Annotated in this window: 106 protein-coding genes, 1 tRNA gene and 1 riboswitch; of the genes, 39 read left to right on the top strand and 68 right to left on the bottom strand. The window is 63.0% G+C overall.

Annotation, left to right across the window (positions count from 1 at the left end; genetic code table 11):
- Window positions 1-569 precede the first annotated feature (569 nt).
- From AC56LN_RS00535 to AC56LN_RS00525, 3 genes are read left to right on the top strand one after another with little or no spacing between them, the layout of a single operon-like run.
- Entirely contained in the window at window positions 570-1,409 is an 840-nt protein-coding gene (locus AC56LN_RS00535; protein ID WP_499569387.1) for a hypothetical protein, read from the top strand.
- A gap of 46 nt (window positions 1,410-1,455) precedes the next feature.
- A complete protein-coding gene (locus AC56LN_RS00530) occupies window positions 1,456-2,223 on the top strand; it encodes a hypothetical protein (protein ID WP_499569385.1) in 768 nt (255 codons plus the stop codon).
- Window positions 2,224-2,226: 3 nt separating this feature from the next.
- Window positions 2,227-5,514, top strand: a complete 3,288-nt coding sequence (locus tag AC56LN_RS00525; RefSeq protein WP_499569383.1) for a tetratricopeptide repeat protein — start codon at window positions 2,227-2,229, stop codon at window positions 5,512-5,514.
- Between the two features lie 1,263 nt (window positions 5,515-6,777).
- Here AC56LN_RS00525 and arsH read toward each other — a convergent pair.
- From arsH to AC56LN_RS00505, 4 genes are read right to left on the bottom strand one after another with little or no spacing between them, the layout of a single operon-like run.
- Window positions 6,778-7,497, bottom strand: a complete 720-nt coding sequence (arsH, locus tag AC56LN_RS00520) for an arsenical resistance protein ArsH (RefSeq protein WP_499569381.1) — start codon at window positions 7,495-7,497, stop codon at window positions 6,778-6,780.
- 15 nt (window positions 7,498-7,512) lie between these two features.
- Window positions 7,513-8,793 (bottom strand): arsenic transporter, encoded by a 1,281-nt coding sequence (locus AC56LN_RS00515; protein WP_499569379.1) that lies wholly within the window; start codon window positions 8,791-8,793, stop codon window positions 7,513-7,515.
- Between the two features lie 56 nt (window positions 8,794-8,849).
- Entirely contained in the window at window positions 8,850-9,329 is a 480-nt protein-coding gene (locus AC56LN_RS00510; protein ID WP_499569377.1) for an arsenate reductase ArsC, read from the bottom strand.
- Between the two features lie 35 nt (window positions 9,330-9,364).
- Window positions 9,365-9,691, bottom strand: a complete 327-nt coding sequence (locus AC56LN_RS00505) for an ArsR/SmtB family transcription factor (RefSeq protein ID WP_499570757.1) — start codon at window positions 9,689-9,691, stop codon at window positions 9,365-9,367.
- Window positions 9,692-9,900: 209 nt separating this feature from the next.
- Here AC56LN_RS00505 and panB point away from each other — a divergent pair, with 209 nt between their 5' ends.
- A complete protein-coding gene (panB, locus tag AC56LN_RS00500) occupies window positions 9,901-10,788 on the top strand; it encodes a 3-methyl-2-oxobutanoate hydroxymethyltransferase (RefSeq protein ID WP_499569375.1) in 888 nt (295 codons plus the stop codon).
- 13 nt (window positions 10,789-10,801) lie between these two features.
- On the opposite strand, the gene AC56LN_RS00495 is transcribed toward panB, so the two are convergent.
- Window positions 10,802-11,953, bottom strand: a complete 1,152-nt coding sequence (locus AC56LN_RS00495) for an MFS transporter (RefSeq protein ID WP_499569373.1) — start codon at window positions 11,951-11,953, stop codon at window positions 10,802-10,804.
- Entirely contained in the window at window positions 11,950-12,726 is a 777-nt protein-coding gene (locus tag AC56LN_RS00490) for a DeoR/GlpR family DNA-binding transcription regulator (RefSeq protein WP_499569372.1), read from the bottom strand. The genes AC56LN_RS00495 and AC56LN_RS00490 overlap by 4 nt, the downstream gene beginning before the upstream one ends.
- Before the next feature lie 181 nt (window positions 12,727-12,907).
- Here AC56LN_RS00490 and AC56LN_RS00485 point away from each other — a divergent pair, with 181 nt between their 5' ends.
- The 3 genes from AC56LN_RS00485 to AC56LN_RS00475 all read left to right on the top strand — a co-directional run bounded on the left by AC56LN_RS00485 (window position 12,908) and on the right by AC56LN_RS00475 (window position 16,225).
- The gene (locus tag AC56LN_RS00485) at window positions 12,908-13,969 is read left to right on the top strand and encodes a sensor histidine kinase (RefSeq protein ID WP_499569370.1); all 1,062 of its coding nucleotides are present in this window, start codon (window positions 12,908-12,910) and stop codon (window positions 13,967-13,969) included.
- The gene (locus AC56LN_RS00480; RefSeq protein ID WP_499569369.1) at window positions 13,966-14,706 is read left to right on the top strand and encodes a LytR/AlgR family response regulator transcription factor; all 741 of its coding nucleotides are present in this window, start codon (window positions 13,966-13,968) and stop codon (window positions 14,704-14,706) included. Before AC56LN_RS00485 ends, AC56LN_RS00480 begins: the two co-directional genes overlap by 4 nt.
- Before the next feature lie 76 nt (window positions 14,707-14,782).
- Window positions 14,783-16,225 carry a high affinity choline transporter 1 gene (locus AC56LN_RS00475; RefSeq protein WP_499569368.1) on the top strand — a complete coding sequence of 481 codons (1,443 nt, stop codon included), beginning with the start codon at window positions 14,783-14,785 and terminating at the stop codon, window positions 16,223-16,225.
- Window positions 16,226-16,338: 113 nt separating this feature from the next.
- Here the strand turns inward: AC56LN_RS00475 and AC56LN_RS00470 are convergent, their stop codons facing one another.
- Window positions 16,339-17,709 carry a glutamine synthetase family protein gene (locus AC56LN_RS00470; protein WP_332533165.1) on the bottom strand — a complete coding sequence of 457 codons (1,371 nt, stop codon included), beginning with the start codon at window positions 17,707-17,709 and terminating at the stop codon, window positions 16,339-16,341.
- Between the two features lie 55 nt (window positions 17,710-17,764).
- Window positions 17,765-18,535 carry a gamma-glutamyl-gamma-aminobutyrate hydrolase family protein gene (locus tag AC56LN_RS00465; RefSeq protein WP_499569367.1) on the bottom strand — a complete coding sequence of 257 codons (771 nt, stop codon included), beginning with the start codon at window positions 18,533-18,535 and terminating at the stop codon, window positions 17,765-17,767.
- Between the two features lie 251 nt (window positions 18,536-18,786).
- On the opposite strand from AC56LN_RS00465, the gene gabD reads away from it, so the two are divergent.
- Window positions 18,787-20,241, top strand: a complete 1,455-nt coding sequence (gabD, locus tag AC56LN_RS00460; RefSeq protein ID WP_499569365.1) for an NADP-dependent succinate-semialdehyde dehydrogenase — start codon at window positions 18,787-18,789, stop codon at window positions 20,239-20,241.
- A 13-nt stretch (window positions 20,242-20,254) separates the two neighbouring features.
- On the opposite strand, the gene AC56LN_RS00455 is transcribed toward gabD, so the two are convergent.
- Window positions 20,255-20,650, bottom strand: a complete 396-nt coding sequence (locus tag AC56LN_RS00455; protein WP_499570756.1) for a nucleotide pyrophosphohydrolase — start codon at window positions 20,648-20,650, stop codon at window positions 20,255-20,257.
- Entirely contained in the window at window positions 20,613-21,311 is a 699-nt protein-coding gene (can, locus tag AC56LN_RS00450; protein WP_482896414.1) for a carbonate dehydratase, read from the bottom strand. Before can ends, AC56LN_RS00455 begins: the two co-directional genes overlap by 38 nt.
- A 277-nt stretch (window positions 21,312-21,588) precedes the next feature.
- Here can and AC56LN_RS00445 point away from each other — a divergent pair, with 277 nt between their 5' ends.
- Window positions 21,589-22,557: an IS1595 family transposase gene (locus tag AC56LN_RS00445; RefSeq protein ID WP_499569364.1), complete on the top strand. Its 969-nt coding sequence runs from the start codon at window positions 21,589-21,591 to the stop codon at window positions 22,555-22,557.
- Between the two features lie 57 nt (window positions 22,558-22,614).
- Here AC56LN_RS00445 and dnaJ read toward each other — a convergent pair whose 3' ends face one another.
- From dnaJ to AC56LN_RS00405, 8 genes are all read right to left on the bottom strand, one after another.
- Window positions 22,615-23,742, bottom strand: a complete 1,128-nt coding sequence (gene dnaJ, locus AC56LN_RS00440) for a molecular chaperone DnaJ (RefSeq protein WP_332533169.1) — start codon at window positions 23,740-23,742, stop codon at window positions 22,615-22,617.
- Window positions 23,743-23,862: 120 nt separating this feature from the next.
- On the bottom strand, window positions 23,863-25,815 hold the full coding sequence (gene dnaK / locus AC56LN_RS00435; RefSeq protein WP_183556084.1) for a molecular chaperone DnaK: 1,953 nt from the start codon (window positions 25,813-25,815) through the stop codon (window positions 23,863-23,865).
- Between the two features lie 93 nt (window positions 25,816-25,908).
- The gene (gene grpE, locus AC56LN_RS00430) at window positions 25,909-26,475 is read right to left on the bottom strand and encodes a nucleotide exchange factor GrpE (protein WP_482896417.1); all 567 of its coding nucleotides are present in this window, start codon (window positions 26,473-26,475) and stop codon (window positions 25,909-25,911) included.
- A gap of 216 nt (window positions 26,476-26,691) precedes the next feature.
- Window positions 26,692-27,801, bottom strand: coding sequence for a ferrochelatase (gene hemH / locus AC56LN_RS00425; protein ID WP_499569363.1), 1,110 nt, complete (start codon window positions 27,799-27,801; stop codon window positions 26,692-26,694).
- A gap of 135 nt (window positions 27,802-27,936) precedes the next feature.
- Window positions 27,937-28,365 (bottom strand): organic hydroperoxide resistance protein, encoded by a 429-nt coding sequence (locus tag AC56LN_RS00420; RefSeq protein ID WP_499569362.1) that lies wholly within the window; start codon window positions 28,363-28,365, stop codon window positions 27,937-27,939.
- Window positions 28,366-28,441: 76 nt separating this feature from the next.
- Entirely contained in the window at window positions 28,442-30,106 is a 1,665-nt protein-coding gene (gene recN, locus AC56LN_RS00415) for a DNA repair protein RecN (RefSeq protein WP_499569361.1), read from the bottom strand.
- Window positions 30,107-30,182: 76 nt separating this feature from the next.
- Window positions 30,183-31,085: an NAD kinase gene (locus tag AC56LN_RS00410; RefSeq protein WP_499569360.1), complete on the bottom strand. Its 903-nt coding sequence runs from the start codon at window positions 31,083-31,085 to the stop codon at window positions 30,183-30,185.
- 130 nt (window positions 31,086-31,215) lie between these two features.
- Window positions 31,216-32,103 carry a DUF3667 domain-containing protein gene (locus AC56LN_RS00405; RefSeq protein WP_499569359.1) on the bottom strand — a complete coding sequence of 296 codons (888 nt, stop codon included), beginning with the start codon at window positions 32,101-32,103 and terminating at the stop codon, window positions 31,216-31,218.
- Window positions 32,104-32,247: 144 nt separating this feature from the next.
- Here AC56LN_RS00405 and AC56LN_RS00400 point away from each other — a divergent pair, with 144 nt between their 5' ends.
- The 4 genes from AC56LN_RS00400 to ribB all read left to right on the top strand — a co-directional run bounded on the left by AC56LN_RS00400 (window position 32,248) and on the right by ribB (window position 34,505).
- Window positions 32,248-32,589 carry a hypothetical protein gene (locus tag AC56LN_RS00400; RefSeq protein ID WP_482896423.1) on the top strand — a complete coding sequence of 114 codons (342 nt, stop codon included), beginning with the start codon at window positions 32,248-32,250 and terminating at the stop codon, window positions 32,587-32,589.
- Between the two features lies 1 nt (window position 32,590).
- Window positions 32,591-33,022 carry an OsmC family protein gene (locus AC56LN_RS00395; protein ID WP_183556076.1) on the top strand — a complete coding sequence of 144 codons (432 nt, stop codon included), beginning with the start codon at window positions 32,591-32,593 and terminating at the stop codon, window positions 33,020-33,022.
- Window positions 33,023-33,115: 93 nt separating this feature from the next.
- Window positions 33,116-33,529 (top strand): lactoylglutathione lyase, encoded by a 414-nt coding sequence (gloA, locus tag AC56LN_RS00390; protein WP_183556075.1) that lies wholly within the window; start codon window positions 33,116-33,118, stop codon window positions 33,527-33,529.
- Window positions 33,530-33,600: 71 nt separating this feature from the next.
- Window positions 33,601-33,753, top strand: a riboswitch (FMN riboswitch).
- Between the two features lie 104 nt (window positions 33,754-33,857).
- Window positions 33,858-34,505, top strand: a complete 648-nt coding sequence (ribB, locus tag AC56LN_RS00385) for a 3,4-dihydroxy-2-butanone-4-phosphate synthase (RefSeq protein WP_499569358.1) — start codon at window positions 33,858-33,860, stop codon at window positions 34,503-34,505.
- A gap of 61 nt (window positions 34,506-34,566) precedes the next feature.
- On the opposite strand, the gene AC56LN_RS00380 is transcribed toward ribB, so the two are convergent.
- The 4 genes from AC56LN_RS00380 to AC56LN_RS00365 all read right to left on the bottom strand — a co-directional run bounded on the left by AC56LN_RS00380 (window position 34,567) and on the right by AC56LN_RS00365 (window position 37,785).
- Complete coding sequence (locus AC56LN_RS00380; RefSeq protein WP_499569357.1) at window positions 34,567-35,925, bottom strand: TolC family outer membrane protein; 1,359 nt, start codon at window positions 35,923-35,925, stop codon at window positions 34,567-34,569.
- A gap of 38 nt (window positions 35,926-35,963) precedes the next feature.
- Window positions 35,964-36,287 (bottom strand): rhodanese-like domain-containing protein, encoded by a 324-nt coding sequence (locus AC56LN_RS00375; protein ID WP_499569356.1) that lies wholly within the window; start codon window positions 36,285-36,287, stop codon window positions 35,964-35,966.
- 10 nt (window positions 36,288-36,297) lie between these two features.
- A complete protein-coding gene (locus AC56LN_RS00370) occupies window positions 36,298-36,951 on the bottom strand; it encodes a protein-L-isoaspartate O-methyltransferase family protein (protein ID WP_499569354.1) in 654 nt (217 codons plus the stop codon).
- A 183-nt stretch (window positions 36,952-37,134) separates the two neighbouring features.
- Complete coding sequence (locus tag AC56LN_RS00365) at window positions 37,135-37,785, bottom strand: TetR/AcrR family transcriptional regulator (RefSeq protein ID WP_499569352.1); 651 nt, start codon at window positions 37,783-37,785, stop codon at window positions 37,135-37,137.
- A gap of 181 nt (window positions 37,786-37,966) precedes the next feature.
- Between AC56LN_RS00365 and AC56LN_RS00360 the strand changes: the two genes are divergently transcribed.
- Complete coding sequence (locus AC56LN_RS00360; protein ID WP_499569350.1) at window positions 37,967-38,266, top strand: YkgJ family cysteine cluster protein; 300 nt, start codon at window positions 37,967-37,969, stop codon at window positions 38,264-38,266.
- Here AC56LN_RS00360 and AC56LN_RS00355 read toward each other — a convergent pair.
- Window positions 38,263-38,670: a hypothetical protein gene (locus tag AC56LN_RS00355; RefSeq protein WP_482896431.1), complete on the bottom strand. Its 408-nt coding sequence runs from the start codon at window positions 38,668-38,670 to the stop codon at window positions 38,263-38,265. The genes AC56LN_RS00360 and AC56LN_RS00355 overlap by 4 nt on opposite strands.
- Window positions 38,671-38,876: 206 nt before the next feature.
- On the opposite strand from AC56LN_RS00355, the gene AC56LN_RS00350 reads away from it, so the two are divergent.
- Complete coding sequence (locus AC56LN_RS00350; protein ID WP_499569349.1) at window positions 38,877-39,710, top strand: undecaprenyl-diphosphate phosphatase; 834 nt, start codon at window positions 38,877-38,879, stop codon at window positions 39,708-39,710.
- Between the two features lie 58 nt (window positions 39,711-39,768).
- Entirely contained in the window at window positions 39,769-41,613 is a 1,845-nt protein-coding gene (gene recQ / locus AC56LN_RS00345; RefSeq protein ID WP_499561150.1) for a DNA helicase RecQ, read from the top strand.
- Between the two features lie 2 nt (window positions 41,614-41,615).
- Here recQ and AC56LN_RS00340 read toward each other — a convergent pair whose 3' ends face one another.
- From AC56LN_RS00340 to trmB, 3 genes are all read right to left on the bottom strand, one after another.
- Window positions 41,616-42,365, bottom strand: coding sequence for a LytR/AlgR family response regulator transcription factor (locus tag AC56LN_RS00340; RefSeq protein WP_499569348.1), 750 nt, complete (start codon window positions 42,363-42,365; stop codon window positions 41,616-41,618).
- Window positions 42,362-43,576 (bottom strand): sensor histidine kinase, encoded by a 1,215-nt coding sequence (locus tag AC56LN_RS00335; RefSeq protein WP_499569347.1) that lies wholly within the window; start codon window positions 43,574-43,576, stop codon window positions 42,362-42,364. The genes AC56LN_RS00340 and AC56LN_RS00335 overlap by 4 nt, the downstream gene beginning before the upstream one ends.
- 115 nt (window positions 43,577-43,691) lie before the next feature.
- Window positions 43,692-44,372 (bottom strand): tRNA (guanosine(46)-N7)-methyltransferase TrmB, encoded by a 681-nt coding sequence (gene trmB, locus AC56LN_RS00330; RefSeq protein ID WP_258835870.1) that lies wholly within the window; start codon window positions 44,370-44,372, stop codon window positions 43,692-43,694.
- 155 nt (window positions 44,373-44,527) lie between these two features.
- On the opposite strand from trmB, the gene AC56LN_RS00325 reads away from it, so the two are divergent.
- Entirely contained in the window at window positions 44,528-45,643 is a 1,116-nt protein-coding gene (locus AC56LN_RS00325; RefSeq protein WP_499569346.1) for a succinylglutamate desuccinylase/aspartoacylase family protein, read from the top strand.
- Here the strand turns inward: AC56LN_RS00325 and AC56LN_RS00320 are convergent.
- Together AC56LN_RS00320 and AC56LN_RS00315 are read right to left on the bottom strand one after the other, a co-directional pair.
- Window positions 45,615-46,298, bottom strand: a complete 684-nt coding sequence (locus tag AC56LN_RS00320; RefSeq protein ID WP_499569345.1) for a DUF6064 family protein — start codon at window positions 46,296-46,298, stop codon at window positions 45,615-45,617. The two genes, AC56LN_RS00325 and AC56LN_RS00320, sit on opposite strands and share 29 nt — an antisense overlap.
- The gene (locus tag AC56LN_RS00315) at window positions 46,295-47,224 is read right to left on the bottom strand and encodes an aldo/keto reductase (protein WP_499569344.1); all 930 of its coding nucleotides are present in this window, start codon (window positions 47,222-47,224) and stop codon (window positions 46,295-46,297) included. The genes AC56LN_RS00320 and AC56LN_RS00315 overlap by 4 nt, the downstream gene beginning before the upstream one ends.
- 156 nt (window positions 47,225-47,380) lie before the next feature.
- On the opposite strand from AC56LN_RS00315, the gene AC56LN_RS00310 reads away from it, so the two are divergent.
- Entirely contained in the window at window positions 47,381-47,674 is a 294-nt protein-coding gene (locus AC56LN_RS00310) for a BrnT family toxin (RefSeq protein WP_499569343.1), read from the top strand.
- Window positions 47,634-47,936 (top strand): BrnA antitoxin family protein, encoded by a 303-nt coding sequence (locus AC56LN_RS00305; protein WP_499569342.1) that lies wholly within the window; start codon window positions 47,634-47,636, stop codon window positions 47,934-47,936. The genes AC56LN_RS00310 and AC56LN_RS00305 overlap by 41 nt, the downstream gene beginning before the upstream one ends.
- A gap of 133 nt (window positions 47,937-48,069) precedes the next feature.
- On the opposite strand, the gene AC56LN_RS00300 is transcribed toward AC56LN_RS00305, so the two are convergent.
- The 17 genes from AC56LN_RS00300 to AC56LN_RS00220 all read right to left on the bottom strand — a co-directional run bounded on the left by AC56LN_RS00300 (window position 48,070) and on the right by AC56LN_RS00220 (window position 69,197).
- A tRNA-Gly gene (locus AC56LN_RS00300) sits at window positions 48,070-48,143 on the bottom strand.
- Window positions 48,144-48,236: 93 nt separating this feature from the next.
- A complete protein-coding gene (locus AC56LN_RS00295; protein ID WP_499569341.1) occupies window positions 48,237-49,265 on the bottom strand; it encodes a TraB/GumN family protein in 1,029 nt (342 codons plus the stop codon).
- Between the two features lie 169 nt (window positions 49,266-49,434).
- Window positions 49,435-50,970 (bottom strand): UdgX family uracil-DNA binding protein, encoded by a 1,536-nt coding sequence (locus AC56LN_RS00290; protein ID WP_499569340.1) that lies wholly within the window; start codon window positions 50,968-50,970, stop codon window positions 49,435-49,437.
- Window positions 50,967-52,196: a putative DNA modification/repair radical SAM protein gene (locus AC56LN_RS00285; protein ID WP_332533217.1), complete on the bottom strand. Its 1,230-nt coding sequence runs from the start codon at window positions 52,194-52,196 to the stop codon at window positions 50,967-50,969. The genes AC56LN_RS00290 and AC56LN_RS00285 overlap by 4 nt, the downstream gene beginning before the upstream one ends.
- A 107-nt stretch (window positions 52,197-52,303) precedes the next feature.
- Window positions 52,304-53,854, bottom strand: coding sequence for an SEL1-like repeat protein (locus AC56LN_RS00280; RefSeq protein WP_499569339.1), 1,551 nt, complete (start codon window positions 53,852-53,854; stop codon window positions 52,304-52,306).
- Window positions 53,855-53,860: 6 nt separating this feature from the next.
- Complete coding sequence (locus AC56LN_RS00275) at window positions 53,861-56,083, bottom strand: putative bifunctional diguanylate cyclase/phosphodiesterase (RefSeq protein ID WP_499569337.1); 2,223 nt, start codon at window positions 56,081-56,083, stop codon at window positions 53,861-53,863.
- A gap of 8 nt (window positions 56,084-56,091) precedes the next feature.
- Window positions 56,092-58,263: an HDOD domain-containing protein gene (locus AC56LN_RS00270; RefSeq protein ID WP_499569336.1), complete on the bottom strand. Its 2,172-nt coding sequence runs from the start codon at window positions 58,261-58,263 to the stop codon at window positions 56,092-56,094.
- Between the two features lie 288 nt (window positions 58,264-58,551).
- On the bottom strand, window positions 58,552-59,835 hold the full coding sequence (locus AC56LN_RS00265) for a multidrug effflux MFS transporter (protein ID WP_499569335.1): 1,284 nt from the start codon (window positions 59,833-59,835) through the stop codon (window positions 58,552-58,554).
- Between the two features lie 13 nt (window positions 59,836-59,848).
- On the bottom strand, window positions 59,849-61,051 hold the full coding sequence (locus AC56LN_RS00260; RefSeq protein WP_482896451.1) for a THUMP domain-containing class I SAM-dependent RNA methyltransferase: 1,203 nt from the start codon (window positions 61,049-61,051) through the stop codon (window positions 59,849-59,851).
- Window positions 61,052-61,292: 241 nt separating this feature from the next.
- Complete coding sequence (locus tag AC56LN_RS00255; RefSeq protein ID WP_499569333.1) at window positions 61,293-61,706, bottom strand: CopD family protein; 414 nt, start codon at window positions 61,704-61,706, stop codon at window positions 61,293-61,295.
- A 25-nt stretch (window positions 61,707-61,731) separates the two neighbouring features.
- Window positions 61,732-62,997 carry a glutamate-5-semialdehyde dehydrogenase gene (locus tag AC56LN_RS00250; protein WP_499569332.1) on the bottom strand — a complete coding sequence of 422 codons (1,266 nt, stop codon included), beginning with the start codon at window positions 62,995-62,997 and terminating at the stop codon, window positions 61,732-61,734.
- An 82-nt stretch (window positions 62,998-63,079) separates the two neighbouring features.
- Window positions 63,080-64,093, bottom strand: a complete 1,014-nt coding sequence (gene holA / locus AC56LN_RS00245; protein WP_499569331.1) for a DNA polymerase III subunit delta — start codon at window positions 64,091-64,093, stop codon at window positions 63,080-63,082.
- Between the two features lie 3 nt (window positions 64,094-64,096).
- On the bottom strand, window positions 64,097-64,666 hold the full coding sequence (locus tag AC56LN_RS00240) for an LPS-assembly lipoprotein LptE (RefSeq protein ID WP_499569330.1): 570 nt from the start codon (window positions 64,664-64,666) through the stop codon (window positions 64,097-64,099).
- Entirely contained in the window at window positions 64,666-67,308 is a 2,643-nt protein-coding gene (gene leuS, locus AC56LN_RS00235; RefSeq protein ID WP_499569329.1) for a leucine--tRNA ligase, read from the bottom strand. Before leuS ends, AC56LN_RS00240 begins: the two co-directional genes overlap by 1 nt.
- A gap of 131 nt (window positions 67,309-67,439) precedes the next feature.
- A complete protein-coding gene (locus tag AC56LN_RS00230; protein WP_482896457.1) occupies window positions 67,440-67,766 on the bottom strand; it encodes a barstar family protein in 327 nt (108 codons plus the stop codon).
- A gap of 1 nt (window position 67,767) precedes the next feature.
- Window positions 67,768-68,577: a 4-hydroxy-tetrahydrodipicolinate reductase gene (gene dapB, locus AC56LN_RS00225; RefSeq protein ID WP_499569328.1), complete on the bottom strand. Its 810-nt coding sequence runs from the start codon at window positions 68,575-68,577 to the stop codon at window positions 67,768-67,770.
- A gap of 8 nt (window positions 68,578-68,585) precedes the next feature.
- Window positions 68,586-69,197 (bottom strand): outer membrane protein assembly factor BamE, encoded by a 612-nt coding sequence (locus AC56LN_RS00220; protein WP_499569327.1) that lies wholly within the window; start codon window positions 69,195-69,197, stop codon window positions 68,586-68,588.
- A gap of 79 nt (window positions 69,198-69,276) precedes the next feature.
- On the opposite strand from AC56LN_RS00220, the gene fur reads away from it, so the two are divergent.
- Window positions 69,277-69,708 carry a ferric iron uptake transcriptional regulator gene (fur, locus tag AC56LN_RS00215; protein ID WP_183556044.1) on the top strand — a complete coding sequence of 144 codons (432 nt, stop codon included), beginning with the start codon at window positions 69,277-69,279 and terminating at the stop codon, window positions 69,706-69,708.
- Between the two features lie 91 nt (window positions 69,709-69,799).
- On the opposite strand, the gene hrcA is transcribed toward fur, so the two are convergent.
- On the bottom strand, window positions 69,800-70,816 hold the full coding sequence (gene hrcA, locus AC56LN_RS00210; protein WP_258835901.1) for a heat-inducible transcriptional repressor HrcA: 1,017 nt from the start codon (window positions 70,814-70,816) through the stop codon (window positions 69,800-69,802).
- A gap of 92 nt (window positions 70,817-70,908) precedes the next feature.
- Window positions 70,909-71,670 carry an HAD family hydrolase gene (locus tag AC56LN_RS00205; RefSeq protein ID WP_499569326.1) on the bottom strand — a complete coding sequence of 254 codons (762 nt, stop codon included), beginning with the start codon at window positions 71,668-71,670 and terminating at the stop codon, window positions 70,909-70,911.
- 19 nt (window positions 71,671-71,689) lie between these two features.
- Here AC56LN_RS00205 and AC56LN_RS00200 point away from each other — a divergent pair, with 19 nt between their 5' ends.
- From AC56LN_RS00200 to AC56LN_RS00190, 3 genes are all read left to right on the top strand, one after another.
- Entirely contained in the window at window positions 71,690-71,830 is a 141-nt protein-coding gene (locus tag AC56LN_RS00200; RefSeq protein ID WP_499569325.1) for a hypothetical protein, read from the top strand.
- 73 nt (window positions 71,831-71,903) lie between these two features.
- Window positions 71,904-72,491 carry a hypothetical protein gene (locus tag AC56LN_RS00195; protein ID WP_499569324.1) on the top strand — a complete coding sequence of 196 codons (588 nt, stop codon included), beginning with the start codon at window positions 71,904-71,906 and terminating at the stop codon, window positions 72,489-72,491.
- A 20-nt stretch (window positions 72,492-72,511) separates the two neighbouring features.
- Window positions 72,512-73,156 carry a hypothetical protein gene (locus AC56LN_RS00190; RefSeq protein WP_499569323.1) on the top strand — a complete coding sequence of 215 codons (645 nt, stop codon included), beginning with the start codon at window positions 72,512-72,514 and terminating at the stop codon, window positions 73,154-73,156.
- Between the two features lie 377 nt (window positions 73,157-73,533).
- Here the strand turns inward: AC56LN_RS00190 and rsmA are convergent, their stop codons facing one another.
- Genes rsmA through AC56LN_RS00170 form a run of 4 tightly spaced genes read right to left on the bottom strand, consistent with a single transcriptional unit; the run spans window position 73,534 to window position 79,085 of the window.
- Entirely contained in the window at window positions 73,534-74,310 is a 777-nt protein-coding gene (gene rsmA / locus AC56LN_RS00185) for a 16S rRNA (adenine(1518)-N(6)/adenine(1519)-N(6))-dimethyltransferase RsmA (RefSeq protein ID WP_499569322.1), read from the bottom strand.
- Window positions 74,311-74,324: 14 nt separating this feature from the next.
- The gene (gene pdxA / locus AC56LN_RS00180; RefSeq protein ID WP_499569321.1) at window positions 74,325-75,401 is read right to left on the bottom strand and encodes a 4-hydroxythreonine-4-phosphate dehydrogenase PdxA; all 1,077 of its coding nucleotides are present in this window, start codon (window positions 75,399-75,401) and stop codon (window positions 74,325-74,327) included.
- A 3-nt stretch (window positions 75,402-75,404) separates the two neighbouring features.
- Window positions 75,405-76,805 (bottom strand): peptidylprolyl isomerase, encoded by a 1,401-nt coding sequence (locus AC56LN_RS00175; RefSeq protein ID WP_499569320.1) that lies wholly within the window; start codon window positions 76,803-76,805, stop codon window positions 75,405-75,407.
- Between the two features lie 60 nt (window positions 76,806-76,865).
- Window positions 76,866-79,085 carry an LPS-assembly protein LptD gene (locus AC56LN_RS00170; RefSeq protein WP_499569319.1) on the bottom strand — a complete coding sequence of 740 codons (2,220 nt, stop codon included), beginning with the start codon at window positions 79,083-79,085 and terminating at the stop codon, window positions 76,866-76,868.
- 170 nt (window positions 79,086-79,255) lie between these two features.
- Between AC56LN_RS00170 and AC56LN_RS00165 the strand changes: the two genes are divergently transcribed.
- The 4 genes from AC56LN_RS00165 to AC56LN_RS00150 are packed head-to-tail and all read left to right on the top strand — an operon-like array spanning window position 79,256 to window position 83,542.
- Window positions 79,256-80,320 (top strand): aminoglycoside phosphotransferase family protein, encoded by a 1,065-nt coding sequence (locus tag AC56LN_RS00165; RefSeq protein ID WP_499569317.1) that lies wholly within the window; start codon window positions 79,256-79,258, stop codon window positions 80,318-80,320.
- A gap of 11 nt (window positions 80,321-80,331) precedes the next feature.
- Window positions 80,332-81,054 (top strand): N-acetylmuramate alpha-1-phosphate uridylyltransferase MurU, encoded by a 723-nt coding sequence (gene murU / locus AC56LN_RS00160; RefSeq protein WP_499569316.1) that lies wholly within the window; start codon window positions 80,332-80,334, stop codon window positions 81,052-81,054.
- Window positions 81,051-82,397, top strand: coding sequence for a Xaa-Pro aminopeptidase (gene pepP / locus AC56LN_RS00155; protein WP_499569315.1), 1,347 nt, complete (start codon window positions 81,051-81,053; stop codon window positions 82,395-82,397). Before murU ends, pepP begins: the two co-directional genes overlap by 4 nt.
- Entirely contained in the window at window positions 82,394-83,542 is a 1,149-nt protein-coding gene (locus AC56LN_RS00150; RefSeq protein ID WP_499569314.1) for an FAD-dependent monooxygenase, read from the top strand. Before pepP ends, AC56LN_RS00150 begins: the two co-directional genes overlap by 4 nt.
- A gap of 158 nt (window positions 83,543-83,700) precedes the next feature.
- On the opposite strand, the gene AC56LN_RS00145 is transcribed toward AC56LN_RS00150, so the two are convergent.
- The 5 genes from AC56LN_RS00145 to AC56LN_RS00125 all read right to left on the bottom strand — a co-directional run bounded on the left by AC56LN_RS00145 (window position 83,701) and on the right by AC56LN_RS00125 (window position 88,139).
- On the bottom strand, window positions 83,701-84,387 hold the full coding sequence (locus AC56LN_RS00145; RefSeq protein ID WP_482896471.1) for a type 1 glutamine amidotransferase domain-containing protein: 687 nt from the start codon (window positions 84,385-84,387) through the stop codon (window positions 83,701-83,703).
- Between the two features lie 89 nt (window positions 84,388-84,476).
- Complete coding sequence (locus AC56LN_RS00140) at window positions 84,477-85,082, bottom strand: TetR/AcrR family transcriptional regulator (RefSeq protein ID WP_499569312.1); 606 nt, start codon at window positions 85,080-85,082, stop codon at window positions 84,477-84,479.
- A 131-nt stretch (window positions 85,083-85,213) separates the two neighbouring features.
- On the bottom strand, window positions 85,214-86,671 hold the full coding sequence (locus AC56LN_RS00135) for an NAD(P)(+) transhydrogenase (Re/Si-specific) subunit beta (RefSeq protein ID WP_499569311.1): 1,458 nt from the start codon (window positions 86,669-86,671) through the stop codon (window positions 85,214-85,216).
- Window positions 86,668-86,988, bottom strand: coding sequence for an NAD(P) transhydrogenase subunit alpha part 2 (locus AC56LN_RS00130; RefSeq protein WP_183556027.1), 321 nt, complete (start codon window positions 86,986-86,988; stop codon window positions 86,668-86,670). Before AC56LN_RS00130 ends, AC56LN_RS00135 begins: the two co-directional genes overlap by 4 nt.
- A 38-nt stretch (window positions 86,989-87,026) precedes the next feature.
- The gene (locus AC56LN_RS00125) at window positions 87,027-88,139 is read right to left on the bottom strand and encodes a Re/Si-specific NAD(P)(+) transhydrogenase subunit alpha (RefSeq protein WP_499569310.1); all 1,113 of its coding nucleotides are present in this window, start codon (window positions 88,137-88,139) and stop codon (window positions 87,027-87,029) included.
- A gap of 248 nt (window positions 88,140-88,387) precedes the next feature.
- On the opposite strand from AC56LN_RS00125, the gene AC56LN_RS00120 reads away from it, so the two are divergent.
- Window positions 88,388-88,870, top strand: a complete 483-nt coding sequence (locus AC56LN_RS00120; RefSeq protein ID WP_482896476.1) for an NUDIX hydrolase — start codon at window positions 88,388-88,390, stop codon at window positions 88,868-88,870.
- A 21-nt stretch (window positions 88,871-88,891) separates the two neighbouring features.
- Window positions 88,892-90,004 carry a tRNA 2-thiouridine(34) synthase MnmA gene (gene mnmA, locus AC56LN_RS00115; RefSeq protein WP_258835920.1) on the top strand — a complete coding sequence of 371 codons (1,113 nt, stop codon included), beginning with the start codon at window positions 88,892-88,894 and terminating at the stop codon, window positions 90,002-90,004.
- A gap of 7 nt (window positions 90,005-90,011) precedes the next feature.
- On the opposite strand, the gene AC56LN_RS00110 is transcribed toward mnmA, so the two are convergent.
- On the bottom strand, window positions 90,012-91,790 hold the full coding sequence (locus AC56LN_RS00110) for a sensor domain-containing phosphodiesterase (RefSeq protein WP_499569309.1): 1,779 nt from the start codon (window positions 91,788-91,790) through the stop codon (window positions 90,012-90,014).
- 166 nt (window positions 91,791-91,956) lie between these two features.
- Between AC56LN_RS00110 and AC56LN_RS00105 the strand changes: the two genes are divergently transcribed.
- A complete protein-coding gene (locus tag AC56LN_RS00105) occupies window positions 91,957-92,691 on the top strand; it encodes a GAF domain-containing protein (RefSeq protein WP_499569307.1) in 735 nt (244 codons plus the stop codon).
- Between the two features lie 52 nt (window positions 92,692-92,743).
- On the opposite strand, the gene AC56LN_RS00100 is transcribed toward AC56LN_RS00105, so the two are convergent.
- The 6 genes from AC56LN_RS00100 to AC56LN_RS00075 all read right to left on the bottom strand — a co-directional run bounded on the left by AC56LN_RS00100 (window position 92,744) and on the right by AC56LN_RS00075 (window position 97,206).
- Entirely contained in the window at window positions 92,744-93,139 is a 396-nt protein-coding gene (locus tag AC56LN_RS00100; protein WP_499569306.1) for an ANTAR domain-containing response regulator, read from the bottom strand.
- 34 nt (window positions 93,140-93,173) lie between these two features.
- Window positions 93,174-93,956, bottom strand: coding sequence for a 5'-3' exonuclease (locus AC56LN_RS00095; protein ID WP_482896481.1), 783 nt, complete (start codon window positions 93,954-93,956; stop codon window positions 93,174-93,176).
- A gap of 90 nt (window positions 93,957-94,046) precedes the next feature.
- A complete protein-coding gene (locus AC56LN_RS00090; RefSeq protein ID WP_482896482.1) occupies window positions 94,047-94,727 on the bottom strand; it encodes a glutathione S-transferase in 681 nt (226 codons plus the stop codon).
- A gap of 70 nt (window positions 94,728-94,797) precedes the next feature.
- Window positions 94,798-95,064, bottom strand: coding sequence for a DUF6587 family protein (locus tag AC56LN_RS00085; RefSeq protein ID WP_482896483.1), 267 nt, complete (start codon window positions 95,062-95,064; stop codon window positions 94,798-94,800).
- 2 nt (window positions 95,065-95,066) lie between these two features.
- On the bottom strand, window positions 95,067-96,947 hold the full coding sequence (feoB, locus tag AC56LN_RS00080) for a ferrous iron transporter B (protein ID WP_499569305.1): 1,881 nt from the start codon (window positions 96,945-96,947) through the stop codon (window positions 95,067-95,069).
- A 4-nt stretch (window positions 96,948-96,951) separates the two neighbouring features.
- Window positions 96,952-97,206, bottom strand: coding sequence for a FeoA family protein (locus AC56LN_RS00075; RefSeq protein WP_499569304.1), 255 nt, complete (start codon window positions 97,204-97,206; stop codon window positions 96,952-96,954).
- Window positions 97,207-97,453: 247 nt separating this feature from the next.
- Between AC56LN_RS00075 and AC56LN_RS00070 the strand changes: the two genes are divergently transcribed.
- Together AC56LN_RS00070 and bfr are read left to right on the top strand one after the other, a co-directional pair.
- A complete protein-coding gene (locus AC56LN_RS00070) occupies window positions 97,454-97,663 on the top strand; it encodes a (2Fe-2S)-binding protein (RefSeq protein WP_499569303.1) in 210 nt (69 codons plus the stop codon).
- Window positions 97,664-97,913: 250 nt separating this feature from the next.
- Complete coding sequence (bfr, locus tag AC56LN_RS00065) at window positions 97,914-98,384, top strand: bacterioferritin (protein ID WP_183556014.1); 471 nt, start codon at window positions 97,914-97,916, stop codon at window positions 98,382-98,384.
- A 59-nt stretch (window positions 98,385-98,443) separates the two neighbouring features.
- Here the strand turns inward: bfr and AC56LN_RS00060 are convergent, their stop codons facing one another.
- Both AC56LN_RS00060 and AC56LN_RS00055 read right to left on the bottom strand, forming a co-directional pair.
- Window positions 98,444-99,379 (bottom strand): PfkB family carbohydrate kinase, encoded by a 936-nt coding sequence (locus tag AC56LN_RS00060; RefSeq protein WP_499569301.1) that lies wholly within the window; start codon window positions 99,377-99,379, stop codon window positions 98,444-98,446.
- Window positions 99,376-99,990 (bottom strand): glutathione S-transferase, encoded by a 615-nt coding sequence (locus AC56LN_RS00055; RefSeq protein WP_499569299.1) that lies wholly within the window; start codon window positions 99,988-99,990, stop codon window positions 99,376-99,378. Before AC56LN_RS00055 ends, AC56LN_RS00060 begins: the two co-directional genes overlap by 4 nt.
- A 157-nt stretch (window positions 99,991-100,147) precedes the next feature.
- On the opposite strand from AC56LN_RS00055, the gene purB reads away from it, so the two are divergent.
- Window positions 100,148-101,527 carry an adenylosuccinate lyase gene (gene purB / locus AC56LN_RS00050; protein WP_499569298.1) on the top strand — a complete coding sequence of 460 codons (1,380 nt, stop codon included), beginning with the start codon at window positions 100,148-100,150 and terminating at the stop codon, window positions 101,525-101,527.
- A gap of 72 nt (window positions 101,528-101,599) precedes the next feature.
- Here purB and AC56LN_RS00045 read toward each other — a convergent pair whose 3' ends face one another.
- Entirely contained in the window at window positions 101,600-103,582 is a 1,983-nt protein-coding gene (locus AC56LN_RS00045) for a TOL_0244 family TonB-dependent receptor (RefSeq protein WP_499569297.1), read from the bottom strand.
- Window positions 103,583-103,730: 148 nt separating this feature from the next.
- Between AC56LN_RS00045 and AC56LN_RS00040 the strand changes: the two genes are divergently transcribed.
- The 3 genes from AC56LN_RS00040 (at window position 103,731) to AC56LN_RS00030 (ending at window position 105,567) form a co-directional block, all read left to right on the top strand.
- Window positions 103,731-104,279 carry a cytochrome b gene (locus tag AC56LN_RS00040; RefSeq protein ID WP_499569296.1) on the top strand — a complete coding sequence of 183 codons (549 nt, stop codon included), beginning with the start codon at window positions 103,731-103,733 and terminating at the stop codon, window positions 104,277-104,279.
- Complete coding sequence (locus AC56LN_RS00035; RefSeq protein ID WP_499569295.1) at window positions 104,276-104,848, top strand: YceI family protein; 573 nt, start codon at window positions 104,276-104,278, stop codon at window positions 104,846-104,848. Before AC56LN_RS00040 ends, AC56LN_RS00035 begins: the two co-directional genes overlap by 4 nt.
- A 149-nt stretch (window positions 104,849-104,997) precedes the next feature.
- Window positions 104,998-105,567 carry a YceI family protein gene (locus AC56LN_RS00030; RefSeq protein ID WP_499569294.1) on the top strand — a complete coding sequence of 190 codons (570 nt, stop codon included), beginning with the start codon at window positions 104,998-105,000 and terminating at the stop codon, window positions 105,565-105,567.
- Window positions 105,568-105,658: 91 nt separating this feature from the next.
- Here AC56LN_RS00030 and AC56LN_RS00025 read toward each other — a convergent pair whose 3' ends face one another.
- Complete coding sequence (locus tag AC56LN_RS00025; RefSeq protein WP_499569292.1) at window positions 105,659-106,981, bottom strand: hypothetical protein; 1,323 nt, start codon at window positions 106,979-106,981, stop codon at window positions 105,659-105,661.
- A 281-nt stretch (window positions 106,982-107,262) separates the two neighbouring features.
- On the opposite strand from AC56LN_RS00025, the gene AC56LN_RS00020 reads away from it, so the two are divergent.
- The 3 genes from AC56LN_RS00020 (at window position 107,263) to AC56LN_RS00010 (ending at window position 111,215) form a co-directional block, all read left to right on the top strand.
- Window positions 107,263-107,532 carry a GlsB/YeaQ/YmgE family stress response membrane protein gene (locus AC56LN_RS00020; RefSeq protein WP_123067791.1) on the top strand — a complete coding sequence of 90 codons (270 nt, stop codon included), beginning with the start codon at window positions 107,263-107,265 and terminating at the stop codon, window positions 107,530-107,532.
- A 70-nt stretch (window positions 107,533-107,602) separates the two neighbouring features.
- Window positions 107,603-108,880 (top strand): phospholipase D-like domain-containing protein, encoded by a 1,278-nt coding sequence (locus tag AC56LN_RS00015; protein ID WP_499569291.1) that lies wholly within the window; start codon window positions 107,603-107,605, stop codon window positions 108,878-108,880.
- Window positions 108,881-109,055: 175 nt separating this feature from the next.
- A complete protein-coding gene (locus tag AC56LN_RS00010) occupies window positions 109,056-111,215 on the top strand; it encodes a S46 family peptidase (RefSeq protein ID WP_499569290.1) in 2,160 nt (719 codons plus the stop codon).
- An 84-nt stretch (window positions 111,216-111,299) separates the two neighbouring features.
- Here AC56LN_RS00010 and AC56LN_RS00005 read toward each other — a convergent pair whose 3' ends face one another.
- Complete coding sequence (locus tag AC56LN_RS00005; RefSeq protein ID WP_499569288.1) at window positions 111,300-111,596, bottom strand: hypothetical protein; 297 nt, start codon at window positions 111,594-111,596, stop codon at window positions 111,300-111,302.
- Window positions 111,597-111,836: the final 240 nt, after the last annotated feature.

The following is a 111,836-nucleotide window of genomic DNA, read 5'->3' as shown; positions in this document are numbered from 1 at the left end:
GCATGCGGATTCTCGAACGAGTGTGGCCGCGCACCAGGTAGCGCGCTGCGGGTGCCAGAACATCGCCCAAGCCAACTCTACTATTGATAACGTATTTTATCAATAGTAAAACAAACCTTCAAAACGCCCTGCCTACGAGGTCTTAATAAAAAGACACATGTATAAGACCCCTTGTCCTTGGGAAGGAGCGAGATTCAAACCTTGGAAACGGCTCTCACCGTCCAACTTTTGATGTAGGAAAGGTCACCGCGGGCTGAACCTAGGCTCAACCCAAAAGTTGTGGTAAATTGCTTTTTGGGATTTTTTTTGCCGAAAAAATAGCGGCTAACCCGGGATAAAATCCATTTACACTGATTGAAGAACTTGCAGGTCGCGGTCAAGATTATGTGAGCTAGCTAAGGTGCTTAAGATCGCCAACACGTCCATAAGTGGCTATGGTGACATTTATTTGATAAATTCTCATTAAAAAATTACATTATTGAAACTTTTCTGAGATAGTCGTTTGACTAAAAAAGATAGATCATCGATACTTAATATATATAAAGGCCAGCCGCCGCCAACGTTTTCTATTGACGAATATCCACTTACCTATGTCTTCTGCCTGCTATAAATCAGCTTTTTCCAATATTGATCCAACAATTCAGCCACTGATCGCAAGCGCACTAAAAAAATTATACACACAACGAAATCCTGGACAAATTAAAAAAAATGTCGAAGCAGAGACAGCTTTATCAACTGCTGATTTTTCAAGTTTACTAGAATCTTTTGCGCTACAGCTTCAGCAAGGTAATTTGCCAGATAATGCTTGGCAGACGGCTTGTCGTTTACATCAATTTAAAGGACCACGACTTCCCTCCACGCTTGAGCCAAGTACATTAGGGAGAGTGAAGGGTCTTGATGCGCATGTGTTCAGCATTTCAAACACTACAGGAGCGTTGGCGGCAGGCATGACGCCCGATCGTATTAAAAAATTACTTCTCAAATATTCAGGTTCGCACAGTGTCCCTAACTTTGAACCATTGCTACGTAAAGCACTGTTAGGAGAGTACTTAATCTGGGCTACGTTTGACGTTGCTAATAATAAACAAAATCCGTTCGATAAGCTTCCAAACACGCGTGCGGGGCTCTGCGGTGCTCTTGGCTTAGGGTTAATATTAAACAACAACGAACCATTGATCTTACTTGTATGGGATCATGCAACATCTGGTACCCCACCCCTGCACCGGCCAACCATTGCCGATGCTTGCGACTATTCATTTTTCCGTCCTCATCCTAATCCAACTCATGCATGGGGTATGACAGAACCATTACAACCGAATACAGAAAATTTCATTTCCCAACCAGAAATAGTCATGCCGAAAACCAACAGTTCTGGTTTGAAACTTCCCTATCTTGTCGTTCACGTTTAAGGAATGCGCTCTGAGCGCATTAACCATAACAATGTCTATTGATCTATTGAAACACCAAGAAATTAGTAATTGGCTTAGGCGTGCGCTAGATGGTAAAGAAACACTACCACGGCTAACGATGGATGAACCTAACTATCTTGGTATTTTGCGTCTTACTCTGACATTAGAGGCAACGACGCGCTTATCCATATGGAAATCGTGCATCGACTTATTAAGAGAATTCTGCAAAACAGGATTAGGTCAAAGAAAATATTTGCAAGAACTCTTATTTCTTGCATCTGCTCATAAAGATCCTGAGATAGTTCCTTTACTTTTGTTATTTACAAAAAATTTTTTACACGACTCAAATATTGACATTGAAATTCGTCAAGGAGTGTTAGCAGCACTACTTGATGCATCACCACCTCAATCAATTGATTTTTGGGACAACATTCTGCAAACGGATAAAGAAAATTATTCCGGCATGGTACTTTCTGGGTTTCTAGAGATCAATCCAATGCATGCAATAAAATTACTTCCATCAATGCCAAATAATGAAAGTATTGGACAAATAAGTGCATTGAATTTGGAGCTGGCTCTTGATAAATTACGTGGATCTGATCGAACTGAATTTATTAGAAATATAACTTCGATATTAAAAAATTTAAAACCACTATTTTCTGCTCCTATACGGTTATGGTTAAGCTCAATTGACACATCTTCCCCCCCATCAAACAGCCTTAACGAAGCATTAGCAAAATCTCTTGGTGAAGATTCACGACCAAAAACACTAACGACAAAAATTTGTACTCCTTACGAATCGCTAGCGGCATAAGACATGACGACAAATCCTATCAAAGCTTCCTTTATAACTTTTTTTTCGTTCAAAGGTGGTGTTGGCCGTAGCATGGCACTAATAAATACGGCTGCCATTATGGCCGGACGGGGTTTACGTGTATTGGTGATGGATTTAGATTTGGAGGCGCCTGGACTGTCTTACCTTACTCCGCTCTCTTTGACAGGAGAGCACACAGCTTCGTCGGAATTTTCTCAAACACAAAACTTCTCGACTGGGCTTGGTTTTGTTGACCTTATGTTAAATGCTAAAGAAAAGGGCACTGAAGCTGACTTATTTTCATTGCAGCCGACTGATATTATAAAAAAATATACCAAATCTTATACTCTTCCACAAGAAGATAGAGAGTTTCAGGATGGTGTACTAGATATCATGCCGGCTGGTAAATTAGACCGTGATTATGCTGAGCGTTTCGATGAATTGAACCTGCGTGGTCTTTATCAAGATGGTTTAGGTGAACCTCTTATTCGTGTTCTCAAAAATACATTTGCAAACTCCAATCTATACGACTATGTACTGATTGACAGCCGCACTGGATTTTCCGATGAAGCAGGTATTTGCACTCGTGATCTTGCTGATCATTTAATTATATTGAGTGGATTAAATCATCAAAATGTAGAAGGTACTAGCGAGTTTCTAAAGTCATTAAAAATTGCAACTTCTGCAAAAGCTAAATTTCAGATCATTCTTAGTCCTGTACCTAATGGTGAGGACAAGCTTGTGGAAGCACGTGAAGCGCAAGCAAAATTATCTTTTGAAAAAGCATGGGGATCGGAAATAAATCTGGAATTACAAATTCCATATCACCCACAACTTTCTTTAACAGAAGAGCCACACATCTTTAGAAGGCGTCGAGGCCATTTGTTTGAAGCTTATTGTGCTATTGAAAGTAAAATTTTAAAAGAGCTGGGTCATGATGCTTTCAGCTTGCAAAGAAAAATTAAAGATGATATTGCAAAAAATAACTATTCGAACGCTTTGTATAATGTTAATTATTTAATTCGCCTTCCTAATAGAGATTCAGCTATATCAATGATAGTTTTCTTCTTAATAAATCCACAATTATTAAGAAAAGAAAAAAAATCAAATGACAGCGACGAAAAAGAATTTTCTTTTTCCGAACTAACAAATGATTCGAATGGAATTAAATTTGTAGAATTAATTATAGACTACATAAGAATAAATAAAGATTATTATTCCGTAGATATTTTTTTAGATTTTTTAGAAAATAATAATATTGATTTAGCAGAGCGTCTTCATTTGCGTAGGATAAATATAGACCCAAGTATTCACTTGACCCCTAGCGAAAGTGCCATGCATGTCGCTAGCTATGCGAGCTTCTTGCTCTTCCAACGTAAGGACTACGCGGCTGCCGATGCTATGTATAAGAAGGCGCTTGAGCTCGATCCGACTCATGCCGGCACTACTGGAAACTATGCGAACTTCCTTGCGGATAAACGTAAGGACTACGACGCTGCTGAGGCTATGTACAAAAAGGCGCTTGAGCTCGATCCGAGTCATGTCGGTCATTCTGGCAACTATGCAAACTTCCTTACGCATAAACGCAAGGACTACGAGGCTGCTGAGGCCATGTACAAGAAGGCGCTTGAGATCGATCCGACCCATGCCGGCAATACCGGCAACTATGCGAACTTCCTCGCTTATGAACGCAAGGACTACGAGGCTGCTGAGGCCATGTACAAGAAGGCGCTTGAGATCGATCCGACCCATGCCGACCATACCGGCAACTATGCGAACTTCCTTACGAAGCAGGGCAAGGACATGGCTGCTGAGGTAATGTACAAGAAGTCGCTTGAGCTCGATCCAACCCATGCCGGCAATACAGGCAACTATGCGAACTTCCTCGCTTATAAATGCAAGGACTACGAGGCTGCTGAGGCCATGTACGAGAAGTCGCTTGAGCTCGATCCGACCGATGCCGACCATACTGGCAACTATGCCATTCTCCTTGAGAAGCAGGGCAAGGACGGGGCTGCTGAGGCTATGTTCAAGAAGGCGCTTGAGCTTGATCCGGCCCATGCCACCAATACTGGCAACTATGCGAACTTCCTTACGGATAAATATAAGGACTACGAAGTTGCTGAGGCCATGTGCAAGAAGGCGCTTGAGCTCGATCCGACCCATGCCGGCAATACTGGCAACTATGCGAACTTCCTCGCTAATCAAGTTAAAGACTACGAGGCTGCTGGTACGATGTATAAGAAGGCGCTTGAGCTCGATCCGACCCATACCGCTGTTATTGGCAACTATGCGAACTTCCTTGCTGATCAAACCAAGGACTACGAGGCTGCCGATGCTATGTATAAGAAGGCACTTGAGCTAGATGCAGACCATGCCGTCCTTACCGGCAACTATGCGAACTTCCTTGCTGATCAAACCAAGGACTACGAGGCTGCCGATGCTATGTATAAGAAGGCACTTGAGCTAGATCCAGACCATGCCGTCCTTACCGGCAACTATGCGAACTTCCTTGCTGATCAAACCAAGGACTACGAGGCTGCCGATACTATGTATAAGAAGGCACTTGAGCTAGATCCAGACCATGCCGTCCTTACCGGCAACTATGCAAACTTCCTCGCTGATCAAACCAAAGACTACGAGGCTGCCGATGCTATGTATAAGAAGGCACTTGAGCTCGATCCGACCCACGCCGGTAATACAGGCAATTATGCGAATTTCCTCACGGATCAACGCAAGGACTACGAGGCTGCTGAGGCCATGTACGAGAAGTCGCTTGAGCTCGATCCGACCGATTCCGACCATACCGGCAACTATGCGAACTTCCTCGCTAAACGGGAGGACTACGAGGCTGCTGAGGCCATGTACAAGAAGGCGCTCGAGCTCGATCCTGACGATATCAATATATATGTGAACTTCGCCGCACTTTTACTAACTTATGGAAAAGATAGCGATTGGGAAAATGCTCGATCGTACTGTGAAAAAGTCTTACTCAATATCGCCGAACAGCCAAGTCAATCACACGCTGAAGCCTTGCTCTATCTCTGCCTCAATGCAGAACTCACTGCTAGTGAAGTACAGCCTAGCATGACACGTTTAAAAATACTTTTGCAGCATGGTTACGATAGAGGAAGTTGGGACTTTACCGCACTGTTCGGTGCCGTGTTACCAAAGATTGCAGCTGAGCGAACTGCTCTCTATCGCGCCTTGGGTGATGCTATTCTAAACAAAGAAAAAGTTTTTTATTTGGATCAATTTAAAGAGTGGCAAGCTATAGAAACCTTTCAATAATCGGATGATATAGTTCACGGCGGTCACCAAAGGTGCGGTGACTTCCCTGCCCTGCATAGTAAGTGTGCAATCACAACCCGACGACACTGCGGCTCGCCCCTCATCTTACAGTGTCAACTCTGCCAGCCGGGCTGTATACCCCATAAGCATAACCGTTTACTACCATCGCTTTCTTGATTAAATGGATCGTCATTTCACCGTCGGCCTTAATAATTTTCAGTCTCTCTCGCACTGCCGTTGTTCCGAAAAAGGCCACACAAAGGCGGAGCCACTAAGAGTGAAACGTGAATTATGTCAAACGCAGTAGACGGCAGGTCGTGCGCTTGGGTCAAGATCCAGCACGAAAGATCTGCTTTCGACCCAAAGCGGCCTTCTACGCCTGTGCCGAACAACAGGTTGTTCCAACGATCGAAAGCAAAGACTCGAGGCCAATTACGGCGTCCTTGCGATACTTGTCCGGAAGGCGATCGCGCAGAGCCTGCATCACTTCGGCTGGGCTGTTGTGGCTGTGCTTGTTCGTGTCGGCTCGGTGGAAGCGGCATTCATCGTTTTTCTTGTTCGGTAGGTGTGCGAAAGCAATCCGCTGACGTTGCCAAACGATTTGAGTTTGGCTGTGCCCAGGATGGCGAAGTGTGCCGGCATGGGTGGGCCTTTGGGACCAGCGTTAGAGGGTATGCAAGGAAAGTGTACTGACTATACTTTGCTGACGCAAAGTAGTTCGCCGCATCACGGGTTAGAAGTATCAGGCATCGACAAAAGGATTAGAGTCGCTTCGAGCTTTTCGGGGATTACGAAATAGGCTTCGTAGTCCACCGTCGTTATATTTCGGGGAAGCCGAAGTATCGGGCTTTGCCCCTCGTCCTATGTAGTGGCCTACCAGGCATGGGCATCTCTTCGGGAACATGGCTTTACCCTACTTGCCAACACCAGATAGCGACAACGTACTACTACTGCCTAATCGCAAATTTGTGAGATTGCTTTCCAAACCCGAGCATGCCGCCGCGTCCCGTGAGGGCGCGGGGTTTCGGCGTGCGTTTTCCAGAAGCAGGTGCCCGAAGCCCCGGCAACGCCGGGGTGAGGCGGTAGCCCCCGCGCCGGTAGGCGTGCCCGCAGGGCAGGGCGTATCCCGCCGAAGGTCTGCGACTGGCCGAAAGCGGAAGTTCGCCAGAGCATGTCCGCTCTGGCCTCTCGTGTCGAACTTTATTGTTTTATGTCGAACTTTATTGCTCGTCCACAGCCGCACCCGACTGACATCGATGCCGTTCAAATTTTCCCGATCTGCCGGTCAATCGCCTTGAGCGCACGCTCGTTACGCTCGCTATAACGGTCGGTCAGATAGTCGCTGCGGCCCCGGGTCAGCAGCGTGAACTTGACCAGCTCCTCCATCACATCGACCACACGATCGTAATAGGCCGAGGGCCGCATCCGGCCTTCGTCATCGAATTCCTTGTACGCCATCGGTACCGACGACTGGTTCGGAATCGTGATCATGCGCATCCAGCGCCCCAGCAGGCGCAGCGTGTTGACCACGTTGAACGATTGCGACCCGCCACAAACCTGCATCACGGCCAGCGTCCGGCCCTGGCTCGGGCGCACGGCGCCCTGCTCCAGCGGGATCCAGTCGATCTGGTTCTTCATCACGCCGGTCACCGTGCCGTGGCGCTCCGGGCTGCACCAGACCTGCCCTTCCGACCACAGGCACAACGCGCGCAGTTCGACGACTTTCGGGTGCGTCTCCGGCACGCTGCCCACCATCGGCAAGGTCATCGGATCGAAGATTTTCACCTCGGCGCCGAAGTGCTCGAGGATGCGCGCTGCCTCGAAAGTGAGGAAACGGCTGAATGAGCGTTCGCGCAGTGAACCGTACAGCAGCAGGATGCGCGGCGGGTGATTCATGTCGCCCACCGGCTCGAGCTTGTCGACGGTCGGCATGTCCAGCAGCTCGGGCCGGATATTCGGCAGGTTCGGGATGGTGTCATTCATGGCGGGTAGCCTTTCTTAGCTCAAGCGCAGCGCAAGCGCGCACAGGGTAACGAACAGGACCGGCAGCGTCAGCACGATACCCACCCGGAAATAGTAGCCCCACGAGATCCGGATATCCTTCGCCGCCAGCACATGCAGCCATAGCAGGGTGGCCAGGCTGCCGATCGGGGTGATTTTCGGGCCGAGGTCAGCGCCGATGACGTTCGCATACACCATCGTCTCGCGCACCACGCCGGCGGTCGTAGTGGCGTCAATGGCCAGGGCGCCCACCAGCACCGACGGCAGATTGTTCATGATCGAGGACAGGATCGCCGTGATGAAGCCGGTGCCGAGCGCAGCGCCCCAGACACCATATTGCGCGCACCAGTTCAACAGCTCGGTCAGATAGACCGTCAGCCCGGCATTCCTCAGGCCATACACGACCAGGTACATGCCAAGCGAAAAGATCACGATCTGCCACGGCGCATCGCGCAGCACGGCGCGGGTCGAGATGCGGTGCCCGCGCGCAGCCACCGCCAGCAGGAGTGCTGCGCCGGCCGCCGCCACGGCGCTGATCGGCACGCCCATGTCGTCAAGCCAGAAGAAGCCGACCAGCAGGATTCCCAGCACCCACCAGCCGGTGATGAAGGTTGCCCGGTCATGGATGGCGTCGCCCGGATGCTTCAATTGCGCCATGTCGTAGTTCGCCGGAATGTCCTTGCGGAAGAACCAGATGAGTGCGCCAAGCGTTGCCGCCACCGCGACCAGATTGACCGGCACCATCACCGACGCGTAGCGGGCGAAGCTGATGCCGAAATAGTCGGCCGAGACGATGTTGACGAGGTTCGACACGACCAGCGGCAGGCTGGCCGTATCGGCGATGAAACCGGCCGCCATGACGAAGGCCAGCGTGGCCTTGGGCGTGAAGCGCAGCGCCAGCAGCATCGCGATCACGATCGGCGTCAGGATCAGGGCTGCGCCATCGTTGGCGAACAGCGCCGATACGGCGGCGCCCAGCAGCACGAGCAGGATGAACAGGCGCAGGCCATTGCCCTTGCCCCAGCGCGCAACGTGCAGGGCCGCCCATTCGAAGAAGCCCGCCTTGTCCAGCAGCAGGCTGATGATGATGATGGCGACGAATGCTCCCGTCGCATTCCAGACGATGGCCCACACCACCGGGATGTCGGCGACGTGGATGACACCGGTCAGCAGCGCGACCGCAGCGCCGGCCGTGGCGCTCCAGCCGATGCCCAGCCCCTTGGGCTGCCAGATGACCAGAATGAGTGTTGCGAGAAAAATCAGCGATGCGATCAGCACAAGGGGTCCTAGTGAACAGGTCAATCAAATACAGCGTCGGCAGTGCCGGATGCCGTTTAGGGCAACAGGGTGCCGATGCGGTCGAGCTCGGTCTTGAACCGGTTGCGGTCAGCTTGCAGTTCTTCCAGCGGCAGCGCCAGGAAGGCCTGCGTGCGGGCCAGGATGATGGCATAAGTACGCTCGAACGCCGCTTCGATTTCCTCGTCGGTGCCGACAACGTGCCCCGGGTCATTCAGGCCCCAGTGCGTTCGCAGCACCGGGCCGAGGTAGGCCGGACAGGTCTCGCCTGCGGCGCTGCCGCAGACGGTCACGACGATATCGGGCGTGACCGGCAAATCGTCCCACGACTTGCTGTAGTAGCCCTCGGTCGAGATGCCCTTGCGGTGCAGGAGTGCGACAGCGCGCGGATGCAGCGAGCCCGTTGGCTGGCTGCCGGCACTGATTGCCTGCCACCCCTCGGGCGCCAGATGGTTGAACGTGCCCTCGCTGAGGACGGAGCGGCAGGAGTTGCCGGTGCAGAGAAAGAGAATGTTCATGGGATGGTTGGTCTGGTTAAGGGTTATGTGCAACGTCAGTTCGGCTTGCATGGCTCCGCCGTGGCTGCGTTGCATGGCACGCCGCCGCAGCAGTTGTCGGTCAGAAAACCAACCAGGCCATTCATCGTGTCGATGTTGGCCGAATAGATCACGAAGCGCCCGTCCTGCCGGGACGACAGCAAATTTGCGTGCGACAACTCTTTCAGATGAAACGACAGCGCCGACGGCTGCACGTCCAGGTGCTCGGCAATCCGGCTGGCCGCCAGCCCCGCCGGCCCTACCTGGACCAGCAGCCGGAAAATCGCAAGGCGGCTCCCCTGCGACAAGGCTGAAAGAGCTGCAAGTGTTGCTTTGGTATCCATGGCGTTCCCGATTAATGCATTAGAAGACATGAAGATCATATCTGAACGGTACAACAATTCAAAGAATATTGAAGTATTTTGACGGCTTGATGACATGGGGGTGGCAGTGTCAGGAAAGGCAGGCTGCAGTAGAATGCGCGCTGACTGCAGCTTCGCAGGGGCCGCATTACACTAGGCGGCCAGGACGTATCGTTTTAAAGGATTTCTTCATGAGTGGTTATTTGCAGGGTAACGAGATGACGGCTGGCGCAGGTGCCCCCACACCTGCCGCTGTGCCCGCGCCCGCGGCCCCCGTACCGGCAACGCCGAAAGCCGTCACCGTGCCATCGCTGCTGGCCATGCGCGCAGCCGGCAACAAAATTGCGATGCTGACCTGCTACGACGCCAGCTTCGCATCGCTGATGGACCGCTGCGGCGTCGAGATCCTCTTGATCGGTGATTCGCTCGGCATGGTCTGCGCCGGTCACGATTCGACGCTGCCGGTGACGGTGGCCGACATGGTCTATCACACGGCCTCGGTCGCGCGCGGCAACAAGCACGCACTGGTGCTGGCCGACATGCCGTTCGGCGCCTATGGCAACCCGCAGCAAGCCTATGACAGCGCCGTGCAGCTGATGCGCGCCGGCGCGCAGATGATCAAGATCGAAGGCGGCGCCTGGCTGGCCGACACCGTGCGCCTGCTGGTGGAACGGGGCATTCCGGTGTGCGCGCACATTGGCCTGACGCCGCAGTTCGTGCACCAGCTGGGTGGTTTCCGCGTGCAGGGCAAGACCGACGCGGGCGCCGACAGCCTGAAGAACGATGCGCTGGCGCTGCAGGCGGCCGGCGCGGCGCTGATCCTGATCGAAGCGGTGCCAGCGGCGCTGGGCAAGGAAGTCACCGAGCTGCTGTCGGTGCCGACGATCGGCATTGGCGCCGGTCCCGATTGCTCGGGCCAGGTGCTGGTGATGCACGATCTGCTGGGCGTATTCCCGGGCCGCAAGGCACGCTTCGTGAAGAACTTCATGGACGGCCAGACCAGCATCGATGCAGCCGTCACCAGTTATGTGACGGCCGTGAAGGATGGCAGCTTCCCGGCTGCCGAACACTGCTTCTGACCTGTGCGACGCCCTAGCGCCGGATCACACGGGCGCTCAGGGCGATCACGAGGCCTGACAGCGACAGCCCGCCCAGCGCCACCATGATGCTCGAGTGCATGGCAACCCAGCCCAGCACCGGTGGCGCCAGCAGCAACCCGCCGTAGCCGAGCGTGGCCACTGCCGCCACGCCATTCCCGGCGCTCATGCCGGGAATGCGTCCTGCGGCCCCGATCAGCAGTGGCACCACGTTCGCCGCGCCCAGTCCAACCAGCGCAAAACCAACGGCCGACAGCACGAAGTGCGTACTGGCCACTGCCAGCGCCAGCCCGGCGAACATCGCCAGGCCGCCGATGACCATGATGCGCAGCGCACCGAAGCGCACGATCAGCCGGTCGCCGGCGAAGCGGCACGCCGCCATCGCAATGGAAAATGCCGAGAAGCCCAGCGCCGCCGATGCCGGCGTGGCGCCGGTGCGCTCCTGCATCAGCAAGGCGCTCCAGTCGACCAGCGCACCTTCCACCGCGAAGCACAACAGCGCCAGCAGGCCCAGGCCAAGCGCTGCGCCGCGCGGCAGCGAGAAGTGGCTGCCGGCGCCGTGCGTGGCGGCAAAGCCCATCACGCGCGGCGCGGACAGCGCCAGCACGACTGCCGTGACCACGCCAACCATCAGTGCGCCCTGGCCGTGGCCCAGGCCCTGCCCGACCAGCAGTCCGCCGATGCCGGCGCCGAACAGGCCGCCGAGGCTGAAGAAGCCGTGGAACGACGACATCGTCGGCAAGCCGCGCGCGGTTTCGACTTCGCTCGCGTTGGCGTTCATCGCCACGTCCAGCGCGCCGTTGCTGACGCCGAACAGGAACGCGGCGATGAACAGCAGCGGCAGGCTTGGCGCGCCCATGATCAGCGGCGTCATTGCTGCGAACGCAAACCCCGAGAGCAGCACCATGCGGCGCGTGCCCCAGCGGCCGGTCAGCCCGCCCATCAGCGGCATCGCCAGCAGCGCACCGGCAGCGACGGTCAGCAGCACCATGCTCAGCATGCCTGTATCGATCCCCATGCGCGCCTGCACGGTCGGCACGTGCGCGGCCCACAGACCGATGCCGGCGCCGTTGAGCAGGAACACGGTGGAGATGGCCCAGCGCGCCGCGTCGATGCTGCGTGGAGTAACGGTAGATATGTGATTCATGCGGCAGCCTTTGTGGTGATGGTGATGTCGAGCGCCGGATGGTGCTGGCGCAGCAGGGCAATGCTGGCGGCAGGGGCGTCGTGCTCCAGCACCAGATGGTCGATCTCTGACAGCGCGCCGAACAGGAACGCCGCGCTGTCGTCGAAGCGTTCGTTGAGCGCTGCGACCGCGTGGCGCGTGCTGGCGGCGAACATCGCGCGTTTGAGCGCCGTTTCTTCGGGGTCGGAGGCACTCACGCCACGCGCGGGATCGAGGCCGCACACGCCGACGAGCGCCAGATCGAGCCGCAGGCGGGCCACCTCGGCCAGCGTGGCTGCGCCGACCGTCGCGCCGAGCGCCGGATGGTAAGTGCCGCCCAGCAGCACGATGCGCGTAAGCCTGAATCCCCCCAGCGCCAGCGCGATCTGCGGGCTGTTGGTAACGATCGTCGCGGCGCAGCCATCGTCGAGCAGGCGCGCCAGCGCCAGGTGCGTCGAGCCGGCGTCGATCAGGACCGTGTCGTCCGGCCGGATGCAGGCGCGCAACCCATGCGCCAGTGCAGTCTTGCGCGGCAGGTCGGTGGTTGCACGCTCGCTGAAGCTGGGCTCCGGCTGACGCCGGATCGCGCCGCCATGCACGCGGCGCAGCAGGCCGGCTGCATCGAGTTCGCGCAGGTCGCGCCGGATCGTGTCTTCCGAGGTTGCCAGGCGTGTGGCCAGTTCTGCCGCCAGTACCCTGCCCTCGCGCTCGACCGCATCGACGATGGCATCGCGCCGTTCTTCGGCTAATTGCATGGCGTTCTCCTTGTTCTAGACACGTCACTGTACACAAACATGCAAGTTCGTGCAATAACGTGCACAAAAACGCAAGGACGTGATCCGTGTCCTGATGACGCAATCCTGCAGTTCGCACCGGATTCCCGCATTTCGGCGCAAGACCCGCCGCAGGACGGTTTTTCTGCGCGATACTCGACAGATGACCACGACCAAGTCTTACGTCCTTTCGCCGATGTGGCGCCTGTACATCGCCGCCTGGCTGAGCTACATGCTGGTGATTGCACTGGTGATGCAGGCCGACACCCTGCTGGCGGGCCGGCTCGATCCATCCCTGTTCTGGCGAGCCTTTGTGAGCATTGCGCCATCGGCAGCGATGCTGGCCCTGCTCTGGCCGCTCAGTGGCCGCTTCGAACGGCGCGCCGTCCCCGGCGTGCAACGCTTCGTCATCCATGTCTTGGCAGCGCTGGCGTTTGCCACCTATGCGCACACGGTGCTGGTCGTGACGCAGAACCCGCCACCCCATCCGCTGTCCTGGCACCTGTGGCCCTTCCTGTACAACATGATGAGCTACGCCGTGGTGGCGGGTGTCTTTCACCTGGTGCGCGCCAACGCCGCGACCCAGCGCCAGGCCCTCGCCACGCAGCAGGCGCAGACGCTGCTGGTGGCGAGCGAACTGGGCGCGCTGCGCAGCAAGCTCAATCCGCACTTCCTGTTCAATACGCTGCACTCGATCATCGCCCTCACCGGCCGCAATCCGGAGGCGGCCGAGACGGCGCTGTTCCAGTTTTCGAACATGCTGCGCTACGTGCTCGACACCGAGCGCGCCGGCATTGACCGCGTCACGCTGGACGCCGAACTCGATTTCGTGCGCGACTACCTGGAGCTGGAAAGCCTGCGCCTGGGCGAGCGCCTGCGGGTCGAGTGGGATCTCGACCCCGACCTGGGCGATTGTCTGGTGCCGGCCCTGAGCCTGCAGCCGCTGGTCGAGAACAGCATCAAGCACGCCTTCAATCCGTTCACCCGCCATGGCGTGCTGCGCATCGAGAGCCGGCGCGAACCCGCTACCGGCCTGCTGCGCGTGACCGTGCGCGACGACGGCCCCGGCGCTGCAGCGGCCACGATCGCGGCGTCGCCCGGCCTGGGCATCCGCACCATCGGGCGGCGCCTGGACCTCGACTACGCCGGCCGCGCCGCGCTGCGCATCGACTCCCAACCCGGCGCCGGCTTTGCCGCCTGCGTCACCGTGCCCACGACGCCATGACCATGAAGACCGTATTTTTCGCCGAAGACGAACCGCTCGCGCGCGACGTGCTGCGCGACGCCATCTATGCCCATCCGGGCCTGCGGCTGGTGGGCGAAGCGGCCGATGGCGCGAGCGCACTGGCGCGCATCGGGGCGCTGCGGCCCGACGTCGTGTTCATGGATATCCAGATGCCCGAGATGACGGGCCTCGAGGTGCTGCGCCAGCTCGACTACCTGCCGCAGATCGTGTTTACCACCGCCTACGACCAGTATGCGGTGGCCGCCTTCGAGCTGCACGCGGTCGACTACCTGCTCAAGCCGTTCACGCGGGCGCGCTTTGCCGACAGCGTGGCGCGCCTGCTCGATGGCGCGCGGTCCGAACGCGCCGCCGTCGAAGATGCGCTGGTGCGCGCCAGTGCGGGGCCGGCGCCGCTTGATCGCATCCTCGTGCGCGACCGTGGCCGCATCTTTCCACTCGCGGTGCACGAGATCGAATACATGAAGGCCGATTCGAAGTACACCGTGATCTCGGCGCGCGGCCAGCATTTCCTGGTGCGCATCGGGATGTCGGAACTCGAAGCGCAGCTCGATCCACGGCGTTTCATCCGCGTGCACCGCTCGGCGCTGGTGAACCTGGACTTCGTCGAATCGATGCGCGCGGACGACCAGTCGCAACTGCAGATCTTCATGCGCGACGGGACCTGCATCGGCGCCAACCGCGAGGCATCCCGACTGCTGCGCGAGATGGCAATTTAGGCCGCCGGCCAGGTTTCGGATTTATAATCGCGGAATTTTCCGCTCATAAATTTCCTGGCCTCGGAGCACCTACTGCATGAACCTCACTTTGATCACCTTCGTCGTGCTCTATCTGCTCGGCACGCTGGCTCTCGGCATGTGGGCGGGCACGCGGATCAAGAACACCAGCGACTTTGCCGTGGCCGGCCGCAGCCTGCCGCTGATCATGGTGATCACCACCACATTTGCGACCTGGTTCGGCGCCGAAACGGTGATGGGGATCCCGGCCAAGTTCGTGCAGGGCGGCCTGAACGCCGTGATCGAAGACCCGTTCGGGGCCGGCATGTGCCTGGTGCTGGTGGGCCTGTTCTTCGCCACCAAGCTGTATAAACTCAACCTGCTCACGATCGGCGACTACTACCGCCAGCGCTACGGCAAGGGCATCGAGATCTTCTGCTCGGTCGCGATCATCATGAGTTATCTCGGCTGGGTGGCCGCGCAGATCACGGCGCTGGGCCTGGTGTTTTCCGTCCTGACGGCCGGGGCGATGTCGCCTGCCGCCGGCATGATCGTCGGCACGCTGACGGTGCTGATCTATGTGGTGGTGGGCGGCTTCCTGGCGGTGGCGATCACGGACTTCATCCAGATGATCGTGCTGGTCGTGGGCATGAGCGTGATCGCCTGGTTCGCGGCCGACCTGGCCGGTGGCGCCGGCAACGTGATGGCGATGGCGCAGAACGCCGACCTGTGGCGCGTCTGGCCCGAGCCGAGCTTCACCGACATCATGTTCTTCATCGCCGCGGCCGTGACGATGATGTTCGGCTCGATTCCGCAGCAGGACGTGTTCCAGCGCGTGATGTCGGCCAAGGACGCGCCAACCGCGCGCACCGGCGCCGTGATCGGCGGCGTGAGCTACATCCTGTTTGCTTTCGTGCCGATGTTCATCGTGGCCGCTGCCGTGGTGGTGATGGGCAGCCAGGCGCTCGAGATCGCGCAGAACGACTACCAGCGCCTGCTGCCCACGTTCGTGATGACCAAGATGCCGCTGGTGATGCAGATCCTGTTCTTCGGCGCCCTGCTCTCTGCGATCAAGAGCACGTCGTCGGCCACGCTGCTGGCGCCGTCGACGAGTTTTGTCGAAAACATCCTCAAGAACATCCGGCCCGGCATGACCGACCGCCAGCAACTGCTGGCGATGCGCATCACGATCGTGATCTTCGCCACGCTGGTGCTGATGTATGCGATCGCGATGGAAGGCACGTCGATCTACGAGCTGGTGTCGAGCGCGTATCAGGTGCCGCTGGTGGGGGCGTTCGTGCCCCTGGTGATGGGCTTGTACTGGAAGCGCGCGACGACCCAGGGTGCGATCCTGTCGATCGCGGGCGGCTTGCTGACGTGGATACTGTTCTTCGAGCAGATCACCGGATGGGGCGTGCATTTCCCGGGGCAGCTGGCCGGGTTGATCATGGCGTTTGTCGGCATGGTCGTCGGGTCGCTGGCGCCGCAGGTGCTGGTCAATCGCCGCGAGGTGGCGGCGTAAGCAGTGGTTGAACGCGTGGACGGCACAGCCGTCCACCCTACGCTCATCATCACAACCGCCGCGCAAAACTGTGTAGGGTGGACGGGTCCCCCGTCCACGCGTTCAACGATCGATCAGACGTGCAGCAACAAATGCTCGCGTTCCCACGGGCTGATCACCCGCATGAACTCCTGATGCTCCAGGTCCTTGACTGCCGTGTAGACGTCGATGAAGCGTTCCCCCAGCACGTCGCGCAGGCGGTCTTCGCGGCGCAGCACCGTGATCGCTTCGGACAGTCCTTGCGGCAGTTCCACCGGCAGGTCGTAGGCGCTGCCTTCCACCATCGCTGACGGCTCGATCGCTTCGACCATCCCCAGGTAGCCGCAGGCCAGCGTGATCGCCAGCGCCAGGTACGGGTTGGCGTCGGCGCCGATCACGCGGTTTTCCACGCGGCGATCTTGCGAGCCCGACACCGGCACGCGGAAGCCCACGGTGCGGTTGTCGATGCCCCACTGCAGATTGATCGGTGCGGCCGTGTGGCGCACGATGCGGCGGTACGAGTTGACGTATGGCGCCACGATCGCCATCGCCGACGGCATGTAGCGCTGCAGGCCGCCGATGTAATGGTGAAACAGGTCGGACGGCGCGCCGTCTTCGGTGCTGAAGATGTTCTTGCCGGTGCCGGCATCGACCACGCTCTGGTGCACGTGCATCGCCGAACCTGGCTCGTCGACCATCGGCTTGGCCATGAAGGTCGCGTACATGTCGTGCTTGAGCGCCGCTTCGCGCAGGGTGCGCTTGAAGTAGAACACCTTGTCGGCCAGGCCCAGCGGCTCGCCGTGCTGGAAGTTTATTTCCATCTGGCCGGCGCCGATCTCGTGGATCAGCGTGTCGACGTCCAGGTTCATCAGCTCGCAGTAATCGTAGATGTCCTCGAACAGCGGATCGAACTCGTTGACCGCATCGATGCTGTAGACCTGGCGGCTCGTTTCGGCGCGGCCGCTGCGGCCGATCGGCGGCACCAGCGGCAGGTTCGGGTCGATGTTCTTCGCGGTGAGGTAGAACTCGAGCTCAGGCGCCACCAGCGGTTTCCAGCCGCGCTGCTCATACAGCTTGAGCACGCGGCGCAGCACGCTGCGTGGCGCGAAGTCGACCAGGCGGCCGTCGGCGTAATAGCAGTCGTGGATCACCTGCGCGGTGGGGTCGACGGCCCACGGCACCATCGTGATCGTGGTGGGGTCGGCCTTGAGGATCATGTCGCGGTCGATGCTCGAAATGGCGCGCTCGTAGGCGTCATCGCGTTCCGGCGTGTTGCCGGTCACGGTCATGCCCAGCACGACTTCGGGCAGGCGCATGCCGCGGTCGTCCGTGAACTTCACGCGCGGCAGGATCTTGCCGCGCGCAACGCCGGTCAGATCGGGCACCAGGCATTCGATTTCGGTGACCCGCTTTGCGTCGAGCCACTCTTCCATATCGGTATAGCTGAAATTTTCGCGTATTGCCATTATTGCCTCATGTCGGTAATCGATTGCGCGCCGGGCTCGTGCCGGGCGCGCCGGGTCATTTCAACAGCGAGCCGCTATTCAGGCGCTGCTCGCGGTAAGCGCGGCAGGCGTCGCCAAAAGCGCGGAACATCTTCATCGAGTACGGGTTGTGCTGGATGCGCCATTCGGGATGCCACTGCACGGCCAGCGTGAAGCCGGGCGACGTCGACACGGTGAACGCTTCCACCAGGCCGTCTTCGGCCACGGCCTCGACCGACAAGCCCGGCGCCAGTTCATTGACGCCCTGCCCGTGCAGCGAGTTCACGGGGATCTCGGCCGCGCCAAGAATGGCTTCCAGCATGCCGCCGGGCGTGACGGTGACGTTGTGCGCGTCACCGTATTGTTCGTCCATGCCCAGCTCGGCTTTTTCGCGGTGATCGAACTTGCCGACGACCGTCTGTACCGCCTGGTGCAGGCTGCCGCCGAGGGCCACGTTCATTTCTTGGAAACCGCGGCAGATGGCGATGATCGGCACGCCGCGGCGTACCGCTTCGCGGATCAGCGGCAAGGTGGTCTGGTCGCGCGCCGGGTCTTGTGGCAGCGTTGGATCCAGCACTTCTTCCGAGTAATAGCTGGGATGCACATTGGATGCCGAGCCGGTCAGCATGATGCCGTCGATGGTGCCGAAGATGGTGTCCAGGTCCAGCGATTCGCCGGACGATGGCAGGATCAGCGAGGCGCAATCGGCGCCCAGAGTGACGGCGTCGACATACTTGTGCTGGGCGGCGTGATACGGATGTTCGCCGAAATCACGCGTGCATGCGGGGACGATTACGATAGGGCGCATGGTGTTGTCCTTCTCTTTGAGGCGCGCGACCACAAGGCAGTCAACGGGTCGGGCGCGGGGGAAATTTCATGTCAAAAGCTTAACTTCATTCGGCTGAGGCAGCCCACACGTTTCCAAAAGTCATGACAATTTCGAGAATTTCAGTATGCAGTAATCGGGCGCGGCGGCACGTTCGTTTGCAAATGGGTCTACCATGACGGCTTGCATCCGCGCTCTGCAGCCGATGCTCGACATGAATTGACGAGGACACTATGCCGAATTTGAAAGACCCTTCCCTGCTGCGCCAGCAAGCTTTTGTTGGCGGCGCCTGGTGCGACGCCGACGACGGCCAGACCATCGCCGTGACCAACCCTGCCAATGGCGAAACCGTGGCCAGCGTGCCGCACATGGGCGCTGCCGAAACCAAGCGCGCCATCGATGCGGCCAACGCCGCCTGGCCGGCGTGGCGCAAACTGCCCGCAAAAGAACGCGCCGCCATCCTGCGCAAGTGGAACGACTTGATGTTGGAAAACGCCGACGACCTGGCATTGTTGATGACGCTGGAACAAGGCAAACCGCTGGCGGAGGCCAAGGGCGAAGTCGCCTACGCCGCCTCGTACTTCGAGTGGTTTGGCGAAGAAGCCAAGCGCGTTGCCGGCGAGACGCTCGCTTCGCCGTGGCCGGATAAACGCATCGTCGTGACCAAGGAGCCGATCGGCGTGTGCGCCGCGATCACGCCGTGGAACTTCCCGGCCGCGATGATCACCCGCAAGGTCGCGCCGGCGCTGGCAGCCGGTTGCCCGATCGTGCTCAAGCCGGCCGAACTCACGCCGTTATCTGCGCTGGCGCTGGCCGTGCTGGCCGAGCGCGCCGGTGTACCGAAAGGCGTGTTCAGCGTCGTCATTGGCGACTCGAAAGCCATCGGTGGCGAGATGACGGGCAACCCGCTCGTGCGCAAGCTGAGCTTTACCGGCTCGACCGCCGTGGGCCGCCTGCTGATGGAGCAATGCGCGCCGACCGTCAAGAAGATTTCCCTTGAACTGGGCGGCAACGCGCCGTTCATCGTGTTCGACGACGCTGATCTGGATGCGGCGGTCGAAGGCGCCATCGCGTCGAAATTCCGCAATGCCGGGCAAACCTGCGTGTGCGCCAACCGCCTGTACGTGCAGGATGGCGTGTACGACGAATTCGCGCGCAAGCTTGCCGTCGCGGTCGGCAAACTGAAGGTGGGTGATGGCCGTGAAGAAGGCGTCACGCAAGGCCCGCTGATCGAAGAAAAAGCCGTGCGCAAGATCGAGCAGCACATCGAAGACGCGCAGGCCAAGGGTGCCAAGCTGCTCCTGGGCGGCAAACGCCACGCGCTGGGGCACAGCTTCTTCGAGCCGACGGTGCTGACCGGCGTGACGTCCGACATGCTGGTGGCGCACGAAGAAACCTTCGGCCCGCTGGCGCCGCTGTTCCGCTTCAAGACGGAAGACGACGTGATTGCCATGGCCAACGACACCGAGTTCGGGCTGGCATCGTACTTCTATGCGCGCGACATCGGCCGCGTCTGGCGCGTGGCCGAGGCGATCGAGAGTGGGATGGTGGGGGTCAATACCGGCATCATCTCGACCGAGATCGCACCGTTTGGCGGGGTCAAGCAATCAGGCCTGGGGCGAGAAGGCTCGACCTACGGGATGGACGATTACCTGGTCGTGAAGTACATCTGCATGGGCGGCATGTAAGGGGCGCCGGCGATCACGGTTTTTTGTACTCTTTGTACTCGTAGTACTTGCGTGCATCGCCGCGCACCAGCTCGGCCGGGTACTTCGCCCGGTTGAGCACCATCTTTTCTTCGACCGCCGCGACCAGGTCAACATCGAGCTTGTCCGCCAGCCGCACGAGATAGACCAGCACATCGGCCATCTCGTGCCGCACTTCGACCAGTTTATCCGCGCCAAGTTCATCGGCGCGGCCCGACTGCAGCCACTGGAAATGCTCCAGCAGCTCGGCCGCCTCGACCGTCAAGGCCGCCGCCAGGTTCTTGGGCGTGTGGAACTGATCCCAGTCCCGCTCGTCGACAAACGCGCGCACCAGCGCGCGCAGTCGCATCAGATCACTGTCCACGCCGCTCTTCACGCACGACGCCGCCATCGACGTAGCCATCAAGGACCCGGCGCAGCTTCGGCTCGATTTCTTCGAAGCTGCTGACGGTGATGCCCAGGTCGCGCAGCAGGCCGTCATGCACGCCGTACACCCAGCTGTGGATGGTCAATGGCTGGCCGCGTTCCCACGCATCGCGCACGATCGTGGTGTGGGCCGTGTTCATGACCTGCTCGGCCACGTTCAGTTCGACCAGGCGGTTGGTGGCGGCGCGGCCGCTCACGTGGCCCAGGTATTTGCCGTGCTTGTCGCGCACGTCGCGCACGTGCCCGAGCCAGTTGTCGGCCAGGCCCACGCGCGCATCGGTCAGCGCCGCGTGCACGCCCGAGCAGCCGTAGTGGCCGCAGATGATGATGTGCTTGACCTTCAGCACGTCGATGGCGAACTGCAGCACGCTCAGGCAATTCAGATCGGAGTGCACGACGACGTTGGCGATGTTCCGGTGAACGAACAGTTCGCCCGGCGCCATGCCCAGCAATTCGTTGGCGGGAACGCGGCTGTCCGAGCAGCCGATCCACAAGTATTCCGGCGCCTGCTGTTCCGACAGCGCCTTGAAGAAGTTCGGGTCCTCGGCCACCATCGTGGCGGCCCACGTGCGGTTGCGTTCGAACAGCTCTGCCGCGGTCAATCCCTTGGTCTTGTATTTGTCCATCATGGTTCCTTGTGCTTGTTGCCGTCCCAGAAGGGGCGTTGCCAGGCCTGTTCTGGAGCAGGCTTCAATGGCGGGTAGGTCTCGAAACAGGGGGAGTATAACCGTGTTGGCGGACGCCGTCGTCAATACGGCAGCGACCAGCCTGACACGCCAAGCGTTGGCAATATGCCAACCGCGTGGACAAAAAAAAGGCGCAGTCAACGTTAAATAGAGACTAGCTTTGAACTGACGAGTAGTCCAGTGGTCCAACCCCTGTCCCCAGCGTCAGGAGTCGATCATGAAAGCGCCTCGTTTCAAAGGCTGGTTCGCAAAACTGCCTTCGCTGAACCAGCCGCAGCGCCGGCAAGTACTTGATGCCCTGCATCCTGCCGCCGGGCTCGATCAGGTGGTTGCGCTCATCACTGAGGTCAGAGCGCCAGGCCGCTGCTGCCCCAGATGCGGCAACGAGCACTGTTACCGGCATGGTTTCGCCAACGATTTACAGCGCTACCGCTGCTGTGCCTGCGGCCGCACCTTCAACGACCTCACCGGCACGCCGCTGGCGCGGCTCAGGCACAAGGCCAAATGGCTCGCGTATTCGCAGGTGCTGCTTGACTCCCTCCCCGTACGCAAGGGAGCAGATCGGATCGGCGTACACCGCAACACGGCTTTTCGATGGCGCCACCGCTTCCTGCATTGGGTCAAGCTCGACCGGCCGGCGGCGCTCAATGGCATCGTCGAGGCTGACGAAACATTTCTGCTCGAGTCACAGAAAGGTTCACGCACGCTCAATCGGCCACCGCGCCGCCGAGGCGGCCACGCTGCCAAACGGGGCATTTCCAATGAACTGGACTGCATTCTGGTCGCGCGCGACCGCGAGGGTCGCACGGTCGATGCCGTCACTGGCCGGGGTGCGCTCACGGCTGCGCAACTCGAGCGTGACTTGCGGCCCAGGCTCGACAGGCAGGCCTTGCTGGTCAGTGACGGTCATCCCGCTTACCGCGCCTTTGCACGCAAGCACAGGATCGCGCACGAGGCGGTCAATGTGCGCGCCGGTGTGCGTGTAAGGCGTCTGGGCAATCTTGCCATCCATGTGCAGAACGTAAACGCTTACCACCAGCGCTTCAAGGCCTGGCTGCAGGGTTTTCGTGGCGTGGCGTCGCGCTACCTGCCCAATTACCTGGGCTGGCGCTGGGCCTTGGATGGAGAGCGGGTTATTTCGCCGGAACAGTTGCTTCGCATTGCCATCAGCGTCATCAACAGATAACGCTGACTGAGCCAAAAAAACCGCTGAAGGCTTGGCGCCATTCAGCGGTAAGTAGACTTACTCGAAGAAGTCCTTGACCTTGTCCATCCAGCCCTTGCTCTGCGGGCTGTGCTTGGCGCCACCTTCGATCGTCAGGCGTTCGAACTCGCGCAGCATGTCCTTCTGCTTGTCGGTCAGCTTGACCGGCGTCTCGACGATCACGTGGCAGAACAGATCGCCCGTGTAGCCCGAACGCACATTCTTGATGCCCTTGCCCTTGAGGCGGAAGGTCTTGCCGGTCTGGGTGCCTTCAGGCACCGTGAACGACACCTTGCCAGTGAGGGTCGGCACTTCGATTTCGCCGCCCAGGGCCGCCTTCGAGAACGAGATCGGCATTTCGCAGTGCAGGTCGTCGCCTTCGCGCTGGAACACGGTGTGCGGCTTGATGTGGATCTCCACATACAGGTCGCCTGCCGGCCCGCCATTGGTACCCGGTTCGCCATTGCCCGACGAGCGGATGCGCATGCCGTTGTCGATACCGGCCGGGATCTTCACTTCCAGCGTCTTGTTGCGCTTGATGCGTCCGGCGCCACCGCAGGCCGCGCACGGCTCAGGGATGATCTTGCCGCTGCCATGGCATTTCGGGCAGGTCTGCTGGACGCTGAAGAAGCCCTGCTGCATGCGCACCTGGCCATGACCGGCGCAGGTGGTGCAAGTGACGGGCTGCGTGCCCGGCTTGGCGCCGCTGCCGTGGCAGGTGTCGCACTTGTCCCAGCTTGGCACGCGGATCGTCGTGTCGAAGCCGTGAGCGGCCTGTTCCAGCGTGATCTCGAGGTTGTAGCGCAGGTCGGCGCCGCGGTACACCTGCGGACCGGCACTGCGCCCGCCACGGCCACCGCCAAAGATGTCGCCGAAGATGTCGCCGAACGCATCGCCGAAACCACCGGCGCCGCCGCCCATGCCGCCCATGCCGCTGTTCGGATCGACGCCTGCGTGACCGTAACGGTCATACGCTTCGCGCTTCTCCGGGTTGGTCAGCATCTCGTAGGCCTCTTTGACCTCCTTGAACTTCTCTTCCGCTTCCTTGTTATCCGGGTTGCGGTCAGGGTGGTACTTCATCGCAAGCTTGCGATAAGACTTCTTGATCTCGTCTTCCGACGCACCCTTCGCGACCCCAAGGATCTCGTAAAAATCACGCTTCGCCATGGTCGGCACCTAAAGTTATCTGAAAACTGAATTCTTTAAACCAAAAAAACCGAGCCGAGTACCTGGAAGGTGTCGGCTCGGCCTGTACGCGAAGGCACAAGGCCTTCGCGCCGGAGACGCTTACTTCGCGTCTTTCACTTCCTTGAAGTCGGCGTCGACAACGTCGTCATCCTGCTTGCCCGACTGCTCGCCACCGGCTGCACCGGCGCCAGGGCCACCGGCCGCGCCAGCACCACCAGCCTGCTGCGCCTGCATGTCGGCGTACATCTTCTCGCCCAGCTTCTGCGACGCGCTCGACAGGGCTGCCGTCTTGGCATCGATGTCCGCCTTGTCGCCGCTCTTGATCGCGCCTTCGAGGTCGGTGATTGCCGCTTCGATCTGCTCTTTCTCACCGGCTTCCAGCTTGTCGCCGTATTCGGTCAGCGATTTGCGGGTCGAGTGCACCAGAGCGTCGCCCTGGTTGCGCGCTTCCGCCATTTCCTTGACCTTCTTGTCTTCTTCGGCGTTCAGCTCGGCGTCCTTGACCATCTTCTGGATCTCTTCTTCCGTCAGACCCGAGTTCGCCTTAACGGTGATCTTGTTCTCTTTGCCGGTGGCCTTGTCTTTCGCGCCGACGTGCAGAATGCCGTTGGCGTCGATGTCGAAGGTCACTTCGATCTGTGGCGTGCCACGCGATGCTGGCGGGATGCCTTCCAGGTTGAACTCGCCCAGGCCCTTGTTACCGGCCGCGATTTCACGCTCGCCCTGGAACACCTTGATGGTCACGGCCGGCTGGTTGTCGTCGGCAGTCGAGAACACCTGCGAGAACTTGGTCGGGATCGTGGTGTTCTTGTGAATCATCTTGGTCATCACGCCGCCCAGGGTTTCGATACCCAGCGACAGTGGCGTCACGTCCAGCAGCAGCAGATCCTTGCGCTCGCCCGACAGGACCGAACCCTGGATCGCAGCGCCGACAGCGACGGCTTCATCCGGGTTGACGTCCTTGCGTGCTTCCTTGCCGAAGAACTCCTTGACCTTCTCCTGCACCTTCGGCATACGGGTCATACCACCGACCAGGATGATGTCGTCGATGTCCGAGACCTTGACGCCGGCATCCTTGATGGCCATGCGGCATGGCTCGATCGTCTTGATGATCAGCTCTTCCACCAGCGACTCGAGCTTGGCACGGGTCATCTTCAGGTTCAGGTGGACCGGCGCGCCGTTCGCCATGGCGATGTACGGCTCGTTGATTTCGGTCTGCTGCGACGACGACAGTTCGATCTTTGCGCGCTCGGCCGAAGCCTTGATGCGCTGCAGGGCGATCGCGTCTTTCGACAGGTCGAGGCCGTTGATCTTCTTGAACTCGTCGATGATGTAATCGATGATGCGCTGGTCGAAGTCTTCGCCGCCCAGGAACGTGTCGCCGTTGGTCGACAGCACTTCGAACTGCTTTTCGCCATCGACGTCAGCGATTTCGATGATCGAGACGTCGAACGTGCCGCCGCCCAGGTCATACACGGCGATCTTGCGGTCGCCCTTGTCGGTCTTGTCCAGGCCGAATGCCAGTGCGGCAGCGGTCGGCTCGTTGATGATGCGCTTGACGTCCAGGCCCGCGATACGGCCGGCATCCTTGGTTGCCTGGCGCTGCGAGTCGTTGAAGTACGCCGGCACGGTGATGACCGCTTCGGTGACTTCTTCGCCCAGGTAATCCTCGGCGGTCTTCTTCATCTTGCGCAGCACTTCAGCAGAGATCTGCTGGGCAGCCAGTTTCTTGTCGCGCACGCCAACCCATGCGTCGCCGTTGTCGGCCTTGACGATGGCATATGGCATCAGCGAGATGTCTTTTTGCACTTCTTTTTCATCGAACTTGCGGCCGATGAGACGCTTGACCGCGAACAGCGTGTTCTTCGGGTTGGTCACGGCCTGGCGCTTGGCCGGCGCGCCGACGAGGATCTCGCCGTCTTCCTGGTAAGCGATGATCGATGGCGTGGTACGCGCGCCTTCGGCGTTCTCGATCACTTTTGGCTGACCGTTTTCCATGATGGCCACGCACGAGTTCGTGGTGCCAAGGTCGATACCGATAATTCTGCCCATGATGTATTCCTTTTTATATGCTGAGTTTCTGATGGATTCAATATTGGGAAAAACGGCGTGCTTTCAAGAGCATTACGCGGCACGCGGCGATTCTTATTTTGGTGCTGCTGCCGTGACGATGGCCGGACGCAGCAGGCGGTCGGCGATCATGTAACCCTTTTGCAGCACGGTGACCACGGTGTTGGCTTCCTGCTCCGCCGGCACCACGGCAACGGCCTGGTGCTTGTTCGGATCGAGCTTGTCGCCCACTTGCGGCAGCACCTCGACCAGGCGGTTCTTTTCGAATGCGCTGGTGAGCTGCTTGAGCGTCATCTCGACGCCTTCCTTGATCGATTCGACCGTCGGCGCTTCGACCTTCAGTGCCATCTCCAGGCTGTCGCGCACCGGCACCATGGCCTCGGCGAAGCTTTCGATGGCAAATTTGTGGGCCTTGCTGACGTCTTCCTGGGCGCGGCGGCGGATGTTTTCCGCGTCGGCCTTGGCGCGCATGAAGGCATCGTGCATTTCGGCCAGCTTGGCTTCGGTGGCGCTCAGTTGTTCTTCGAGGCCCGGCGTACCTGCCTGCGCAGCGGCGCCAGCGGTAGCACCATCATTGATGTCAGCGCCAGGCGCCTGTACATCCTGCTCGTTGCTCATCTCTTTGTTTTCTTGGTCTTGCATCGGAATAAACTCCTGGAATCAAGGACTTGGCTGATTTAAAAACGTATCCTGATTGATACACAGCGCACCAGATGGGGCGATCTCCTACAATTTCAAGGGGAATTGCAGGAAAGCCATAGGGAATTCGGGCAAACGCGGCCATCCAGCGCCAACAACCCGCTATTTTAGCAGGTTGTCAACAGGCAAGCCCAGAATGGGGCTGGTGCGGGGTTTGTTCTAGTTGGGGGCGCCGAGACTCTTGGCGCGCGCGGCGCCACGTTCGGCATCGATGCGGCGCGCTTCGCGCTGGGCCGGCGTGAGGATGGTCGGCCAGCCGATCAGGTGCTGCTCGGCGATTTCGGCCAGGCCACGAATCCAGGCGGGCGACGCGTTCAGGCACGGGATGTAATGGAACTCCTTGCCGCCGGCCGCTTCGAAATCGTGGCGCACTTCCATCGAAATCTCTTCCAGCGTTTCCAGGCAGTCGCTGGTAAAGCCCGGACAGATCATGTCGATGCGCTCGAGGCCATCGCGCGCCAGTTGCGCGACGGTCGGCGCGGTGTACGGCTGCAGCCACTCGGCCTTGCCGAAGCGCGACTGGAACGTGACCATGTACTCGTCCTGCGACAGGTCGAGCGCGGTGGCCAGCAGGCGCGCGGTTTTATAGCACTCGCAGTGGTACTGGTCGCCCAGCAGCAGGGTGCGCTTTGGCACGCCATGGAAGCTCATCACCAGCTTCTGGCCGCGGCCATGGTTGTCCCAGTGCGCCAGCACGTTGTCGCGCAGCGCATTGATATAGCCTTCGTGGTCGTGGTAATGCTTCACCAGGCGCAGCTCGGGGATGTTGCGCACCTTCGCGTAGTGCTGGAACACGGCATCCCAGATCGAGGCGGTGGTGGTGCCGGAATATTGCGGGTAGGCGGGCAGCACGACGATGCGGTCGACGCCCTCCTCTTTCAGGCGATCGAGCACCTCGGGCATCGAGGGCGAGCCATAACGCATCGCCATCGCCACGCTCACGTCTTCGTGGCCACGCTCGGTCAGCATCGCTTGCAGGCGCGTGGCTTGCAGGGCCGTGTTCACGCGCAGGGGTGAACCGTCGCGGGTCCAGATCGTGCGGTATTTCGCGGCCGACTGGCCGGAGCGGAACGGCAGGATGATCGGGTGCAGGATGCACCACCAGATCAGGCGCGGCACTTCGACCACGCGCGGGTCGGACAGGAACTGCTTCAGGTAGCTGCGCACCTTGCCGCGCGTGGGCTCGTCAGGCGTGCCGAGGTTGACCAGCAGGACCGCGCTGCGCGGGATGGTACCGTGGGTGTAAGGCGGTTCAGGGCGAAATGACATGGGGGCGTAGTGAAGACAGGATCTGGCCATTATAAGTCTGGCATGTCCTGCCCGCAGGACCCAACAGCGGGTCAGCGCGCTTTGTGTTGCCGGTCCGTGGTGTTCGAACCACGGACCGGCTGCGCTAGCTCGAGATCAGGTGCTCACGTGCAGGCGCACGTCGATATTGTTGCGGGTGGCATTCGAGTACGGGCACACGATGTGGGCCTTGTCCACCAGCTCTTGCAGCTGGGCCTGGTCCATGCCCGGGCCCTTGATGCTCAGGTCGACTTCGATGCCGAAGCCGGTCGGGATCTGGCCGATGCCGACGTCGCCGGTGATGGTCAGGTCGGCCGGCAGCGTGACCTTGGCCTGGCCCGCGACGAATTTCAGCGCGCCCAGGAAGCAGGCCGAGTAACCGGCCGCGAACAGCTGCTCGGGATTGGTGCCCGCGCCGCCACCGCCGCCCAGTTCCTTTGGCGTGGACAGCGTCACGTCCAGGACGCCGTCCGAACTTTTCGACGTGCCTTCACGGCCGCCTTGCGACGTGGCTTGTGCGCGATACAGGACTTTTTCGATGCTCATGCGAGTTCCTTCCGGAGTGGTTGATGGGGTGCTTACTGTGCCACAAAAATGGCATGGGCCCACAATATGCAAACCATCACGATGCCAGCAACTCCCTCGCATGCTTGCGCGTGGTCTCGGTGATCTCGATTCCGCCCAGCATGCGCGCCACTTCCTCGACCCGCGCGCGCTTGTCGAGCACGTCAATGCGCGAGACCGTGCGGCCGGCGTCGGTCGTGCCCTTGGCCACCTGGAAGTGCTGGTTCGCCTGGCTGGCCACCTGCGGCAAGTGCGTCACGCACAGCACCTGGCGTTGCTGCCCCAGGCGCTTGAGCAGGCGCCCCACCACCTCGGCCACGCCGCCGCCGATGCCGGTGTCGACTTCGTCAAAAATCAGCGTCGGCACCGTCGTCGCATTCGACGTGATGACCGAGATCGCCAGCGAGATGCGCGCCAGCTCGCCGCCCGATGCGACCTTGGCCAGTGCGCGCGGCACGACGCCAGCGTGACCGGCCACCAGGAATTCGATCTGCTCCAGGCCATGCGCGCCCGGCTCGCCGCGGTTCAGGCCGATGGCAAAGCTGCCGCCGCTCATGCTCAGCTCCTGCATTGCCGCCGTCACCTGCGTGCCCAGCTCGTGCGCCGCAGCCGCGCGCCGCACTGACAGGCGCCCGGCCACATCCATGTACGCCGCTTCAGCTTTTTCTTCCTGCTTGCGCAGGCCGTCGATGTCGGTGGCGTCGGCCAGCTGGCGCAGCTTGGTGGCCAGCAGCGCGTGTTCGTCCGGCAGTTCTTCGGGCGTGACGCGGTACTTGCGCGCCGCCGTGTGCAGCGCTTCCATGCGCGCATCGACTTCGCGCAGGCGCGCCGGGTCGAGCTCGACCTTGTCGATATACGTGTTCAGTTCGGACACCGCTTCTTGCAGCTGGATGCGCGCCGGCTCCATGCAGTCGAGCACCGACTGCAGCTGCGTATCGACGTCGACCAGCTTGCCCAGCTTGGCGTTCAGGGTCGACAGTTGCGACAGGATTGGGTGGTCGGATTCGGAGATCGCGGCCAGCGCTTCCTGCGCGCCTTCGAGCAGCGTCGCGGCGTGCGACAGGCGGCTGTGCTCGTTGCCGATGTCGAGCCACTCGCCGGCCTTCGGTGCCAGCTTGTCGAGCTCGGCCACTTGCCACTCGAGGCGCTCGCGCTCGATCAGCACGTTCTTGGCATCGGCTTCGTATTCTTCGCGCTGGCGCACCAGCGCGCGCCAGGTGCGCCAGGCTTGCGAGACTTCCTGCGCCTCGATGCGCGCGGCCGGATCGCGCACGCCGATCTGGTTGTCGAGCAGCGCGCGCTGGGCGTCGGGCTTGAGCAGGCTCTGGTGCGCGTGCTGGCCATGGATGTCGACCAGCAGGTCGCCCAGCTCGCGCAGTTGCGCCGCGGTGGCCGCGACGCCGTTGATGTAGCCCTTGGAGCGGCCGGCGTTGTCGATCACGCGACGCAGCAGCGCCCCGCCCTCGTCGGCGCTGAAGTCATGCTCGGCCAGCCAGACACGCGCCACCTCGGTCGGTGCGAAATCCGCAGTGATGTCGGCTTTGGCAGCGCCTTCGCGCACCATGCTGGCGTCGCCGCGGCCGCCCAGCGCCAGCTGCAGCGCATCGATCAGGATCGACTTGCCGGCGCCGGTTTCGCCGGTGAACACCGAGAAGCCGTTCGAGAATTCCAGTTCGATGGCGTCGACGATGACGAAGTCGCGGATGGTAAGTGTGCGCAGCATGAAAAATCGGGTCTCCGGCGGTTAGGGCGATTCTTTGACGACTCTGTAGCGAATGCGGGCGGCTGCGATGGATAGCTTACTTGAGCCTGCCGTCGTTGGTGGGGTACTCGTTCCAGTGCAGTTTCTGGCGCAGCGTGTGGTAATAGCTCCAGTCGAGCGGATGCAGGAACGTGATCGTGTGCGGCGAGCGCGAGATCACGATCTGGTCGCCCAGCTGCAGGCTGGTGAAGGTCTGCATGTCGAAGTTGACGCTGATGTCGCGCCCGCTGACCAGTTCGACGACGATCTCGCTCGTGTCGGGCACCACGATCGGCCGGTTCGACAGCGCATGCGGCGCGATCGGCACCAGCACTGTGCCGCCCAGGCTCGGATGCAGCAATGGCCCGCCGGCCGACAGCGCGTACGCCGTCGAGCCGGTGGGCGTGGAAACGATCAGGCCATCCGAGCGCTGGTTGTACATGAATTGACCGTCGACGCTCAGTTTGAGTTCGACCATGCCGGCACCGGTGCCGCGCGCCACGACCACGTCGTTGACGGCCACGCTGGAAAAGATCAGCACGCCATCGCGCATGACGCGCGCCTCGAGCAGCGTGCGCTCTTCGCGCCGCGCGCGGCCCTGCAGGATGTTGCTCAGCTGCGGCAGCATGTCGTCCAGCGCGATATCGGTGATGAAGCCCAGGCGCCCCAGGTTGATGCCGATGAGGGCAATATCGTATTCGGCCAGCTGGCGCGCGATGCCGAGCATGGTGCCGTCGCCGCCGACGACGATGCCGATCTGCGCCTGGACGCCGATCTCGGCCACGGTCATCGATTCGAGGTTGTCGAGCGCAAGATTGGCGGCGGTGTCGGCCTCGAACACGACGCGGTAGCCGGCCCCGGCCAGGAAATCGCGGATGCGGCTGACCGGCTCTTCGACGCCTGGCGTGTTATGCCGCACCACGAGCGCGATGATCTGTTGCGGTTGGGGTGATGCGGGCATAGCGATCTCGGCAGTAGTAGGTTAACAACACGCTGGAGATTAACCGATAATTCCTGCGGCTGCCATAACAGCGCTCGGCAAACACTGTACAGATGCACAGTATACCGGGCGCCGCCCGTTTGCCGCAAGTTCAGGCCACCAGTGCCGCCCCCATGGCGACCACAACCGCCAGAACCAGGCTCAGCACATGAAGCAGGCTCAGCACGATCCAGCGCAGGCCCGTGGCCAGGCGCGCGCCGCCATACACCCTGTGCATCGCCAGCGGCAGATACAGCAGCAGCCACAGCGACAGCGGCAGCTCAAGAAAATCCAGCATCGGCGGCAGCGTCAGCAGCACGCTGAACATCAGGAAGGCAAACGCATTCGTGTGCAGCGCGAACAGGAAATGCTCGCCATAGCGCCGCCCCGTGCGCACGTACAGGATGCGCAGGTAAAAGGCGAACACCGGCATCAGCGCGAATACCGCATACGGCGTATAGCTGAAGAATGCCCCTTTCAGCGCCACTTCCTGGTCGCGTCGCGGCAGGTCGAGGAAGTGCTGGACTTTCTGGCCCAGGGTTGCGTTGAAGGAGCCGGCGCCCGTCACGAGGGGCGCGACGGCGCGCTTGAATTCAGTGGCAGGCTCAGCGGCTTCTTTTTTGTCACCCGACAGGACGATGGCCGAAGGCGGTATCTCTTCGCCCAGATTGATCACTTCCATACCGCTGAACTTGAACAGTGCAAAAAAGATGATGCTGAACGTCAGATACAGGCGCAGCGGCTGCAGGTAGCGCGCGCGCCGGCCTTCGATGTATTCGCAGGTGAGAAAGCCCGGCTTGAAAATCAGCCCGCCAAGCGACTTCCACAGCGCGCCTTCGAGCGCCACGTAATGCGCAATGAATTCGTGCAGGAACTCGCGCGCACTGGGCACATGCAGGTGCGTGGCCTGGCCACACTGGTGGCAATAGTGGCCGCTCGTGGCGGCACTGCAGTTCTTGCAGACCGCCGTGGCGTGCTGCGGCAGGGTGTCAGGCGTCACGGTGCATCTTCCGAAAAGACGTTCAGAATCCTATCTTAGCCAAGTAATTGCAAAAAAGCATCATATTTACAAAGTTCAATTGAGCGACCGTTTCGGGCGCAGGCAGTTAGGATGAGGATGACTAAAATACAAAAGGAGATCGCGATGGCGACCAACGCAAAAGACCGCGCCGTGAATACGGACGAACCGATGGGCAACGATGGCGTCAAACGCCAGCCACACGAACGCGATGAAACGCCCGACGGCCAGGACACCGAGCCGCGCGGCATCATGAAGCAGGCAGCGAGCGACCTCGAGCAAGGCCTGATCGATACCGAAGCACGCGGCACGCCCGGCATCTCGGCGGCTGTCGATGCGGCGCCCGGCGCAAGTGGCCAGGCCACCCCGCTGCCGGACCGCCACCGCGACATGCGTGACCACGAGGCCGAACCAGCGCCCGAGGCAAGCGAAGACGACGATTCTGACAACACCAACGAAAGGAAATAACATGACGATCAAACGCGACGGCAGCGCCGTATGGAGTGGTGGCATCAAGGATGGCAAGGGCCAGGTTTCGACCGGTAGCGGCGCACTGAAGGACCAGCCATATGGCTTCAACACCCGCTTTGAAGATGCACCAGGCACCAACCCCGAAGAACTGATCGGCGCAGCGCACGCAGGCTGCTTCACGATGGCACTGTCGGGCCAGCTCGGCCAGGCCGGCCTGACCGCCGACGAACTGCGCACTAAGGCCACCGTGTCGATGGAAAAAGTCGAAGGCGGCTTCTCGATCACGGCGATCCACCTGGAACTGCGCGCGAAAATCCCGGGCGCGTCCCAGGAAGCCTTTGACAAGGCAGCCACCACGGCCAAGGAAAACTGCCCGGTGTCGAAGCTGCTGAACGCCACCATCACGCTCGACGCCAAGCTCGAGAGCTGATAGCGGGACTGGATGCGCATCGGGCCCTGTCCGGCAAGGAAAACGTCAAAGGCATAAAATGACGGTCTTTCCGAACCACATAAGGCACACACGATGCGCATCCTGCATACCATGTTGAGGGTCGGCGACCTGCAACGCTCCATCGACTTCTACACCACCGTGCTGGGCATGAAACTGCTGCGCACGAGCGAGAACGCCGAGTACAAATACAGCCTGGCCTTCCTTGGCTACGGCAGCAATCCCGATCACGCCGAACTCGAGCTGACCTATAACTGGGGCACCGACAGCTACGACATGGGCACGGCCTACGGCCACATCGCCATCTCCACCGCTGACATCTACGCCACGTGCGACCAGGTACGCGCAGCCGGCGGCAACATCTCGCGCGAGCCGGGCCCGGTCAAGGGCGGCAGCACCGTGATCGCCTTCATTACCGATCCGGATGGCTACAAGGTCGAGCTGATCGAACGCGCCGACAACGCCAGCGGCGGCGGCCTGAGCAAGTAAGCCTGCCGCCGGCAGGGATCGCGCGGCGCTGCTACAATCGCCGCGCCTGCATCCTGCAGGCATCTACAACATTACGTCTTCGGGGCGGGGTGCAATTCCCCACCGGCGGTATGACCGGCAACGGTCGAGCCCGCGAGCGCCTGCCCGGCATCATGCCAAGCAGGGTCAGCAGATCTGGTGCGATGCCAGAGCCGACGGTATAGTCCGGATGAAAGAAGATGTGCGCGTTCACGCGCCCGGCCTGCCCTGCCTTGCGTGGGCGAGGACTGGCGTGAGGCTGCGCTTTGCCCTGATGCGTTTTTCGCCCACTTTGCGAGGAGCGTTTCACATGCTGGTTTCTACCCATACCCTGTTCAGTCACGACTTGGAAGGCCGCATCGCCGCGGCGCTGGACGCCATGCGCGCCGGCATTCCGGTCATCCTGCTCGACGATTTCGACCGCGAGAACGAGGCCGACCTGATCGTCGCGGCCGAACACATCAACAATGACACCATGGCCCTGATGATCCGCGAATGCAGCGGCATCGTCTGCCTGTGCCTGCCTGATGACAAGGTACGCGCGCTCGAACTGCCGCCGATGGCGCCGGACAACGGCAGCCGCTTCGGCACGCCGTTCACGGTCTCGATCGAGGCGCGCCATGGCGTGACCACCGGCGTCTCGGCGGCCGACCGCGTGACCACCATCCGGGCCGCCATCGCGCACGACGCCCGGCCGGACGACGTCGTGCGTCCGGGCCACGTGTTCCCACTGCGCGCCACGCCAGGCGGCGTGCTGGCCCGCGCCGGGCACACCGAAGGTTCGGTTGACCTGGCCCGGCTGGCCGGGCTGCAGCCGGCAGCCGTGCTGTGCGAATTGATGAATCCTGACGGCACGATGATGCGCGGAGAGCAGATCGAGCAGTTCGCGCAGGAGCGCGATTTTCCGATCCTGACGATTGCTGAACTGATTCAGTGGCGCAAAGCGCGGGCGCTGTAAAACAAAAAACCCGGTCGCCAATGACATTGGTCGACCGGGTTTGCATGATGCAGCAGAAAAATTACTCAGCCAGCAAACTGTTCACCGGCGTCAGGTCGGTCTCGCGCAGCGAACCTGCCGCCGCTTTCAGACGCAAGCCATTGACGATCACGTCATAGCGCGCACGTGACAGGTCGGTGCGGGTCTGGTACAGCTGGCGCTGCGCATTGAGCACGTCGATATTGATGCGCACGCCGACCTGATAGCCGAGCTTGTTCGATTCGAGCGCCGACTGGCTCGACACTTCCGCCGCTTCCAGTGCCTTGACCTGCGCCAGGCCGCTGTTCACACCCAGGAACGACTGGCGCGCCTGCAGCGCTGCATTGCGGCGCGTTGCTTCCAGCTCGTTGCGGGCGCGGTCTTCCAGCGCGATCGATTCGCGCACGCGGCTGGTGACGGCGTAACCGCTGAAGATCGGCACGCTCCACTGCAGGCCGATCGCATTGTTCTTGGTTTCGCCCGAGCTGCCGGTGCGGCCGTTGACGTCGCGGCGCGTCGAGCTGGCCACGAGGTCGAGCGTCGGCATGTGACCGGCGCGGTTGCGCGAGATGTCGCGCGTGGCGATTTCCACCTGAAGCTGGCTGACCGTCACGCCATAGTTCTGGTTCTCGGCCGACGACACCCACGGGTCGACCGTGGCCGGCTGCGGCACGGCCAGCGTGGTGCCCGGCTTGAGCGCCGCCAGGTTGCCCGGCGCGGTACCGATGATGGCCTGCAGCGCATTGCGCTTGTTGTCCAGGTCATTCACGGCGGCGAATTCCTGCGCCAGCACCAGGTCGTATGCGGCTTGCGCCTCGTGCGTATCGGTGATGGTCTGGGTGCCAACTTCAAAATTGCGCTTGGCCGATGCCAGTTGCTCGGTGGTCGCCTCCTTCTGGGCGCGGGTCGATTCCAGCTTGTCCTGCGCTGCCAGCACGTCGAAGTAAGCCTGCGCCACGCGCGTGATCAGGTCTTGCTGGGCCTGGGCAAACTGGGCTTCGCCAATCGCTTGTTGCAGCTTGCTTTGCTGGTAGGTTTCCCAGCGATCCCAGCGATACAGCGGCTGCTGCAGCGCCAGCGTGTATTCGTTGGTGCGCAGGTTCGAGCCGCTGCTGTTGATGGTGCCCGGCTGGCCATTCGGCAAGGTGCCGAGCTGACCAACGTTCCATGGATCGAAGTCATTGTCGTTCTTGCTGATCCCACCGCTGATGCCCACGGTCGGGAGCAAGCCTGCACGCCCCTGGATGATGCGCTCGCGGCTCGCCGTCAGCGAAGCACGCGCACTCGCATACGTCGCGTCATTGGCCAGTGCCTGCTGATACACCTGGATCAGGTCGGCAGCACCGGCGTTGAGCGAGAAGCACGCGCTCGCAAGCAGCACGGCGATAAGGGGTTTCTGCATTGCTATCTCCACAGGGGTCATCAAGTTTTGGAATCAGGTCAATACGTCGGCATCGACGGATCGACTTGCAAAGCCCAGGCGTGTATCCCGCCCGTCAAGTTGGTTACATTGTCAAAACCGTTGCGCTCGAGGAAGGCAGCAACCTGCATGCTGCGCGCCCCGTGGTGGCAGATGCAGACGACCTCGCGGTCGTCGGCGATCTCGGTCACGCGCACCGGAATCAGGTTCATCGGAATCTGGGTCGAGCCGGCAATCCGGCACGTCTCGAATTCCCAGTTTTCACGCACGTCGAGCAGCAGCGGCTGCTCGCGCGCCGGATCGGCCAGCACGGCGGCCAGTTCGGGAGCAGTAATCTGTTGCATTACGGCGTCCTCAGAACGTGAAACCGGACGGCTTCGATGCGCCCGTCAGCGGCTTCGCGACGGTTTCGAACACCGTGACCGCTTCATGCGCCGTGGCCGAGGTGCGGGTGATCAGCTGGCACGTCATGGCCGGCGCAGCACCGACGATCGCGATCATGCGGCCACCGATTTTCAGTTGCCTGATCAGCGACTCTGGCAGCAGCGGCAGCGCGCCCGAGACCACGATCACGTCGTAGTCGGTGCCGGTGGCCCAGCCCTGCGCGCCATTGCCCACTTCGACCGCGACATTGGTGATGCCGGCAGCGTCGAGGTTCTGCTTGGCCTGGGCGGCGGTTTCCGGCAGGATTTCAACGCTCGTCACGTGACGCGCCTTGCTCGCCAGCAGCGCTGCCAGATAGCCCGAACCGGTGCCGATCTGCAGCACGTTGTCGCCCTGCTTGACGCCAGCCTCTTGGGCCATGCGCGCTTCAACCTTCGGGTTGAGCATGGCTTCGCCGCCCGGCAGCGGGATTTCGGTGTCGGCAAACGCCAGGTTCTGATACGCCTGTGGCACGAATTGTTCACGCTTGACCACGTGCAGCAGGTCGAGGATGTCCTGGTCCAGCACATTCCAAGGACGGATCTGCTGTTCGATCATATTGAAGCGGGCTTGTTCGATATTCATTTCAGTTCTCGGTGGAAAAATAAACAATCCGATATTCTAATCCGTGAACGGTGCTGGAACCTACCTGAATAGGCATCTCGAGGCACATCTTATCGACGCACGCCTTCCCCAGAGGAAAATTGCGACAGTCTGCAGTTTGGAGGGGATGAACGCCAGAAAACCGGTTCTGGCGTGAACGGGCGTTCAGTGGGCCGCGTGGCCAGCCGGCACGAGGCCGTTGAGGGTGATATCGAGGAAGGCGTCGAGGAAGGCTTCGGGATGCAGGTCGCAGCGCTCGCACGGGGCGATGGTGTGCTTCCAGGTGGACAGCATCAGCATTGGCGCGATCAGGACCTGGGTGGTCTGGGGGATATCGATGGCGCGAAACTCGCCGCGCTGCACGCCGCGCTCGAGCATGCTGGAGATCATGCGCATGCCGCGGCTCATCACTTCGGTCTGGTAAAAGCGCGCCAGCTCGGGGAAGTTATCGGCTTCTGCAAAAATCAGCTTGCTGATGCCGGAAGCCTTGGTCGCGCCCACGCTGTGCCACCACGACAGGATCACGCTGCGCAGCAGATCGGCGCTGTGGCCTTCGAATTCGGCCACCGAGATTTCGGCCTGGCCCAGCATCGGAACGATACTCTGGCGCACCACGGCCTTGAACAGGTCTTCCTTGTTGGTGTAATACAGATACAAGGTGCCTTTGGAAACGCCTGCGCGCTTGGCCACGTCCTCAAGGCGGGTCGAGGCAAAACCCCGCTCGACAAACAACTCGACCGCAGCCGAAAGCAACTCCTGCGGACGTGCTTCCTTGCGACGTTCCCAGCGTGGCTTACCGTCTGTTTGGCAGTCCATTTACCCACCCAGAAAATTATCTAAGGAACAACCAATATAGACCCGTGATGTTGCTGCCGTCAAGCGACCGTTGTGCATCCGAAACTATTTGATATGAATTGCACAAAAAGCAGACAATACATCATGTCATCCCTGTGGCAGGGTCCGATGTATACTTGCGCTCTGCCACTTGTTGAACGCCATGCTGTCCACTTCCGCCCCCTTCACATGCCGGCCGCAATGCGGTGCCTGCTGCACTGCCCCGTCGATCACCAGCCCGATTCCCGGCATGCCCGATGGCAAGCCGGCAGGCGTTCGTTGCGTGCAATTGGGCGACGATCAACGCTGCCGCATTTTCGGGCAACCCGAGCGGCCGGCGTTTTGCGGCGGGCTGCAACCGTCGCACGAGATGTGTGGCGATACCCGCGCGCAGGCGATGTTCTGGCTGGGTGAGCTGGAGCGGCTGACGGCGCCAGATCAGGCGCCCGACGCAGTGACTTAAACCGCCGGCTTGCCGCGCGCCTGTTGCACGCGCTGGAACAGCCCGCCCAGGGTCAGGCCGTCGTGCCAGATATCACCGAGCAGGACGCCGTAGCGTTCGCGCAGTGCGCGTGCCAGGGGTTCGATGTCGGTGGCGTCGGGCATCCAGCGCGACGGCTTGGCGGCGCGCACGACATTGAGGACGGGGTCATCGGGACGCAGATGCAGGCGGTCGCAATCGCCAAAGGCGCAGGCCGAGCCGAATACGGCGAGGAAATCGCGGATGTCCTTGCGCGATGCGGAAGGGAAAGAACTGCGCCACGCCCGGCCCTGGAAAGGACGGTAGCGCAAGGCATTGGGCAGCTGCCAATCATGAAATGCTACCCAGGCCAGCGCAGCAAGAATGAGGACAAGAAAAAGACTCATGGGTCGAGTGTAGCACGCGTTTTTACCCATGACACATCTTTACAGCGAGATTAAAACGGCACCCGATACCATCCAGCGCGACATGCCGGAGGAAGCCCCCAAGCGCAGTACGGTTCAGTTAGCCCAACGGCAGCCGTCCCGCTCATGGTAAGCTTTGCCCCCTCGCATGTACCTCCCACAGTTCACTTCCACAGCACAAAAACACCATGGATATCGTTCTCGCCATTAAGGCAATCATCATGGGCCTGGTCGAGGGTTTCACTGAATTCCTTCCGATTTCATCGACCGGCCACCTGATCCTGATGGGCAGCCTGCTCGATTTCACCGGCACCAAGGCGACCGTTTTCAAGATTGTCATCCAGGCCGGCGCCATGCTGGCCGTGGTCTGGGAATACCGCGCGCGCATCGCCAAGGTGTTCGGCGGTCTGGGCGGTGATCCCGTCCAGCAGCGTTTTGCACGCAATGTCGTGATCGCATTCTTCCCTGCCGCGATTGCCGGCGTGCTGTTCAGCGCGGCCATCACCGAAGTGCTGTTCCACCCGATTCCCGTGGCCGTTGCGCTGGTGCTCGGCGGTATCGTCATCCTGTGGGTCGAGCACCGCAACCGTCAGAACCCCAAGCCCGCGCGGGTCGAAACGGTCGACGACATGAGCATGCTCGATGCGCTCAAGGTCGGCTTCGCGCAAGCCTTCGCGCTGATCCCGGGCACCAGCCGTTCGGGCTCGACGATCATTGGCGGCATGCTGTTCGGCCTGTCACGCAAGGCGGCCACCGAGTTCTCGTTCTTCCTGGCCATGCCGACGATGCTGGGTGCCACGGTCTACTCGATCGCCAAGGAGCGCGACCTGCTGTCGATGGCCGATGTGCCGCTGTTTAGCCTGGGCTTTTTCTCAGCGTTTATTTCCGCATTCCTGTGCGTGCGCTGGCTCCTGCGCTACATCAGCACGCACGACTTCACGATCTTCGCCTGGTACCGTATCGTATTCGGTATCCTGATCCTCGTGACCGCCCAATTCGACCTGCTTACCTGGGCGGACTAAACCTGCAGCATCAGCCGGTCCAACACACAGCTTGAACACTCTGTCCGACATTGAACGTATGAATTCAGACACCGGCGCCGAACCTGGCGCCGACCTCAGCGCGCGTGCGCTTCACGTGCTCGAGACCGTCTTCGGCTACCCCGCCTTCCGCGGCCAGCAGGGCGAGATCGTCGAGCACGTGGCCAGTGGCGGCGACGCGCTGGTCCTGATGCCCACCGGCGGCGGCAAGTCGCTGTGCTACCAGATTCCCGCGCTGCTGCGCGACGGCGTCGGCGTGGTCATCTCGCCGCTGATCGCACTGATGCAAGACCAAGTGGACGCGCTCGAAGAAGTCGGCGTACGCGCCGCGTTCCTCAATTCGACCCAGACATTCGAAGAAGCGATGCGCATCGAGCGCCTCGTGCGCACCGGCGAAATCGACCTGGTCTACGTGGCGCCCGAGCGCCTGATGACGCAGCGCTGCCTCGAGCTGTTCGATGCATCGAAGATCTCGCTGTTCGCGATCGACGAAGCGCACTGCGTCTCGCAATGGGGCCACGATTTCCGCCCCGAGTACATCCGCCTGTCGATCCTGCACGAGCGCTTCCCGAACGTGCCGCGCATTGCGCTCACCGCAACCGCCGACCAGCAGACGCGCGCCGAAATTGCGCTGCGCCTGCAACTGGGTGAAGCGCGCCAGTTCGTCTCGTCATTCGACCGCCCGAATATCCGCTACTCGATCGTCGAGAAAGCCAACGGCCGCAAGCAGCTGCTCGACTTCATCGCGGGCGAGCACTCGGGCGATTCGGGCATCGTCTACTGCCTGTCGCGCAAGAAGGTCGAAGAAACCGCCGACTTCCTCAACGAAAACGGCATCCGCGCCATGGCCTACCACGCCGGCATGGAATACGCGGTGCGCGCCAAGAACCAGGCGCGCTTCCTGCGCGAAGAAAACATCGTCATGGTCGCAACCATCGCCTTCGGCATGGGCATCGACAAACCCGATGTGCGCTTCGTGTGCCACCTCGATCTGCCCAAGAGCATCGAGGGCTATTACCAGGAAACCGGCCGCGCCGGCCGTGACGGTGGCCCCGCCAGCGCCTGGATGGCCTACGGCCTGCAGGACGTGGTGCTGCAGCGCCGGATGATCGACGAATCCGAGGCCGACGAAACGTTCAAGCGCGTGCTGTCGATGAAGCTCGACGCCATGCTGGGCCTGTGCGAAACCCTGTCGTGCCGCCGCATGCGCCTGCTCGACTACTTCGGCGAACGCTCCGGCCCCTGCGGCAACTGCGACACCTGCCTGATCCCGCCGGTGAGCTTCGACGGCTCGGTGCCGGTCCAAAAACTGCTCTCGACCATCTACCGGGTCGACCAGCGCTTTGCGGGCGGCCACGTGATCGACGTCCTGCGCGGCGCGACCACCGAGCGCATCACCCAGTGGCACCACGACAAGCTCACCGTGTATGGCGTGGGCGCCGACCGCAGCGAACAGGAGTGGCGCGCCATCCTGCGCCAGGCCATTGCGCTGGGCCTCGTCACGGTCGACCACGATGCGTTCAGTTCGCTCAAGCTCACCGACGCCGCGCGGCCGGTGCTCAAGGGCGAGCAAACGGTGCAGCTGCGCCAGTACCAGAAACCCGTCAAGGCCAAGCGCCCTTCCACGTCGCGCTCGACATTCGAGGAAGTGGAACTGTCGCGCTCCGAGCAAGGCATCTTCGAGCGCCTGCGTTCATGGCGCATGGGCACCGCGCGCGAGCACGGCGTGCCAGCGTATGTCGTGTTCCAGGATGCGACGCTGCGCGAGATCGCCAAGGTCAAGCCGACCTCGATCGACCAGCTGCGCGGCGTAACCGGCGTGGGCGAGAAAAAGCTCGTGTCGTACGGCGACGCGATCGTCGCCATCATCAACGAGATGCTGTAACGCTATTCGCGAAACAGGTGCGTGAAGCTGCGGCTGACGGGCAGCACTTCGTTGCTGCCGCGCAGCAGCACCTGCATGCGTTCGGCGTCGATGCGCTCGGCGGCGCGGATCGCCGTCACCTTCACGACCGTGCCGCGATGGATCTGCCAGAAGCGGTCGGCATTGAGCCCGCCCAATAAATCCTTCAGCGGGATGCGCACCAGCGCTTCCGATCCTTCCAGCACCACGCGCGTGTACTTGGTATCGGCCTGGAAGAACAGCACCTCCTCGACGTCGATCAGGCGGATCTGCTTGCCCACGCTGGCTTTCAGCCATTTCAAATTTTCGCGCACTGGCGCGGGCGACGCTGCCTTGACCTGCCGGACGACTGCGCTCACATCCATCGGCTGGCTGTCGAGTTTTTCGCGTAGCCGCGCCAGAGCTTTATCCAGGCGGCCCGGCTGGATGGGCTTGAGCAGATAGTCGACCGCGCCGGCGTCGAACGCATCGACGGCGTACTGGTCGTAAGCGGTGACAAACACCACGTGCGCCTGGCGGCCAATGCGCTCGGCCACTTCCAGCCCCGACAGGCCAGGCATGCGGATGTCGAGGAACACCACGCGCGGCGCGTGCTCCAGGTAGGCGTCCCAGGCATCGAGGCCGTTGTCGACCGCCGCGATCACCTTTGCGTCGGGCCAGGCCAGCGCCAGCATGCCGAGCAGGCGCTCGCGCATCAGCGGTTCGTCTTCGGCGACCAGGATCGTGACTGTCATTGCGCGTCCTTGCGGGGGATCAGGAGTTCGGCCAGCAGGCCCGGTTCGGCTTCGCTCAGGGCCAGGCTGGCGCTCTCGCCGTAGGCCAGGCGCAGGCGGCTGCGCACATTGTCCAGGCCCGTGCCGTTGCCGGGCGTGTCGCTCATGCCCACGCCGCTGTCGTGCACCGCGATGCGGATCTGGCCGGCGTCTTCCTGCGCGATGACGGTGATGTCGCCGCCGCGCAGGGACGGCTCGATGCCGTGCTTGATCGCGTTCTCGGCCAGGGTGAGTACCAACATGCTGGGAACCTGGGTGGCGGCCAGGCTGGTGGGGAGGTCGATCCGGAACCGCAGGCGCTCGCCCATCCGGATCTGCATCACGGCCAGGTACGATTCGACCAGGCCGAATTCGGTGGCAAGGCTCACCTGCTCGCAGCGCATGTCGCTCATGCTGGCGCGCAGGAAATCGATCAGGTGGGCAGTGAGTTCGGCAGCGCGCGGCGCCTGCTCTTGCGCCAGTTGCTGGACGGCGCCGAGGGTGTTGAACAGGAAGTGTGGCTCGATCTGGGCGCGCAGCAGGCGCAACTGGGTTTCGCTCAGTTCGCGGGCCAGGCGCGCCTGTTCGGCATCGCGCTGGAGCTGGGCATTCGCAGTTTCGTAATGCCGGTTGCGCAGTACAGCGAGCACAATCGACGGCGCTGCGATCAGCACCGTTGCGGCACCAGTCACCAGCATCAACGTGCGTGGCAGATCATCGATCAATTCCTGCCATGGCTTGCCCCGGCTTACCGTCACGATGAGGGTCCCGAACAGGCCACCGAGTCCCCCCAGGCCAACCATTGAGGCCAGCGCCCTGAGCTTGGCACGCGCGATCTTCCGGTAGTTGAACCAGACCCCGGCGAATGACGCCAATAGTGCCAGCCCGAACGTGTTGGTCGCAACGACCGTCTTCCACCATAGGGCGGCAGGCATGAAGGCCAGATGGAGCAGCAAGCCGAGCACGGACAGTACGAGGCACAGCGCGGCCAGTGCCAGCCATACCCGGGGTCCACGCCAATAGACGGAAAACCGGTACAACTCCTGGCGCTCGCTGAGCGGCAGCGCTGCCAGCTTGCAGGCGACATAACGGCGGTAACCAAAGGGCGCCTGGCGCGCCAGCGCCGGGTCCTGTAGCACTGCCAGTTGTTCCTGCTCCCACTGCCGGTACCACTTCGCGATCCCTGCCCACATGGCGTCCTCCGTTCTCGTTAATGTATAGCAACGAGATCAGTCTAGGAAACTACTGCGTCGGCGCACAGCGATGGACGACGAACGACGAGAAGACAGGCACGAGCGACGATGTGGCTTATTTACGCGTGAAAACCAGATCCCAGACACCGTGACCGAGCTTGATGCCGCGGTTCTCGAACTTGGTCAGCGGACGGTAAGCCGGCTGCGGCGCGTAGCCGTCGGCGGTATTGGTTAGTTCGGGCTCGGCGCTCAGGACTTCCAGCATCTGCACTGCGTAGTCTTCCCAGTCGGTCGCCAGGTGCAGGTAGCCACCAGGGGCCAGCTTCTGGCACAGCAGCTTGACGAACGCCGGCTGGATCAGGCGGCGCTTGTTGTGGCGCGCCTTGTGCCATGGGTCCGGGAAGAACACATGCACGCCGTCGAGCGAGCCATCGGCGATCATGTGATTCAGCACCTCGAACACATCGTGCTGGATCAGGCGCAGGTTGGCGATGTCCTGCTCGCCGATCTGCTTGAGCAGGCTGCCGACACCCGGCGTGTGCACTTCGACGCCGATGAAGTCTTTTTCGGGCATCAGTTTCGCGATATGCGCGGTGGTGTCCCCCATGCCGAAGCCGATTTCCAGGATCACGGGCGCGGTGCGGCCGAAGGCCTGCGCCACGTCGAGCGGTTCTTTCTTGTACCCGATCAGGAACTTCGGCCCCAGTTCATCGAAGGCCCGCGCCTGCGCGGTCGACAGCCGGCCCGCACGCGTGACAAAACTGCGGATGCGGTGTTCGGTGGGATCGTACAGCATGGACCGCGCCGGGCCATTGTTGGGCTTATCAAGAGACATGGGATGTGGGGACGAAGAAAGTGAAGAGGAAAATGCGGCTGTCATTATAGCCGACGCGCCGCGCCGCCTGGATCGGCCATAATCGCGTCTTCACCCAGCTTGCCGGAGTCTGTCCCATGCATTCCACGAAACACCCGATCGCCATCGACGAGCATATCGCCGCCGTCAACCTGACCTCGTTCCACTACGGCGCGCCGGGCAGCGGCAAGAAGGTCTATATCCAGGCCTCGCTGCACGCGGACGAGGTGCCGGCGATGCTGGTCGCGCACGTGCTGCGCCAGGAACTCGAGCGCCTCGACGCCGAAGGCCGCATCAAGGGCGAGGTGATCCTGGTACCGGTGGCCAATCCGATCGGGCTGGCGCAGGTGATTCACGGCGCGCCATTTGGCCGCTACGACCTGGCGACCGGCACCAACTTCAATCGCGCCTACCGCCACGTGGCGCAGGATGTGATGGCGGGAGTAGCCGGCCAGCTCGGACAGGACGCCGCCGCCAACGTCGCGCTGATCCGCGAGCATGCACGGCGCTCGGTGGCAAGCTGGGAGCCTGGCAACCCTACCGCCACGCTCAAGAAAACGCTGCTCACGATGGCGATCGACGCCGACATCATGCTCGACCTGCATTGCGACACCGAGGCTGTGCTGCACATGTACGCCGGCACGCCGCTGGTCGAGGCAGTGCTGCCGCTGGCCGCGCTGATGGAAGCGCGCGTGCTGCTGGTGGCGACGGAGTCGGGCGGCGAACCGTTCGATGAAGCCTGCGGGCGCCTGTGGTGGGACCTCGCGCGGCACTATCCCGATGCCGCGATTCCGCCGGCCTGCGTGGCCGTCACCGTTGAATTGCGGGGCGAGAACGACGTCAATTACGACTACGCGCGCAAGGATGCCGACGCGCTGCTGCGCTACCTCGCGTACCAGGGCGTGCTGGATATCCCGGTTGGCGACATGCCCGCCTACGCCTGCGCGCCGACACCGCTCGACGCCGTCGAACCACTGACCGCGCCGCACGCCGGCGTGCTGGTGCTGCGCAAAACGCTGGGGGACCGGGTCGAGGCGGGCGAGCCGATCGCGGACATCGTCAATCCGGTCAGCGGGCAGGTCACGCCGGTGGCGGCGAGCCGGCCTGGTTTGCTGTTTGCGTGCACCGCGCACCGGCATCTGCTGCGGGGGATGCACGTGTGTAAAGTGGCGGGGACGGACTCGTTCAGGATCGGGGATTTGCTGTCGAGTTAAGGTTGCGCGGTGTTTTGCTGCTCACGACTCGGGCAAGTACGGCTGTCAATGCGAGCGCCGGCAGCAGCCATGCATGGCCGATCTTCAGTTCCATCAGTGTCGCGCCGCTGACCAAGCACCAGCTTACCGGGATCAGCCAGAAGATCGCGGGCGCACGCCATGCAAGCAGCACGCCCAGCGTGGCCACGACTGTGGGATCGGGGACGATGCCGAAGACTTCTGCCTGGCGCCATGTGCCGCCATCGCGAGCCAGTGCCAGCAAGGGATAGGCGAAGATGGCCAGGCCAGACAGACCGAGTGCTAGAGGTTGAGGTGCAGGCGCTGCGTTACCTGGCCTGTACGCGAGCCAGCCCATCAGCAACGCCTGCGCTGCGAACGCCGCAGCAAAGTACGGCGCCGCTGTGTTGATTTCGGCATAGCGCTCCAGGTGATACGCCCATGCGACCCAGCCCCAGGCTGCAGCGAGCACCAGCGCCGCTGATCGTTGCAGGTGCTGGCGTGGCCGCGCGATGGCGCTAATCACGACTAAGCCCGCCACCAGCGCCAATAGATGCGCAGGCCAGATGGCGGCGTTGTAGCTCTCGATGAGCCGGTAGTAGCTGCGGCTCGAGAACATCAAAAAATCGGACAGCGAATACGTCCACCACTCGCTCATGCCAGCCTTTCGACATCCTGCGCGATGCGCTTGCGCAGCGCCTCGTCCGGCATGCGACCGGTGCCGGCCAGCAGATTCTCGCGCACGTGCGCAACGCTGGACGTGGCCGGAATCGCGCACGTGACGGCCGGATGCGACACGATGAACTTGAGCAGCGCCTGCGCCCACGTCGTGCAGCCGATATCGGCCGCCCACCCCGGCAATGGCTTGCCGGCCAGCGCCTGCGTCAGGTCGCCCTGGCGGAATGGCCGGTTGACGATCACGCCGATCTTGCGCTCACGCGCCAGCGGCAGGATGCGCTGCTCGACGTCGCGATCGAGCGCGTTGTACGAGATCTGCACGAAGTCGATCGGCTGCGACGCCATGATCTTCTCGATCTCGGCGTGCCGCCGGCCTTCGGACGTGGTGATGCCGACATAGCGCAGCCGCCCTTCCCGTTTCATCGCCAGCAGGATTGGCAAATGCTCCTCCCACGACAGCAGGTTATGCACCTGCAGCAGATCGAAACGCGGGACGCGCCACAGCTTGCGCGACGCCTCGACCTGCGCCACGCCACGCGCACCTTTGCTGACCCAGACCTTGTCGGCCGCAAACAGCCGCGCAGGTTTGAGGGTTTGCACGGCCTCGCCGATCACGTCCTGGGCCGAGCCGTACATGGGCGACGAATCAACCAGTCTGCCGCCACCGGCGAAGAACTGGCGCATCACATCGACCGATTCGCGACGGCCCTGCGGATCGCGGCCGACGTTGAAGGTGATCCAGCTGCCAAGGCCAATGACGGGGAGTTGTTCACCGCTTGAAGGGATCGGACGCGTGAGCAAAGGCGCGGGTTGTGCAGCAGCGAGCAGCGGTGACAGGGCCAGTCCGCCCGAGGCGGCAATCATGGACGCCAGCAGATGACGGCGCGATGGGGAGGTCGGTGGCATGCAGAGCGCTCCTTGCTTGGACGGGTGAAACGCAAGGTTACGTTGACTAACCAGAACGTGGCGCGGGCCAACAGCGAAACCGTACATTATTATTGAATAATTAACGTATATACGAAAATTATTGTGGCTCCCTTACAAGTGATCTAGACTGCTCGTATGGACATCGTCTATGACGCCAAGAAGAACGAAGCCGAGGCAGCCAAGCATGGGATCAGTTTGGCCGAAGCGGCTCTGTTCGAGGAGGACGATGCACTGCTCTGGATCAACGAACGCAACGATTACGGAAAGGTCCGTCAATGTGCGATTGGGTACATCGGCACCCGCCTACACTATCTTGTTTATGTACGACGCGACGATGTCCGTCGCATCATCAGCCTGCGAAAGGCTAATTCGCAAGAGGTGACACGATATGCCCAAGCTGAAACCGGGAACGCTGATTCCAACGGCTGAAGAAGACATCGCCATCACGGCAGCGGCGATGGGTGATCCGGACGCACGCCCGTTTACCGATGAAGAGTGGGCTGACGTCAAGCCGGTACGAGGTCGTGGGTGCCCCGTACAAACAGTCACGAAGACGCCCATCAGTATTCGCCTCGATGTTCGCGTTCTGGATGCCTTCAAGGCGACTGGTGAAGGCTGGCAGACACGGATGAACGATGCGCTGACTGAATGGGCAGATCAACACGGGATGCTGGAACATAGCCCGAACTAGCATCTGCTTCTAGTTATGAATACCGCGATTTGGCGACAGACGACCGACAAAGAACGCAAGGCTCGACATGTCGATTTAGGCGTCAACGAATGAATGTTGTGGAGAGGCGAAACTGAGGACGTTGCTATTTTGCTGGAGCGGGTGAAGGGAATCGAACCCTCGTCGTAAGCTTGGGAAGCTTCTGCTCTACCATTGAGCTACACCCGCGTTGCCAGCATTCTACGCGCGTTTGCGAAGGTTTGACAAATTCTCAAGTGAAGTACGCGCATGCTGCTCGCCAGCCATGCGCGCAGCATCACATCACTCGGGCGACTCGACTTCATACCCCTTCGCCACCAGCGCCGCGATCACGCCTTTCGGATCAAAAATATCGTCCATCGACAACAGCGCAAAGGTCGATGCATTGGCAGCAAGTGCTTTCTCGGCCGATGCGATCCACTTCGCATGCGAGCGCGCCTTCACGTTCTTCCATTCAGGCTCTGTATCGAGCGCGGCGCTGTTCATCAGTGCGCCGAAACATGCCTCCTCGCGTTCGGCGTAGTTCAGCTTGCGCATCTCATCCACGTCACCCTTGGCCCAGGCATTGGCGCGCGCTGTTGCGCCGTCGAGATCCTGCTTCAGTGTGGCCATGGTTGTCCTCAGGCAGGCTGCGTCAGCCAGATTCGACTTCTTGAAGTTCTTGATCAACGCGCGCGCATTGTCCGTCGGTAGTTCAACGTCCGTCGACGTCTGTTTCAGCTCGCTCTTCTTGATCAGGGCGAGCAGCTGCTTGCGCACCGCGTAGCCGTTCACCAGGCCTGCCTCCTTGCGCGCCGCTTCCGTCAACGCCTGCGCGGCAAAGATCGGCCGCTCGCGTTCGACGTCGCTGTTTTCAGGCAGGTAGGTTGCCTTGAGCGTGCTCCACTGCGCGTAGTCTTCCTGCGGCAGAACATCACGCAGCTGCGCGCCATCCGGATTCTTGCGCACGCCGATCAGGCTTGGCAGCAGCGTGATCGTTTTGAAAAAGCCCGGCTTGGCTGTGGCACCGGGCGGCGCCAGGTACTCCTGCGAATGCCTGATGACGTTTTCCACCTGCTGCGAGCGCCACGTCATGTTCTTCGGCAGCGGCGCATAGGTGCCGAACACCCACAGCACATGGTCACCCTTCTTCACCTTCCACATGCCCGGGCCGGGGCGCTGGGCGACGACGTGGATCTGCTCAGGCGCAGGTTCGACCGCGTCCGTGGTAACGACAGCGGCAGGCTGGGCATCGGCCCCGTCAAGGGACTGCGCGCATCCGGGAGAAGCCAGCAACGACAAGCACAGTGCGGGAACGACGAGTGGGCGCATGAAGATATCCTGTTGTGAAAGTGGCCAGAAGCGTGCGCCGATTATGAGGCGGCCATCGCGCCGATCACAAGGACTTTCGAATGCATATGCAAGGCGCAGTGTGCGGATAAGGATGGCCTGGGACGGGTCTCCGCCAGCCTCCGCACGCGTCACGATGTCCCGATGTGGATCAGTTCTCGCCCGGCCGCTCAAGCAGCGACTGCGCCACCCGCAAGCCCTCGACCATCACGGCAAACGCTTCGTGCTTGGTCGCCTCGTCCGGCACGCGCAGCACGTATGACGGGTGATAGATCGTCACCACCCACGCGTCGCCATGGCGCACCGGTTGGCCGAGACTGTCCCTGAGCGTCACGTTCCCCTTCTGCAGCACTGATTTCAGCGCAGTAGCGCCCATCGCCACGATCACCTTCGGCTTGCGGGTGGCGATTTCTTTCTCGAGCCAGTAGTGGCAGGCCTCGATCTCTTTCTGCGCCGGCGTCTTGTGCAGGCGTCGCTTGCCGCGCGGCTCCCACTTGAAATGCTTGACGGCGTTGGTGATGTAGACACCCTTGCGGTCCACCTCTGCCTGGGCGAACACGCGGTCGAGCAGTTGCCCGGCCGGGCCGATGAACGGCTGGCCGGACAAATCCTCCTGGTCGCCAGGCTGCTCGCCGACGAGCATGATCTGCGCGTGGTCCGGCCCGATCCCGCCGACGGCCTGCGTCGCGTGCTGCCACAGTTCGCAGCGTCGGCATTCGTCGAGCTTCGATGGCTGTTCGCGGTCGGGCTGCGCTTTCTCGGCCGCGATCGGGATCGTCGTGCCCCGGCGCTGGCCCACCTCGGCGACCTGGCCGATGCGGCGCGCGCCCAGGCCGGCCTGGCTGACCAATGACGGCACCAGCGCGCCCTCGGGCAGGTTCTTCCAGAACCTCGACGGGATATGGCTTTGCATGACCTTCGTGTTCAGGCGCGCGGGATTGAAGATGCTGCGGTAGTAGGTCAGCCACAAGGCCTCGCCGTCGTCTTCGAGGTCGGCGGGGCCGGACATCAATGGCCCCGCATCGTGCAGCGTGGCGCCGTCCCACAACACGCTGGCCTCGGGCGTGGCGATCATCCAGGTCATCTTGCCCATGCGGGCAACAAAATGTTCGGCCACCTGCGGCAGCACGTCGTGCGCGGGTTCGAACCAGGCGACAAACTGCGGCGGCCCTGCCTCGACCGGCCGTTCCCGAAAGCGGATATAGGCAAACATGTCGTGCACCTCGCGCCGCACCGCCTTGACCATCGACGCCAGCCGCGCGCCATCGGGGTCGGCGGGCGACTGCACATCGTGCTCGCCCTGCTGCCAGCGCCAGACCACGCGGTACAGGAAGGCCCAGCGGTCGTGGTCGCGGCAGCAGGCGGCCGTTTGCAGCATCTCCATCAGGGAGCGCGGGACTTGCGGCCTGGGCGTGGCTTGCGCCACCCGTTCGGCAGGCGGCGCAGCCAGCAGGTCACCGGTCGGCTGCACCGTCTCCAGGGCCGATGCAGGCGCTGCCGGCGCGCTCGAGAACAAATCGGCGCCAGGCTCGCCCCAGGTCACTGCCTCGGGCGGCACGCCGGCGCGCAGCAGGGCGCGGGCCGTGGCGCGCCACTCGACGAACGAAGCCACGAGCAGCGGCTGCCCCGCGCGGACCGCGGCGACGGCCTCGCTGGCGACGACGGCTGCGGTGGCCGCGGGGATCATGCTGCCTGCAGCTCCGGCCACAGGTTCATCTGCTGCGGCGCGTCGGCCATGTGCTTGCGCAGCAGGTCGGAACTGGTCGCGCCCTGCGCCGGCTTGTAGTCGGCGGTAACGACGAACGGCGCCAGTTTTTTCAGGCTGCAGCGCAGCCGCGACAGGTCTTCCCAGCGGATGCGGCGAATGCGGCGCAGGTCGGCGATGCGCTTGGCGTTGCGCAGACCGATGCCGGGGATGCGCGCGATGAGCGTCGCATCGACGCGGTTCAGGTCCATCGGAAACTGGTCGCGGTTCGACAGCGCCCAGGCCAGCTTGGGATCGATGTCCAGCGCCAGGTTACCCGTCTGCGGCATGATCTCGCCGGCCGTGAAGCCGTAACTGCGCAGCAGGAAATCGGCCTGGTACAGGCGGTGCTCGCGCAGCAGCGGCGGTGGCGCGAGCGGCACGCTCTTGGGGCTTTGCGGGATGGGGCTGAACGCGGAGTAGTACACGCGCTTGAGTTTGTAGCTGCCGTACAGCGTCTCGGCGGTGTTGAGGATCGTGTGGTCGTCGCTCGCGTCAGCGCCGACGATCATCTGCGTGCTCTGGCCGGCCGGCGCGAAGGCGGGCGACCTTGGCTCTTCGGCTTTTTCATCGAGCTTGCGCCGGATGGAGCCCATCGCCAGCTTGATCGTGTGGACGCTCTTTTCGGGGGCGAGCTTGGTCACGCTGTCGTGCGTGGGCAGCTCGATGTTGACCGACAGGCGATCGGCCCAGCGCCCCGCTTCGGTGATCAGGAGCGGGTCGGCATCGGGAATCGTCTTGAGGTGGATGTAGCCGCGGAAGTTGTGCACCTCGCGCAGGGTGCGCGCCACGGCCACCAGTTGCTCCATCGTGTAGTCGGCCGACTGGATGATGCCGGAACTGAGGAACAGGCCGTCGATGTAATTGCGCAGGTAAAAATCCTGCGTCAGCTTGACCACTTCGTCGACCGCAAAGCGCGCGCGCGGCACGTTGGACGTACGGCGGTTGATGCAGTACTGGCAGTCGTAGATGCAGAAGTTGGTAAGCAGGATCTTGAGCAGCGAGACGCAGCGGCCGTCTGGCGTATAGCTGTGGCAGATGCCCATGCCGGTGGTGGCGCCCAGGCCGTCCTTGCCCTCGGAGCCGCGTTTGGGCGCACCGCTGCTGGCGCAGGATGCGTCGTACTTGGCCGCATCGGCCAGGATTTCGAGCTTGTCGTTGAGTTCCATCGGACGCCCGTGGCTGTATGGGCATACAGTATAGCGTGGCGTGTCATGACAGAGGGTGCGCCGGCGCACCCGTGCGCGGGTGGTGCCGGGTCAAAGCCGGGACGGTTTCAAGCCTGCAGCAGGCTTTCCGCCAGCGACAACTGCTGTGCATCCATCCGGCGCGCGGTGCGCGCCAGATAGTCGCGCGCGGGCCGGATCCCGGCGCCACCCGCACGATGCAACCACGCATACGCTTCGACCAGATCGCGGGGCGCGCCCTGCCCCGCCGCATACATCACGCCCAGGTTGAATTGCGCGCGCGCGTGGCCCTGGCGCGCCGCGCACAGGTACCAGAAATGGGCGGCTTCGTAATCGCGTTCGGCGCCCTTGCCGCAGTCGTAGCGCAGCCCCAGTTCGAACTGCGCCAGTGCGTGCTTCTGGTCGGCCGCCTTGTGCAGCCAGTCGGTGGCTTCGGCCGGGTCGCCCAGGTCGTGCCGGTCGAGCAGCGTGGCCACCATGTACTGCGCGGCCGCGTAACCTTGCGCCGCGGCGCGCCGGTACCACCCGAGTGCCTGCACGCAGTCCTGCGCCGCGCCGATGCCGTTTTCGTGGCGCAGGCCCAGGTCGAACTGCGCGCGCAGGTGGCCCTGCTCGGCCGCCTTGCGGTACCAGGCCGTGGCCTCGACCGCATCCCGTTCAACGCCGTTGCCCGTGTCGAGGAGCTGTCCGAGGTGGTACTGCGCCACCGGCAAGCCCTGCTCGGCCGCGCGCCGGTACCAGATGGCCGCCTGCACCGCATCCTGCACCACGCCCTGGCCGTGCTCGTGGCGCATGCCCAGGCTGTCCTGCGCGCCGGCATGGCCCTGCTGCGCGGCGCGCCGGTACCAGGTGGCGGCCAGTGCATCGTCCTGCGGCACGCCGTGGCCGGTGTCGTACATCAGCGCCAGGTTGAACTGCGAACTGGCATGGCCCTGGATACCGGCGCGGCCGTACCACAGCATCGCCTGTTCGCCGTCCGCTTCCACGTCCTGGCCCTTGTCGTAGCGCAGCCCCAGATTGAACTGGGCCGGCGCATAGCCCTGCAGCGCGGCCTTGCGCAGCCAGTCCAGTGCCTGCGCCGGGTCGCGCGCCACGCCCTGGCCGCTGTCGTAGCGCAGGCCCAGGCTGTACTGCGAACGGGCATAGCCCTGGATGGCCGCGCGCCGGTACCAGTCCAGCGCCGCATCCTGGTCCTGCGCCACGCCCTTGCCGGTGTCGTACATCATCCCGAGATTGTGCTGGGCGCCCGGCTCGCCCTGCTCGGCGGCCTGGCGGAACCAGTGCAGCGCGCGGCCCACGTCCTGCGCCACGCCCTGCCCTTTGGCGTACAGCCAGCCCAGGTTGTACTGGGCCAGCGCGTAGCCCTGGCTGGCGGCGCGCTCGTACCAGTGGGCAGCCAGCGTGAAATCCTGCGTCACGCCCTGCCCCTTCTGCAGCATCACGCCGAGGTTGTACTGGGCCTGCGCCAGGTTGGCCGTGGCCGCGAGCCGGTACCAGCTCACTGCCAGTTCATCGCTTTGCGCCACGCCCTGGCCATTCACGTACATGAAGCCCAGACTGTGCTGGGCCTCGGCCTCGCCACGTTCGGCCTGGCTTTTCACACGCAGGAATTCGGCGCTGTACAACGGCGTGTCGGGCATGACCACTCAGGCCAGCACGGCGCGCAGGTTCGAGCCGGGCCGGGAGCGCAGCGCCACCATGAAGTCGCCCAGTGAAATCGGGCGGTAGAACAGGTAGCCCTGCATCGTCATGCAGCCGTTGGCGCGCAGGTAGCGCGCCTGTTCCTCGGTCTCGACGCCTTCGGCGATCAGGTTCAGGCCCAGGCCGCGCGCGATCGAGATGATCGCCAGGATGACCGGATAGTGACCGTCCTCCTCGTGGATCTCCTTGACGAACGACTGGTCGATCTTGATCGTATGGATCGGGAAGCGGTGCAGGTACGACAGCGACGAGTAGCCGGTGCCGAAGTCGTCGATCGCGATCGACACGCCCAGCTCGCACAGTTTGTTGAGCTGCTCGATCGCATACTGCGGGTTGCGGATGCAGATGTTCTCAGTGATCTCGACTTCGATCTGCTGCGGCGAGATCGCGTAGCGCGCGAGCGCCCCGCGCATCTTCTCGAAGAAGTCGCCGCGGTCGAGGTATTGCGGCGACAGGTTCAGCGAGAGCCGGATGTCGCTGCCGCCGACGGCGTTCCAGCGCAGCATGTCGCGGCACAGCGCGCCGATCATCCAGTCCGAGATCGGCAGCATCAGGCCGTTTTCTTCGGCGAACGGCAGGAATTCGCCGGCCGACAGACGCCCGCGCGTCGGGTGGTTCCAGCGCATCAGCGCTTCGGCGCCCGTGATGTTGCCGGTCATGGCGTCGATCTGCGGCTGGTAGAACATCTCCAGCTCGTCGTGCTCGAGCGCGCGGCGCAGCGACTGTTCCAGCGCGATCTTCTGGTGCGACACTTCGAGCATCGAGTCGTGATAGAAGCTGTGGCCGTTCTTGCCCAGCGCTTTCACCTGGTACATCGCGATGTCGGCGTGGCGCAGCAGTTCGTCGATCGATTCACCGTCCTTCGGATAGATCGCGATGCCGATCGAGGCCGAGATGTGCACTTCGTGGCCATCGAGGTCGAACGGCATCTGCAGGCAGGCGAGGAATTTGTCGGCGACCATGCGCGCGTCGTCGTGGCTGACCAATTCGGGCAGCACGATCGTGAATTCGTCGCCGCCCTGGCGCGCCAGCGTGTCGCCCTTGCGCAGGCATTCCTTCAGCCGGCTGGCCGCCTGCTGCAGCAGTTCGTCGCCCTTGACGTGGCCGAGCGTGTCGTTCACGAGCTTGAAGCGATCGAGGTCGATGAACATCACCGCGAGTTCGGTCTGCTTGCGCTTGGCCTGGATCACGGCCAGTCCCAGGCGGTCCTTGAACAGGATGCGGTTCGGCAGGTCGGTCAGGATGTCGTGGTAGGCCTGGTAGGCGATGACTTCTTCGGCGCGTTTGCGGTCGGTGATGTCGCGCGCCACGCCATAGGTGCCGAAGAACTCGAGCTTTTTCACTTCCTGGTCCGGCACGTGCATGCCGATCGCGTTGAGCGAGATCGTCATCAGCGTCGTATTGAAGGTGCGGTCGCTGCTGCTGTTGCCGTTTCCGCCCCGGCACTTCAGGCGCAGTTCGACGTTGCGCGACGCGCGTTCGTCGATGCGGCGCTCGTTGAACACGTAGCGCGCGCGCTCCAGGTCTTCTTCGTGCACGACGATCGAGTAATGCTTGCCAATCAGCTCTTCGCGCGTGTAGCCGAGCAGCTGGTAGGCGCGGTCGTTGACGAACGTGAAGCGCCCTTCGTGGTTGAGCGTGTAGATGATGTCCGGCGACGAGTCGACCAGGTAGCGGTACATCTTCTCGGAATTCTCGAGCTGGTTCGCGATGCGCGCGTTTTCCAGCGCCAGGCGCCGGCGTCCCAGCGCATTGCTGACGGTCGAAAGCAGCTCTTCACGGCTGTACGGCTTGCGCAGGTAGCTGTAGGCACCGCGCTTGAGCGCGCCGATCGCGGCGTCGATGCCCACCTCGCCGCTCATCACGATGACGTCGGCGTCGATGCCCCTGTCGTTGATGAAGTCCATGATCTCGTGGCCGCCGATATCGGGCAGGCGCAGGTCGAGCAGGACCAGGTCGAAGCGCTGGCGCGACAGTTCTGCCAGCGCCTCGGTGCCGGATGACGCGGTCGTGAGGCGGTAGCCGCGCCCCTGCAGCAATTCGTACAGCGACGACAGCAGACGGGGTTCATCGTCAACCAGCAACAGGCGTGGCTGGCTGTCGGCGTCGAGCGTCGGCGAAAATGGGGAAGGTTCACCAGGGAGCATGGAGGCTGGGTGCGCGTTCATGGTGAGGGTCAGGCGGAACCGAGCGCGCGCGCCGGCAGCGCAAGCGCATTGCCGACGCCGGTGTACGCCGGCAGGAGAATTTCAAACGAGGTACCGGAACTGGCACTGCGGCAGGCGATATGGCCGCCCATCTTCTTGACCAGGCCATGGACGATCGACAGGCCCAGGCCGCGCTTGCCGCCATCGAGCGCGCCTTCCTTGCTGCTCTTGACCGGCATGAACAGGTTGGCCAGCACCTCGCGCGACAGGCCGGGGCCATTGTCGTTCACGCCCAGCTCGAGGTACAGATGGCGCTCGCGGTTGACGTGGCCTCGGTTGACGACCTCGATCCGGCCGCCGTCCTTCTGCTGCGGCCCGAAGGCTTCGACCGCATTCTTGACCAGGTTGACCAGGATCTGCTTGAGCACATCGGGGTCGCCCTCGATCGCGCTGTCGCCGTCCATGTGTGCCACGATCTGCACGCCGCCCGGCACGAAGCCGCTGGTGCGGAACAGGCGCAGCACGTCGTCGACGACGCGGGCAGCGTCGACCGGCCGCGGACCGGTCTCCGGCGCATGCGGTTCGGCCAGGGAACCGATCAGCTGGCCCACGCGGTCGATCTCTTCGTTCAGGATCGACAGCTCGCCGCCCACCGGTTCCTGGCGCGCCAGCTTGCCGTCCAGGATGCTCAGGTAATTCTTGATGATTGCCAGCGGGTTGTTCACCTCGTGTACCACGCGGCGCGAGGCGTCGCGGAATTCCTCGGCCACGTTGGCCAGCTGGCGGCGCGCGTGGCCGCGTTCGAGCAGCAGGTTCTCGAGGGCGCTGGCGGCCTGCGCGCCGAAGGCCTGCATGAACCGCTCGCGGCGCTGGCAATGCGGCAGCTGCCAGGCCGGCACGCCGCCGACCAGCACGCCCAGGCAGCGCGCACCGGCCACCAGCGGCACCACCACCAGGCTGTCGGTGCCGAGGATGCGCAGCAGCTGTTCTTCGGCCAGGCCAAGCTGCTGGCGTTCACCGCCCACGAACGCGGGACGGCGCTCCAGTGCACTGCGCGCCACCGGGCCGCCCTTGGCCAGCGACACCGAGAAATCGGCGATGCGCGCCACGCCCGGCGCCGGGGCGCCCGACAACAGGTGGCCGGTCGCGTTCTCGAGCAGCACGACGGCGCTCTCGAAATCGAACAGGATGCGGGCCGTGCGCGTCATCGCGTCGAGCAGGCCCGACTCGCCCTGCTGGCGCGCCAGGGTCTGGCCGACTTCGGACACCAGCACCATATTGCGCACTTCTTCGTTCAGGCGCTTTTGCACCGGGTCGACTGCGGGCGGCGGCGCGTAGGCGGATGGCTGCGGCAGGTCGTCGGCGCCGGCCAGGTCGATGCCCAGGTGCGCGGCGGCCTGCTCGACCTGGCGCGCGGCGCCCTCGATCAGCTGCACCGCGCGCGCGATGTCGATGCCGCACAGCGCGCACGCGTCGGGCACCATCGTCTCGTCATCTGCATGACAGGTCAGCACGTGCGCCAGGCGCACGATGCGGATCAGGAGGTGGCTGCCTTCGAGGCGGTCGCCCGGTTCGTGGTGATACAGCACCGCGTCGGCCAGGAACGAATCGAGCTGCCAGCGTTCGATCAGCCAGGCGCCCGCTTCGGCGTGGGTGATCTGGAGCGTGCGCTGCTCGACCGCGCACAGGTCTTCGTCATCGATCGCGGTGAAGTTGAACGCGTATTCTTTGGGCGCGGCGGCCAGCAGCGCCAGGCGGCCGACATTGTGCAACAGGCCGGCCAGGTAGGCTTCTTCGGGATGGACGTAGTCGAGCAGGCGCGCCGCATCGCGCGCGATCACGGCTGCCGTCAGGGAGTTTTTCCAGAACGCGCGCAGATCGATGCTGCCGGCATGCGGGAAGCTGTTGAAGGTCTGGAAGACCGAATCGCTGATCACCAGCGTCTTGATCATGTCGGTGCCAAGGGCCACCAGCGATTGTTCGAGGTTGGCGCTGCGCGTGCTGCGGTGGTAGGCCGAGCTGTTGGCGACGGCCAGCAGCTTGGCGGTCATGCCGGCATCCTTCGCAATCAGCGCGGCGAGTTCCGGCATGCCGAGATCATCGGCCTGCAGATGCTCGATCAGCTTGACCAGGATCTGCGGCATGGCCGGCAGCCGGGCGATCAGCAAGCGATTGCGAATATCCTGATCGGATAGGAGCATATTATCAAGCACGGCCGCCACTTGTCGAAGGGTTCTGGTAGGTGGCGATCGTGCCCGAACAGGCATGCCACGTCGCCCTGCACTTCAGTGCATGGAACAGGCGAGAGGTTTGCCCACTGCTCCAGGTGATAAAAACGTATCGTAACATATATACATTTCTGATCAGGAACAATAGTTACGGGAATACTCGTTGCAAGGCGCCGCCTCCGGGTGTAAACACAGACGCCCTCCCAAACTTGTTGCAACGATACGACTATTTCCGCGATTCATGCTCCACCGGATGCGTCATCAGGCCGTGGGTTGGCCCCGGGCGCGCAGTTTGCGGCGATGGCGCCGCGCCGTATCCCAGCACGCCAGCGACAGCAGCACGAAGAACGCCTGGCCGAGCGCCAGCGCCAGCACCGAATGCGACAGCGCCGGTGCCACGGCGCCGGCCACGATCGCGCCCAGCAGCGTCAGCAGGAACGACTGGCATGACGCCACCGTGCCGCGAATGCGCGGGAACAGGTCGAGCGCCAGCAGCGTCGCGCCGGGCGCGATCAGCGAACTGCCAAAGGTAAAGAAGAACATCGGCGCCACGGACCACGGCAGGGCCGGCGGAAAGAACGCGTGGTAGACCACATTGAACGTTACGGCGCCCAGCATGAAGAAAAAGCCCATGCGGATCTGGCGCGCGAAATCCATCTTGCCGGCCAGCCGGTTCGCCACGAGCGAACCAAAGAAGATGCCGCTCACGGTCGGCACGAACAGCCACGCGAATTCGGACGGGCCCAGGCCCAGGCTTTCGGGCAGCATGACGGGCGCCGCGGCGATGTACAAAAACAGGCCGGCGAAATTCAGCGCCGTCACGCCGGCCATCGTCAGAAACAGGAACGAGCTGAAGATGGCGCCGTAGCTCTGCGCCAGGAAACGCGGATTGAACGGCTGGCGCTCGGTCGGCGGCACCGTCTCGGGCAGGTGCTTCCAGCAGAACCAGAACAGCAGCACCGTGTAGACCGACAGTGCCAGGAAAATCGCGCGCCAGTCGAGCAGCGTGACGATCCAGCCGCCCACCACCGGCGCGATGGCCGGAGCGATCGAGAAGATCATCGTGACCATCGACAGCAGGCGCGCCGCCGCCGTATCGGAATACAGGTCGCGGATGATCGCGCGCCCCACCACCACGCCGGCACCGGCCGACACGCCCTGCAGCACCCGAAACACCCACAGGTATTCGACCGAGGACGCCGAGGCGCAGCCAAAGCTGCCGATCGCGAACACCACCAGCGCCACCAGGATCACGTTGCGGCGCCCAAACGCATCGGACAGCGCGCCATGCCACAGCACCATGCCGGCAAAGGCCAGCATGTAGGCAGTGAGGGTCTGCTGGACCTGCAGCGGCGTGGCGGCAAGCTGGGCCTGGATCTGCGGGAAAGCCGGCAGGTAGGCATCGATCGAGAATGGCCCCAGCATCGACAGTGCTGCCAGCAGCGTTGCCAGCCCGCCTGCCGAGAGCATCGCGATCTTGTGGGGCGGCGGCGCCGGCACGGGGGTGACGGGGTCCTTGGGAAGATCGGATGGTTCTGGCAGCATCGGGCGGTCCGGGTCAGTCCTGCTTTGGTTTGGCTTCCTCGCGGCGGTTGAAGCCCGCCACCATGTCGAAACGGAACAGGCGGCATTCGAGCGCGCCGTTGAAGAACGGGGTCTTGCGCGACTCTTTCAGGCGCAGCATCTTCGGCAGGCCCAGGTCGGCCGTGAACAGATAGGCGGTCCAGCCGGCAAAGCGCTGCTTGAGCGTCGTCGAGAACGCGGCATAGAAGCCGGCCGCCATGTCGTCCTGCGGCACGGTGCTGTCACCGCGCACGCCGATCCGCTCGCCGTACGGCGGGTTGGTGAGCAGGATGCCCGGCGCGGTCGTCGGCGCCGACACGTGCTGCGCTTCGATCTGCTTGAGCGGCACGTCGAACAGGATGCCGGCGATCTTCAGGTTATGGCGCGTCATTTCGACCATGTCGCCCGAGATGTCCGAGCCGAAGATGGTCGGCTCCTGCGGCAGCACGTTCGGCTTGACTGCGGCTTTCATCGCGGCCCAGGCCTGGCGGTCGTGGTCGGCGAATTTTTCGAAGGCGAAGCTGCGCCGTGCGCCGGATGGAATCCCTTGCAGCATCTGGGCGGCTTCGACCAGGATCGTGCCCGAACCGCACATCGGGTCGAACAGCGGCACGCCGGGCTTCCAGCCCGACACGCGCAGCAGGCCTGCAGCCAGGTTCTCGCGCAGCGGCGCGTCGCCCGTTTCTTCACGCCAGCCGCGCTTGAACAGCGCTTCGCCCGAGGTGTCGAGGTAGACGATGAAATTGCGGGCGTCGAGGAAGCCGACGATGCGCATGTCGGGTTCGCGCGTGTTGACCGACGGGCGCTTGTCATACTGGTCGCGGAAGCGGTCGCAGATGGCGTCCTTGATCTTGAGCGTGGTGAATTCGAGGCTGCGCAGCGGCGACTTGACGGCCGTGACGTCGACGCGGATCGTGTGATCGGGGCCGAACCAGTCTTCCCAGGTCTGCTCGAGCACCAGGTCGTAGATGTCGTTTTCGGTGGTGTAGCTGCGCTGGGCCATGCGCATCAGCACACGCGACGCAATGCGCGAATGCAGGTTGAGCAGCCAGGCGTCCTGCATCGTGCCCGAGCAGTGCACGCCGCCCGGTACCTGGTTGTGCACTTTCAGCGTGGTGCTTTGTGCGGCGATTTCGCCGATTTCTTCGGCCAGTGCCGCTTCCATGCCGCGTGGGCATGGGCAAAAATAGGAAGCCATGAGGGGTACCCTTTGTCCGTTGATGATTCTGTAGAGATAACGCGTCAGCCTTGAAGCTGGATGACCGTGAATTATTTAAACCGCAAACTTCAAAATCGTCATTCCCGCGTAGGCGGGAATCCAAGTCATTAGCGCAGCCACAAGAGCATGCTTTTGGCTATGCAGGCACCTTGGATTCCCGCCTTCGCGGGAATGACGTTTGTCGGGCGCGGGCCGATGCAAGACCCGCATCCTGCCCTGCTTAGAAAGGCTTGACCGTCACCAGAATGACAATCGCCAGCATCAGCACCACTGGCACTTCATTGAACCAGCGATACCATTTGTGGCTGCGCGTATTGACGCCGCGTTCGAATTTCCTGAGGATGCCGCCGCACATGTGATGGTAGCCGATCGTCAGGAACACGAGCAGCAGCTTGGCATGCAGCCAGCCGCCCTGGATGCCGTACCCCATCCACAGCCACGCGCCCAGCAGCACCGCCGGCACCGACAGGATCATCGAGAAGCGGTACAGCCGGCGCGCCATGCCAAGCAGGCGGTCACGCGCCGCCGGGTTGGTTTCCTCGGCCAGGTTGACGAACAGGCGCGGCAAATAGAACAGGCCGGCGAACCAGGACGCAATGAAGACGATGTGCAGTGCTTTGATCCAGAGGTACATGCTTTCCTTGTGGTGAAGGTTGAATTCAGTTGCGGACTTCGCCGTGCCCGAACACGACATACTTGAGCGACGTGAGGCCTTCCAGGCCCACCGGCCCGCGCGCATGCAGCTTGTCGTTCGAGATGCCGATCTCGGCGCCCAGGCCGTATTCGAAACCATCGGCAAAGCGCGTCGATGCATTGATCATCACCGATGCCGAGTCGACTTCGCGCAGGAAGCGCATCGCGCCGCTGTGGTCTTCGGTCACGATCGATTCGGTGTGCTTCGACGAATACGCATCGATGTGGTCCATCGCTTCGTCGATTCCCGCCACCACCTTCACGGCCAGGATCGGGGCCAGGTATTCGGTCGACCAGTCTTCTTGCGTTGCCGCGACCAGATGCGGATAACCGGCCAGGATCGCGAACGCTTCCGGATCGGCGCGCAGCTCGACGTCTTTGGTGGCATACAGTTCGGCCAGGCGTGGCAGCACGGTCGGCGCGATGCCGCGCGCGACCAGCAGCGTTTCCATCGTGTTGCAGGTGCCGTAGCGGTGGCACTTGGCGTTGAACGCAATGGCCAGCGCCTTGTCGATATCGGCCTTGTCGTCGATGTAGACGTGGCAGATGCCATCGAGGTGCTTGATCATCGGGACCGTGGCCTCGGCCATCAGGCGCGCGATCAACCCCTTGCCGCCGCGCGGGACGATCACGTCCACGTACTGCGGCATCGTGATCAGCGCGCCGACGGCGGCGCGGTCGACCGTGTCGACCACGTGCACCGCCGCCTGCGGCAGCCCGGCACCAGCCAGGCCTTCGGCCACCAGCCTGGCCAGCGCGCGGTTGCAGTGGATGGCTTCCGAGCCGCCGCGCAGGATCGCCGCATTGCCGCTCTTGATGCACAGGCCGGCCGCATCGACCGTCACGTTCGGGCGCGCCTCGTAGATGATGCCGATCACGCCCAGCGGCACGCGCATCTGGCCGACCTGGATGCCGCTCGGGCGCACCTTCATGTTCGAGATTTCGCCAACCGGGTCGGGCAAGGTGGCGATCTGGCGCAGGCCGGCGACCATCGTCGCAATCGCCGCGTCGGACAATGCGAGGCGATCCATCAGTGCCGGGGCCAGGCCTGCCGCCTGGGCGGCCGCCATGTCCTGCGCGTTGGCGGCGCGCAGCGCATCGGCATCGCGCTCGATGGCGTCGGCGATCAGGTGCAGGGCGCGGTTGCGGGTGGCGGTGTCGGCGCGTGCCATGGCGCGCGCGGCGACCCGGGCTTGCTGGCCCAGCGTGTGCATGTGTGCGGTGATGTCCATCGAGTTTCCCATTGCATTAACCTGGCGCGCGCACGGCGGCGATGTCCAGCGGCGGCCAACAAGGCATTTACTGCGGAGGGCCTTACCGCGCCACCCGCAACGCCAGCTGCAACACCGCATCCCACGCGTCGCCCGCGAATTTTTTGGCGCGCAAGCCCTTGACCATGCGGTCGACCTGCGCTGCCTCTTGCAGCGCCGCTTCGAGCGTCGCGAGCGACACGCGGCGCAGCGCCGGTTCCATCATCCGCTCGCGCGGCCCCCAGATCCGGTATTCCTTGAGCAGGGCATTCAACGGCCGGCCCTGCCCCATCCCGCTCTTCAATTTTAGCAGCGTGCGGATTTCTTCGGCCACCGCCCACAGGACCAGCGGCAGCGCTTCGCCCTCGCCCTTCAAACCCTCGAGCATGCGCACCAGGCGCGCGGTGTCGCCGGTCAGCATGGCCTCGGACAGCTTGAACACGTCGTAGCGCGCCACGTTCAGCACCGCGTCGTGCACCTGCTCGAACGTCAGTTTGCCCGGCTCGTGCAGCAGGCCAAGCTTTTGAATCTCCTGGTGCGCCGCCAGCAGATTGCCTTCGACGCGGTCGGCGATGAAGTCCAGGCTTTGGCGCTCGGCGCTCTGGCCCTGCGCTGCCAGACGGTTGCCGATCCAGGCCGGCAACTGCGCGCGCTCGATGTTCGGGATATCGATGTAGACGGCCGCCTGCTGCAGCGCCGTCACCCACGACGCCTTGGCCGTCTGCCAGTCCAGCTTGGGCAGCGTGATCAGCGTCAGGTTGTCGGGGCTGAGGTCTTTCGCATACGCCTGCAGTGCGGCGCTGCCATCCTTGCCCGGTTTGCCGGTCGGTATGCGCAGCTCGATCAGCTTCTTGTCGCCGAACAGCGACAGCGCCTGGTTCGCGGCCAGCAGCTCGCCCCATTTGAAGGTGCGCTCCACGCTCAGCACATCGCGCTCGGTATAGCCTTGCGCGCGCGCCGCCTTGCGGATGCGGTCAGCCGCTTCCAGCGCCAGCAGATGCTCGTCGCTGGCGATCACGTACAACTGCGCCAGGTTCTTGGCCAGGTGGCCGTCGAGCGCTTCGAGCCGCAGTTGCATCGCTTACGGCGTCGGCAAGGCGGCAGCCGGCGTCGCTGGCGCCACCACGGGCCCCAGCGGCTTGATCGCCACCAGGCGGCGCAGGATCTGCTGCACCAGGTCGGACTGCATGTCGCGGTACAGCAGCGCTTCTTCGGATTCCTTGGCCAGCACCTGCGATTCATCGAACGCGATATTGCGGCGCAGGGTGATCTCGGTCGGCGCCAGCAACTGGCGGTTGTTGGCGTCGCGCACCTGGAACACCAGCGTGTAGCTCAGCGAGTATTCACGCACGCGGCCCAGGCTGTTGAGCGACAGGATCGACTTGCCACGCGACTCGCTGATCACATCGAACAACGCTTCGGCCTTGGACGCATCGGCTTCGATGCGCACGTTGTCGCCCGCGCGCAGATTGCGCTTGAGCTCCGTGCCCAGCGGCGAGGCTTCGTTGAACGACAGCCAGATGCTCTGGAACGGCACGTTGTACTGGCCGTCGCTGCCGCGCAGCTTGAAGCCGCAGCCCGCCAGCATCGCCACCAGCAGGACAGCACCGAGGGCGCGTACGAAGTAATTGTTGTTCGACTGGTTCATCATCAGACCACGATATTGACAAGTTTGCCCGGCACGACGATGACCTTCTTCGGCGTGCCTTCGATGAACTTCTGCACCGCTTCGCTGGCCAGCGCAGCCGCTTCGATGGTCGCCTTGTCGGCATCCTTTGCGACCTTGACCGAACCACGCAGCTTGCCGTTCACCTGGATCATCATGTCGATCTCGGACTGTTCGAGCGCCTGTGGATCGACTTCCGGCCATGGGGCATTGAGCAGGTCGCCATGGACACCGGCGAAGCCAAGTTCCTGCCACAGCGCGTGCGTGATGTGCGGCGCGACCGGGTTCAGCAAACGCAGGAAGATCGAGAAGCCTTCGGCGATGATCGCGTTGGACGCTGCGCTGTCATCGAGCTTGCCCGATTCGAGCGTGTTGAGCATCTTCATGCACGCCGAGACCACCGTGTTGTACTGGATGCGCTTCAGGTCATAATCGGCCTGCTGCAGGATCTTGTGTACTTCGCGGCGCAGCGTTTTCTGTGCGTCGGTGTGGGTGCCCTGCACTTCACCGGCCAGTGCCGCAGCGATGCGTTCGCGCTGCGCATAGCCGAAGGCCCATACGCGGCGCAGGAAGCGGCTGGCGCCTTCGACGCCGCTGTTCGACCACTCGAGCGTCTGCTCCGGTGGCGACGCGAACATCGTAAACAGACGCGCGGTATCGGCGCCGTACTGCTCGATCTGCGCTTGCGGATCAATGCCGTTGTTTTTGGACTTCGACATCTTTTCGGTGCCGCCGATTTCCACCGGCTGGCCGTCGGCCTTCAGCACGGCGCTTTGCGGACGGCCCTTGTCGTCGAAGGTCAGCTCGACATCGGCCGGGTTGAACCAGGTCTTCTTGCCGGAGGTTTCTTCGCGATAGTAGGTCTCGTTGAGCACCATGCCCTGCGTGAGCAGGTTCACGAACGGCTCGTCGAACTTGACCAGGCCGAAGTCGCGCATCACCTTGGTCCAGAAGCGCGCGTACAGCAGGTGCATGACGGCGTGTTCGATGCCGCCGATGTACTGGTCCATCGGCATCCAGTAATCGTTGCGCTCGTCGACCATCGCGTTGCTGGAACCCGGCGACGTATAGCGCATGTAGTACCACGACGAATCGATGAACGTGTCCATCGTGTCGGTCTCGCGGCGCGCAGGCTTGCCGCAGGTCGGGCAGTCGCACTTGAGGAATGCTTCGTCCTTGTTCAGCGGATTGCCGGTGCCGTCCGGGACCAGGTGCTCGGGCAGCACGACCGGCAGGTCGGCTTCGGGTACCGGCACGATGCCGCACTCGGCGCAGTGGATCATCGGGATCGGCGTGCCCCAGTAGCGCTGGCGCGAGATACCCCAGTCGCGCAGGCGGAACGTGACCTTCTTGGCGCCCAGGTCCTGGCTCGCCAGTTCACCCGAGACCGCGTTGACGGCCGAGGTGTAATCGAGGCCGTCGTACTTGCCCGAGTTGATCGTGCGGCCGTTGTCCTTGTCGCCGTACCACTCCTGCCACGCGTCGAGCGAGAATTCCTGGCCTTCGACGGCCACGACCTGCTTGATCGGCAGGTTGTATTTCTTGGCGAAGCCGAAATCGCGTTCGTCATGTGCCGGCACGCCCATCACGGCGCCATCGCCGTAGGTGATCAGGACGTAGTTGCCGACCCAGACCGGGATCTGCTCGCCGGTCACGGGATGGGTAACGAACAGGCCGGTCGGCATGCCCTTCTTTTCCATCGTCGCCATGTCGGCTTCGATGACGGAACCGAGCTTGCATTCGGCGATGAATTGCTGCAGCGCCGGGTTGTTCTTTGCCGCGTGCTGGGCCAGCGCGTGCTCCGGCGCCACGGCGCAGAAGGTCACGCCCATGATCGTGTCGGCGCGCGTGGTGAACACGTACAGCTTGCCGTCGTCGATCGGCGCGCCGGTGTCATCCTGGATTGTGTGCGGGAACGCGAAGCGCACACCCGTCGACTTGCCGATCCAGTTGGCCTGCATCGTGCGCACGCGCTCGGGCCAGCCTGGCAGCTTGTTGTCGACATGGTCGAGCAGTTCGTCGGCGTATTCGGTAATGCGCACGTAGTACATCGGGATTTCGCGCTTCTCAATGAGCGCGCCCGAACGCCAGCCGCGGCCGTCGACGACCTGCTCGTTGGCCAGCACGGTCTGGTCGACCGGGTCCCAGTTCACGGTGCCCGTCTTCTGGTAGATGATGCCCTTTTCGAGCATCTTGAGGAACATCCACTGGTTCCACTTGTAGTAGTCCGGCTTGCAGGCGGTCATCTCGCGCGACCAGTCGATCGCCAGGCCCATCGACTCCATCTGGCCACGCATGTGGGCGATGTTCGAATAGGTCCATTCGGCCGGCGGCACGTTGTTGGCCATGGCCGCGTTTTCGGCCGGCATGCCGAATGCATCCCAGCCCATCGGCATCAGGACGTTGTAGCCGTTCATCCGCAGGTAGCGGTACATCACGTCATTGATCGTATAGTTGCGCACGTGGCCCATGTGCAGCTTGCCCGATGGGTAAGGCAGCATCGAGCAGGCGTAATACTTGCCCTTGGGGAAACGCGGATCGTGTTCGACGGCTTTATAGGCGTCGATCGATTTCCAGTAGGCCTGGGCGGCCTGTTCGACTTCGGCTGGACTATATTTTTCTTGCATGATTTCTGCAGACGTAATGTGGGAGATGGAACCGGTCATTATAACCTGTTGATTTTGCACTACGGCGTGGCGTGGTGCAGGCAGGGATGGTGCAATGAGACAGCGCCCGCTGAACGCTGCCCCGGACAATTTCAGCGCAGCACGAGTTTCAGTGCCGGCGTTTCGCCATAATCTTCATACCGCTCGTTGATGCCGCCGATACAGAAGGCCAGCTCATCGAACAGATCCGGCGTGGCCGCCTTCATGGCCGCAGCGTCGACGATGACGATCTCGAGCACGTCGTCCGGCGCCAGCTGGAAGCGGGTCATGTTTTCGTCGTCGCGCAGGTAGCTCAGGCAATCCACCCAGGCGTCGATGCTGTTCGCGTACGACGCCGGGAAACCGAAGGCGGCCCGGCTTTGCGCATGAAACGACGCCTCGTCGACGATCGCGGCGCCGTTCAGTTGTGCAACGGCCATATCAGGCTTTCAGGCCCAGCACGTCCTGCATGTCGTACAGGCCGTGGGATTTGTCTGCCAGGAAGCGCGCGGCGCGCAGCGCGCCGTGGGCGTAGGTCACGCGGCTGCTGGATTTGTGGCTGATCTCGATGCGCTCGCCCGTGCCCAGGAACATGACGGTATGGTCGCCCACGACGTCGCCGCCGCGCACGGTGGCAAAGCCGATCGTCGACGGGTCGCGCTCACCGGTGACGCCTTCGCGCCCGTACACGGCGCATTCCTTGAGATCGCGGCCAATAGCGTCGGCAATGACTTCGCCCATCTTGAGCGCGGTGCCCGACGGTGCATCGACCTTGTGGCGGTGGTGTGCTTCGACGATTTCGATGTCGTAGCCTTCAGCAAAACTTTTTGCCGCCATTTCGAGCAGCTTGAGCGTGACGTTCACGCCCACGCTCATGTTCGGTGCGACCACCAGGCCGACCTTCTCGGCGGCGGCGGCGATCTCGGCCTTGCCGGCGTCATCGAAACCGGTGGTGCCGATCACCATCTGCTTGCCGTTGGCGGCGCAGTACGCGAGGTGCGCCAGCGTGCCTTCAGGGCGGGTGAAGTCGATCAGCACGTCGGCGTTGTGCAGGCCGTGCCTGATGCTGTCTTCGATCATCACGCCCGTGAGGAAGCCACCGAACGCGCCGGCATCCTGGCCGATGAACGGCGAACCGGGCATGTCGAGCGCGCCGGCCAGGCGGGCGTCGGGTGCGTACTGGATGGCTTCGATCAGCATGCGACCCATGCGGCCGCTGGCGCCGGCTACGGCGATATTCAACATCGTCATGGCAGTCCTTACTGCTGGGTTGCCGGGGCGGTCACCGTGACCGGTGCGACCGGACGGCGTTCCGGCTTGTCCTTCTTGTCCGGCACCTTGGCTGGGCCGGCGATACGGTCGATGTAATCGCGTTCGCTTGGCAGGTTGCCGCCTTCGAAGCGCTCGACCACGTCATCCTTGAAGAACACGGTGACGCGGCTGGTGGTCAGTTCGCCATTGCCACGGGCCAGGTAGAACGGGTAATCCCAGCGGTCGGCATGAAAGGCGTCGAGCAGCAGAGGCGAGCCGAGCAGGAAGCGCACCTGGTCGCGCGTCTGGCCGGCCTTCAGCTGGTTCAGCATCTCTTGCGAGACGAAGTTGCCCTGCTGGATGTCCGGACGGTAAGGCGAGAAGATCCACAGGAACTTTTGCAGGCGCGAAGCCTGCACGGTCTGCGCGCCGGCATTGGCGATGGCGGCCGATTTGTCGGCGTCGGCCGCGGTGGCCGCCGTGTCCGTTGCCACCGGTGGCGCCGGACGGGTCTGGTTGCGCCAGGATGCGCAGCCGGACAACGTCAGCGTGCAGACGAGACCTGCCGCCAGCACCGCCTTGGCGGAAAATCGATGGGATACGGCTTGTTTGACGCGCATAGGTAACCTCAAATCGTTCGAGCGGGAGCTTTCAAAACGCTATATCATAAAGCACTCCGCCAATATGCGAGTAACAAACATGAGTAACAACCCGACCGACCTGAAGGCAAGCGGCCTCAAGGCCACGCTCCCGCGCCTGAAAATCCTGGAAATCTTCCAGAACAGCGCCGTGCGTCACCTCACCGCAGAAGATGTCTACAAGATCCTGTTGGCTGAAAACATGGACGTCGGCCTGGCCACTGTCTACCGCGTCCTGACGCAATTCGAGCAGGCCGGCCTGCTCAACCGCAACCACTTCGAAACCGGCAAGGCCATCTACGAACTCAACGCCGGCTCGCACCACGATCACCTCGTCTGCGTCACCTGCGGCCGGGTCGAAGAGTTCTACGATGACGAAATCGAACAGCGCCAGAAGATGATCGCCGAAACCCACGGCTACACGATCGTCGACCACGCGCTGGCGATCTACGGCAGTTGCCCGCAGTGCCAGGCGGCGCGTAAAGCAAGCTGAGTCATTTGCAGCCGATAAGGCTGGTTAACAAGAAAGGGCGCACCGGAATTTTCCGTGCGCCCTTTTTGCATCTGGTAAGAGTAAAAAACTGTTAAGGCTGGCTCAGTGCGTTCGACAGCAGCTTGGCGGTGATGTCGACGATGGGAATGACCCGTTCATAGGCCATCCGCGTGGGGCCGATGACGCCCAGGGTGCCGACGATGCGGCCATCGACGGCGTACGGCGCGGTGACCACGCTCATCTCGTCCATCGGCACCAGGTTCGATTCGCCGCCGATGAAGATCTGTACGCCGCCGGCCTTGCTCGACATGTCGAGCAATTGCATCAGGCCAGTCTTTTGCTCGAACATCTCGAACATCTGGCGCAGCGAACTCATATTCGACGACAGGTCGGTCACCGACAGCAGGTTGCGCTCGCCGGAAATGACGACGTCGTCGCTCTCGGCCATGGCCTCGCTGCCGGCCTCGACCGCAGCATGCATCAGGCGCCCCATGTCGTCGCTCAGCTGGCGCAATTCGCCGCTCAGGCGCTGGCGCACGCCGTCGAACGACTGGCCGGCGAAGTTCTGGTTCAGGTAATTGGCCGACTGCGACAATTGCGCCGGCGTGTAGTCGACATCGGTCAGCAACAGGCGGTTCTGCACATCGCCGCGCGGATCGACGATCACGAGCAGGATGCGCTTTTCGGACAGGCGCAAGAATTCGATCTGCTGGAACACCGATTCGCGGCGCGGGCTCTGCACCACGCCGGCAAACTGCGACAGCGACGACAGCATCTGGGCCGCGTTGGCGATCAGTTTTTGCGGATGCTGCAGCGGCAGGCGCATGCGCTCGGCGCCGACCGTCGTTTCATCGAGCTGCTTGACGGTCAACAGGGTATCGACAAATACGCGGTAGCCGCGCGGCGTCGGAATCCGGCCAGCGGAGGTATGCGGACTGGCGACGAAGCCCATGTCCTCGAGGTCGGCCATGATGTTGCGGATCGTCGCGGGCGACAATTCCAGGCCCGACAGCTTGGACAACGCGCGCGAACCGACCGGCTGGCCGTCGGCAATATAGCGTTCGACAAGCGCTTTGAGCAGGGTTTGGGCACGGTGATCGAGTTGCATGGTTCCGGGAAGCGTCTTTTTCTGTGGTACTGGGATGAGAATCAAATTGGGGCGCGGCACGGCAGCGCAAGGGTTGCGGTCCGATCCCAGTGTTATACGCGCTTCGGCGCGGATCCGTGTGGCAACTCGTGCGGTGGCTCATGCGGTAGCTCATGCGCGGCATCCAGCCAGTCGAGCAGCGCATCGATGCTGTCCACCTCGACATCGGGCCGTACCTGGTCGGCCAGCTCGTTGATCTTGCCGCTGCGGTTCATCCAGGCAGCGCGCAATCCCGCCTGCTGGGCGCCCTGGACGTCGAGCAGCAAGTCGTCGCCCACATACAGGGTGTCGGCCGGCTGCACGCCCAGCGCCGCGCAGCCGGCCAGGAAGATCCCCGGATCGGGCTTGGCGCGGCCAAAGTCGCGCGCCGCCACCGATGCCTGGAACTGGTCGGCCAGGCCGATCGTGGCCAGGTCGGCCACGCCATTCGTGACCGAGCCCAGCAACGCGCGCTGCCGGAGCCTCGCCAGGCCCGGCGCCACATCGTCATACAGCGTCACGGCATTGCGCGCGGCGATGAACAAGACCATGGCCTCGTCCACCCGCGCGACGTCTTCGCCCGCCTGCTCGAACGCAGCCACCAGGCCGGCGTGGCGCAGCGCGCTCAGGTCGATCCCGTACCCGGGCTCGCGTGCCAGCAGTTCCAGGCGCGCCTGGCGCAGGCTGTCGATCGTGAACCGCCCGGCCACGCGCGGCGCATGCTGCTGCAACCATGCATACAGGATGGTTTCGGCAGTCCGGATCACGGGCGCGATCGGCCACAGGGTATCGTCGAGGTCGAACAGAACGGCTTTGGGCCAGGGGCGGCGGGTCATCGGCTTCCAGGGAACAGGCATGAAAAAACGCTACGCCAGCATAGCGATGCAAGCGGCCAAAAGCAAACCGCACAATCTGAACGTTGCTTATATGACATTGTGCTTACAACCTGATACACATGGAAATGGGACGCAAATGGACCGGTTGCCTAATAAATGAACTAAAATGTTGAGCGATTTTTTGATTCCAACCGCGCAGCCTGCGCTTTCCCGCTAGATTATTTGGAGAATATATGAAGAGTTCCTACCTGCGCGCAAGCGCAGCGCTGGCATGCGCGGTCCTGCTGACTGCTTGCGGTGGCGACGACGGCCAGCTGCTGCTGGGCGGCCAGATCTCCGGCGTGACCAAGCCGGGCATGGTCCTGACCAATAACGGCGGCTCCGACTATGAAATTCCCGTGCCGTCGAACGGCACGGGCGTGACCACGTTCTTCTTCCCGACCCGGATTTCGTCGGACGACAAGTATGACGTGCGGGTCAAGAGCACCCCGACGAACGTGGCCAACTGCGAGCTGTTTCAGAACACGGGCCGCGCCGGCTTTGACGTGACGACCATCCAGATCGCCTGCACTTTCAAGACCCAGGCCCTGACCGGTACCGTCAGCAACCTCAAGAGCGACCTGGTTGTGGTCAATGGCTCGGACCGCGTTCCCGTGCCGGCCGGCGCGACCACGTTCGCCATGGCCCGCGTGGCACAAGACGCACCGTATGGCGTCTCGATCCTCGCGAACCCTGCCGGCCAGAGCTGCACCATTGCCAATGGCGTCGGCATCATGGGCCCCGCCGATGTGAACAACGTGACCATCACGTGCGCACCTTAATTTTTTCTGGAGTCAAACGCATGAAGTCTTCCCTGATCCGCCCGGCGCTTGCGCTGGCGCTGGCTGCAAGCCTGGCCGCCTGTGGCGGCAGCGACAAAGCCGAGTTCACCGTTGCCGGTTCGGTGACCGGCGTCGTTTATGATGGCCTGGTCCTGACCAATGCCGGCGTGCCCCTGAAGGTCGCACCGCCAGCCACGGCCGGCGCAGCGGTGCGCTTTGCCTTCCCGGACAAGCTGGAATACGGCGACACCTATGCCGTCACCGTCACCGCGAACCCTGCGCACCAGAACTGCGAGCCGGGCGTTCCGGAAGGCGGCATCTACACCAACAACGCCGACACGGCGGGCCGTCTGGTGAACATTGACATTGCCATTGTTTGCCGGATCAACACGCGGCCTATCGGTGGCACGATCACCGGCCTGACCGGCGCCGGCCTGGTGCTGGCCAACGGCAGTACGGGTGGCTCCTACTCGGCCGCGACGCCGGCAACGCCGCCGTCCACGACCCCGATCGTCTATGAGCTGCCTGCAGTGCAGTTCGACACGACCTATGGCGTCACGGTCAGCAAACAGCCAGTCGGCCAGATCTGCACCGTCGCAAACCCAACCGGCACGATGCGTGATGACCCCATCACCAACATCAATGTGACCTGCGTCGCGGCATAGTCCGGGAGAGTTATACGCAATTCTTATGTCGAGTATGCGAAAGGAAAATTGGACTTATATGCTGTAACGCAGCATACTGATCCTGTCTCCTCCAACTCTCCTCAGAAAAGAATTGGATTTCGGCCCGCTCTTGTAGCGGGCCTTTTTTTTGTCCGTTGCCAGCTGACTCATGATAAAAACCGTGACCGGATTACAATCGTAGGGTGGACGGCTATGCCGTCCACGCGTTCAACGTAACATCGCATCACCACGGTGCGACATTGGTTTGGACGCGTGGGCGGGAAACCCGCCCACCCTATACCGGATCGTGCATCCATGAAAAAAGCGCCTGTAAAGGCGCTTTGATCTGGGACCTGGTGGCCGGACGGCCGTGACAACTAGCCCTGGCTCGGCAGATTGGCCAGCGCCACATATTGCGCCAGGCTCACGGCTTCCGGCCGCACGCTCGGGTCGATGCCCGCTTCCACCAGCTGCGCCTCGGTGAACATCCCTGCCACGCAGTTGCGAATGACCTTGCGCCGCTGCGAGAAGGCCTTGGCCACCACGGCTTCGAGGCGCTTGGCATCGCATGGCAATTGCTGCTTGACCGGCACCATGCGCACGATGGCCGATTCAACCTGCGGCGGCGGATCGAACGCGGTGGGCGGCACGATGAACATCAGCGACATGTCGTAGCGCCATTGCAGCATCACCGACAGGCGACCGTAGGTCTTGCTGCCCGGCTCGGCCACCATGCGCTCGACCACTTCCTTTTGCAGCATGAAATGCTGGTCTTCGATCAGGTGCGCGAAGTCCGCCAGGTGGAACAGCAGCGGGCTGGAAATGTTGTACGGCAGATTACCCACCACGCGCAGCTTTTTCCCCTCGGCGACCGGAATCGCACCGAAGTCGAACTTCAGGGCATCGCCCGAATGTACAGTCAGGCGCTCGCGCGGATAGGCTTTTTCCAGGCGCGTGACCAGATCGCGGTCGAGTTCGACGACGTGCATGTGGTCGAGCTGCTTGAGCAGCAGCGCCGTCATCGCGGCCAGGCCCGGGCCGATTTCGACCATGGTCTCGCCCTGGCGCGGCGCGATGGCGTCGATGATATCGGAAAGGACTTGCTTGTCGGTCAGGAAGTTCTGGCCGAAGCGCTTGCGTGCGACGTGTTTCATGAATGCTTTCTTGATTATTTGATGCCGGCCGCGCGCTGCGCCAGCACCATGTGCATGGCGGCGCCGATCGCTTCGATCATGCTGCCGCAATCGGCCAGGCCCAGGCCCTGCGCGGCCAGGTCGAGCGCGGTGCCATGGTCGACCGAGGTGCGGATCAGCGGCAGGCCGAGCGTGATATTGATGCCGCGCCCGAAGGTTGCGTGCTTGAGCACCGGCAGACCCTGGTCGTGGTACATCGCCAGCACGCAGTCGGCGTCCTTCAGGTATTTCGGCTGGAACAGCGTGTCGGCCGGATACGGGCCGCGCGCATCGATGCCACGCGCACGCGCTGCCTCGAGCACCGGCGTGATGACGTCGATTTCTTCGCGGCCCAGATAACCGTTCTCGCCCGCGTGCGGGTTCAGGCCGGTCACCAGGATGACGGGCGCTGCGATGCCGAATTTGGTTGTCAGGTCGGCGTGCAGGATATCGAGTACCCGCGTCAGGTTCTCGCGCGTGAGTGCGCCCGGGACATCCTTCAGCGGCAGATGGGTCGTGGCGAGCGCGACGCGCAGGTACGGTTGATCCTCGCCTGGCGAACCGGCCAGCATCATCACCACTTTGGCGGTGCCGGTCTTGTCGGCCAGGTATTCGGTATGGCCGGAGAACGCAACACCGGCATCGTTGATCGTGCTTTTCTGCAGCGGCGCCGTGACGATGGCATCGAACCAGCCCTGCTTGCAACCTTCGATCGCCAGGTCCAGCGTGGCCAGCACGGCGCGGCCGTTCTCGGGGTCGAGCCGGCCCGGCACCACGTGCGCGTCGAGCGGCACGTCGATGACGGCCAGCCGCGCGGTGCCGAAGTGCGGCAGGCCGCCGTTGCGCAGCGCCTGGGTCGACAGGGCGGCCAGGCGGATGGCAGGATCGATCAGGCTGGCCGTGAGCGCCAGGAAGGCGGCGTCGCCCACCAGCACGCAGTTGGCCTCATCGCGCATGGCCCAGGCGGCGCGGATCGCGATCTCGGGGCCGATGCCGGCCGGTTCGCCGACCGTGATCGCCAGCGTGGGGCGATGGTGCGCCAGCGGGCGCGCAGGCGCCTGCGGCGCGACCATTGCTTACTGCTCCTCGCGGAATTCGACGTAGGCGCGGTCGCGCACCTGGCGCATCCAGTCTTCCATCGCTTCCTGCATCTTGCGGTCGCGCAGGACCTGGCGCGCCACGTTGCGCTCTTTCTGCTGCGTCACGTCTTCGCTCTTGCGCTCGACCACCTGGATCAGGTGGAAGCCGAACGGCGACTGCACGATGTCGGACGTATCGCCCGGCTTGAGGGCGTTCATCGCGGTCTCGAATTCCGGCACGGTGTCGCCCGGATACAGCCAGCCCAGATCGCCGCCCTTGCTGGCCGAACCGTCCTGCGAGTACTGGCGCGCCAGCTCTTCGAAGGTGCCGGCGTTGTTGGCCATTTTCTCCTTGATTTCCAGCAGCTTGCGCTTGACCTCACCCTCGGTCATGGTCGGGGTGACCTTGAGCAGGATGTGGCGCGCGCGGGTCTGCTCGACGACGGCCTTGTCGGTCTCGCTGGCCAGCGAACGCTTGCCGGCCAGTTTCAGGATGTGGAAGCCGACGTTGGTCTTGAGGATCGGCGTGAACTGGCCGGCTTCCAGCTTGCGCAGCTCGGTCGAGAAATTCGGCGGCAGGCGGTCGGCATCGCGCCAGCCGATTTCGCCGCCCTTGAGCGCGTCCGGTGCGTCGGAATAGGTCGAGGCCATGCGCGCGAAGTCGGCGCCGGTGCGCAGCTGGCGCATCACTTCTTCGGCGCGCGCGGCACGGGCAGCGATCTGCTCGGGCGACGCGTTCTCGGGCACACGCACCAGGATCTGGGCGATGTCGACTTCGATGCGGTCGGCGGCGGCGGCCTTGGCGGCAGCCATGTAGGTGTCGATCTCGGCTTCCGAGACCTGCACCTTGCTGTCGACTTCGTGCTCGCGCAGGCGCTGCATCATGATTTCGTTGCGGATATCCTGACGGAACTGCGAGAAGGGCATGCCTTCTTTTTCCATCTGGTTGCGCATGTCCTGCACCGACAGCTTCTGGTTCTCGGCGATGCGGCCGATCGTGGCGTCCAGCGTGCGGTCGTCGACCTTGACGCCCATCTCCTTGGCCAGCTGCAGCTGGGCGCGTTCGACGATCATCGCCTCGAGCACCTGGCGCTCCATCGTGGCGGTGTCGGGCATCTGGGCGTTACGCGCCTTCATGTTTGCCGTCACCTGGACCATGCGGCCGGCCACTTCGTTGCGCGTGATGACTTCATCGTTGACGACGACCTGGATCGAGTCGACCACCTTGGCATTGGCCGAGGCAGGCGGCAGGAAGCCCGAGCTGGCGGCGGCCGGCGTGGTGGCGGCAGGCGTCGCGGCCTGGGCCAGGACCTGGCCGGCGCTCATCGCGCACAGCAGCGCGGCTGCCAACTGGAGAGACTGCAAACGGGTAGTACGCATCATCTGGAAAGCACTCATTTGAGGATTGTTCACGTCAGGTTGGACGACGAAGTATGGACACCGAGTCTGAAATTTGACTTAGGGGCGCCCAAGGCCGGCATTCAGTCGCGTATAGCCCGGGACGCTCTTGTTGAACGACTCGAGCGGATTGCCCAGGCCCAGGCGCGACAAGCCATTGAGCTCGAGCTGGAAGAAGATCGGCGTCGACGTCGTCTGTGCGGCAGTCACGAAACGCTGCGCGCCCATCCGGAACACCCAGCAATCGGCCTGGTACTCGAGGCCGATCAGACTCTCGATCAGCTTGCTGCCGGTGGACGGATTGACCGCCTGCCCCACGCCATACGAACGCAGCGCATAGCTGACCCGGCCTACGCCATACCAGCGGCGCGAGATCGGATACTGCGCCGACAGGTCGATGTTGCGGAAGCTGTCACGCTGATAACGATATTCTGCGTTGACCGCTTTCATCTTCCCCGGACGCCACTGCACGCTCACGTTCGAGCTGTACAGACTGCTCCCGGCCGCATCGTATTGTACGCCGCTATCGAAGGTCCAGGACTCGGAAATGGTGCCGCCGGCGGCCAGCAGCAGGTCGTACCGGCTTTGCTGCGCCGCTTCGCCCGCGATGCGCACGCGCGGCTCTTCGAAGTACAGGCGCTGGCCGATGGCCAGGCGCAGGCGCTCGGCGCCGTCTTCCTGGATGAAACGCGACACCAGCGCCGCGGTCAGCTGGTTGGCGTCGGACACGCGGTCCAGGCCAACGTAGCGGTTCTCCGAAAACAGCTGGGCGTAATTGAAGCCCGAGCGGCCCGTGTCGAACAGCGGGACATCGTCCTGGTTCTCGTACGGCGTGTACACATAGAACAGGCGCGGCTCGAGCGTCTGCGTGGTGGACTTGCCGAACAGCGACGCGTCGCGCTCGAACACCATGCCGCTGTCGAACGACACCGTCGGAATCGTGCGCGTCAGCTTGGTCGGCTTGCCCAGGCGCGTGGCGTGGTCGTCGAGATCGTACTGGGCCGCGTTGTACATCAGCTTGGGCGTGACGAACCAGCCCGGGCGCACGATCGGGTAGCTGACCTGGCCCTGGACCACGGCGCGCGAGCCGCCCACGTCGGTAGGGTGGGCAAAGCGGGTCGCCTCGGCATCCAGTGCCCAGTCGAAGCCGGCCACATCGTAACGCGCCGAGCGGAAGTTAATCTGCGGCAGGCGGTCGTACGGCCGTGGCACCGTCAGGCTGGGATTGGTGGCGGCCGCCGGGTCTTGCAGCACCTGGTAATTCTGGGCGCGCGCGGACAGGCTCCAGTACTGGCCCGAGTAATCGGTGCGCAGTTCGCGCAGCAGCTGGCGCTCGGCGCTGGCGGCGACGGTGCGCGAAAAGTCGGACGGGTATTCATCGTCCGATGCGCCGTGCAGGTTCCAGCCGTACGACCAGTTCGGCTTGATCGCGCCGTTGTGCAGCGAATCGGCGCGCCAGCGCGTGGTGCCCGTCTGGCGGTCATCCGGCAGCACTTCGACGTGGGTTTCACCGTTGTAGGTGCTGCCCAGGTAACGCCCGGTCGCCCCCAGCTGGAAACCGCGGTCGAACATCATGCGCGGGTACAGCGTCAGGTCGCGGTTCGGTGCGATGTTGACGTAGTACGGCACCATCACTTCGGCCTTGCCCTGCGAGCCGAAGCCGACGGTTGGCGGCAGCCAGCCCGAACGGCGCTGGCCCGACAGCGAGAACGACATCGCCGGCGTACCGAGGATCGGCACATCCTTGAAGTAGATGACCGTCTTGCCGGCGGTGCCGACGTCGCGGCCCTTGTCCAGGCGCAGCGTGCTCGACTTCAGATACCAGTCAGGGTCCGGCCCTTCGCAGGTGCTGTAGGTACCGTCGCGCACGACGGCCTGCTGTTCACCCAAAAAGTCGATCCGGCTCGCCTGGCCCTGGCCATTGTTCGCCGCCATGAAATAGGTCGGGTTGAGCAGGTAGCCCTTGCCGGTTTCGAGGTTCAGCTGCAGCTCGTCGCCTTTATAGCGGTCGCCGAAGCGCCACATGTCGACGTTGCCGGAGGCCGTGACCTGGTCTTCGACGACCAGGTAGCAGGCCGTATCGGCGGTCATGCCCGTCTGGCCGCGCGTGATCTCGACATTGCGGGAGAGATCGAGCCGGCGGTCGGGCCGGCCGGCGATATCCTCGGCCTTGACGGTGACGGGAAGCTCGTCTTCGGCCTGGGCCGTTGGTGCAGGGGCGGTGACGTTGACGGTGGCGGGCGTCTGGGCGAACGCAGGCAGCGCAGTGACCGAAGCCATTGCATACAGTGCGAGCACGTGTCGTGGTGGGAATGGTTGGGCCGAGGACCAGCTCATGGAAAATCGCAGCTCATGGAGAATCGACGTGCGCCATAAAGGGCGGTTTTTTTGGGATGAATCCCTTATTATAGGGGAATTAGTTCAACCAACCGGATTCATCAGGCTGCTTCATGTCATCTTTGTCTCAAAACCTTCCCGCCTCCACCGACGCAGTGCCCGATACCCGGCTGTCGCAACTGAACGCCTGGCTGGCCACGACCGGCCTGGTCGACGTCGCGTCCGGCCGCCGCGCCTCCGTTGATGCCAGTTTCCGGCGCTACTTCCGCTACGACGTCGTGGCCGACATGCAGGCCAGGCTGGGCACGACGCTGGTCGCGATGGACGCTCCGCCCGAGCGCGAAAACGTGCCGGCCTTCGTCCACGTGCAGGGTTTGCTGCTGGAAGCCGGCGTGAGCGTGCCGGCGATTGCCGCGCGCAACGTCGAACATGGCTTCCTGCTGCTGTCCGACCTGGGCAACACCACTTACCTGTCGCGCCTGTCGATTGACAATGCCGCCTTCATGTATTCGGACGCCGTCGACGCGCTGCTCAAGTTCCAGATGGCCAGCCAGCCGGACGTGCTGCCCGAATTCGACCGCGCGTTCATCATGCGCGAGCTGGGCATCTTCCCCGAGTGGTACCTGGGCAAGCACCTGGGCGTGACGCTCGACGACAAACAGCAGGCGCAGCTCGACAAGGTATTCGAAGCGATTACCGCCAACGTGCTGGCGCAGCAGCAGGTGTTCATGCACCGCGATTTCCATTCGCGCAACCTGATGTTCCTGGACCAGAACAGCCCGGGCGTGCTCGACTTCCAGGATACCGTGTATGGCCCGGTCACGTACGACCTGGCCTCGCTGCTGCGCGACGCCTACATCCAGTGGGACGAAGACATGGTGCTCGACTGGGTGGTGCGCTACTGGCAAAGCGCCAAGAGCGTCGGCCTGCCGGTCAATCCGGACATCGACGCGTTCTACCGCGACTTCGAATTCATGGCGCTGCAGCGCCACCTGAAAATTCTCGGCATCTTCTGCCGCCTGAACTACCGCGACAACAAGGCCCACTACATGGGCGACCTGCCGACGGTGCTCGACTACGTGCGCAAGACCGCCAACCGCTACAACGAACTCAAGCCGCTGCTGCGCCTGCTCGACGCAGTCGACGACAAGCCGCAACAGTTCGGCTACACCTTCTGAAGGCATCCATCATGAAAGCGATGATTTTTGCCGCCGGCCGCGGCGAGCGCATGCGGCCACTGACCGACACCTGCCCGAAGCCCCTGCTCAAGGTGCGCGGCCGGCCCCTGATTACCTGGCATGTGCTGAACCTGGTGCGCGCCGGGATCGTCGACATCGTCATCAACCACTCGCACCTGGGTCACATGATCGAGGCCGAGCTGGGCGACGGCAGCCGCTACGGCGCGCGCATCGTCTACTCGCACGAACCGAGCCCGCTCGAGACGGCCGGCGGCGTGGCCAATGCGCTGCACCTGCTGGGCGACGAGCCATTTCTGGCCGTGTCGGGCGACATCTATGCGCCCTACTTCGACTTCACCGAGGCGCTCGATGCGCTCAAGGACAAGGACGCGGTGGGCCAGGTCTATGCGGTCGACCAGCGCGACATCGCCTGGCTGTGGCTCACGCCGAACCCGTGGCACAACCCCGAGGGCGACTTCGCACTCGACATGTACACACTCAGGAATGAGGGCGAGACCAAGTTCAACTTCGCCGGCATCGGCGTGTACCGGCCCGAGATGTTCGACGGCATCCGCGCGGGCGAGTTCGTCAAGTTCGGTCCCCTGATGCGCCAGTACATCGAACAGGGTCGCATCGGCGGCGAGGTGTATCACGGCCAGTGGGTCAATGTCGGCACCGTCGGCCAGCTGGAAGAACTGAACGCGCCGCTGCGGCCGGCCAAGTCGGCGCCATGATACTGGCCGGCGCCGTGCATGCGGATCGGCGCGCGCGCGTGCTGGCGCAGATGCCGCCGGGCGCGGTGGCGGTGCTGGGCACGGCGCCCGAGGTCATGCGCAATGGCGACAGCCCGTATCCGTACCGGCACGACAGCTACTTCTATTACCTGAGCGGTTTCGCCGAACCTGACAGCTGCCTCGTGCTGGTGGCGGCGCTCGATGACCGCCCTGCCCGCGCGATCCTGTTCTGCCGCGCGAAAGACCCTGACCACGAGATCTGGGATGGCTTTCGCTACGGACCCGATGCAGCGCGCACCGCGTTCGGGTTCGACGAGGCGTACCCGGTCGACGAACTCGATGCGCGCATGGTCGGCATCCTGTCGAATGCGCCGGCGCTGTATTGCGCGCCGGGCCACAGCGCAGCGCTCGATGCGCAGGTCACCGGCTGGCTGAAGGGCGTGCGCGCGCTGGGCCGCACGGGCGTGACGACGCCGGCGACGACCCATCATCTCCTGGTGCTGCTGGACGAGATGCGGCTGGTGAAGGACGCGCACGAAGTGGACCTGATGGCGCGCGCCGGCGCCATCTCGGCTGGGGCGCATGCACGCGCGATGCGCGCCACGCGCCCAGGGATGGTCGAATACGAGATCGAGGCCGAACTGCTGCACGAGTTTCGCCGTCATGGCGCGCAGGCGCCGGCATATTCGTCCATCGTCGCATCGGGCCCGAATGCCTGCGTGCTGCACTACATCGCCAACGACCGCCGCATTCTCGATGGCGAGCTGGTTCTGATCGACGCCGGCTGCGAAATCGACGGCTACGCAAGCGACATCACGCGCACCTATCCGGCCAATGGCCGCTTCACGGCGCCGCAGCGCACGCTGTACGAACTGGTGCTGCGCGCCCAGGCCGCGGCGCTGGCGGCCATCCGGCCCGGGCAGCCGTACAGCGCGATCCACGAGGCGGCCGTGCGGGTGCTGACCGAGGGCATGCTGGACCTGGGCCTGCTCGATAAACGCAAGGTCGGCTCGGTCGACGACGCGATCGACACGCGCGCCTTCGCCCAGTTCTACATGCACGGCACCGGCCACTGGCTGGGGATGGACGTGCACGATGTGGGCGTGTACCGCGACCTGGCGCTGACCGAGAAACCATCGCGCGCGCTGCAGCCGGGCATGGCGCTGACCGTGGAGCCGGGCATCTACGTGCGGCCGGCCGACGGCGTGCCCGAACAATACTGGAACATCGGCATCCGGATCGAGGACGATGTCGTCGTCACCGAAACGGGTGCGCGCATCCTGACGGACGGCGTACCGAAAGACGTGGCGGAGATTGAAGCATGGATGAAGGCAGCACGATGACGAACCACACTTACGACGTCGATGTGGCGATCTGCGGCGCGGGGCCGGTGGGCCTGGCGCTGGCGGGCTTTTTGGTCCGGCGCGGCATCGCCGGTGCGCGCATCGCGCTCATCGACGGCAAGTCGCTGGGCCAGGCGATTTCGGATCCGCGCTCGATCGCGCTGTCATGGGGCAGCGCGCAACTGCTGCAAGAGGTGGGCGCATGGCCGCTGGCCGCCACGCCGATCCACGAGATCCACGTCTCGCGCCGCGGCCAGCTGGGCCGCAGCCTGATGCAGCGCGAAGACCATGACGTGCCGGCGCTGGGCTACGTGACGCGCTACGGCGCCGTCGTCGATGCGCTGGCGAAAGTGGGCGAGCAGGCCGGCGTATTGATGCTGCGCCCGGCGCGCGTGACGTCGCTCGATGAACAGCCGGATGCGGCGCTGCTGCACCTGGACGATGGCAGCACGGTGCGTGCCCGGGTGGCGGTGCAGGCCGAAGGCGGCCTGTTTGGCGCGCAGGACCAGCGCGCCCGCAGCCGCGATTACGAACAGAGCGCCATGATCGCGCGCGTGACGACGGCGCTGCCGATCGCGCACCGCGCATTCGAGCGCTTCACCGACGAAGGCCCGCTGGCGCTGCTGCCCGAAGACGGCGCTGACGGCCACCAGTACGCGCTGGTCTGGTGCATGCGTCCGGAGCGCGCACAGGCAATCCTGGCGCTGGACGACACGCGCTTCCTGGCGCAGCTGGGCGAGGCGTTCGGCGCCCGCCTGGGCGCCTTCACGAAAGTATCATCACGCAGCGCCTTCCCACTGGGCCTGAACGCCGAAGCACGCGCCACGGCCCGCACGGTCGCCATCGGCAATGCCGCGCAAACGCTGCACCCGGTGGCCGGCCAGGGCCTGAACCTGGGCCTGCGCGACGCCGCCGTGCTGGCACGCCAGCTGGCGCGCGGGCCGGACGCCGAAGCCATCGCGCGCTTCACAGAAGACCGCGCAGGCGACCGCCGCACGACCATCGGCCTGACCGACACGATGGCGCGCGCCTTCACGATCCCCGGCCCGCTGCAACCGCTGCTCGGCCTGGGCCTGGCCGCCCTCGACCTGACCCGCCCCGCCCGCACGCTGCTGGCCGACCTAATGATGTTCGGCCGCCGCTAACCCGGAGCAATGACCCAACAATTGGGGTCAGAGTCGAATTGTTTGACAACGTTTTGTGACATGGCCGCTAATACATTGCCAACGGCGATGTATTAGCGGCCCGCACGTCTGTCAGTAGCGTAGGGTGGACGGCTGCGCCGTCCACGCGTTCAACTGAATCAATGCGAACGCGACAGCGCTTCCAGCAGCTTGGTGGCGGTAGCTGCCGACGAACCCGGATTCTGACCGGTGATCAGCAAGCCATCGGTGACGACGTACGAACCCCAGTCATCGGTGCGCGAATAGTTGCCGCCCTTTGCCTTGAGCTCGTCTTCCACCAGGAACGGCACGATGTCCGTCAGTTCAACGGCGGCTTCTTCGGTATTGGTAAAGCCCGTGACGCGCTTGCCCTGCACGAGTGGCGTGCCGTCGGCATTCTTCACGTGGCGCAGCACGCCCGGTGCGTGGCACACCAGCGCCACCGGCTTGTTCGCGGCGATGAACGACTCGATCAGCGCGATCGAGTTGCGGTCTTCGGCCAGGTCCCACAGCGGGCCGTGGCCGCCCGGGTAGAACACGGCGTCAAAGTCAGCCTGCGAGACGGTGTCGAGACGCACGGTCGCGGCCAGTTGCGCGTTCGCGGCGGCATCGGCCTTGAAGCGACGGGTGTCATCGGTCTGGGCCGATGCATCATCACTCTTCGGGTCGAGCGGCGGCTGGCCACCGGCAGGCGAGGCCAGCACGATGTTGGCGCCGGCTTCCTTCAATGCGTAGTACGGGGCGGCCAGCTCTTCGAGCCAGAAGCCGGTCTTGCGGCCGGTGTTGCCCAGGGTGTCGTGCGAGGTCAGTACGATCAGGATGTTCATGGTGTGGCTCCTTGTTGTTGGTGTTAATAGACCAGTCGTCTAGATTGTGTGTCAAAAAAACGCTTCATGTGAAGCGTTCGATATGGGTGTTATTCGCGCAAGTGCAACAGGCGCCGCGTGGTCGCCAGCGCCGCATCGAACGCCACCGCATCCCGCGCGATCTTGGCCATGAGGCTGGCGCCCAGCCAGAGCTGGTACAGGCTCTGCGCCACCTGCCCTGCCTCGCCCTCCACCTTCAGCGAACCATCGGCGATGCCGCCTTCGATGGCCTCGGCCAGACGGGTGACGATGCCGGCGGTACCTTGCTTGAGCGTCAGGCGCATCGGCTCGGACAAATCGACCACTTCGGCGCCCAGCTTGACGGCCAGGCACTTGCCCTGGCAATCGTCAAACGACTGGTTCGTGCGCCATTGCCCGAAATAGGTCAGCAGTTTGCTGGCCATCGTCGCATCCGGATTGCGCAGCGTGACGTCCATCTCTGCCAGATACCCGTCGAAATACCTGGCCAGCAGTGCTTCGCCGAACGCATCCTTCGAGCCGAAGTAATGGTAGAACGATCCCTTCGGCACGCCCGCCGAGACCAGGATCTCGTTCAGCCCTACCGCCGAGAACCCCTTGCCGGCCATGATGCGCTGCCCGACGTCGAGGATAGTGTCGCGAACGCCGGGCGATTCGGATGTCAGTGCTTTTGCCATGGACCCACTATACACCAAATTAGACCAGTCGTCTAGAGCCATGCTCAAGCGGATTGTGAAGCTGGATGGCCAGAGTTCCTGAAGGCTATTAGCCAATAATTCGACTCTGACCCTAATTGTTGGGCTATTGCTTATTCGACGGCTTTGACCATCGCTTCGATGACTTTTTTGGCGTCGCCGAAGACCATCATCGTGTTGGGCTGGTAGAACAGGTCGTTGTCGAGGCCCGCGTAGCCGGAGGCCATCGAGCGTTTGTTGACGATGATGCTTTTGGCCCGGTAGGCTTCCAGAATTGGCATGCCGGCAATGGCCGATTTCGGGTCTTTCGCGGCCGGGTTCACCACGTCGTTGGCGCCCAGGACCAGCACCACGTCGGTCTGGCCGAATTCGCCGTTGATGTCTTCCATCTCGGCCACCTGGTCGTACGGTACTTCGGCTTCCGCCAGCAGCACGTTCATGTGGCCCGGCATGCGCCCCGCCACCGGGTGGATCGCGTAACGGACCGTAACGCCATGCGCAGTCAGCTTGTCGACCAGCTCCTTGACCGTGTGCTGCGCGCGCGCCACGGCCAGGCCGTAGCCGGGAACGATGATCACCGACTCGGCATTCTGCAGGATGAACGCGGCGTCTTCGGCCGAGCCGGATTTGACGGGCCGCTGCTCTTTCGCGCCGCCGGCGTCGGCCACCGCTTCGCCGCCAAAGCCGCCCAGAAGCACATTGAAGAACGAGCGGTTCATCGCCTTGCACATGATGTACGACAGGATCGCGCCGCTCGAGCCCACCAGCGAGCCGGCGATGATCAGCATCGCGTTGTTCAGCGAGAAGCCGATGCCCGCCGCCGCCCAGCCCGAGTACGAATTGAGCATCGAGACCACCACCGGCATGTCGGCCCCGCCGATCGGGATGATGATCAACACGCCCAGCACGAACGCCAGCGCCGCCATCACGATGAACGCGCCCCACGCGGGTTCAAGGCCGTCGGCAAAACAGAAGACCAGTCCCAGCGCGACAATGGCGATGGCGACGAACAGGTTCAGGATGTGCTGGCCCGCAAAGCGCACCGGCGCGCCCTGGAACAGGCGGAACTTGTACTTGCCCGACAGCTTGCCGAAGGCGATCACCGAGCCCGAAAACGTCACCGCGCCGACGAACGTGCCGATGAACAGTTCGAGCCGGTTCCCGAACGGCAGCGGCTCACCCCGCGTCGTGATGTTGAAGGCCCACGGCTCGGACACCGCCGCGATCGCGATGCAGACGGCGGCCAGCCCGATCAGCGAGTGCATCGCCGCGACCAGCTCCGGCATCTTGGTCATCTCGACTTTTTTCGCCGCGGTCGCGCCGATCGCGCCGCCCACGACCACGCCCAGCAGCACCAGGCCGAATCCCAGTCCCCCGCCCTGCTGCAGCCGCTCCTGCAGCTTGAGCATCAATGCAATGGTGGTCAGCACCGCGATGGCCATGCCGGCCATCCCGAACGCATTGCCCAGGCGCGCCGTCGATGGCGACGACAGACCCTTGAGCGCCTGGATGAAGCACACCGAGGCCACCAGATAGAACAGCGTGACCAGGTTCATGCTGATGGCGTTCATGCCGCGTCCTCCTGCTTCGGCGCGGCCTTGGGCGCCTTCTTGCGGAACATCTCCAGCATGCGCTGCGTGACCAGGAAGCCACCAAACACGTTCACGGCCGCGAGGGCGACGGCCAGCGTGCCGGCCACGCGCCCCGTCACACCCTCGGTCAGGCCGGCGGCCAGCATGGCGCCGACGATGACAATGGCCGAGATGGCGTTGGTGACGGCCATCAGGGGCGTGTGCAGCGCCGGGGTGACGGTCCAGACCACGTGGTAGCCGACGTAGATCGCCAGTACGAAGATGATCAGGTTGATGACGGTGTGGCTGATATCCATGGTGTCTCCTGTCCGTTCTAGTCAACGATGCCAACGTCTTACTTGCGCAGCAGCTCTCCGGCACTGCACATCAGGGTCGCGCGCACGATCTCGTCGTCGCGGTCGATATGGAACCGGTCGTCGGCGTCGATCACCAGCTTGAGGAAATCAAGCACATTGCGCGCATACAGGGCCGAGGCATCGGCCGGCACCAGCGTGGCCAGATCGGGCTCGCCGATGATGTGCACGCCGTGCTTGACTACTGTCTGCCCCAGCTCGCTCAGCACGCAGTTGCCGCCCTGCGCCACGGCCATGTCGACGATCACGGACCCGGGCTTCATGGCGCGCACCGTGTCTTCGCCGATCAGCACCGGCGCGCGCCGTCCGGGAATCAGGGCCGTGGTGATGATGATGTCGGCCAGCTTCGCGCGCTCGTGCACGAGCTGCGCCTGGCGCCGCATCCAGTCGGCCGGCATCGCGCGCGCATAGCCGCCGCTGCCGGCCGCGATCTCGCGCTCTTCGTCGGTTTCATACGGCACGTCGATGAATTTCGCACCGAGCGACTCCACCTGCTCTTTCACCGGCGGGCGCACGTCGGACGCTTCGATCACGGCGCCCAGCCGCTTGGCGGTGGCGATGGCCTGCAGGCCGGCCACCCCGACGCCCATGATCAGCACGCGCGCCGCCTTGACGGTGCCGGCGGCCGTCATCAGCATCGGCATGAAGCGCCCGTAAGTATTCGCGGCCAGCAGGATGGCCTTGTAGCCGGCGATGTTCGCCTGTGATGAGAGCACGTCGAGCGATTGCGCACGCGTGATGCGCGGCGCGGCTTCCAAGGCAAAGGCGGTGATGCCGGCGGTGGCCAGCGCAGCGAGACCCTCGCCATCGAACGGATCAAGCATCCCGACCAGCATCGCGTCGCGGCGCATCATGGCAAGCTCGCCGGCGGCAGGACTGCGCACCTTGAGCACCAGGTCGGCGCCGAACGCGCCAGGGGCATCGACGATGACGGCGCCGGCGGCCTCAAACGCGGCGTCTGGCGCCGCCGCATGCAGGCCGGCGCCGGCCTGCACCACGACCGCGTGGCGCGCGGCCAGCTTTTTCACGGTCTCGGGGGTGGCTGCAACACGGGTCTCGCCCGGCCGGGTTTCGGCCGGAATACCAATTCTCATGGATCCCTCCATTCGTTGAACTGCCGCGCCAGCAAATCTATCACGTCTTTACAGTGATTGTTCAATTATTAAATTTGCGTGGCCGATTTGATCATCCGTAGACAAGGTGCAGGGCGCGCCAGACCATGACGGTTGTTTTTGCGACAGATCAAGCCCGATTAACCACATGCCAACGTCGAAGGAAGGGGGCAGCTGAGCAAACACAGGCCTTGTCAAGGTAGAATACCGGCTCATTTTCAAGGACAGGCATGAGCGATATCTTCAAACCATCGGTTACCGTGGCAGCGATCATCGAGCACGAGGGCCGGTTCCTGCTGATCGAAGAAGAGACGAGCGAAGGTATCAAGCTGAACCAGCCCGCCGGCCATCTCGACCCGCACGAATCGCTGGAACAGGCGGTGGTGCGCGAAGCGCTCGAAGAAACGGCGCACGAGTTCATTCCGCACTCGCTGGTGGGGATGTACATGTCGCGCTACCACTCGAAGTCGCGCAATGCCGACGTCACCTACCTGCGCTTTACCTTTGCCGGCAGCGTCGGGCGCCAGTTCGACCAGCCGCTCGACGAGGGCATCCTGCGCACCATGTGGATGACGCGCGATGAAATCGCCGCCACCGTCGACCGCCACCGCAGCCCGATCGTGCTGCGCTGCGTGGACGATTACCTGGCCGGCCAGAGCACGCCGCTCTCCCTGCTGCACACCCACCCTTCGGTGTTCGAAGGCGGGATCTGAAGAATTCACTACGGACGTAACATGCGCAAGAAAAAAGTCGTGATCGGGATGTCGGGCGGAGTCGACTCCTCGGTCGCGGCCTGGATGCTCAAGGAACAAGGCTACGACGTGGTCGGCCTGTTCATGAAGAACTGGGAAGACGACGACGATTCCGAATACTGCTCGACGCGCCAGGACTGGATCGACGCGGCCAGCGTGGCCGACGTGGTCGGGGTGGACATCGAAGCGGTCAACTTCGCCGCCGAATACAAGGACCGCGTGTTCGCCGAGTTCCTGCGCGAATACCAGGCCGGCCGCACCCCGAACCCGGACGTGCTGTGCAACGCCGAAATCAAGTTCAAGGCCTTCCTTGACCATGCGATGAAGCTCGGCGCCGACCTGATCGCCACCGGCCACTATGCACGTGTGCGCGAAAACACGGCCAGCGGCAGCTTCGAGTTGCTCAAGGCCTTCGACGCCACCAAGGACCAGAGTTATTTTCTGCATCGCCTGAGCCAGGCGCAGTTGTCCAAATCGCTGTTCCCGCTGGGCGAAATCCCGAAAACCGAAGTGCGCAAGATCGCCGAAAAACTCCAGCTGCCCAACGCGGCCAAAAAGGATTCGACGGGCATCTGCTTCATCGGCGAGCGGCCTTTCCGCGACTTCCTGAATCGCTACCTGGCTTACAAGCCGGGCCCGATCCGGCTCGACGATGGCACGCAGGTGGGCGAGCACGTCGGCCTGTCGTTCTACACGCTGGGTCAGCGCAAGGGCATCGGCATCGGGGGCCTGAAGTCACGCAAGACGGCGGACGGCATCAGCGAGCCGTGGTTCGTGGCGCGCAAGGACATCGAGGCCAACACGCTTTACATCGTGCAGGGCCACGACCATCCATGGCTGCTGTCGGACCGGCTCGAAGCCGGCCAGGCCAGCTGGATCGCCGGCCACGCACCGGCTGCCGGCGCGCTGTCGGCCAAGACCCGCTACCGCCAGGCCGACATGGCCTGCCGCGTGCTGGCCGATGGCGACGCACGCTTCGCGCTCGATTTCGATGAAGCCCAGTGGGCAGTCACGCCAGGCCAGTCGGCCGTGCTGTACGACGGCGACGTGTGCCTGGGCGGCGGCATCATCGACGTGCGCTCAAGCGCCGCCTGACGACACATCAAGGCTGGCGCGCCGCCAGCCATTCCACCAGCACGGCGGGCGCCAGCGGCCGCGCGTGCAGGTAGCCCTGGATCTCGTCGCAGCCGGCCAGGCGCAAAAAATCTTCCACCTCCACCGTTTCCACGCCTTCGGCCACGACCTTGTGACCGAGGTCGTGCGACAGCTTGATCATCGTGCCCACCAGCGCGCGGCAGCGGTCGTCCTGGACCAGGTTGCGCATGAAGCTCTGGTCGATCTTGACCACGTTGGCCGGCAGGCTTTGCAGGTACGACAGGCTGCTGTAGCCGGTGCCGAAATCGTCGATCGCCAGTTGCACGCCGGCGCGCCCGAGGCGCTCGAGCGTGGCCTGCGCGACCTTTGGATTGCGCATCAGCGCGCTCTCGGTCAGCTCGATCACGAGGCACGACGGCGCCAGGCCATGGTGCTGCAACTCCATCAGCACGCGATCGCAGAAATCCGGCTCCTCCAGGTTCACGGCCGAGACATTCACCGCCACCTGCAACGCCAGGCCGTCACGGCGCCACGCAACTATCTGGCGCAGCGCCGCGCGCAGCACCCATTCGGTGGTGGCGCGCGCCAGTGACGTCGTCTCGATCACCGGCATGAATTCGCCGGGCGAGATCGCGCCGGCGGTCGGATGGTTCCAGCGCAGCAGCGCTTCGACGCCGACGCAGCCGCCGTCGCGCAGGTTGACCTTCGGCTGGTACACCAGATGCAGTTCGTCCTCGCTCGCGAGCGCGGCACCGAATTCGGTCACCAGCCAGAAGCGGCGCTGCAGGATCGCGTCGTGCTGCGACGAGAACACGCGCACGCAGCGTTCGGCCGCCAGCGCATCGTGCGCGGCGCTGTGCATATTGCGCAGCAGATCCAGGCCCTCGGTCTGGCCGACCGTGAACGGCGCAATGCCCACCGTCGTCGTCGTGATCAGGCGCGCCTGGCCATAACTGGCGCGCGCATCGAGCCATGACTGCATCTGCTCGCAGAACGGCTCGATCGACAGGCCGCGCGGCGCGAAGAACGCGAACTGCGTGCTGCCCACATGGTAGATCTTGCCGGCGCCGCCCAGGCGCAGCTGCGGCACCGTTTCGCGCACCATGTCGTCGAGATAGCTCGACCCCATCACGCGCTGGGCATCGCTCAGTTCCTGCGGGCTGGCCAGGCTGATCAGGGCCGCGATGCGCACCTCGCCATTCGGCTCGTACAATTCCAGGTCATTGAAGTCGATGATGAACTGGTTGCGGTTCGGCAGGCCGCTGACCGGATCGACGCGCCCGAACGCATGCTGCAGTTCGATCTGCGCCATCACCATGGTCGCCAGGTCCGTCAACGCCTGGCGCTCGGCCGCGCTGACCTGGCGCGGCTCGGTACCGAGCACGCACATCGCGCCCAGGCAAAAGCCCTCGCTGGTCGTCAGCGGCGCGCCGGCATAGAAGCGGATACCGCCATCCGCCAGCGGGCTGTCCCGGAAATACGCGTCCTCCAGCAGATCCGGCACGATCAGCACCTCGCGCTCGTCGGCCACCATCGCGCACGGCGCTTTCATCCGCGGAATCGTGTCGTGCGTAATGCCGACCTTCGACTTGAACCATTGGCGGTTGGCGTCGGTCAGCGACACCGCGGCGATCGGCAACCCGAACAGCTGCGCCGCCATACGCGTGATGCGGTCGAATGCTTCGCTGGGTGGGGTATCGAGCAGTTCCAGGCGACGCAGGGCATCGAGACGGGCAGTCTCATACTGGGGCGACCCGCAGTGTAGTTGGGAGAGCGGAGAATTCATGGAAACGACGCGCCGATGCGCGTAAATATGACGAATATGACGGATAAGAATCTATTGTTGCCAATAAAAAACTTAAGGTCAATCATTATTTTCAAACGAATCGTTGTATTCGTCATTTTTAGTTGCTTGGTGTAAAATAAAATCAGCGAATAACACCATCAATGTCATGAAAACACATGAATTTAACGACCGGATACTGACAACGCGTGAAGCAGCGCAGTTGCTCGGTGTTGCTGTCAGTACGGCGCAGGTATGGATGGAAAGCGGTGACCTCCCCGCCTGGAAGACACCGGGCGGGCATCGCCGTGTGCATTACAGCGCCGTGATGCGCCTGGTGCGCGAGCGTATCGCCTCGAAGGAGGCCGACAAGGCGGCACCTGCGCCAGTGGCTGGCGAGTTCCTGCCGGCTGCCGCCCCCGACTACCCGGTCCCGGCCAATGAGTCGCAGCGGCTGGCAGCGCTCGCCCATAGCGGCCTGATGGATTCAGAAGATGACGCGGCATTCGATCGCCTGACGTGGCTCGCCAGCCACGCGACGGGCTGCCCCATGGCCCTGATCAGCCTATTGTCCGCACAACGGCAGTGGTCGAAATCGCGCGTCGGTCTCGACAGCAACGAGATGGCGCGCTCACTGGCCTTCTGCAGTCACGGGCTGATGCAGGACGAGCCGTTCGTGGTGGAGGATGCCAGCGCCGACCCGCGCTTTGCCGACAACCCGATGGTCACCGGCGCACCGTTCATCCGGTTCTATGCGGGTTATCCGGTACGCACCGCCGAGGGACTGGCGCTGGGTTCGCTGTGCGTGCTCGATACCGAACCACGCCGCCTGCGCGAGCGCGAGATGCGCGCGCTGCGCGAACTGGCCTTGCTCGCGTCCGACGAAGTGCAGCGGCGCGCCTAGACGGCTGCATGCACGCGGCCGGCGCGGCCTTGTCACACCGCTGACCTGTGCATCAGCCCGGCTTGCCCGCCGCCTGTTGCTGCTTGATGAAGGCGAGGACGGTATTGCGGATAGTCTTGAGCACGGTATCGGCCTTGAACGGCTTGACGATGAAGCCGTGCACGCCACGCGCCAGCGCGCTCTGGACCGCCGCGGCGTCGAGCGTGCCCGAGACCAGGAACACGAGCGTCTTGGGCAGCGTCGCCCGCAGCTGCTCGACCACGTCGCTGCCGTCCTCGACTTGTTCGCGCGCGATGCAGATCACGTGCGGGTGGTGCTTGACTGCCAGCGCCAACCCCAGCGCGCTGGTGTGCGTGGCGCCGACCACGTCGTAACTGCCGTCGGCCAGCACGGTGCCGAGCGTTGCGCGCGAGACTGCATTTGCATCCACGATGACCGCCTTGAGCATAGCTTCACATTCCTTGTCAGTGCGCTGAAAAAAATCAGCCTTCGTACGCCAGTGTCTTCCATGTCACGCCCAGACGCACGTCCAGTTTCAGCGACACCAGGCAGCGCGACATCTCCAGTATCTCACGCTCGGCGCGCAGTCTCTCGCCGAGTGGCGTCTTGAGGATGCCGGCGCCGGCCATCACGGCCTCGAGATTGCCATACGCCCCCAGCAGGCGCGCCGCCGTTTTCATGCCGATCTTCGACACGCCCGGTACGCCGTCGGTCGGATCGCCCATCAGCGCCAGCAAGTCGTGCAGTTGCTCGGGCGCCACGCCAAAGCGCGCACGTACCCAGGCGTCGTCGTGCCACTCGTTCTTGAAATGATCCCACACCAGCGCGCCGTGCGCGATCAAAGGATGCAAGTCCTTGTCGGTCGTGGCCACGACCGCTTCGCCGCGGCCCTCGGACAGCCAGCGCATCACGCCGGTAGCGATCACATCGTCGGCTTCGACGTCGGGCACCATCAGCACATGCACGCCGGCCGCGCGCAGGCGGTCGTGAAATTCGGGCAGCGCAGCGCGCAGCTCGGACGGCATCGCCGCCCTGCCCTCGCGGTAGCGCGGATACAGCGCGTGGCGCCAGGTCGGCCCGCCATGGTCGAACGCGGCCAGCACGTGGGTCGGTGCATGCGCCTCGAGCACGTGTCGAAACGACGAGAACGCGTGGCGCAGCGCGATGCTGGCCTTCAGGTCGGAATCGGGCTCGGGGCTGGCTTCGTAGACGCGGCGCACGATGTTCAGGCCGTCGATCGCGAGCAGCTTTGCCGGGTTGGGCATGGAGTGTGGCCATGAAGAGACGTGGAAGGCGCCCATCATAAACCGGTTGCACGGTCGCGGGAAGATGCGCGACCGTGGCGGGGACTGGCCCTACTTCGCGTACGCGTACTCGCCACCGCGCTCGAGCGCGCGGCGATACGCCGGGCGCGCATGGATGCGGGCCAGGAAATCGGTCAGGTTCGGGTACTTGGCGTCCAGCCCGCCGCGCGAGGCAGCTGCCTCGAGCGGGAAGCTCATCTGGATGTCGGCGGCGCTGAACTCTTCGCCGGCGAACCACGGATGCTTGCCCAGTTCGGCTTCGAGGTAACCCAGCTGCAGCGCGATCTGCGGCAGCACGAAGCTGCCCTTGACCTTGTGCGCGATGCCGCGCGCGATCGGCTTGGCAAAGAACGGCATCGGCGTGCTTTCGATCTTGTCGAACACGAGCTTGAGCAGCAGCGGCGACATCATCGAGCCTTCGGCGAAATGCAGGAAGTGCGTGTAGCGCAGGCGCGCCGGCGTGCGGGCGGCGGGCACCAGGCGCGGGGCGTCCGTGTCGGACGCGCGCGCGGTCAGGTATTCGACGATCGCGCCCGACTCGGCTACCACGAGGTCGCCATCGGTGATGACGGGCGACTTGCCCAGCGGGTGCACGGCCTTCAGTTCGGGCGGGGCCAGCATCGTCTTGGGATCGCGCTCGTAGCGCTTGATCTCGTACTCGAGTCCGAGTTCTTCGAGCAGCCAGAGGATGCGCTGCGAGCGCGAATTGTTCAGGTGGTGGACGACGATCATGGCGTGGACAGGAAAGTGGATATGGCGGCCAGCTTAGCACCGTTGGCCACGCACCTGCAGCCCGCTAGGGCTAGCGCTGGTGCTGGTGCAGCTTGATGACGCGGTGCTTGCCCGCGCCCTGCGGCGCCGGCGCCGCAGCTTTCGGCGCGCAGCTGCCGCAGCTGCCACCACCGCAGGCGCCGCCGCTGCTGGTATCCAGCCAGCGCGCCAGCGCCGACTGGCGCCCGCCCTTGGTCAGCATCAGCACCGCACGCGCGCGCAGCGGGGCCGGCAGGTACTTCGCGCCCAGATACAGCGCGGCGACAGTAACGATGACGATGACGGTCAGTTCTTGCATGGTCAGACTCCGGTGATGGCCAGCGTGACGCGGTAGACGATGAACGCCGCCACGTAGGCCAGCGCGAACATGTAGCCGGCCATGATCCAGGCGTATTTGCGGCTGCCCGTTTCACGCGCCACGGTGGCCAGCGTTGGCAGGCAGTGCGGCGCGTAGACATACCAGGCCAGCAGCGACAGGCCGGTGGCCAGCGACCACGACTGGGCGATCAGTGGCGCGAGCGTGTTGCCGACTTCGTCACCGCCCGACAGCGCGTACACGGTGCCCAGCGCGCCGACCGCCACTTCACGCGCGGCCATGCCCGGCACCAGCGCGATGGCGATCTGCCAGTTGAAGCCGATCGGGGCCAGCACCACTTCGAGTGCGCGCCCGATCATGCCGGCCACGCTGTAGTAGATCGGCGGATGGGTTGCGCCTTCCGGTGCGCCCGGGAAGCTCGAGAACAGCCAGAGCAGGATCATCATGGCCAGGATCAGGGTACCGACGCGCATCAGGAAGATCTTGGCTCGTTCGAGCAGGCCCGAAGCCAGGCCGCGCGGATGCGGCCAGTGGTAGGCCGGCAGTTCGAGCATCAGCGCGTGCTGCTTGTAGCCGTTGCGGCGCTTCATGAACCAGGCCACCGCCATCGCCGACAGGATGCCGGCCAGGTACAGCACGAACAGCACGATGCCCTGCAGGTTCATGAAGCCGCCCACGACGCGGTCGGGAATGAACGCGGCGATCAGGAGCGCGTACACCGGCAGGCGCGCCGAACATGTCATCAACGGCGCGATCATGATCGTCACCAGGCGGTCGCGCGGGTTCTGGATCGTGCGCGCAGCCATCACGCCCGGAATGGCGCAGGCAAACGACGACAGCAGCGGCAGGAACGAGCGGCCCGACAGGCCCACGCTGCCCATGATGCGGTCAAGCAGGAATGCGGCGCGCGGCAGGTAGCCCACGTCCTCTAACAACAGGATGAAGAAGAACAGGATCAGGATCTGCGGCAGGAACACGAGCACGCTGCCCACGCCGGCGATGATGCCGTCGACGATGAGGCTGTGCAGCATGCCTTCGCCAATCCACGAGCCGACCATCTGGCCAAAGGCGCCCATGCCACCCTCGATCAGTTCGATCGGTGCATCGCCCCAGCTGAACACGGCCTGGAAAATCACGAACATCAGCAGCGCCAGGATGATCGGACCGGCGATCGGGTGCAGCACGACGCCGTCGATCTTTTCGCTCAGGTTGCCGGTGTCCCTGGCCGTCGACACGGCAGCGGCCAGGATGCGGCGCACTTCGCGCTGGGTGTCTTCGACCGACACTTCATCGATCGCCGACAGCGGCTTGGGCGTCACCGGCACGCCGAACGGCATCGCGTCGAGCTGGGCCAGCAAGGCCTTCTCGCCGCCGGACTGGATCGCAACCGTCTCGACGACGGGCATGCCCAGCTCCTGCGACAGCTTGGCGGTGTCGATTTCGATGCCGCGCTTTTTGGCCACGTCGACCATGTTCAGCGCCAGCACCATCGGCAGGCCCAGACGGCGCAGCTCGAGCACCAGGCGCAGGTTCAGGCGCAGGTTGGTGGCGTTGACGACGCACAGGATGGCGTCGGGCGGGACTTCACCGGCGCGCAGGCCCGCGACCACGTCACGCGTGATGCCTTCGTCGGGCGTCTGCGCATTCAGGCTGTAGGCGCCCGGCAGGTCGAGCACGCGAAACGCGCGCCCGGCGGGCGACGTGAAGCTGCCTTCCTTGCGTTCGATCGTGACACCGGCGTAGTTGGCGACCTTCTGGCGCGCGCCGGTCAGGCGGTTGAAGAGTGCGGTCTTGCCGCAGTTGGGGTTACCCAGCAGTGCGACCAGCGGCGTGCGTGACGCGACTTGCGATTCCATGACTCCCATGCGACTAGTCCGCCTGGATCGAGACGAGGGCGGCTTCGAAGCGGCGCAGCGCAAAGGTGGATTCACCGACCTTGACCGCCAGCGGACCGCCCAGAACTCGCTTGAGCACGCGAATGCGCTCGCCCGGCACAAAGCCCAGCTCCATCAGGCGGCGCTGGACATCGATGCCGCCCTCTTGCGCACCGCGCGCAAGATGGACAACGGTGGCGCTCTGGCCCGTCTTGAGCGAGTCGAGGGTTGGCAATGCGGCGTGGGTCATGGCGGCTTCCGAAAAATTGTGGCGCGTATGAGACAGCGACTGGAACGATCCCGGTATCATAAACCTAAATAGGAATTATTTCTATTTGCAGCTTGTCATCGCTCCCCGGTCAAGTCCAAAAAAATGCGTCTGTACCGAAAATTTCGCTTGCGTTCACGGTCGAGTTTACAGAAAATAGCAACGCAAATGAGAATGATTCGCATTTTATAGACTAAACTGCAATGGTTGTTTCAAAAGGGTTGCTTCAATGATCGTCTGTGTCTGCAACAACATCTCCGACCGTGAAATCCGCCAGGCGGCCGAACTGGGCATCTCGTCGATGGCCGAACTGCGCAAGGAACTGGGCGTCGGCACCATGTGCGGCACCTGCGTCAGCTATGCGCGCCAGGTACTGCACGAGCACATCGGCAGCAAGACCACCGTCACCGAAGTGCGCCGCCTGCCGCAGGCTGCCTGATCCTTCCCTGCGTTCCAGTCCCGCCGGCCTCGCAAATGTGCGGGGCTTTTTTTCGTCGATTGTGATGCTCTGACCGGGTAGTGAGAACCGTTCGCACAGTGAACTGAGAACGGTTGCTATTACGCGCAAAAATGGCGAGTTTAGTGTCATTTAATGCGCTTTTTTACCTGTTTTCGCGCAATTTCTAGCGTTTTAATGGCGCGCTGTTTGCTATCATGGAGGTCATTCAAATCACTACCGAGGGCACCCCATGAAAGGCGATCCAAACGTCATCCGTCTGCTGAACGCACAGCTGACCAATGAGCTGACCGCGATCAACCAGTACTTCCTGCACGCGCGCATGTATCGCCACTGGGGCCTGGACAAGCTGGCAAAGAAGGAATACGACGAGTCGATCGGCGAAATGAAGCACGCCGACAAGCTGATCGAACGCATCCTGATGCTCGACGCGCTGCCGAACCTGCAGGCGCTGCACAAGCTCATGATCGGCGAGTCGACGCAGGAAACGCTCGAATGCGACCTGAAACTCGAACGTGCAGCGCACGTGACGGTCAAGGAAGGCATCGGCGCCTGCGAAGCGGCGGCCGATTACGTCTCGCGCGACCTGCTGCTGATGATCCTCGAAGACACCGAAGAGCACATCGAGTGGCTAGAGACGCAGCTGGACCTGATCGTCAAGATCGGCATCCAGAACTACCTGCAGACCCAGATCGGCGAGTAATCAGCAACACGCCGGATTCCCGCCCGGGAGTCCGGCACATCACCCCTTGGTGCGCACCATCAGCGCCAGCGCGTCATCCACTTGTCGTAGAACCCCATATCCTTTGGCACCGCTCCCGGCATCGCGCAGATGGCGCCGGCGAATTCGTTCGCGCGCGCGAGCGTCACGTCCAGCGCCCAGCCGCGCGCCGTGCCGAGCAGGAAGATGGCCGAGAAGGCATCCCCTGCCCCTACCGTGTCGATGACGAACGGCGGTGCCGGCGTGTCGTGATGCGTCACCACGCTGCCGTCGCTGCCAAAGTACACCGAGCCGCGGTGGCCCAGCGTGACGATCAGCGCATCGAGCGCAAACAACTGCAGCAAGGCCTGGCATGAGGCGCGCACTTCGTCGGCCGACAGCGCCGGGGCGTCCGGCCTGATCTGGAAGTGCCAGCCGAACAGCGCCTGCAATTCTTCTTCATTGACCTTGACGATATTCGCCGCTTCCAGCGAGCGGGTCACGCCGCGCTCGTCGTACTGGCCGTCGCGCAGGTTCAGGTCGAGAAAGCGTGGCGCGCTGCTTGCCGCCAGCACGGCTGTCAGGGCGGCGCGCGACTGCGCATTGCGCTGGGCCAGCATGCCGAAATAGACCATCGCCGGCTGCACGCCCGCCAGCGCGGCGCCGGCAGTGGCAGCATCGATGAAGTCGTAGGCCTGGTGCGGCAGGATCGTGAAGCGGTGGCCGCGCGGGCCGCGCTCGACCAGCACGCGGCCGGTCTCTTCGATCGGATCGACCTGCAGCCCGGCGTCGCTCATCGCGAAGCGTTCGAATTCGGCGCGCACCAGTTGGCCATTGCGATCGTCACCGATGCGCGTGATCGCCAGGCATGGCGCCATGAAGGCGGACAGGTGGCGCGCCACATTGAACGGCGCACCGCCGACGATCTGCTCGTTGTTGAAGTCGTCGACCAGCGCTTCGCCGAAAACGACGGTGGCCGGCGCGTGCATGGCCATCATGCGACGACCGGCACGGTGTCCTTGAACGACTGGCGCTCGGACAGTTTGTCGAACAGGCGCGCCAGGTTCGGATAGTCGCCGCGCCAGTCGATCTCGGGGAAGCGGAAGGCGAGCCAGCCCAGTGCGCAGCCCACGGCGACGTCGGCCAGCGTGTACTGGTTGCTGCGGCAGAAGGCGCCCTCGCCCAGGCGCTCGGACATCACGCGCAGGCCGGTATTCACCTTGCCCATCTGGCGGGCGATCCATTCGGGACTTTGCTGCGCTTCGGGCCGCAGCGTTTTCTCGAGGCGCACCAGCACGGCCGCATCGAGCACGCCATCGGCCAGCGCTTCCCAGACCTTGACCTCGGCCCGTTCACGCCCGTTTGGCGGCAGCAGCTTGCACACCGGCGTGAGCGTATCGAGGTATTCGGCGATCACGCGCGAATCGTACAGGGCGCTGCCGTCATCCATCAGCAGGCATGGCACCTTGCCCAGCGGGTTGGTCTGCGCGATGGTGGTGTCGGCCGACCAGACGTCTTCGAGGATGAAGGCGAAGTCGAGCTTTTTTTCGGCCAGCACGACGCGCACCTTGCGCACGTAGGGGCTGGCAATGGAACCGATGAGTTTCATGGATGTACGCAAGTGGAAATTGGCCTTCAGTATAGCATCGGGCCCAGCCGCAAAACCTGCACCTCTGCCGCTGCGGTGCGCTGCAACATCGCAGCATTGGCAAGGGGCGGACGGCCGGCCAGTGGTAAAATCCGCGTTTTTGACCGACACGCCCGCCATGACCTCTACTGCTCTGTCGCCGACCCTGTCGGCCCTGTCCCCGCTCGATGGCCGTTACGCCACCAAAACCGACAAGCTGCGTCCAATCCTGTCGGAAACGGGTTTCATGCACCACCGCGTGAAGGTGGAAATCGCGTGGCTGCAGGCGCTGTCGCAGGCCGGTTTCGCCGAGATCAAGCCATTTTCAACCGAAGCGATCGCCCACCTCGACGGCATGGCGGCGAACTTCGGCGAGAAGGACGCGGCCCGCATCAAGGAAATCGAAGCGGTCACCAACCATGATGTCAAGGCGGTCGAGTACTGGCTCAAGGAGCAGGTCAAGGATGTGCCGGAGCTGGTCGCGGCCAGCGAGTTCATCCACTTCGCCTGCACCTCGGAAGACATCAACAACACGTCGCACGGCATGATGCTCAAAGCGGCGCGCGATGGCGTGATGCTGCCGGCACTGCAGGCAATCATCGCCAGGCTGACCGAGATCGCGCACACCAATGCGGCGCTGCCGATGCTGTCGCGCACCCACGGCCAGACGGCCAGCCCGACCACACTGGGCAAGGAAATGGCCAACGTCGTCGCCCGCCTGCAGCGCGCCATGAAGCGCATCGCCGATGTCGAGATCCTGGGCAAGATGAACGGTGCGGTCGGCAATTACAACGCACACCTGTCGGCCTACCCAGGCTTCGACTGGCCGGCGTTCTCGAAGGACGTCATCGAGACGCGCCTGGGCCTGAGCTTCAACCCGTACACGATCCAGATCGAGCCGCACGACTACATGGCCGAGATGTTCGACGCGTTCGCACGCGCCAACACGATCCTGCTCGACCTGAACCGCGACATCTGGACCTACGTCTCGCTGGGCTACTTCAAGCAGAAGCTGAAAGCCGGCGAAATCGGTTCGTCGACCATGCCGCACAAGGTCAACCCGATCGACTTCGAAAACTCGGAAGGCAACCTGGGCCTGGCCAACGCACTGCTGCGCCACATGGCCGACAAGCTGCCGGTCTCGCGCATGCAGCGCGACCTGACCGATTCGACGGTGCTGCGCAATATCGGCGTGGGCTTCGGCTACACGCTGCTGGCCTACGACAGCTGCCTGCGCGGCCTGAACAAGCTGGAAGTGAACGCGGCGCGCCTCGAGCAGGACCTGGACGCGAACTGGGAAGTGCTGGCCGAGCCAGTGCAGACCGTGATGCGCCGCTACGGCATCGAGAACCCGTACGAGCAGCTCAAGGAACTCACGCGCGGCAAGGGCATCACCCGCGACGCACTGCGTGAATTCATCGGCACGCTGGCCGTGCCGCAGGAAGCGAAAGACCTGATGCTGGCGATGACGCCCGCAAACTACATCGGACTGGCCGCCAAGCTGGCGGCAGAGATCTGATGGCGCGCGTGATGCCGCCACACGGCGGCATCACGCATGCATCTGCACTGATGATGCGCCAGCCCTGGCGCGTCAGTAATCCCACCTGACCTTCACCCCGACACGCCGCTCGAACTCTGCCCAATACGTGGTCGAGCCGAATTCCGCGTGCCCGCCATTCAGGTTTTCGCCATACACCGACAAGCTCAAGCCCGGGCGCAGGCGCCAGCCGAAGCGCGCGTCGAGCGCCGTCGCCGACGCGATGCGCGACGCCGGCATCTCGCCGGTGCGGCGCAGCGTGACGTCGATCTCGCGCGCATCGTCGATGTTGTAGTGCGACCGTAGTTGCAGCGTGTGGGACGGGTCGCGCCGCGCCGCAGCCACGCCCATCAGGTCGTTGCCACCCGGTTTCAGACGCAGGCGCTGGTGCAGCGCCGTCCAGCCGGTCGACAGGCGCCAGCGCGGCAATGGCTGCCAGCTACCCCACGTTTCGATGCCGCTGGCGCTGCCTTCCAGCAGGCTGGCAAATTCGGCATAGCTGAAGGTCGGGTCGATCTGCTGGCCGCGCAAATGGTCGTAATCGTGGTGGTACAGCACGACCGTGTACGACAGCCCCGCCGCCGGCTGGCCGCGGTAGCCCAGTTCGAGCACGCGCGCCACTTCGCTGCGCACCTGCGGCCCGCCGCGCAGGATGAACGGCGGCTGGCCGGGCACCCAGGCATCGACATCCAGCCGCGCCGGCGAGCGCACCGTGCGCGCGGCGGACGCCCACAGCGCATGCTGCGGCGAGACGCGCCACGACAGGCGCGCGCTCGGCAGCCATTCGACGCCGGTGTAATGGTTGTATTCGACGCGCCCGCCCAGCGTCAGGCGCCAGTCGTCGTTCAGCCTGATGTCGTCCTGCACGAACACGCTGCCCCAGCGCAGCAGCTTGCGCGCCGGCAGGAACGCGACCCAGGGGCTGTTCGTGACCCGGTCACGCGTGCTGCGGTAGTTGGCGCCCCACACCAGGTCGTGGCGGCCTTTCGTGGCCAGCGTGTGCTGGAACTGCACGTCAGCGGTCGTAAGGCGCTCGGCGAACAGCGGCGGCGATTCGCGCACCGTGTGATCGAGATAGGCCTGGAGCGACACGCTGGCGCCCGCGTCGAGCGTGCGCTGCCAGCGCGCCAGCAGGTTGGCGCCATCCGAGCGCACGCGGCCAAATGTGGACGGCCCGATCGGCGTGGCCAGTTCGCCCGGCGCCGGCTGGTCGAGGCGCCCGCGGTGGACATTGCCGATGACGGAGAACGCATCGGCCCCTTGCTCCCAGTCGGCGCGCATGCCGACCAGCGCGCGCCGGTGGCCGTCGTCGATGCGCCCGTCGCCAACGCGTTCGCTGTCGCTGCGCCGCGTGACCTTGCCATACGCGCGCCAGGCCACGCCGCCGTCGCTCGTGCCACCCTGGCGAAACGCGGCGCCGGCCGCGCCGTCGCTGGCGCCATGCAGCGCCAGCATGCTGCCCTGCGTGTCGCGGGCCGAGCGCGTGCTGATGTTGATGACGCCACTGACGGCGTTCAGGCCCCACATCACGCCACCCGGTCCGCTGACCACCTCGATGCGCGCAATGTCTTCGAGCACCACGTCCTGCGCATCCCAGAACACGCCGGAAAACAGCGGCGTATATACCGAGCGGCCATCGATCAGCACCAGGATCTTGTTGGACAGGACGCTCGGCCCGCTGTTCATGCCGCGCGCGCTGATCGAATACGCATAGCCGTTGATGCGCGCCACATGCAGATTGGGCGCGAGGCGCAATACCTCAGGCAGCGAATCAGCGCCGGAACTGCGGATATCGTCGGCGGTGATCACGAAGACTGCCGCGGACGCGTCCTGCAAGCGCTCGGGACGCTTCGAGACCGACGTCACCTGGATATTGGCCAGTTCTTCGATCGACAGATTGGCAAGATCGGCCAGGTCGACCGGATTTGCCTGCCCATGTGCAGCTGCCAGCACTGGCACCGCGCAAACAAGGGCAACCCAGGCAGCGGCTGCACGGGGGCCGGCGGCAAACAGCCTGCGGGGTATGAATGCGCTCATAACCAGATATTACATTCGGCAGAACGCACTGGTGTATCTTTTGCAATACGGTGTGGCTTGTTGGTCATGAAAAACCGTGTCAACACCACGACGGATTTTTTTGCTATAGTGAGTTAGTTCTAACCCGTACTAGTTACTTATAAGAAAAATGCGCCGCTATTCGATTCCTGCAATCGTGCTGCACTGGCTGATGGCCATTGCGATCATCGGCACCTTCACGCTGGGCCTCGTGATGACCGACATCCAGGGCATCAGCATGGCCAAGCTGCGCTACACGAGCTGGCACAAGTGGGCCGGCGTCACGATCCTGGCGCTGGCCGCGCTGCGCCTGCTGTGGCGCCTGTTCAACAAGCCGCCCGCCTACCCTGCCGGACTGCCGCGCTGGCAGCATGGCGCTGCCCACGGCCTGCATCTGACGCTGTATGTGCTGATGTTCGCCGTGCCGCTGTCCGGCTATTTCTTCAGCCTGGCGGCCGGCTATCCGGTTGTTTATTTCAGCAAGTTCCCGCTGCCGGTGCTGATCGGTCCCGATCCCGTATTGCGCGACACGCTGCGCGGCCTGCATTACTGGCTCAATATGCTGCTGGCCGGCCTGGTGGCGCTGCACGTTCTCGCCGCGCTCAAGCACCTGTTCATCGACCGCGACGGCATCATGCAGCGCATGCTCCCCATCCCTACCCCGAAGGAAAAACCATGAATGTAATCAAGGCCCTGCTGCTGACAAGCCTGGTTGCCGGCAGCGTCGCCGCCGTGCAGGCTGCGCCACTCAAGACCGACGTTGCCGCCAGCAGTGTCTCGGCCGTCTTCAAGCAGATGAACGTGCCGGTGGAAGCACCGTTTCGCACATTCGCGGCGCAGATCGACTATGACGCCGCCAAGCCGGCGGCAGCCAGCGCCAGCGTCGAGATCACGACGGCCAGCTTCGATATCGGCGACGCCATGTACAACAAGGAAGTGGCCAAGAAAGAATGGTTCAATTCGGCGCAGTTTCCGAAGGCCACCTTTGTTTCCACCAGCATCGCACCGGCCGGCGCCGGCAAGCTGACCGTGTCAGGCAAGCTGACCATGAAGGGCAAGAGCGCCACTGTCACGTTCCCGCTGACGGTCAAGGCTGCCGACGCGAAGACCGTGTTCGAAGGCCAGTTGCCAATCAAGCGTTTGGCGTTCAATATCGGCGAAGGCGAGTGGAAAGACACGAGCATGGTCGCCGATGAAGTTGTCATCAAGTTTCGCGTTACCGCAGCACCAGCTGTTGCAGCAAAATAAAACTGTTTCACTACCACGGTAGGGTGGACGGGTTTCCCGTCCACGCGTTCAACGAAGCTTGGTCAGTTTGAACGCGTGGGCGGCATAGCCGCCCACCCTACGGCTGCACGACAAATCTCTCTATCAACTTATTTACAGGAATCACACCCATGAACATCAAGCACCTGATCGCCGCCGCCGCTGCCTTTGCCGCCACGTCGGCCTTCGCCGCGCCAGTCACGTACGACATCGAGACGAACCACACCTACCCGAGCTTCGAAGCCGATCACATGGGTCTGTCGGTATGGCGCGGCAAGTTCAACAAGTCGAGCGGCACCGTCATCCTCGACCGCGAAGCCAAGACCGGCTCGCTGGACATCACCGTCGACATCAACAGCATCGATTTCGGCCACGAAAAAATGAACGAGCACGCGAAAAAGCCGGATATCTTCGATGCTACCAAGTACCCGACCGCCACCTTCAAGTCGAAGGCGATCAAGTTCACGGGCGACGTGCCGACTTCGGTTGACGGCGAACTGACCCTGCACGGCGTGACCAAGCCGCTGACCCTGCAGATCAACAAGTTCAAGTGCATCATGCACCCGATGCTCAAGAAAGAAGCCTGCGGCGCGGACGTGACCGGCACCTTCAAGCGCGATGACTTCGGCATCAGCTTCGGCCTGCCGAACTTCTCGCCGGAAGTGAAGCTGGCAATCCAGGTGGAAGCCGTGAAGAAGTAATCTGGTTCGACCATGAAAAATCCCCGCCGGTTCGCACCGGCGGGGATTTTTTTTATCAGCGCTCTGACGAATCAGTGCAGCTCAATGCTGATTAGCGGCCATCACGGTCGAAGTCGCCCGGGATCGCGCGCTCGACACGGTGCCAGCCGGCGCGGGTGGCCGACTTGGCCTGGTCCCAGCTCAGGCGCGAATTGCCTTTCGAGCGATCCCACTCGGTCGACAGGCGACCTTCGTTGGCATCGTAGCCACCGTCGTACTTGTCGTAGTTGTTGTAACCCAGTGCGTAAGCTGGCTCGTAGTCGTCGTAGGTGTAGCCTGGCGTGTAGTAAGGCTGGGTCTGGTACTCGTTGCGCCAGTAGTCATTCTCTGCCTTCGGATTGACCACATGGCCCACGCCCTTGCCTGCTGCACCGCCGACCATGCCGCCGATCGCCGCGCCTGCCGCCACACCCAGTGGGCCGGCTGCTGCACCGATCACGGCGCCAACCGTCGCGCCGCCGCCAGCACCGACGCCTTGCGCCAGATTATGGTCGCTCAGTTCGTCGGTGGCTTTTGGATTGACGACTTCACCCGCGCCACGGCCGGCTGCGCCGCCCGCCAGGCCGCCGACCACGGCGCCTGCTGCCATGCCGATCGGACCACCGACTGCGCCCACCAGTGCGCCTGCTGCTGCGCCCGAACCTGCGCCCACGCCCTTGGCCAGATGGTGCTCGGACAGGTCGTCATTCGCTTTTGGATTCACCACTTCGGCTGCGCCCTGGCCGGCGATGCCGCCAGCGATGCCGCCGACAACGGCGCCTGCCGCCATGCCGATCGGACCGGCAACGGTGCCGACGGTCGCGCCCAGTGCTGCGCCGCCTGCCACGCCCAGGCCAGCACCCAGCACGTGCGAACCACCCTGTTCGGTCCACGATTTCTGGATGTGCGCTGCGTCTTCATCCGAACGTGCATTCACGCCCATCAGGATGCCGCCGCCCTTGATGCCGTCTTCATAGTGCTGTGCGCGTTCTTCCGGGATGCCGGCGCCGATCAGCGCGCCGATCAGGCCACCGGTGATGCCACCCGCACCGGCGCCGGCCAGGGCCGCTGCCAGAGGACCGGCCACGACCAGGCCCAGGCCTGGCAGTACCAGCGTGGTGCCCACTGCTGCGATACCGGCCAGCACGGCGCCGATGGTGCCGCCGATACCGGCGCCAATGCCCGCGCCTTCGGCCGCTTTGCTGCCCAGTTCGGTGTCGGTGTCAGCGAAGTGGGTTTGACGGGTGGAATCGGACATCATCAGGTTGACGTCATCGCGGTTGTAGCCGCGCTCGGACACGGTGCCGTACGCACGCTCGGCGCTGGCACGGTCAGGGAACAGGCCAGTGACCATGCGCTGGTTATCCGTGGTGCGGGTGGTATCGAAGCTGCTCATGATGAATCCTTTGCTGGTTGGTTTCGGCAGCCGGCTACGGATGAGCTGTTGCTGCCAAGGACCTTCACCATAGGCCCCGGCGCCCCCTGGTTCTGTTCGATGACGCACGCTTGGAGTGACTGGCGGCATCTTGCTGAGCGGCATTTTCCTGATGATGTAAATTCGTCATCGAAGGTACGCTGCCGCACCGACCCGCCTTTGTAGCGTCTTTAAAATTTTTCACATGGTCACGGCATTCGTTGGCCCTGGGGATATGTCTTTTTACTTGAGGAGGAAGCACCATGTTATTCATTATCTGGATCGTTGTTGGCGGCATTCTGGGTTGGCTGGCCAGCATGGTCATGAAAACGGACGCCGAGCAGGGCATCATCCTGAACGTCGTGGTCGGTATCATCGGTGCGTTCCTGGGCGGCTGGCTGCTCTCGCCACTGTTTGGCACGGGCACCATCAATTCGGATGACTTCAGCGTCGCTTCGCTGCTGGTGTCGTTCCTTGGCGCAGTCATCCTGCTGGCCATCGTGAACCTGCTGCGTCGCGGTCGCGTTCGCTAATTTGGTGGTTCGCCACCCATAAAGAACCAACGCCCTGTGCGTTGGTTTTTTTTCCTCTGCGATTTTACTGATGAGCTCAAAAAAGTTCTGGACGCTGTTGCTGACAGTGGCCGCTACCCTCGTACTGGGGGTGCTCGCATTGAATTTCATGCCGGGCGAAAAACAGATCGAACGGCAATTGGCACGCCAGTACGATACGGCCGATCCGCAGTTCCGCCGCTCGCTTGGCGTCTTGCTGGGGCCACCAATCATTGAAGGCAACCAGGTCGACGCGTTGCTCAATGGCGACCAGATTTTCCCGGCGATGCTCGAGGCCATTCGCGGGGCGAAAAAGACGATCACGCTGGAAACCTACATCTACTGGTCGGAGTCGATCGGCACCGAGTTTTCCGAAGCCCTGGCCGAGCGCGCGCGCGCCGGCGTCAAGGTGCACGTGATGCTCGACTTCATGGGCAGCATGAAGATGGACACCGCCCAGGTCGACAAGATGAAGGCGGCCGGCGTGCAGGTGCAGCGCTATCACAAGCCGGTCTGGTGGAAGCTGGCGCGCATGAACAACCGCACGCACCGCAAGCTGCTGATCGTCGACGGGACGGTCGGCTTCACGGGTGGCGTGGGCATTGCCGACCAATGGCGCGGCAACGCACAGGACGAAGACCACTGGCGCGACAGCCACTTCCGCGTCGAAGGCCCGGTCGTCGGGCAGATGCAGGCCGTGTTCAACGACAACTGGACCAAGGCCACGGGCGTGGTGCTCGATGGCCCGGCATACTTCCCGCCGCTTCAGGCCAAGGGCACGATGCCGGCGCAGATGTTCTCCAGCTCGCCCACCGGCGGCAGCGAGAGCATGCACCTGATGTACCTGATGGCGATCACGTCGGCGCGCGAGACGATCGATTTGTCGGCCTCGTACTTCGTGCCCGATGAACTGACGGTGCGCACGCTGATCGCCGCCGCCAAGCGGGGCGTGAAAGTACGCCTGATCACGCCGGGCCACATCATCGATTCGGATCTCGTGCGCGCGGCCTCGCGCGACCGCTGGCCCGAGCTGCTGGCGGCCGGTGTGCAGATCTCGGAGTACCAGCCGACGATGTACCACGTCAAAACACTGATCGTCGACAAGCTGCTGGTATCGGTGGGGTCGACCAACTTCGACAACCGCTCGTTCAGCATCAACGACGAGGCGAACCTGAACGTGCTCGATACCGGGTTTGCAACGCAGATGACGGACGTCTTCGACGCCGACTGGGCGCTGGCCAAGCCGGTCACGCCACATGCGCTTGCCAAGCGGCCGTGGTGGCAGCACGCGGCCACGTGGTTCGCGTCGCTGTTCGAGGCGCAGTTGTAAGCGCAGTCGCAGGCGCAATTGCGCGCACCGTTGCAGGCAGGCCCGCGCCCATACTGGCGCGGGCTTTTTCATTGGTGTTGCTGAAATACTGGTTGACGATCCGATAGCGTATTAACCATACTCACGAACACTCTCCGGAGTCCATGAATATCCCTTCCCAACCAGACCAAAGCGCATGAAAAAGACCCTTCTCTCGCTCGCCATCCTGACCAGCTTCGCCGCCCACGCGGACGAAGGCATGTGGATGCCGCAACAGCTGCCACAAGTAGCCAAGCAACTGAAAGCCGCCGGCCTCAAGCTGGATCCGGCAAATCTGACCAAGCTGACTGAATTCCCGATGGGCGCGATCGTGAGCCTGGGCGGCTGCTCGGCGTCGTTCGTCTCGCCGCAAGGTCTGGTCGTGACCAACCACCACTGCGTCTACAACAGCATCGCCGTCAACTCGACGCCCGAGCGCGACCTGCTGGCCAACGGCTTCCTGGCCAAGACCATGGCCGACGAACTGCCGGCCTCGCCTGGCAGCCGCGTCTACGTCACCGACGAAGTGGCCAATGTCAGCGCCCAGGTCATCACCCCTGAAGTCGCCAAGCTGACCGGCAAGGCCCGCATCGACGCCATCGAAAAGAACCAGAAAACCCTGGTGGCGGCCTGCGAAAAAGATGCCGGCTACCGCTGCACCGTGGCCAGCTTCTACGGCGGCCTGGAATTCTATCGCCTGAAACAGCTCGAGATCCGCGACGTGCGTCTGGTGCATGCGCCGGCGTCGGGCGTCGGCAAATTCGGCGGCGATACCGACAACTGGATGTGGCCACGCCACACGGGCGACTACGGTTTCTACCGCGCGTATGTCAGCAAGGATGGCAAGTCGGCCGAGTTCTCGAAGGACAACGTGCCGTACCAGCCGAAGCACATCATCAAGATCGCCAAGGACAACCCGAAAGAAGGCGACTTCGTGATGGTGCTGGGCTACCCTGGCCGCACCAACCGTCACCGCCTGCCGTCCGAAGTGGCGTTCACGTTCGACTGGAACTACCCGGCCTTCATCCAGGCCTCGAGCGAGACGCTGGCCATCATCGACCGGGAAACCAAGACCGATCCGGCCGCACGGCTGAAATACGCGGGCCAGATCGCGGGCGTGAACAACTACTACAAGAATCGCAAGGGCATGCTGGTCTCGTACCAGGGCAGCGACTTCCTGCAGCGTAAGACGGCCGAGCACAATGCGCTCAAAGCCTGGGTCAATGGCGACGCCGCGCGCAAGGCGCAGTATGCAGCCGACATCGAGATGGCCGAAAGCCTGATCGCCGAACGCGATGCGGGCACGAAGAAGAGCTTCTTCCAGACCTATGCACAGCCGAAGTTCCTGTCGTCGGCACGCACGCTGTACCGCCTGGCCAACGAGCGCACCAAGCCGGACGCCGAGCGCAAGACCGGCTACCAGGAACGCGACCTGCCACGCCTGACGTCCGTCGTCGAAGGCCAGGACCGCACCTACGACGAAAAAGTCGACAAGGCGCTGGTGTTGAACTTCCTGACCAAGTACAACGCGCAACCGGCCGCCGAGCACGACGCCGCGTTCGACGCCGCACTGGGCATCCGCGCCGGCATGAGCGAAGCCGAACTGAAGGCTGCACTCGACCGCATCTATGCAGGCTCGAAACTGGCCGACAAGGCAGCGCGCACCGCGTGGCTGAAAAAGACACCAGCCGAGTTCAAGGCATCGAACGACAGCTTCATCAAGGCAGCGGTCGCGATGTACGACGCCGACATGAAGGATGAAGAAAAGCAGGAAGAGTCGGCCGGCAAGATCCAGCAAGCCTACGGCAACTACATGAAGGCCAAGATCGCCTACATGAACAGCCGCGGCCAGGCCGTCTACCCGGACGCCAACAGCACGCTGCGCGTCACCTTCGGCAAGATCGCCGGCCGCCCGCAAGGCGCCGACGGCACCACCGGCTGGACCGCGTTCACGACCATTGCCGGCGTCACCGCGAAGCACACGGGCGAAGGCGAGTTCGACGCGCCGGACAACCAGCTGGCCGCGATCCAGGCGAAGAACTTCGGCAAGTACGTTGATCCGAAACTGAAAACGCTGCCAGTGAACTTCCTGGCGACGCTGGACATCACCGGTGGCAACTCGGGTTCGGCCGCACTGAACGCCAAGGGCGAGCTGATCGGCCTGGCATTCGACGGCACGCTCGACTCGATCATTTCGGACTGGGACTTCAACAAAGCGATGACCCGCTCGATCCAGGTCGATACCCGCTACATGCTGTGGAATATGCAGTATGTCGACAAGGCCGATAACCTGCTGAAAGAGATGAACGCGCTGTAATTCCCGCGTCGTTCATCTTATTGAAGGCCGCGCTACCGAAAGGAGCGCGGCCTTTTTTCATGGTGATATGAATCGCAGCGGACGCTACGCACCGACGGAATAAGCAACGCGATAAATGAGATAAAAGATCAGCGCGCAAGCACTCGATGCCCCAACGCGCAAGAAGAATACGTGCGAAAACATGCCGCTTTCATCACCGTCCTTCGCTGGAAGCAGATAAACAATAAAATTCGGCATCACTGCAACCGCAAACAGCAACAACGGCGACACCGTGATCGTCGGACCAAAAACCGTTGACAGCAGCCCCCCGGCCAGCGCAACGATCGCCGTAAAAAGAGCATAGCCAGCAGGGCCATTCCGCAACGAAGAAGTAGAAGCCATCAGCCCACCTCGCAATGAATAATCGGCAATTGTAATGCAGCACCCACCTAGATTGCCCCAAAAAAACGCCCAACAATTAGGGTCAGAGTCGAATTGTTTGACAACTTTTGCGGATGAGCCGTTAATTCGACTCTGAGGTACCCCGGGTTTCGTGGACATTCATAATAGGAGACAATAGTCACCATGGATGAAACAACAAAACCCTCGCCCAAGCGAACTATTCACACCAGCGAATTCAAG

It is taken from the genome of Telluria sp. ZT3P26, assembly GCF_059686035.1.
The sequence above is the reverse complement of the archived record's forward strand: the minus strand, read 5'-3'. Positions and strand labels throughout refer to the sequence as shown.

What these genes read in the sequence shown, in the direction of transcription:
- AC56LN_RS00325 (WP_499569346.1), top strand. Translation starts at nt 44,528, where the DNA reads ATGCATTCCACGAAACACCCGATCGCCATCGACGAGCATATCGCCGCC.
- AC56LN_RS00350 (WP_499569349.1), top strand. Translation starts at nt 38,877, where the DNA reads ATGGATATCGTTCTCGCCATTAAGGCAATCATCATGGGCCTGGTCGAG.
- AC56LN_RS00010 (WP_499569290.1), top strand. Translation starts at nt 109,056, where the DNA reads ATGAAAAAGACCCTTCTCTCGCTCGCCATCCTGACCAGCTTCGCCGCC.
- hemH (WP_499569363.1), bottom strand. Translation starts at nt 27,801, where the DNA reads ATGTCATTTCGCCCTGAACCGCCTTACACCCACGGTACCATCCCGCGC.
- rsmA (WP_499569322.1), bottom strand. Translation starts at nt 74,310, where the DNA reads ATGAAACACGTCGCACGCAAGCGCTTCGGCCAGAACTTCCTGACCGAC.
- AC56LN_RS00070 (WP_499569303.1), top strand. Translation starts at nt 97,454, where the DNA reads ATGATCGTCTGTGTCTGCAACAACATCTCCGACCGTGAAATCCGCCAG.
- AC56LN_RS00510 (WP_499569377.1), bottom strand. Translation starts at nt 9,329, where the DNA reads ATGAACATTCTCTTTCTCTGCACCGGCAACTCCTGCCGCTCCGTCCTC.
- AC56LN_RS00380 (WP_499569357.1), bottom strand. Translation starts at nt 35,925, where the DNA reads ATGCAGAAACCCCTTATCGCCGTGCTGCTTGCGAGCGCGTGCTTCTCG.
- mnmA (WP_258835920.1), top strand. Translation starts at nt 88,892, where the DNA reads ATGCGCAAGAAAAAAGTCGTGATCGGGATGTCGGGCGGAGTCGACTCC.
- AC56LN_RS00035 (WP_499569295.1), top strand. Translation starts at nt 104,276, where the DNA reads ATGAATGTAATCAAGGCCCTGCTGCTGACAAGCCTGGTTGCCGGCAGC.
- gloA (WP_183556075.1), top strand. Translation starts at nt 33,116, where the DNA reads ATGCGCATCCTGCATACCATGTTGAGGGTCGGCGACCTGCAACGCTCC.
- purB (WP_499569298.1), top strand. Translation starts at nt 100,148, where the DNA reads ATGACCTCTACTGCTCTGTCGCCGACCCTGTCGGCCCTGTCCCCGCTC.
- AC56LN_RS00445 (WP_499569364.1), top strand. Translation starts at nt 21,589, where the DNA reads ATGAAAGCGCCTCGTTTCAAAGGCTGGTTCGCAAAACTGCCTTCGCTG.
- trmB (WP_258835870.1), bottom strand. Translation starts at nt 44,372, where the DNA reads ATGCTGTACGATCCCACCGAACACCGCATCCGCAGTTTTGTCACGCGT.
- AC56LN_RS00125 (WP_499569310.1), bottom strand. Translation starts at nt 88,139, where the DNA reads ATGAGAATTGGTATTCCGGCCGAAACCCGGCCGGGCGAGACCCGTGTT.
- AC56LN_RS00525 (WP_499569383.1), top strand. Translation starts at nt 2,227, where the DNA reads ATGACGACAAATCCTATCAAAGCTTCCTTTATAACTTTTTTTTCGTTC.
- fur (WP_183556044.1), top strand. Translation starts at nt 69,277, where the DNA reads ATGAGTAACAACCCGACCGACCTGAAGGCAAGCGGCCTCAAGGCCACG.
- AC56LN_RS00195 (WP_499569324.1), top strand. Translation starts at nt 71,904, where the DNA reads ATGAAGAGTTCCTACCTGCGCGCAAGCGCAGCGCTGGCATGCGCGGTC.
- AC56LN_RS00335 (WP_499569347.1), bottom strand. Translation starts at nt 43,576, where the DNA reads ATGTGGGCAGGGATCGCGAAGTGGTACCGGCAGTGGGAGCAGGAACAA.
- AC56LN_RS00355 (WP_482896431.1), bottom strand. Translation starts at nt 38,670, where the DNA reads ATGAGTCTTTTTCTTGTCCTCATTCTTGCTGCGCTGGCCTGGGTAGCA.
- AC56LN_RS00470 (WP_332533165.1), bottom strand. Translation starts at nt 17,709, where the DNA reads ATGGCAATACGCGAAAATTTCAGCTATACCGATATGGAAGAGTGGCTC.
- AC56LN_RS00055 (WP_499569299.1), bottom strand. Translation starts at nt 99,990, where the DNA reads ATGAAACTCATCGGTTCCATTGCCAGCCCCTACGTGCGCAAGGTGCGC.
- AC56LN_RS00120 (WP_482896476.1), top strand. Translation starts at nt 88,388, where the DNA reads ATGAGCGATATCTTCAAACCATCGGTTACCGTGGCAGCGATCATCGAG.
- gabD (WP_499569365.1), top strand. Translation starts at nt 18,787, where the DNA reads ATGCCGAATTTGAAAGACCCTTCCCTGCTGCGCCAGCAAGCTTTTGTT.
- bfr (WP_183556014.1), top strand. Translation starts at nt 97,914, where the DNA reads ATGAAAGGCGATCCAAACGTCATCCGTCTGCTGAACGCACAGCTGACC.
- AC56LN_RS00360 (WP_499569350.1), top strand. Translation starts at nt 37,967, where the DNA reads ATGCTGTCCACTTCCGCCCCCTTCACATGCCGGCCGCAATGCGGTGCC.
- AC56LN_RS00145 (WP_482896471.1), bottom strand. Translation starts at nt 84,387, where the DNA reads ATGAACATCCTGATCGTACTGACCTCGCACGACACCCTGGGCAACACC.
- AC56LN_RS00285 (WP_332533217.1), bottom strand. Translation starts at nt 52,196, where the DNA reads ATGGAACTCAACGACAAGCTCGAAATCCTGGCCGATGCGGCCAAGTAC.
- AC56LN_RS00490 (WP_499569372.1), bottom strand. Translation starts at nt 12,726, where the DNA reads ATGCAATTAGCCGAAGAACGGCGCGATGCCATCGTCGATGCGGTCGAG.
- pepP (WP_499569315.1), top strand. Translation starts at nt 81,051, where the DNA reads ATGATACTGGCCGGCGCCGTGCATGCGGATCGGCGCGCGCGCGTGCTG.
- AC56LN_RS00025 (WP_499569292.1), bottom strand. Translation starts at nt 106,981, where the DNA reads ATGAGCAGCTTCGATACCACCCGCACCACGGATAACCAGCGCATGGTC.
- hrcA (WP_258835901.1), bottom strand. Translation starts at nt 70,816, where the DNA reads ATGCAACTCGATCACCGTGCCCAAACCCTGCTCAAAGCGCTTGTCGAA.
- AC56LN_RS00260 (WP_482896451.1), bottom strand. Translation starts at nt 61,051, where the DNA reads ATGGCTTCCTATTTTTGCCCATGCCCACGCGGCATGGAAGCGGCACTG.
- AC56LN_RS00410 (WP_499569360.1), bottom strand. Translation starts at nt 31,085, where the DNA reads ATGCCCGCATCACCCCAACCGCAACAGATCATCGCGCTCGTGGTGCGG.
- AC56LN_RS00365 (WP_499569352.1), bottom strand. Translation starts at nt 37,785, where the DNA reads ATGGACTGCCAAACAGACGGTAAGCCACGCTGGGAACGTCGCAAGGAA.
- AC56LN_RS00400 (WP_482896423.1), top strand. Translation starts at nt 32,248, where the DNA reads ATGGCGACCAACGCAAAAGACCGCGCCGTGAATACGGACGAACCGATG.
- AC56LN_RS00265 (WP_499569335.1), bottom strand. Translation starts at nt 59,835, where the DNA reads ATGCTGCCAGAACCATCCGATCTTCCCAAGGACCCCGTCACCCCCGTG.
- AC56LN_RS00455 (WP_499570756.1), bottom strand. Translation starts at nt 20,650, where the DNA reads ATGGCGGCGTCGTGCGTGAAGAGCGGCGTGGACAGTGATCTGATGCGA.
- AC56LN_RS00465 (WP_499569367.1), bottom strand. Translation starts at nt 18,535, where the DNA reads ATGCGCCCTATCGTAATCGTCCCCGCATGCACGCGTGATTTCGGCGAA.
- dapB (WP_499569328.1), bottom strand. Translation starts at nt 68,577, where the DNA reads ATGACGATGTTGAATATCGCCGTAGCCGGCGCCAGCGGCCGCATGGGT.
- can (WP_482896414.1), bottom strand. Translation starts at nt 21,311, where the DNA reads ATGGACAAATACAAGACCAAGGGATTGACCGCGGCAGAGCTGTTCGAA.
- AC56LN_RS00220 (WP_499569327.1), bottom strand. Translation starts at nt 69,197, where the DNA reads ATGCGCGTCAAACAAGCCGTATCCCATCGATTTTCCGCCAAGGCGGTG.
- holA (WP_499569331.1), bottom strand. Translation starts at nt 64,093, where the DNA reads ATGCAACTGCGGCTCGAAGCGCTCGACGGCCACCTGGCCAAGAACCTG.
- AC56LN_RS00280 (WP_499569339.1), bottom strand. Translation starts at nt 53,854, where the DNA reads ATGCCCGACACGCCGTTGTACAGCGCCGAATTCCTGCGTGTGAAAAGC.
- AC56LN_RS00250 (WP_499569332.1), bottom strand. Translation starts at nt 62,997, where the DNA reads ATGGACATCACCGCACACATGCACACGCTGGGCCAGCAAGCCCGGGTC.
- AC56LN_RS00130 (WP_183556027.1), bottom strand. Translation starts at nt 86,988, where the DNA reads ATGGATATCAGCCACACCGTCATCAACCTGATCATCTTCGTACTGGCG.
- AC56LN_RS00135 (WP_499569311.1), bottom strand. Translation starts at nt 86,671, where the DNA reads ATGAACGCCATCAGCATGAACCTGGTCACGCTGTTCTATCTGGTGGCC.
- AC56LN_RS00045 (WP_499569297.1), bottom strand. Translation starts at nt 103,582, where the DNA reads ATGAGCGCATTCATACCCCGCAGGCTGTTTGCCGCCGGCCCCCGTGCA.
- panB (WP_499569375.1), top strand. Translation starts at nt 9,901, where the DNA reads ATGAGTGGTTATTTGCAGGGTAACGAGATGACGGCTGGCGCAGGTGCC.
- AC56LN_RS00105 (WP_499569307.1), top strand. Translation starts at nt 91,957, where the DNA reads ATGAAAACACATGAATTTAACGACCGGATACTGACAACGCGTGAAGCA.
- AC56LN_RS00060 (WP_499569301.1), bottom strand. Translation starts at nt 99,379, where the DNA reads ATGATGGCCATGCACGCGCCGGCCACCGTCGTTTTCGGCGAAGCGCTG.
- AC56LN_RS00290 (WP_499569340.1), bottom strand. Translation starts at nt 50,970, where the DNA reads ATGATCCCCGCGGCCACCGCAGCCGTCGTCGCCAGCGAGGCCGTCGCC.
- AC56LN_RS00505 (WP_499570757.1), bottom strand. Translation starts at nt 9,691, where the DNA reads ATGGATACCAAAGCAACACTTGCAGCTCTTTCAGCCTTGTCGCAGGGG.
- dnaK (WP_183556084.1), bottom strand. Translation starts at nt 25,815, where the DNA reads ATGGGCAGAATTATCGGTATCGACCTTGGCACCACGAACTCGTGCGTG.
- AC56LN_RS00015 (WP_499569291.1), top strand. Translation starts at nt 107,603, where the DNA reads ATGAGCTCAAAAAAGTTCTGGACGCTGTTGCTGACAGTGGCCGCTACC.
- AC56LN_RS00230 (WP_482896457.1), bottom strand. Translation starts at nt 67,766, where the DNA reads ATGGCCGTTGCACAACTGAACGGCGCCGCGATCGTCGACGAGGCGTCG.
- AC56LN_RS00020 (WP_123067791.1), top strand. Translation starts at nt 107,263, where the DNA reads ATGTTATTCATTATCTGGATCGTTGTTGGCGGCATTCTGGGTTGGCTG.
- leuS (WP_499569329.1), bottom strand. Translation starts at nt 67,308, where the DNA reads ATGCAAGAAAAATATAGTCCAGCCGAAGTCGAACAGGCCGCCCAGGCC.
- AC56LN_RS00100 (WP_499569306.1), bottom strand. Translation starts at nt 93,139, where the DNA reads ATGCTCAAGGCGGTCATCGTGGATGCAAATGCAGTCTCGCGCGCAACG.
- dnaJ (WP_332533169.1), bottom strand. Translation starts at nt 23,742, where the DNA reads ATGGCGAAGCGTGATTTTTACGAGATCCTTGGGGTCGCGAAGGGTGCG.
- AC56LN_RS00095 (WP_482896481.1), bottom strand. Translation starts at nt 93,956, where the DNA reads ATGCCCAACCCGGCAAAGCTGCTCGCGATCGACGGCCTGAACATCGTG.
- AC56LN_RS00075 (WP_499569304.1), bottom strand. Translation starts at nt 97,206, where the DNA reads ATGACCCACGCCGCATTGCCAACCCTCGACTCGCTCAAGACGGGCCAG.
- AC56LN_RS00240 (WP_499569330.1), bottom strand. Translation starts at nt 64,666, where the DNA reads ATGATGAACCAGTCGAACAACAATTACTTCGTACGCGCCCTCGGTGCT.
- AC56LN_RS00255 (WP_499569333.1), bottom strand. Translation starts at nt 61,706, where the DNA reads ATGTACCTCTGGATCAAAGCACTGCACATCGTCTTCATTGCGTCCTGG.
- arsH (WP_499569381.1), bottom strand. Translation starts at nt 7,497, where the DNA reads ATGAATGACACCATCCCGAACCTGCCGAATATCCGGCCCGAGCTGCTG.
- AC56LN_RS00420 (WP_499569362.1), bottom strand. Translation starts at nt 28,365, where the DNA reads ATGAGCATCGAAAAAGTCCTGTATCGCGCACAAGCCACGTCGCAAGGC.
- pdxA (WP_499569321.1), bottom strand. Translation starts at nt 75,401, where the DNA reads ATGGTCGCGCCGCAGGCGCCTGCGCGCCCGCTGGCGCACCATCGCCCC.
- AC56LN_RS00275 (WP_499569337.1), bottom strand. Translation starts at nt 56,083, where the DNA reads ATGAACGCGCACCCAGCCTCCATGCTCCCTGGTGAACCTTCCCCATTT.
- AC56LN_RS00165 (WP_499569317.1), top strand. Translation starts at nt 79,256, where the DNA reads ATGTCATCTTTGTCTCAAAACCTTCCCGCCTCCACCGACGCAGTGCCC.
- AC56LN_RS00340 (WP_499569348.1), bottom strand. Translation starts at nt 42,365, where the DNA reads ATGACAGTCACGATCCTGGTCGCCGAAGACGAACCGCTGATGCGCGAG.
- AC56LN_RS00110 (WP_499569309.1), bottom strand. Translation starts at nt 91,790, where the DNA reads ATGAATTCTCCGCTCTCCCAACTACACTGCGGGTCGCCCCAGTATGAG.
- recN (WP_499569361.1), bottom strand. Translation starts at nt 30,106, where the DNA reads ATGCTGCGCACACTTACCATCCGCGACTTCGTCATCGTCGACGCCATC.
- AC56LN_RS00140 (WP_499569312.1), bottom strand. Translation starts at nt 85,082, where the DNA reads ATGGCAAAAGCACTGACATCCGAATCGCCCGGCGTTCGCGACACTATC.
- AC56LN_RS00170 (WP_499569319.1), bottom strand. Translation starts at nt 79,085, where the DNA reads ATGGCTTCGGTCACTGCGCTGCCTGCGTTCGCCCAGACGCCCGCCACC.
- AC56LN_RS00150 (WP_499569314.1), top strand. Translation starts at nt 82,394, where the DNA reads ATGACGAACCACACTTACGACGTCGATGTGGCGATCTGCGGCGCGGGG.
- AC56LN_RS00005 (WP_499569288.1), bottom strand. Translation starts at nt 111,596, where the DNA reads ATGGCTTCTACTTCTTCGTTGCGGAATGGCCCTGCTGGCTATGCTCTT.
- AC56LN_RS00295 (WP_499569341.1), bottom strand. Translation starts at nt 49,265, where the DNA reads ATGCGCCCACTCGTCGTTCCCGCACTGTGCTTGTCGTTGCTGGCTTCT.
- AC56LN_RS00085 (WP_482896483.1), bottom strand. Translation starts at nt 95,064, where the DNA reads ATGCAAGAACTGACCGTCATCGTCATCGTTACTGTCGCCGCGCTGTAT.
- feoB (WP_499569305.1), bottom strand. Translation starts at nt 96,947, where the DNA reads ATGGGAGTCATGGAATCGCAAGTCGCGTCACGCACGCCGCTGGTCGCA.
- AC56LN_RS00040 (WP_499569296.1), top strand. Translation starts at nt 103,731, where the DNA reads ATGCGCCGCTATTCGATTCCTGCAATCGTGCTGCACTGGCTGATGGCC.
- AC56LN_RS00175 (WP_499569320.1), bottom strand. Translation starts at nt 76,805, where the DNA reads ATGAGTGCTTTCCAGATGATGCGTACTACCCGTTTGCAGTCTCTCCAG.
- AC56LN_RS00090 (WP_482896482.1), bottom strand. Translation starts at nt 94,727, where the DNA reads ATGATCGTCGTCCACCACCTGAACAATTCGCGCTCGCAGCGCATCCTC.
- AC56LN_RS00270 (WP_499569336.1), bottom strand. Translation starts at nt 58,263, where the DNA reads ATGCTCCTATCCGATCAGGATATTCGCAATCGCTTGCTGATCGCCCGG.
- AC56LN_RS00485 (WP_499569370.1), top strand. Translation starts at nt 12,908, where the DNA reads ATGACCACGACCAAGTCTTACGTCCTTTCGCCGATGTGGCGCCTGTAC.
- AC56LN_RS00305 (WP_499569342.1), top strand. Translation starts at nt 47,634, where the DNA reads ATGCCCAAGCTGAAACCGGGAACGCTGATTCCAACGGCTGAAGAAGAC.
- AC56LN_RS00190 (WP_499569323.1), top strand. Translation starts at nt 72,512, where the DNA reads ATGAAGTCTTCCCTGATCCGCCCGGCGCTTGCGCTGGCGCTGGCTGCA.
- AC56LN_RS00205 (WP_499569326.1), bottom strand. Translation starts at nt 71,670, where the DNA reads ATGACCCGCCGCCCCTGGCCCAAAGCCGTTCTGTTCGACCTCGACGAT.
- AC56LN_RS00320 (WP_499569345.1), bottom strand. Translation starts at nt 46,298, where the DNA reads ATGAGCGAGTGGTGGACGTATTCGCTGTCCGATTTTTTGATGTTCTCG.
- AC56LN_RS00480 (WP_499569369.1), top strand. Translation starts at nt 13,966, where the DNA reads ATGACCATGAAGACCGTATTTTTCGCCGAAGACGAACCGCTCGCGCGC.
- AC56LN_RS00200 (WP_499569325.1), top strand. Translation starts at nt 71,690, where the DNA reads ATGAAAAAACGCTACGCCAGCATAGCGATGCAAGCGGCCAAAAGCAAA.
- murU (WP_499569316.1), top strand. Translation starts at nt 80,332, where the DNA reads ATGAAAGCGATGATTTTTGCCGCCGGCCGCGGCGAGCGCATGCGGCCA.
- AC56LN_RS00475 (WP_499569368.1), top strand. Translation starts at nt 14,783, where the DNA reads ATGAACCTCACTTTGATCACCTTCGTCGTGCTCTATCTGCTCGGCACG.
- AC56LN_RS00310 (WP_499569343.1), top strand. Translation starts at nt 47,381, where the DNA reads ATGGACATCGTCTATGACGCCAAGAAGAACGAAGCCGAGGCAGCCAAG.
- AC56LN_RS00030 (WP_499569294.1), top strand. Translation starts at nt 104,998, where the DNA reads ATGAACATCAAGCACCTGATCGCCGCCGCCGCTGCCTTTGCCGCCACG.
- AC56LN_RS00370 (WP_499569354.1), bottom strand. Translation starts at nt 36,951, where the DNA reads ATGAATATCGAACAAGCCCGCTTCAATATGATCGAACAGCAGATCCGT.
- AC56LN_RS00315 (WP_499569344.1), bottom strand. Translation starts at nt 47,224, where the DNA reads ATGCCACCGACCTCCCCATCGCGCCGTCATCTGCTGGCGTCCATGATT.
- ribB (WP_499569358.1), top strand. Translation starts at nt 33,858, where the DNA reads ATGCTGGTTTCTACCCATACCCTGTTCAGTCACGACTTGGAAGGCCGC.
- AC56LN_RS00375 (WP_499569356.1), bottom strand. Translation starts at nt 36,287, where the DNA reads ATGCAACAGATTACTGCTCCCGAACTGGCCGCCGTGCTGGCCGATCCG.
- AC56LN_RS00495 (WP_499569373.1), bottom strand. Translation starts at nt 11,953, where the DNA reads ATGAATCACATATCTACCGTTACTCCACGCAGCATCGACGCGGCGCGC.
- recQ (WP_499561150.1), top strand. Translation starts at nt 39,769, where the DNA reads ATGAATTCAGACACCGGCGCCGAACCTGGCGCCGACCTCAGCGCGCGT.
- AC56LN_RS00395 (WP_183556076.1), top strand. Translation starts at nt 32,591, where the DNA reads ATGACGATCAAACGCGACGGCAGCGCCGTATGGAGTGGTGGCATCAAG.
- grpE (WP_482896417.1), bottom strand. Translation starts at nt 26,475, where the DNA reads ATGCAAGACCAAGAAAACAAAGAGATGAGCAACGAGCAGGATGTACAG.